This window comes from Mucilaginibacter straminoryzae (assembly GCF_022953055.1).
Classification (GTDB): domain Bacteria; phylum Bacteroidota; class Bacteroidia; order Sphingobacteriales; family Sphingobacteriaceae; genus Mucilaginibacter; species Mucilaginibacter straminoryzae.
Map to the genome: position 1 here is coordinate 1 of NZ_JALJEJ010000001.1, position 115,343 is coordinate 115,343.

Below are 115,343 nucleotides of genomic sequence, written 5' to 3' on the forward strand. Positions count from 1 at the left end.
GGTGGCCGAGCGAAACCGTTTGCAGAAGGTACTGGAAGATGCCAACCTCAAACTGGGAAACGTGGTTAGTGATGTTTTCGGAAAGACCGGCTGGGCGGTTATCTGTGCACTAATCGATGGGCACACAGATGCTGTTTGGCTATCATCCCTTGCAAAAGGAAGCTTACGGAAGAAAATACCTCAACTTATCTGTGCCTTAAACGGCAGAGTAACAGACCACCATCGCTTTATGCTGCAAACCAGCAGGCTGGCACTGGAAAATATCCAACAACAGATTGATCGCATAGATCGCAGGCTGAATGAATATCTCAGCCAACATACCACTGAGGTGGAATTGTTGGAAACCATTCCGGGCGTTAGTCATGAAACCGTTAAAGGCATTGTAGCAGAGATTGGTTTCGATATGAGCGTTTTTCCTACTGCTAATCACTTAGCCTCGTGGGCGGGTGTATGTCCGGGCAATAATGAAAGTGCAGGCAAGAAGATGAGCAGCCGGGTCACGCAAGGGAACAGATCACTTAAAACAGCGCTTGTCGAAGCAGCATGGTCTGCTGCAAAAATGAAAAAGGGGTGGCTCCGGAATAAATATTATGCACTGTCGCTCAGGCGGGGTAAGAAACGGGCTTTAATGGCCATCGCGCACAAAATACTGGTAGCTGTGTATCATGTCCTTTCAAATCATTCACCCTTCAAAGAACCCGTACTTAGAATAGTATCCTGAAATCGAGCTTTTATTGATCCCTTAGAGGTCGGAAATAAAACTGATTTAATCCATCAGGAACCAACGGTTGTTGCCTATGAGCACGTAGAAAAAATTCTTTTAACCACGATGGATTGTATACTTTGCTATTTACTTTCAGAAAAAAAAGCCTGCAAATATTTAGTTTACAGGCTTTTAGTTGTTTTTGATACCCTTTCTGCGGAATGGACGGGACCGACCAAAACGCTGAAATATGCTCATTTAAAGATATATTCTATTGCATATCATCAATGGTACCCGATTTGGCACCCTAGATAAATACATGTCTTTGTATGACTTTGAAAAGAACTTTATTTAGCATAAAGATACAAATTGCCTAGAACATATACAAAAGCAGCTGTAATTGTGTTTGGTTCGAAATCCATATTAATAAGAGATATATCAATAGTGATAGACCCATACAACTTCCTGAATAGTATTCCACAAGGTGTTGATATGGTTGGCTGGCCGCTATGGTGAAAAATGTTTATATTGGGCCGTTATTGCGTAAACTTTGTCAATCACTATCTTTTATCCCAGCGATAAAGCCTACTAATATTCAAATTTTATATGTCAACAGGTGAAATAAAAACAATACTTGTAACCAACCTGTCGGTTAGTACTGAAAACCCCCGGTTCGAAATGGTAGGTAACCAACGGGAAGCAATACGGGTGATGATACAAGATCAGGGTGATAAGCTGGTCAACTTAGCCAAAGACATTGTTGAATATGGATTAAACCCTTCTGAACTTACAATAGTTGTACCTGACAAATCAACACCAAAATTTAACGTGCTGGAAGGAAACCGTAGGGTTACTGCTCTGAAATTGCTTTCAAATTTAGACCTTATTGATACTGATTTCTCATCCTTTTTGAGGAAGATCAAACCAGTTAGTGAGCAATATCGCAAAAGACCTATTGATTCAGTTCAGTGTGTTGTTTTTGATAAATTTGAAGATGCATCAAAGTGGATAAACCTGAAACATACCGGCGAAAACGATGGAATCGGTATAGTTAAGTGGAATGCGCAACAGGTCGCTAGATTTGAAGCGCGAACAAGAGGAAAATCTGCTATTGCATTGCAAGCTATAGAATTTCTTAGGCGCGAATCCCTATTGGACGACCACCTAAAGGAGCAATTAAAAAATGTTCCGTCTACCAGTTTGGAAAGACTATTGAGAGACGCGAGTATACAGGATGTTCTAGGATTATCGATTGCGGACGGAAAACTATTGACAGGTTTCCATAAGGATGAAGTTGTTAAAGGTCTGCTTAAGGTGGTAAATGATTTGGTTAATAAAACTATTAGAGTAAAGGATATTTATACTAAACAAGACCGCGAGAAATACATTGAATCATTTAAGCCGTCAGAATTACCAGACAAAACACGCATGACGGTTACCTCTTGGGAACTAACATCTCCCACTCCCCCTCGAAGCATGCCCGCTGCATCTTCCCAAAAAAGAAGTGTTGCTTTATCTTTGGATAGGCAAACTGTTATTCCTAAAAATTGCGTATTAACAATTAAAGAGGAACGTGTAAATAAGATTTACAGAGAACTTCGGAATCTTGATCTGGACTTATATGAAAATGCGGCTGCTGTCTTATTACGAGTTTTTCTTGAATTGAGTTTAGATACGTTTATTCATACAAAGTCTATACAAGGAGTAAAAAAAATGGATTCCTTGGTTTTAAAAGCTGAGAAGGTCATTAAATACTTAGAAGATTCAAATAGTGCCGACAAACATGTATTAAAGGGAATAAAAACTGCAATAGCCAATCCCAATAGTATATTCTCAATCGACACGTTTAATGCTTACGTACATAACCGTCATTTTTCCCCTTCAGCAAGGGAATTAAAATTGACATGGGATAATATTAAAATATTTATGGAGAAAATATGGGAGAGCTAATATGGATTTTTATTCGCCCTTGAGGTACCCTGGAGGAAAAGGTAAAATTTCAAAGTTTATAAAGACAATTTTTGAAAAAAATTTATTGTCTGATGGAGTGTATGTCGAGCCTTATGCTGGCGGCGCTTCCGTGGCGCTCTCGCTTGTGTTGGACGAATATGCTTCAAAGGTCATTATAAATGACATGGATAAATCAATATACTCGTTTTGGGTTTCGGTTATTGAGGACTCCGAAGGATTATGTAAGTTAATTCGTGATACCAAAGTCGACATGGAGACGTGGCGTGAGGCTAAAGAGGTGCAAAAGAATAAAGACCAAGTTTCGCCCTTGGAATTGGGCTTTTCGACATTTTTCCTGAACAGAACAAATCGTTCCGGAATAATCAAGGCTGGCGTTATAGGTGGAAATGATCAAACTGGTAATTGGAAAATTGATGCTCGCTATAATGTGCAAGACTTAATATCCAGAATCCAAAGAATTGCGAAATATGCGGACAGGATTGAATTACATAATTCTGATGCTTGTGAGCTTATAAGAACTATTTCAAACGATCTGCCTCCAAAGTCTCTTTTGTATTTCGACCCACCATATTATGTAAAGGGGAAAGACCTGTATGTGAATCATTATCGACATGACGACCACGCTAAGGTTGCTGAAGTTATAACTTCAATCACAAAGCAAAAGTGGGTTGTCTCTTATGATAATGCGCCAGAGATAAAGGAACTGTATAAGGGATTTGATAAGATCGAGTATTCACTTAACTATAGTGCGGCGGCTGCTTCTAAAGGCACTGAAGTAATGTTTTTTAGTGACGGATTATATGTTCCCCCGTTAAATTCTGCTAATGAGAGATAATGAAGCGAACGGTTTGAATGAGCCTCAAAATAAGGATGGGCAATCATCCTTAAATAAGCTTATTCTCCATCCGTCGTTTTTGGAGACAATTGAAAATATTCGCAAGGTCAATATTAGGGTAACAGAACCCCCAAAAGAATCAAGTTTTGATTTTTCTGGAGCTACATTTCCTCCCAATGGTAAATTGCGTTTGGTAGAGCAGTTAGGAGCTTATAACTTGAGCGCGAAAAAAGGTCTCGAAGTTTCTAAAACGCATTATTTTGCTGGATATGACGAGTCTAAGCTAAAATACGTAGCACTTGAAGGCAGTGCCTTTTTTACCTCACATTCTCTTGTTGTTGCGACAAAACAAGAGTATCTGCCTGTAAGCTATCTTTCATTCTATTTTTACTCTCGCTCTAAAGATATTACAGACATTTCGTCGGTATTCCGGCACTCTCTGGACCATGTCGCTGATGCGAATTATGATTACGTTAAGGACCGGAGCGATTTCCTAAATAAATGGGCTGTTGAGAACACAATTTTGTTTATTGACGGTCCGCTAATTGGCGGCAATATGACTCAGTATACGCTTAATCTTGTTGAGGATCTTCATGAACGAAATATCATTCCAATTTTCTTTGTCAAAAATAGTGATAGCAATCTGGTGACGGAAGCAATTCCAGAATTGCAAAATCGCTTTAATTCTGATATGCATTGGACGTACAATCATTTGCAAAAAGGACAGCGAACTAATTTCTTTTTGTACGAGGACGAATACAATTTCAATAATGCAAAAGTATTTTGCTATTTGAAAGCATTCGATTTAAGCCCTCAACGAATCGAATTCCATACAAAAACGTACCTGCAACATCAAGAGAAAATTGGAGACTTAATGGATTTGATTTATTATTTGCTGCTTGTTCACGGTGACAAGAAAAACCCCCAATTAAGGCCAATCGCTATTGCAGAGAAATTTGCTAGGGAGGTGTTGAAGGTATCAGATTCTTTTAATTTAATCAAAAATTCTGGTTTAATGCCAACAATGAACCAGGAAAGATTTGGAAACTAATGTTATGGCATGGATAGTAATAGGAGAAGAAAAAGGTAAAATAAAATTGGTGTCAAAAAAACCAGCCGAAGGAGAGATTCCAGGCTTGTTACCCAAAGGGTCGTTTTTGACAGTAGAGTCTTCAGACACGAAATCAAAGTTCATATTACGTGTTGATGATAGCCTACAACAGGAGCCTTACTCTCCATCCCCAATGATTATTGATATGGACTTATCGGGACTTTATGAGGATACGAAATGCCAAAATATCATTTACGCATATCGAATAAAGGATATCACCGAGAGAACCGATGGTAAGATTGATTTTATTACTCCTCAATCAATAGCCAGGCGTTCAAATCAAGAAGAAATCGCCCTAGCCATGGGAAGCTTCGATTTTGGTCCAATTGTTTTTCCAGCTACTGTTCATGCCGGACAAAACCAGCTGCTTGTAGATGATAATCTGGATTTTCTTAAGGTCAAATTACCGCAGGAAATGTTTTTCTACCAAATGCAAATTTGTGGGAAAACGGGAAGCGGGAAAACGGTAGCTATGAAATATTTAGCTCAATATTTTGTTGAAGAACTTGAAGGTGCAGTATTAGCAATCAACGTTAAGGATGTCGATTTTCTTATGATGGACAAGCCATCCAACATAATCAATCCTCAAATCGAAAAAGAATGGGAAGTTCTCGGAGGTACTGCCCATGGAATCGATAATTACACAATATATTATCCTGCTAATACTAGCCTTAATTCATATCGTGGCATAAATAACGACTTATGCGAAGCCGTCACTTTGAGCGTGCATGAAATTGAACCCGAAGCATTGCTTGGACTTTTACAGAATATATCAGATATAGGTGCTCAAAACTTTCCTGATATATTTCGCTATTGGCAAGAGAATAGGATGGCTTCCGATGGATCTTTCGTAGATTTTGTGAATTATTTCGCTAATGGAGCGGCCAATCCCACGTTTGAAACTTTAAACTTAAGAGGGGACTTATCTAGCGTTACACTGCACTCAGGCACATTTAACAATATTCTCAGAAACTTGAATGCATCAATGGAATTTTTTGATAATTCAAATGCACAGGTGCTACAATTTGGAGATATATTATCACCAGGTAAACTGTCTGTAATAAATGTGGCTGGTTCAAAGGGGATCCAGTTCGGTTCAATTTTATTACGACACTTATTAAAACAAATAGTAAGAGCAAAAAGTGAACAACGATCCCAGGTTCCTATTCTGTTAATTATAGATGAAGTGCACCAATTTTACAATAGCGAAAGTTCACGTGAAGCCTTGGGAGAATTAGACACAATTTGTCGTACCGGTAGAAGTCAAAAGATAGGTGTAATTTTTTCTTCACAAAATCAGGAAGATTTACCTAAAGGATTATCAAGCGTCATCAATACCAAACTGTTCTTCAAGTCTGACGGAATTTCTCGAAATCTATTTAATATTTCAACAGAGGAAATTCAAACACTTAAGACGGGATATGCTGTTGCAAATATCCATGACCTCCCACAATTAAAAGTTTTGAAGTTTCCATTATCCTTTGCGGGTGCAATTAAAAGCTAATATTATGTCAGAAAACAAAGAGCCGGATATTTTATTCCAATTCCTAAAGGAGCTTATTGAAGACAAAAAGGAACAGTCCGTACTCGAGCTAGTATTTCAAAACTTAAGTGAAGATGAGATAATCGAAAAGCTAATAGATTACAAGCCTTCAAAAGAATAAATATGATCAAGTACGATTATAGAATTGAAAGAGATGAATTAGACGAAACCAAGATTTATACTCCGAATTTGCCTACTGAAATTGCAGATCTCGTCTATGTTCAAGGGCCAAATTCAAGTGGTAAAAGCACATTATTAAACCTGATAGCACTAGCTTTTTATGGTAACAAGCTGGGTCCGGAAGATTTGAATTTATCACTACGCGAAAAGCTTAGTAATTTATCGGAAGCGGATCACCAAAAGCTAGAATTTTCCATTGAATTAAAATCCGATAAGTCGGACATAACTCTTCAGGCAAAAAAAAGCGCTAATTCTAAAGACATTGAGGTTCGAAGAATTATTGGCGGAAAAAGCAAGCCGATTTCATATGATCAATTCAGAAGAGAATACCGATTGATTTATGATATTCCGCAAGATCCCCTATCTCGATTACCTCTGTTGTTATTAGAAATCAAAAGAGCTCAAACCGATAAAGGCGAGCAAATCACAAGGCTTAAAAAGCGATTAAATGAAATAATTACAGAAGTAAATGAGAGTAAAAAACCTGAAAAATTAGAGGAATATCAGAGAAACTTAGAGACATTAAGAAATAACCTGATAAGCATTAGTGATTCAAAAGATAGAAAGGAAAATGAATATAGAAATCTTCGCAATTTTTTTGCTCTAAAGGCTTTTAGAGAAATATCTAATGAGCACCTTGATGCGTTAGAGAAAATAAAAAGACTTGAAAGCCGATTAAAGAAATATCAAAAAGCTGAAAATAGACAATCGGAGGAGCTTCTTATTGCACAACGTAAAACGAACGAATGCATTAGTACTGCCGAGGAATTTCATAAGAAAATTTCTATTTTAATACATGAATTGCTTCCTAAGAGTGAAAAAAAACGCATTGCTTTATGGGATGAGTCGAGCTGTTCAAACGAGATCAAATCAGGAACAGATATAAGAACAATTCGCGACGATGCTCTTTATTTTAGGAGATTTTTAGAGAATCTTAGCACTAAAGACTCTGAGCAGAAACAGGAGGCCCAATTTCTGCATAGTCTGCTGTCTGTTGTTGAAAATTACCAAGGCCAAGACTTTTCAATACCTGGAACAAGTCTAAATATTAAACAGTTTATAGCTAGTTTAAAGGAGCGAAGTAACTCCTTCAGTAAACTTATTATCAAAAGCCAGCAGATCACCGACTGTCAATCATTTTTAAATGACATCCGCGAAGCAATAAATGATGGTGTGAAGCACTACAGTGATTGTCTAAAAATTGCAAGAGAACGTGGAGAAACCATAGAACAATTAACTGGTGAATTCGAAAACGAAGAGTTAGATGCTACGAAGCAAAAGCTTGTTCAAATAGCTAAAAGGTTACAAGAGGCCAAAACAAGGCTTGTTGAATATGGGCTAAATTATGAAAATGCGGCGTCTTCATATGATTCGCTTCTGAAAAAAGAAGGTTTTTATACGTATGTTTCCTATAGTGAAGATCAATTGAGGAACTTAGTTGACGAGACAGCCAATGCGCTAGAAAGTCTGCAATCTGAAGAGGAGAATTGCAAGCGCCAAATACAACTCGACGAAATTGAAAGGGACCGACTCGAGAAACTAGGAACGCACAAATTTCAAGATTATTTACCGCAACTCGAACGCTTATTTGCACACATTCAAAGCTTGGAAAAAACGATAACTGTAACGTTTAATAGAACTATCAACGATATGATTGATTCGAAATTGAAAGCCGTTACAGAACAGCAAGTAAAATATTCTGAGGGAGTACAAAGATTCTTAGCAGCTAAAATTGGCAAAATACGTCACATTGATAATTCTTATTCCTTAAAGAAAGTGGATGTCGTTTCGAAAGAAATAATCACTACCACAAACAAGAAAATAAAGTTTGCCGATTTGGGGACGGGACAAAGCCAAGGAGCCTACATTGAAGGGCTTTTGAACTCTAATGACAATAAAAAAATAATAGCACTTTTTGACGAAGTGGCAATGATGGACTCAGCTACCCTAACGCCGATTTTTAAAAAGCTTAAAAAGATGTATCATGATAATAAGTTATTAGTTGGGATAATTGTACAAAAGCGCGATGAAGGAATTTTAGTCAAACCACTTATCGAAATGTAATGGACAGAGAGCAATTGTTGAAAAACTTCTTTTTGAAGCTTCACGATATAGTTATTCGTGAGGAAAAGAAATTACATGGCAAGTCTGTACTACTAACACTAGCCAAAATTAACTCTAATAAAGCATCTAAATTTTTAAATGATTCTTCTATTAAATTGTCGCAGTTAGATAAGCAGTTATTCAAAGATTTAGAAGATAATCTTTTAATAAGGATAGGTGACAATTTGCACGACGAGTATGTTCTTACGGCCAAAGGTATATGGGAATTTGAAAAGAAAAATAGAGGCTTGACCGAGCACGATCTTGTTGATTACATTCAGCGGAAAAATTTCACTGCAACAACTGTTCACAAAGGTATAAGTGATAGAGAAAAAGTTGTATTGCTTGCGTTTATTGGAATTCGTAATTTTTCCCAGGATACTGCAATGGATTTGAATGATGAATCAAAACGCGATGCCTGGCTCGGAATACTTCAAGAAACATACAATTTTTTGTTGAGTAATTCCTTCATTAACCAAGACAAAACAATTTTTGCACAACAAGGTAATGAACACCCTGTTTCTTACCTGATGGTGAGGTTAAACGACCTGCCAAAAGCAACAAAACACGTCTTTAAATATGGGAAAAGTCGTAAATACTTTATTGACGTAACTAGTGACGGCCAGATTTCCAAAGGGAAAATAATAGTGTTGCTCAAACTTATATTCAACAAACTACCCGATATTAATAGTTTACAGAGTGTGATTGAATTTTTATCTCGACTGACAGATGAACAGAGTAAATATGTTAGAGACAATTTTAAATACATTGACTCGCCAACATCTTTATTAATTAAAGAAATATTACGGGACTTCTTTGTCAGTCAAGAATAATAGTCACACTTTTACACCAGGTGAAATTATTTTGTAATAAAAAACCTGAGAACCCTATCATGAACAAACCCTGTCTCTCATTTATCGCCTTTCTTTTATTTACTAAGTTCACAAATGGGCAGGTCTATGATCGGCATATTTTCATAGGTCAGCAAAGAGATTCCGTTCAGGCCCTTGTTGCTGCTGAAGTGCAGATACATTATGGTGCTGGCGGATACTTGACAAAAGTCACTGCATCGACTGAGGATTATAAAGGCAAGGCGGTCGCTGTCATTTTGTGTAAGGAAAATGTGCTAATTGAGGGTATCGAAAAAGGCCTCCAAATATGTACACGATATGTCATACAAAACGATACTGTCGCAATCATCCGAACACAGTTCTACAACCTCAGCCTACAGGAACTAATCGCGTTGCTTCGGCCTGGTCGAACCAATGTGAGCGGTTATTATTTTGACCCCGGCTATCACATTTATCACAAAATCTATATTGATGCAGCAGGGGTAACAACTGATGACCAATTTGCCACTGTATGGGAAAGATTGCCAATAGGAGTTGCTGAAAACCTCCGGCTCTTGCTTAAGAAATGGTAATGCAAGGAATTGCTAACCTATTTTTTTACTGCTGTAAATACTAGTATAATTAAAACCGTCGTCTATTAATGATTTGCGTTTTTATTTGAGACGCAAAGTAACAGGCTGGCTATTTATAGTTCCTGAGACTATTTTATTACTTTCTTGTTTTAATTGTCCTTGCAATTTAAAGCGGAAGAGATCTTTTGTACTAATTGTACTACTGAGTTCATAATCTTGCAAACGTGTAGCTGGTGTTACAGGCACTTTTTCAGAGATCAATGTGTCAATGGTAGGTGAGCCTCCCAATGCAGTATTTGGAGCCAAAAAGGCGCGGAGTTGAATTTGATGCAACGTTTCATTTATAGATATTGGAGCATTAAAAGATTGCCAGGAGGCACCGTTTACCGAGACCTCAATTTGTAGTCCTTTTCTTTCTGGTGCTTTCAAGCGGAGCATGGCCGTTGATCCTTCGGGAGGCTGAGCAGTCATCTCAAACTGGAGCAATTTTATGTTATTCTGAAATGCAAATAATGAAATTATTTTGCTTTGCGTATGGTAAATCCCTGCGGCGAATCCTGTGAGACCAGCCTCCGTCCTTTCAGTATAGATAAAAGAAGAATCACTGTTTAAAGTCAGCTCTTCACCGTAATTACCCAAAAATGGCTTACCAATAGGCAGCTGTACCTTACATCCAAAGACTGCAAGCGTAGCGATTAAAACGATACAGAGTTTTTTCATAGTTAGAATTAATGGCCCCCGTTGCCAAATAATGACATAACCACCGACTTAAATAGCGCCCACGGATATAATGGCTGACTGTTTTTGGGGTCTGCTATACCTCCAACAAAATTGGTATTTATATCACCTATTTTATTCGCTGTAATGGTTTGACCGGGTGTCGTCAATGTTGAGGTTGGAAAACCGGTGGAATCAAACGCAAATTGCGCCTGATAGGCTTCGATTTCTGAATTTGCCTCTGTATTATAAATCTGAGCAATAGTACCGTGAAATAGCGCTCCTGTTGTAGTAAAGCTAAAATCCTTTTCGATTGTTCCCTGGTAGCCATGGGTCAGCTCGTGCACTGCATTTGCATCACCGGTTACAGCCATAACAGTTACATCTTTCATAACACCATTTACTTTAACTTGCTTTTCGGTTGTGCCACCGACCTGTGATCCATAGGGAAGCCGATCAAACCCGTAGGTGAATTCTTTGGTAGCCGTCATTTCATCAATGCGACCCATCGTTGCTTTATTTGCATCAATCATTTTATTATTTTCAGCAATGCCGGAAGTTTGCTCTGCCAAATATTTTTCTTTCGCCTCCTGATTTTTAAAAGTCTTGCCGCCAGAATTAACCTTGTCAATCTTGGCCTGTAGTTTGGCATTTGCTTTTTCCAGTTTTTCGTTGGCTTTTGCAGCCTGCTTTTTCAGCTTTTGTGCATAGCGCTCATCCGATTTATTGTCCCAGTCCTGACCATCGGGGTCGATACGAGACACCGGATTATTGCCAACATAATTGTAGCCCCCCTCACTATAATATTTTTCAGTCATCGGGTCGATGGTTCCCCATCTGCCAATAACTGGATCATAGAACCTGGCGCCATAATCGTATTGCCCTAATTCCTCCTGATACTCTTTTCCATTAAACAATTTCTGGTTCTTTGTACCAAAAGTATATCGGTTATAATTGATGCCAAACGGGTAATAATCGTCCCTTTGTATCACCCTTGCTACATGACTACTATCGTCAAAACATACGCGGTTATTGCCGAGGTGATCTGTAAGCGTATATTCATAGCTAAACGCACCTGTAGTCGGATTTCTGCGGGCGATACCTTCACTGTTGGTGATAAAGTCAACACTTCCGTTCTGGTATTGAATACCCTCGATATAATCCTGGTTGCCTAACGTACTGTTTGCGCTTACCCGCCGCAGCTTTTTGCCGCTGGATTCATACGTATAGCTAAGAGTTTTGCTACCAGTAACATTTTGCGGAAGGTTTAATTGATTGTAAGAGATGTTGACATTATTGCGTGCGTCAAAAACTGTATTCCCGTTACCATCATAAAGGTAAGTATTGGTACCTGTCAACCCGGCAACTGACGTAAGCTGATTGCCATTGTAATTAAAAGTGTAATTACTGGTAGATGCATAACGGGGATCTATGCGTGTCAGGTGTTGAATATTGCCAGCCTTGTCATAGTCAATGCCCTGTTCGTTAAATGATTCGCTCGAATTGCCACTGGTCAACCTATTCAGTTTATCATAGCTGTACGTATAACTTCGGTTCAGATTACTTCCTGTTCCCCAGTACTGATTGGCGACATCGCCATTATACATCGGCGTTGTTCCATCATTATATTTTAGCTGGACTACAAACAATGAAGAACTATCTTTCGTAATCCACCCTCTTTCATTATATCGATAAGTAATATCCTGCAGGAACGGCCCTGTTTCACTTACGCTATGCAAATGCTTGCCCGTAAGCTGGCCTACTTCATTATAATCCAGTTTTGCCAGCAATACCTTGCTGCCGCCGTTGATCTGGTTCCAAGACTGTATTTTGCGTCCCCAATGATCATATACCGTACTGTCTGCAATAGTAAGCAAGGGACTACCTGTGGTATGGTGATTACGAATTTTTGAAATGAGTTTTTGGGTAAAGTCAAAGGTGCTGGTCAGTTCATCGTAATTAGCCACATTTAATGTTCCATTAAAGTAATTCTGTTGAAACACTTTTACGGGATTAGCCTTGTCGTCGTAATACTGCACTGTCCAGAGCATATCTGACGTGCCTAATACGTTGGAAAGAGTTGCTGTCAACAGGCTACGGGTCATACTGCTGTATGAAGTATGCACATCATAGGTGGAAGGAAGACTGGGAATATTGTAGTCGTCGTAATACGAAATAGTAAGGTAGTTTATAATGTTACTGGTAGGGAATGCAGCCACTGAATAATATTTACCAACGGTATTGCTATTATCTCTGTTCTCCCATAGTACAGTTTGTGCATTTACATCTGCCTGAAGTGAAATTCGACTTTTCGCACTGCCTCCATTATTCCAGGTGCCGGTTATAATCGGTCGCTCCAGCGCATCGTACTTGATAAAAGACCAAGCATTCTGTACCCGCTGCATAGAATCCTGAGAAGCCACAAGCTGATCCAATTTGTTATACACTTTGTACATTACCCCTTTTCCGGGCAATTTTGTTTCCACCTGCCGCAATCTTTCATCATGCCGATATTGGTAACACAAATTATCAAGCACCGACTGGGTTATGCTACCATTGTCAGGCTCTGATTTAGGTGTCAGTATATAGGTAAGTGCGCCAAAGTCATCATATACAAAATAAGACGACAAAATTTCCAAGCGCGCAGGAGTTTGGTTAAATCCCCGTTTCAGAACAACTCTTCCTTCTTTGTCGGTATAAACTTCCGTGGTGCCTGCTTTACCATCTGTTGCTTTATAATTTTCATTTTTATAAACAGTCACGTAAAGCTGGGTTTGTCCATAAGCTCCCTGATCAACAAGTGAGGGTTTACCATTTGCGTCAAGACTGACTGTATATAATTTCGCCCACCTACCACTGCCAGAAGTGAGGGCTGTAGCATCATTGGTGTAATATTCCAGTTTAGCAGTATGCCCAGGTGAAGCAGCCTGAGTATTGGTAGACAACTGCCAGTTATCTCCCGTAGCGCCTTGCTCAACTATACGATTAAGTGGTGACGGTTCAAAAGCCTTTTCGGCAAATGGAAATTGCGTAGCGGTTACACCTGGTGCGTTCCATGAAATTGGGTTAGCGAAAAATGCTTGTTGGTTCGTCAGTGCTGCTGATTTATAAGCACCGTTACTGTTGGCAATGGATTCTGTGTAAGGACTGTATTTTTTTATCTGCCTTCCAAATGAATCATAGGCTACCGGTGTTACAATGTCTCTAAATGTCGGACTTGCCTTGATCTCAACAGTTTGCAAAGGCCTGCCTAAGCCATCAAAATAGTTTACCGTTGCCTTCACATCACAGGTTGAATTATTCGGATCAGCCGGATTTGTAAGACCAGCTGTCTGCGGCTCATAAACGACAATATAATTCTGATTATTACTTAACGCTGTATTCATCACTACACACTGCGCCAATGACGGGTCAATACGAGCCTCAAAAGGCCCCGATGAACTAAAGCCAGGGCCAAGTTCTATAACGTGTGGAGCCACAAAAGTGCCGGTAGTATTTGGTTGGGTTAGTACAGTATCGCGTTGTGCAAATACTGTTGTTGATATTAGAAAGGAAAGCACGGATAAACCGACGCTGGTTGGATAAGGTCTCATAGGGTTAAGGATTAATTCACTGACAATGTCCAATCTACATCACAGTTGAGTTAAAAATCAAAATTTTAAAGTGAAAAAGCAAATCCTTTAGAAAATTTTGTTGCGCTTCTATTGGAACATAAACATGGCGACTAAGTGAATTCTTTGGGCGCACCTAACTTAACGAGTTAAGCAAATAAATTTAACCGTACTCGGTTCCCGGTGTGAAATGCCTTCTTTTTTTGCTGCCAGCTTTGCTCTCAATCAATGTGATTCGAGATGAAAAACACGGAAACAATAGCAAACAATCAGAAACTACAACAGCCTCCGGTTACTGCTGACGACCTGGATATTTTCCGGGTTGAGCTACTTGCAGAGATCAAAAAATTGATAGATAAACATGCAGGCTATCCGGGCAGGCGCTGGCTAAAAACCGAAGAAGTTAAAAAGCTGCTTGGCGCTTCCACCGGGACGCTTACTACGCTACGCATAAATGGTACCCTTCCATACTCCCGTATTGGCGGCATCCTGTATTATGATGCGCAGGATATCGAAAACATGTTACTCAGCCGCAAAATCCAACACCGATAGTTATGAGCAGGAACGCATCTATCTGCGGCCACGGCAATAGTATTCCGCCAATCCTGGCCCACGTACAAATCTATTTCGATCAGAAAGGCATGTCGGCTAAAGAGGCTGAGGCATTCTACCATTACCAGCATGCTCACGGCTGGAAAACGGATAGCGGTACGCCAATTAAAAATTGGAAAGTCGTAGCTGCAAACTGGATATGGGATATACAACGGTCCAGGTTCGTCACGCTGCAATTGAAAGTAAATCGAAATCTGCTCAGATGAAAAACAGGACGCAAAAACTGACGGATCAGGTCTACTACCAGGCGCAGACATCTTTCCGGACAATGGCGAAACTGGCGGAAGAAGCCGTGCAGTTGAAAGACCTTAAAATGTTATTCGGAAAGTATGTGCCGCAAAACAACCTGGTACATTTTCCATCGCAGCGAGGCGTAGGAAAGTCCTGGCTGTGCATGCAAATCTGTATGGCCGTGGCCGGTGAATGGAATAGCTGTTTAGGGGAGGCGATTAACTTGCATGGCAATACACTTTACGTAAATCATGAGCTCAGCCCGAATACCATGCGCAGGCGCAGCCGGAAGCTATACGCCTGCTTACCGCAGCCGCTTGGCGAACAGTTTCATTGCTTCGTTTACACCTCAAGGGCTGGGCTAAGTACGGAGCTGGCCAGCATCATTAACTACATCGAAAAGTACCAACCGGTGCTTATTGTAATCGACAACTTACGTATGGCATTTACTGATTTAGATGTAAATAACAACCGGGAAAGCACCCGGATCATGAACATGCTGCTGGCCCTTTGTGATACTTCCGGTGCTGCATTAATAATCACGGATCATTTCCGAAAACATACCGGTGGCCAGTTGTCGGGCAGCGATCTGCAGAGCGGGTCAGGAATCAAAACCGATTTGTCGGACGCTGATTTTTTCATGCGCCGAAGTTGCCAGGACAAAAGTATGCGCATCCTGAAACGGGATAAGTCCCGACATTTTGAAGAAGACCCAAAGACCAAACTGATCCGGCTCAACCCGGAAACTTTATGGTTTGAGTTGGTGGCAGAAGATGTGAACGAGGCGGAGCATGTTGGCTTAGGTGGACTGAAGGAAAAGGACGAACAAAAGGACATGGCACAAACTCTCCGCGATCAGGGTAAGAGCATCCAGGAGATTGCCACCATTTTAGGAAAGGGCAAGGCAACCATTCATCGCTGGCTCAAAACGGATGAAGCATGAAGGCAATATCCGGATCAAAATGTGGCTTAGCCGTTGCGTCGTTCCTTTTTTTGGAACGATGGAACGAATGGCGTTTTTAGAAAGCTGACTTAGAGAATGTTAACCGAATCAAAGCAGTGACATGGAACGAATGGAACGCGAAAATGGAACGAATTAATGAAATGGCCCAATTGTCCAGTAGCCATTGCCTGAATTATTGACAGCACACCCCTCACTTCGAGTGAAGAACTATCCTTTCAAGGGTTCGGTACGAGCCCTGGACTGGTTGCTGTTCCCCTTGCTTCGGCTGGGGAAAGCAAGATGTACACTTGTCGGACAAGTGGCAGTTTTTGACCCCTTATGCTCCGAAGTCGCAGGGGTTTTATGGTCCAATTATCAAACTGAATAATTGACAGATGAAACAAGAACAACGCACCCGAAAATTGACGGTAAGGTTTACGCCGGAAGAATATAATCAGATTAGCAGCCGGCAAAAAAAATCAACCACAAGGATCATTAGCGATTATGTCCGGGATGTCCTGTTGGAGGGAAAGATTACCCTTTACTATCGTAACCAGTCACTCGATCAATTGATCGACGAGTTTAAATTATTACGGCGTGAGTTGAGCGCCGTCGGTAATAATTTCAACCAGGTCGTTAAAAAAATAAATTCCGTAAAGGATACCACCGAGATGAATTTCTGGCTGGACATGGCAGCGCTGCTGCAAAAACAACTGCTCGAAAAGACCGGAAATATCAATGAAAAAATTGCTCAAATTTCAGATATATGGTTGCAAGGTTTGTGAGCGGAACAGAGATCGATAAGGTTGTCCGTTACAACGAACAGAAGGTAGCGACCGGTAAAGCAGAACTGATCGGCGCATTTGATTACACCAAAGATGCCGCGCAATTAACGATGTCGGACAAGATCGGACAGCTGCAATATTTAACTAAACAGAATCGTCAGACAAGGCGGAATGCGATACACATCTCCCTGAACTTCGACAAAGCGGATCAGTTAGACAAAGAGAAATTATTAGAGATCGCACAAACCTATCTGGAAAAGATCGGCTTTGGCGGGCAGCCTTGTTTAATCTACCAGCATCATGATGCTGCACACAAGCACATTCATTTAGTAACTACGAATATCCTTAACGGCAGCAATAGAATTAACATACACAACATTGGTAGGAATCAGTCGGAGATTGCAAGAAAGGAAATCGAGATACAGTTTGGCTTGGTACAAGCACAAGGAAAAAAGCAGGAACGCGAATTGCTTTTTTCTCCGGTTCAGGCAGAAAAAGTGATTTATGGAAAGTCAGAAACGAAAGCAGCCGTTTCCAATACGGTCAGGGAAGTTGTTAGTACTTATAAATATACTTCGCTGGCTGAATTAAACGCTGTACTACACCTATACAATATTGAAGCTGACCGGGGAACCCCCGGTTCAAAAATGCATGAAAAGAATGGACTGAGATATTTTGTGTTAAATAAAGATGGCAACCACGTTGGTGTGCCTATTAAGGCAAGCGCTATCTATGGCCGTCCAACGATGGCTAAACTTCAGGAGCGTTTCAGCAAGAACAAACAAAAGCGAGAAGGTTTCCGCCAACGAATACACGGACAACTGGATAAGGCAATACAGGCCGGGCCACAAACGCAACACAATTTTGCAGGCAAGTTAAAGCGCGCAGGAATTGATATAGTCTGGCGGAAAAATGAAAGCGGCAGGTTGTATGGTGTTACCTATGTAGATCATGCTACCCGCTGCGTATTTAATGGCAGTGATCTCGGACCTGCTTACAGCGCTAATGCGATAAGCGAACTGCTTAATTACACACAGGAAGCTAAAGAGAATTTGATACAGCAAACGGGATTGGAAGACCATTTGCCTTATGTGATCCGCGACCTTTCCGGCAATCTTTTAGGTATACTACTTGAGCAGCAAGAATCCTCCGAACAAATGGATTTTGAACTCCGCATAACTCGCAAAAAGAAGAAAAAGAAACGCCCTAATATTTAGATCATAAACGAATTTCAAATGAGCAATACAGGAGAGAACTTAGAAGGACTACGAAAAATTATTGACCTGACACGCAAAATCAGCATTGGTATTTTGCTGATTCACTTTTATATCAATTGCTATGGTGCTTTCCGGGTCTGGCACCTGACACACCCAATCGGTGATAAGCTGTTATTGAATTTAGTTCATACAGGTTTGTTTACAGGAATATGGAAAACGAAGCTGTCTGCATTAGGCTTATTGGTCGTATCCCTTATCGGCGCAAAAGGTAAGAAGGATGAACATTTAAAATGGCAAGCACCAGCCAGGGCAGCAGTTGGTGGAATGCTTTTGTATTTTTTAAGCGGCTATCTCCTGAATGTTCAGGCATCAGTCCAGGTAATTGCAGCATTTTACATAGGTGTAACTGGCTTGGGCTATTTGATGATGCTGAGCGGGGGCACCAAGCTTTCGAGAATATTACAATTAAAGTTCCAGCACGATGTGTTCAATAAGTTGAATGAGACCTTTCCACAGGAAGAACGTTTGTTGGAAAATGAATACTCTATTAATCTGCCTGCACGATATAATCTAAAAGGGAAGATTCGTAATTCTTGGATTTCGATTGTGAATCCCTTCAGGTCCCTGCTCGTGTTAGGCACCCCTGGGGCGGGTAAAAGTTATTTCGTCATTCGTCATGTCATCACCCAACATATCCGGAAAGGGTTTTCCATGTTTGTGTATGATTTCAAATATGACGATTTAAGCCTAATCGCGTATAATACACTTCAAAAGAACCATTCGGCATATAAAGTAGTTCCAGGTTTTTATGTCATCAATTTTGATAACCTGAGCCAGACCCATCGCTGTAACCCTTTGGAGCCTCAATACATGGAGGACATTACTGATGCCTCCGAATCGAGCCGGACAATTATGCTTGGGCTAAATAGAGACTGGATCAAGAAACAAGGCGAATTTTTTATTGAGAGTAGTATCAACTTTGTAACAGCAATTATCTGGTTCCTGAAAAAATACAAGAAAGGAAAGTATTGTACCCTTCCTCACGTCATAGAATTAATGCAGGCCGAATACAATGATTTGTTCCCGGTACTCCGGACGGAACCGGAAATTGAAGTACTGGTCAATCCATTCGTATCTGCCTATCTTAACGAGGCAATGGAGCAGTTGGAAGGTCAAATAGCCAGTGCCAAAATTAGTATGGCCCGCCTGGCTTCCCCACAGCTCTACTATGTTTTAAATGGCAATGACTTCAGCCTTGATCTGAATAACCCTAAAGAACCCAAGATTATTTGCATGGGCAATAATCCACAAAAACAGCAGGTTTATGGTGCCGTACTCAGCTTATACATTTCGAGAATGATCAAACAGGTAAATCGGAAAGGCATGCTGAAGAGCAGCTTAGTTTTTGATGAGTTCCCGACCATTTTTTTTAATGGCATTGATAGCCTTATCGCAACTGCGCGATCGAATAAAGTAGCTACCTGCCTCGGCATTCAGGATTACAGCCAGTTGAAGAAAGACTATGGACGGGAACAAGCCGAAGTGATTATGAATATTGTCGGAAATATAATCAGCGGGCAAGTGGTCGGAGATACGGCCAAACAATTGAGTGAAAGGTTTGGTAAGATTATGCAGAAAAGAGAAAGCATTTCTATCAATAGTAACGATACATCTGTCAGTAAGTCTATGCAACTGGAATCGGCAATCCCGCAGTCTACTATTGCAGCTTTGTCCAGTGGCGAATTCGTTGGGATGGTTTCTGATGAACCTGGGCAAAAAATAACGCTTAAAACATTTCATTGCGAGATATTAAATGACCATACGGCTCTTAAAGCAGAAGAAGATAGCTACAAATCCATACCCCAAGTACGGACTGTTACTGCTGCTCAGATAGAAGAAAATTATTTGCGGGTTAAAAGAGAAGTAGCGGCCATTATTAAAACCGAAATAGAGCGCATACATGATTCGCCATCGTTGGCCCACCTCCTCATTAAGAAAGGATGACAAAAATTAAAATTCAGTTTTTCACCTGTAGGTTAGTAATTTCACACGAACTAATATTGCAATCATTATAATAATTCTGACGTAAAATCAGGATCATAATAACGATAATCAGCGTTTAGCTAAGAACGAAGCTGCTTCGGAAATACTTGCAATATCAAATGACAGCAGCCAAGTCAACACAGCTAAACGTCCGCGGCCTCGCCGTGGGCGTTAGTGTTGCTTGCTGTCATGCCTTGCAAGGGCTTCCGAAGCGGTAACATGAAGCCTGCGGCGAGGCCGAATTGTTTCCCCGTTTTTTGCTGGCGTGCTTATAAAATGAGTGCGTATGAAAGCAACCATTGCAATATTAGAACCACATCCACAGATTCGGCCCTTGCTGAGCGAACTTTTGGTTAATCTGGAATACCGCGTGTTATTTCATGCAGACCGGTTTGAGCAATTCATCCTCATGATTGATCCTGAGAATCCACCGCAGGTATGTATTCTTGACACCAATCCGAAGGATATGAACGGTTTTGATTATTCCAGGTGGATCAAAGCGAATTTTCCGCGGTCTTCCACAGTCATTTATAGTAATGACCTTTGTGAAACAGTTTTTCACAAATTCAAGTCATCTAACGTTGCTGATTTTTATGTGGACAAAAGCCGAGGCCTTGACTATTTGCGACGTGCGATCGAACTGGCTACAAGAGTTGTGTTACCGATTTCAAGAAATTTTGATGGTGATACGTGAAAAATACCCTCCCGGACATACACTAAATACCCTTTCGTGGTTGGATTTATAACGTTTACTTTGCGCTGCCGTAAGAAAATTCTAACCGGGGCACGCCAATCTTCTTAATCTACGCCTTTCCTGACACCCTGTCAATTGCTTGCACATAGGCTGCAAGCATTGGATGTTATTTTGAATCAATTAAGAGTAAATTAAAAATCATTTCAATTATGAAATATTTCCCAATTGGCATTTTTTCCCTATTGATGTTTCTGTCTTGTAAAAAAAGTCACGATCACCAATATTCTAAATGGTATGTAAATAATGACAGTTTTTTTTCCAATAATATAAATGTCTTCGAGGGAAAAGCAACTCACGAAATAGTTGGAGATGATTATACCAACAGGTTTTGGTTGATTTTTAATCTTAATCATTATCCTGTATCAGACTCTTTCCTAATAAACTGTGACCAACAAAATCCCAAGTGGGTTTGTCTCACAATTACCTATAACGGCATTGGCTACGTGTCGCCTAAAAATGCGTTTCTTTTTGCAACCTCGGTGAGCGGCAACCCCCTATATAAACTACCAGCAACCTGGTTCTATAATGAGAAGAATGCTTCTGACAGCGTATTAGTAAAAGGATTTTTTAATAAACCATAATCAATCTCTAACTATCAAAATTCTATATAATGAAAAAAGTGTAAAGGTTGACTAAAATTAAAATTCAGTTTTTCACCTGTAGGATAGTAATTTCACACGAACTAATATTGCAGTCATTAATTGTCTCCTTGGCAAAGGTCGGGGGATAAGAATAACGATAATCTGCGTTTAGCTAAAAAACGAAGCTGCTCGACAAATATTTCCACTATTAACAGATAGCAGCCAAGTCAACAGCTAAACGCCTGCGGCCTCGCCGTGGGCGTTAGTGTTGCTTGCTATCTGGCCTGTGGAAAGGCTTGTCGGGCGGTAACATGAAGCCTGCGGCGAGGCCGAACTTTGTGTCGTTTGCACTGGACGTGAATATAAAAACGACTGTATGAGAGCTACGATAGCGATTATTGAGCCGCATCCCCAAATACGTCCTCTTTTTAGTGAATTGCTCAACGATTTAGGATACCGTGTATTATTCCATACCGGGCGGTTTTCAGAATTTGTATTGTTAGTTGATCCAGATGCGCCACCCCAAGTTTGTATAAATGATACCAATTACCGCGATATGTACGGCTTTTGTCATTCAAAATGTATAAAAGAAAATTTTATACAGTCAAAGACCATTATCCATAGCAATGACCCGAGTGATATGGTATATCAAGCATTTAAAAACATTGATGTTGTGGATTACTATGTAGATAAATGCAGCGGATTGGAGGCTCTTCAACGGGCCATTTAATTTTGTGCAAGAGAATCATTAATTATCAAAAAGTAAGGATGTGTTATGGAGCGTTAGTTTATCAGAAAACTTGGCATTAAAATTGATTTTCTATTGTGAAACATTTGTAAATCTGTTATTTGCATGCAAATAGACTGCACGCTTCTACAGTTAATTTGTTTGTAGTTCCGCGGATGAGACCCACTCTTCGTTGAATGAGAATTGCCATTCGTCAAATGGCGTACAGTTGTATTCCAAAATGGTATACAATTGCATTAACAATCGCGCAAACGAGATAGGTTACCGGCCGGTACAGCAATCTCTCTGCATATTTAGAACCAAATTATAAACTATGAAGAAAATTATGCTTATGCTTGCTTTTGCTTCATTCAGCAAATTGGCAGTCGCGGAAAAAAATGTGACCGTGTTGAAAGCATACCCAAGCGCAAACCGTACTTACAGAGATCGTAGCGAATCTCATGACCCGGAAAAAGACAGCCACACACTGACCTGCTGGAGTCCGGGTGAAAAAGAATGTAAATGGGATACCAACCCTTGGGACCCGCCCAAATTGGAGCAGGCAGACCAGCTTGTCCAGCAGGAATTAAGTTTCCAGGTGTTCCATGGCGAATTGGATATTCCAAACAGCGGTGGTGCCGTAGTAACCTGGAATGCTGATAGTCCAACGGAATACAGCTATACCATTACCATCCCGACGGAATAAACCATCTTTTAACTTTAATAGCTTAAAATAAAATCAATGAAAAAAATAATTATGCCTTTGGGCATTGCTTTGACTTTTTGTTCAACTGTTTCATTTGCAGATGACAAACCGCAACCTGATAAACAGGGAACTTTTCATACTGTAAATGAAAAAAACACGAAGCCTTGGGGTTGTTTGGATTCAAAAGAATATCACGAACCAGGTACTAATGTTTATCAGTTACAATGCTGGGACCCCGGAGAAAAAATCTGTCAGTTTGCAGACGGAACCTGTCCGAGTGATTTTCCTCCCTTCCCTGGCGGTAATGTGCGTCAGACGGTTGTTGAGCAAGTGATCAGCGGGAATTTTACCGGCTCCATTGACTTTCCCACTGGTACTGTCACCTGGAATGGCGTAAGCCCCGATGATTTTTCGTACTCAATTCGGCAAAATCCATAGCTCTTTTAAATTAGGGGTTGCTTCGGCAGCCCCCTTTTAGCTTCCTAAAAACGTAATATGAAATTTCCTACACTTATACTATTTGCATTGTTGAGTTCCACCTATATGTTCGGGCAATACAAATGGGACGGTAAAATGTATTTAGATAAAACGATCATCGGAGCAGACGAACGCCCACACCAAAAGATTGGCCTCAAAGGATTCGGTGACAAAATGAGGTTATATATTAAGCAAAAAACTGGCGACAAAAAGCAGATCATTATTGAAGAACTGAACTTGAATAATTTCACTGTTTGTAAAACAGATTCCATTGCTTTTGACTGGGATGAAATGCCGTATACGAATTATGTTGCCCTTGATCAGAAAGACTTTTTAATTTCATTCGGGCGGTTACAAGCTTATGATCGAAGAAATGGTAAATATGCTTCCATAGATTTAGATACCATAAATTACAATGATGGCTGTAAGATTAACGACAGCCTGATTCTGTTGGGTTCAACTTCGTCCTATCATCCGGCTGATGGCTTCGCCGGTCTTAACATGACATCATTCAATAGTAAAACCATGAAGGTTGTTAAAACTCGCCAGTATCAGTTTGAAGGAATTGGTCTTGCACACATGGGGGTAAACTGGTTCACCGGAGCCGGCGGACATATCTATGCTATTACGCCAATGTCCGGGATTGTGTATGAATTTGATGCCAATCTTGAACTGGTTGGAAAGAAAAATGCTCCGATCCCATGGACCAATGCGACCGAGAACATCAAATTTGAACATAAACTTGATGTGTTGATTTATAATGAATGGCATCGCCTCAGAAATTTGTATGCTAAGTATGGTAAAGATTCCATCCATAAAAACAGGGCCTTAGCAACCTCCGAGTATTATTCAAAAAACTATGATGCTTTCGTTTCGGATACCGTCAGAAAAGCATTTGAGTATGTTGAAAAAATGCTACCCTATAACGACTCAATGGTGGTGATTTCGTTCTGTCGCAAAGGATACGCATTTAAATACCGGGACGTTTTCCTTTACAATGTGCGTTCCAATCAAATAACCAAACAAATGCCAACCTGGTCGATCACTAAAAAGGATACATGTAATCAGTTTGAAGATTATTTCCCGATCTATATCAGTAACGACCTCAATATTGCTCCGTACTTCAAAGGCGATAAAATCTATTATTATACCGTTTATAATCCGCAGTTGTTTACTCCTGGTCTGAAAAAAGAATTAGATAAGATCAACGCAGAGGATATCAGTAAAAACAATTACCAATGGCATTTATTAGAATACCGCTTGCAATAATCGCGCTTATACTGATTTGTGGTTCATCTTCATTTGGGCAAAAGAAACCTCCAGTATCCATTGTTGATTCTTTGTACGACGTTTCAAACAAATTATTTACACCGGACAAGGGTAGTAAGCGCCTATATATCATCTACACTTACAAAAACTGTTCGCATTGCTTTGCTGACCTGTGTGACAAAATTGCCCAGTCAGAATTTAAGGATTATACACTTTATATCGTAGGCGTAACTCATTTTGATCTATTAAATCTGCGACCAATGGCGGCGAGCATAAGGGAGCAAATCCCTTGTACATCAAAGGTCCTATTCTTTTTTAATGATGCTGGCCAGCTACCGGAGATATGCGAAACACCGACACCCCAGTTTATTACCAGTGAGAACGGCAATCTCCGTTACTTCAACTATGGAAAAACTTTAAAATTTATTGAGACCGGGAAGTAGCCTTTATTTCCTTTCCATACTAATCGAACCTGATTTCACGAATCAAGAAATGCCGTTAGCAAATGCATCATTGTTACTGGGGGCTGCTCTTCAGTATTTTACTGGCTTATTCTAAAAACACCTGCAAGATCAGTGGCCAGGTCATTGATCATAACGGACACCCGGTAGCAACGGGCCGGGTGTATATACGCAATGAGCAGGATACCTTAAGTACATTAATTGTTGGGGGCGGCTTCTACCAGTTCGACCAACTCCGTCCTGGTTATTACCAAATAGCCGCCGAGAGTAACACTAACCTTGACTTTCCCAGCGTACTTATTAATTTAACCAGAGACACCGTTGTTGACATTGCACCCGTGCGAATGGCGGTGTTGGGTGAGGTTAAAATCTCTGCCAGGAAAACGGTGGCCTCACAAATGGGAGACACATTGGTCTATGATGCTGATGCCGTAAATGCAGATAAGGATGCCAGTACGGAAGAACTACTCAGACGTTTTCCTGGAATTTTGGTAAAAGACGGCAATATCATTGTAAATGGCCAGCCCATCTCAGATATTCTCATGGATGGCCGTCCCGTTTTAGGCGGCGACATTGATTTAATTCTTAAGAATCTGCCCGCAGAAGTGGTCAAAAAATTACAAGTGTTCGATAAAGGTAGCGATCAGTCCCTTTTTACAGGTTTAAATGATGGGAGAGACCGGCGCACCATCAATATTGTGACGAAAACAGCGTCATCGATCATCGGTAAGGTATATGCAGGGCATGGCGGTGATGATTTATATGCTGCAGGCGGCACCTTAAATTTCAAGGATAAATCGAGCTACTTATCAGCGCTGCTCCAGGCAGACGACCTGGGACAAGGCGCGAGTGCGATGGACAATTTGTCAACTTCCCCAACTGGCAACCGAAGCGAGCATCAAAATGGCAATATTAATTTCAGCCGGGATTATGGCCGGAAGATCAAACTGTCGGTCGGCCTTTCCTATACACAGCATGAAAATAATATCAGCAACGATCTGCAAAGGCAGTACTTTGGAGACAGTGAGCAGTATATGGAACAAAAGACTGCGATCACTCGCACGGAGAGTTACCTCGTTGTGACAAAGCTCGAGTATAAGCCTGATAGCTTTAATGCGGTTGTGCTTCAACCCTCATTGGGGCAACAGTGGAACTCATCAACAAATGCATTTGCCGGACAAAATTCTATTGCGGGACTTTTAGCAGCAACAACTAATACGGGGTCCGGAGCAAACGGTAAAAATTTGTCATTGGCTAATGACTTGCTGATAAATCACCGTTTTAGGAGAAGCGGGCGAATACTATCTGCGAGTATCAACATCCAAAGCACACCGGCGACTGGTGACGGGAATTCTCTTTCCCATAATATCTATGGTCAGGATACTGTGGATTATAGCTATTTGCTAAAGAATAAAAGCAGTAGCTTGTTGGCGGGCCTGAACCTGCTTTATATAGAACCAATTTTTCCATCGCTTCAGCTCGTGCTTAATTATAAACCGTCATATCAGCAATTTGAGACATTCAAAGAAAACTATGATAACGCGGGAGGTACAACCGAAGCTTTTGACAGTTTGTTATCTAACCGGTATCAGTCGGTCAGTGCTACACAAAATTTAGGGTTGGGATTGCGGTTCAATAATAAGCGGCTTTTTATTAATGCCATGCTGAACCACGAAACATCCTCCCTTCGTGGCACCCAATATTTCCCGAAGCAATTTAATGTGGACCGGAACTTTAAAACACTTCTTCCTTTTTTGTACCTCGCTGTTAAAGGCTGGAAGAACACGAGTCTAAAATTTACTTACAATGTGATTTCAAGCCGGCCCGGCCTCGTTCAATTACAACCTTACGTAGACATTTCCAATCCGCTGATTATTAGAACAGGAGCGCCCGATCTTAAGCAAGAAATCAATCATGATCTGCACGTTCAATTCATGACCACCTCCCGTAAGGGCAATAGCTTAAATATCAGTTTTGCCGGAAATTATAAACCCGTTTTTATCAATAACACGACTGAGTTGCTTAACAATGATACCTTAATCAATAGCGTATTATTTAAAAGAGGAGGCAGCATTAGTTTGCCACAGAATTTAAACGGTTATTTTCACGCCGATTTAACAGTAAATTATAACCGGCAGATAAACTTATTGGATGGTGGTGCGGGATTATTCGTGCGGGCGGGTATGAATGTCTATCCGGGTATCGCTAATGGAGTTGAGGATAATTTTCAAGCAAATACTTGCGCCATCGGCGGGCAGCTGACCTTAAATCTTTTTAAACATTTGGATTTCGTTTTAGAAGAAAGTTTGGATTATAGCAGGACAAAGAGCAAGAATGGTCAGACGTTTGACTATCGGGTTAATCGCCTGGTGGCATCATGTAACGCCAAATTAGGAAAGTTTAAGTTAAATCTCTGGCTTAATGATAATGTGAACAGCGGTAGCGGAGCGAGTGCCAATCGTCTATTTATTAATGCTTCGACGAGCTGCTATTTTACAAAAAACAGAACGCTGGAATGCCGGATATCAGGTATGAATCTGCTGGACCAGCGCATGAATATGCTGCAAACGGCCACGAGTACTTATATCGAATATACTAACAGTAATGTCGTTGGCCGGTACATGCTCATCAGTGCGATTTACACCTTTCGCAAGATTAAAAAAGACCCAATCTAATAAACAGATATTTCTAAGAGAAATTCAAAATTGAATTCAGCAAGCGCACTGCAGCAAACACAGTAGTCAAGATTAATTGGATTTCCAAAGTTGTCAACTCCTTAAACATGACATTGTGCAACGCTTACCCTATCCTGTTGAGCATTGTGCGGGAAGAATGGTTATATGATTCAATAATCCAAAGGCACCGATCATTCATAAATTATTCATATTTTTATAATGGTAATTTTATTCATTCGTTGGCAGCCCTGGTATCATTGGAAGAAAAAGAACTCCTTACACAATTAAAACAGGGAGATCAGGCCGCTTTTGAAATTATTTACGACCGCTACAGTGAGCGGATATTTCAAAACACGCTCCGACTGACCCGCTCCCGTGAAATTTCCGAGGAGTTATTGCAAGAAGCCTTTTACCGGATATGGGATAAGAGAGCGCAAATCGATCCTGATAAACCGTTTAAAGCCTACCTGTTCCGGATTGCAGAAAATCTTGCCTACGATCATTTCAGAAAGGTAGCTAAAGACCGAAGGTTATCAGAGAAACTGCTGCAAACTGCTGCAGATTGCTACGAACATATTGATGACCTGATTGAGGCTAAAGAATACAATGAATTGCTTACCGCGGCTATTAACGGCCTTCCAGAAAGGCGGCGCGAAGTGTTCATATTGTGCAAGCTCGACGGTAAATCGTACCATGAAGTGAGCAAAATGCTGGGCATATCTGAGGCAACAATTAACGACCACATTGTAAAAGCAACTCGGTTTTTAAAGGAATACTTTAACCGCAGTAGCCAGGCGGCATTTACCCTTTTGCTCGTATACTTACTCGGCCAATAATTCAAAATACTTTTCTCTGCAACAGATGGAATCCTTACAAGCACCGTATAGGAGGTGTTTTTTCATGCAACCTACTTCTACCTGTTTTCATGTCCTTAATAAACCAATGGTCTGATACTACAGATGAAGTACTGATAGCAGCTATTTTATTCATACTGCTGATCTGGATTATCATCCTTATCAAGGATTACCTGAAATCAAGATAAGGGGGCGTTTGAGCGTTAATAGTTAATGTGAACAGTGGCCGGCGAGCGGCCACTGTTTTTTTTCATTAACAGCAGATGAATTCAATGTTAACTGCGTATAGCGTAAAATTTCATCCATTGGAAAAGCAGCAACTTACCCAAATTTTCAGCCGTTACCTGGAAGGAGAGGCGACGAAAGACGAAATCCGAGTACTACTCGATGCGTTTGGACAGGATAAGGATTCGCCCGTCCTGCGTCGGTTAATCCGCGAATCCTATGAAAATGCGAAAAAAGAGCGTATCTCCCTGCAAACCCATGAATCACTTTCAAGAGTTAAAAAATTACTAAGGGAGAAAATCACCTTGCAACAGCAGAAAAAGGTGCGCTATATGCGTGTGCTGAGGTTTAGCGCAGCTGCCGTATTGATCATTGCAGCTGGAATTGCTTACCTACAAATGGATGCATTGCGCGACCGTTTTAACCCGGTAGTTTACCAGACGGTTAGTACCATTAAAGGCCAACGCAAACAAATAGCGCTTGAAGACGGCTCAACAATATGGCTGGCACCACAAAGCAGGGTTGTTTATCCGAATGAGTTCCGGGGAAAACTTCGAGAAGTAAAACTTAATGGGGAAGCCTTTTTTGAAGTGGCAAAGGATAAACGGCATCCTTTTATTGTTCACAGTGGAAATGTGGAAACGAAAGTACTGGGTACCACTTTTAATATACAAGCCTACCAAGATGAATTGGCAGTTTCCATTACCCTGTTGACAGGAAAGGTGCGGCTACAAACAGCTGGTGGCAAGCAAATGGATTTAGTCCCCAACCAACGGGCTATTTATAATAAATTAACCACAGGGTTTAAGAAGTTACCCTATCCGCAGGCATCGCAAATGCTGGATCGCAGAAATGGCCTGTACCATTATGACGGAACACCTGTACTGCAGATTATAGCTGATCTACAGCGTGACTACAATTTTACCATTGATATCGAAGGCGATTTTACCCATTGTACTTTCTATGGAGATTACCATGATGGTGATGATCCCTATCTGTTCCTGCGCAAAGTGTGCAGGGTCATAAACGCTCAATTTATAAGAAATGAAACAGGAATTAAGATTATAGGCAAAGGCTGTTGAAGTCCATAAAAAAGGCCCCCGGAAAGTCCGGCAGGCCCGTCAATGTGAATTAAGAATGGCAGTGTTCGGCGTGGAAACTTTACGCTGCCCATCCCCTAACATTTAACGAAATAAAAGTATGAAAATTAATCGTGACCGGCTTCACCGGCACATGATCTGTATTGCTATGCGATGGACTGCCCTGTTATTTGCGATCATCATCTGCAGTACTACACTTGCTTTATCTGCCAACAATGCCTATGGCCAGTCGGTATTAGAAAAGAATGTTTCCATTGTAATTAATAGCGAACCTTTAAAAAAGGCTTTGGATAACATTTCAAAGGCGTCCGGAGTGAACATTTTATATAGCGGCAACGCAGCCCAGGCTGAGTTTGTAATTTCAATTGCCGTAAAAAATCAGAAGTTAAAAAAGGTGCTCGACGATGCCCTGAAAGGTCTGCCGTTCTCTTATTCTGTTCTGGATAATGATATTTTGATCCGGTATGATGCAGCAAAACTGAAGCAATTGAAACTGCAACAGCAACGCGAACGAAGTTTGCCGCTCAAAGGAAAAGTGACGGATATTAAAGGCGAGCCGCTGACTGGTGCGACCGTTAAGATCATCAGTACGGGTAAAGTTGCTATAACAGATGGTGAGGGCAATTTTATATTGTCTGATGTACTGCCAACAGATACCCTGCAATTCTCATTTATTGGATTCAGGTCTAAAAAACTACCGGCAAAAGCAGTACTGATGCAGAATGTCATAACACTCGAAGAAGATTTTTCTACGCTGAAAGAAGTAGTAGTATCGACCGGTTACCAGGATGTGCCATTAGAACGGGCTACTGGTTCCTTTTCAAAAGTGGATAATGCGCAGTACAACCGCGAAGTTTCTACGGATGTAATTAGTCGCCTTAAGGGCATTGCTCCTTCTTTGTTGTTTGACCAAAGGAGCGGTTCAACGCGCTTAAGCATTAGGGGCCGTAGTACGATTTTTGCCAATGATCAGCCATTGATTGTTGTTGACAATTTTCCCTATGATGGTGACATTAATAACATCAATCCTAATGATGTGGAGAGCATCACATTGCTGAAAGATGCCGCTGCCGCATCTATATGGGGCGTAAGGGCCGGTAACGGTGTGATTGTAATCACCACTAAAAAAGGAAAACGCAACCAAGCTCCGCAGGTAGAGCTTAATTCCAATATTACTGTAGGTGCAAAACCCGATCTCTTTTATCAAAAGCAGATAAGCAGCAGCGATTTTATAGATGTGGAACAGTTCCTGTTTAAAAATGGCTTTTACGATGCCAATCTCGCCAATAACACCACCTATCCGTATGTCAGCCCGGTAGTTGACCTGTTAGATCAGCAAAGATCAGGAACGATTACAGCAGCCCAGGCGCAAAACCAGATCAACGCTTTGCGCGGCATTGATGCACGTAATGACCTGCTGAAATATTTTTACCGCAATAGCTTTAACCAGCAGTATGAAGCCAATGTAAAAGGCGGGGCGGAAAAATATACGTACTATTTTTCCGGCGGTTATGATAAAAATCTTGCTGCCGCACGGTCAAACGGTTACGACCGGTTAGGGCTGAATGCGCAACAGGGGTTTAACCCATTTAAGAACTTCAGTTTAAATACAAGTCTTGTATATACGCAAAGCAATCAGCAAACTAACCCTATTGCCTCCAACCTTTCACTGGGTGGACTGGGTTTAAAATATCCCTACGCACAGTTGGTCGATGCAAATGGCAATGCATTAAGCGTAAATAAAGACTATCGCGCTTCTTTTGTTAATGCAGCGGTTCAAAAAGGTTTACAGGACTGGACATACAAGCCATACAATGAATTAAGTGCCATGACCAATAATACAAGGTTAACTGATATGCGGTTCGGGACGAACCTGAGCTATATTATTTTCAACGGACTGTCCGCTACCATCTATTACCAGTACGAACGGCAATCAGGCAACATTGAAAACCTCAACAGTGTTAATTCTTATTATGCCCGGAACCTGATCAACAGTTATTCCGTAATTAATACGGACGGTTCTATAAAACGCAATGTGCCACTCGGCGGTATTTTATCAGATAATGATAACCTGCTTACTTCACAAAGCGGGCGTGGACAGCTGAATTTTCAACGTAGCTACGGAAAGAGTGAAATTGCAGCCATTGCCGGGTATGAAGTAAGGGAGGCGAAAGTAAATGGTCATAGCAGCCTACTTTACGGATATGACCCCACAAATGGACAAGGGCAACTCGTAGACTATGTAGATTTCTTCCAGCAATATCCTTCAGGAAATTTCGGTTCTATTCCGGGTGTAACTGCTGTCTCGGGTACTTTAGACCGTTTCAGGTCTTACTACGCTAACGGTTCTTATACCTATGATGGAAAATACACAGCGTCTGTCAGTGGCAGGATCGACCAGAGTAATTTGTTCGGCGTAAAAGCCAATCAGCGGTCAGTTCCTTTATGGTCCTCAGGTATAAAATGGAATATCGCAAAAGAGGCTTTTTATAATATTGATTGGCTGCCTTCTTTGTCGTTGCGGGCTTCCTATGGCTACAACGGCAATTACGACAATACGGTCAGTGCATTTACCACGGCAACGTATAGTATTAATGCCATTACCAAACAAACTTCCTTACAGGTAAACAATCCTCCTAATAGTTTATTACAATGGGAAAAGAACGGGATTTTTAATATTGGTTTGGATTTTGCCACTAAGGCAGACAGGATATCAGGGAGCCTGGAATATTATCATAAGCACAGTGATAACCTGATCGGGTACGGGCCGACTGACCCAACTACCGGTTTTACGCAATTCAAAGGCAATGTGGCAGGAATGTCTGGAAATGGTGTTGACATTGAATGGAACAGCAAAAACCTTACTGGGAAATTCAACTGGCAGACAGCATTTAATTTCAGCCTTGTAACCGATAAAATTACCAAATACCAACCCAACACATCTGGAAATTCTTCTCTTTTTATAGATGCCAGCATTAATTCCAATACCTATTACTATTCCCCTGTTGTGGGCAAGCCCCTGTTTGGTATTTATGCGCTGAAATGGGCCGGGCTGGATCATGATACAGGTGATCCTTTAGGTTATCTGAACGGGAAAGTGAGCAAGGATTACAATAGCCTGATCAACGTACCTGTAGATAGTCTTGTATACAAAGGACGGGCAACACCCTCTACTTATGGAGCTATCCGTAACACGTTCGCTTACGGGCCGGTTTCCATGTCCTTCAACATTACTTATCGTTTTGGTTATTATTTCCGCAGAAGCTCCATTAGTTATTCCGATCTGCTGACCAGTGCAACCGGCCACAGCGATTACGCTAAACGATGGCAGCAGCCTGGCGATGAGGCCCACACAAGCGTACCCTCTTTTATTTACCCGGACGATATAAACCGGGATACATTTTACAGATGGTCTGAAACGCTCATTGATAAAGGCGATAATATCCGGCTACAGGATATCCGCCTGGGATATGACTTCGGCAGCAGCTTCAAAAACAAATTGGGCATCCGGCAACTGGCCGTATTTGCCTATGCCAATAATATAGGTTTGCTCTGGGCCGCAAATAAAGATCACATTGACCCGGATTTTCCTGTCCTGCCGTTGCCGAGGACAATAGCTATCGGGCTGAAAGCAGGTTTGTAACATTAAATACTCCAACATGAACAGAAAATTATTTATACCCATAATTATCATGATTATGCTCTGTGCCGGATCATGCAAAAAAGATTGGCTGGATCAGAAACGGGATATATCACTTGTGGTGCCCACCAGCCTTTCTGATATGCGTCAATTGCTTAGAAATTCCATCCCCCAGGAATACGAATGTCGCGGGATTACGGAACTGGGAGCAGGTGATTACTATATCACAACAACAAATTATAATAGCCTGACCGCACAGTTGGAAAAAAGCGGTTATATCTGGAAAAGCGATCTTTTTGCCGGAATCACTTACCTGGCAGAATGGGATTACAGCTACCAGCAGGTTCTAACGGCCAACGTGGTTTTGGAAGCGTTAGATAAACTCTCTCAGACAACCAGTAATCAGGCAGATTATAATGATGTGAAAGGCGAAGCTCTGTTTATGCGGGCAAGAGCATTTTATAACGTGGCGCAGGTATTTACCAAACCTTATGAGAAGACAAGTGCAGGAAGCGACCTGGGTGTTCCGTTAAGGCAAACATCAGATATCAATGCTGTGTCCACAAGGGCAACGCTTCAGCAGACTTACGACCAGATCACTGCAGATTTACAGACAGCGGCAAGCCTTATAAAGGTAATACCGGATAGCCGTGTTGATCCGGGACTTGCTGCGGTAAGCGGGTTGCTGGCCAGGTGTTACCTAAGTATGGGCAATTACGATAAAGCCCTCCAGTATTCTGATCAGAGCCTTAAAACATACAGCAAACTGATCAATTACAATACACTCAGCAAAACATCCACAAGACCTTTTACGGTATTGAATGACGAGGTAATTTTACCGGGTTACGTCAATACATCTCTTGCCAGTCTGAAAGCAGGTGTTGGCAGAATTGATTCGGTCCTGTATGCAAGTTATGCAGCCGATGATCTGCGCAAAACACTTTACTTTCTTAAAAACACGGATGGCACATTTAGTTTTAAAGGCCAATATTCAGGCACCTCTTTACTATTCGGCGGATTAGCAACTGATGAAATGTATCTAATCCGTGCAGAATGCGAAGCCAGGACCAATAACCTTACTGCGGCGCTCGCTGATTTAAATACCTTAATGGCCACGAGGTTTAAAACAGGAACCTATACTCCGTATACAACAACAGATGTAAATGCCGCACTAAAAACAATTTTGCTGGAGCGTCGAAAAGAATTGCTGCTGCGGGGTTTAAGATGGTCCGATCTAAGACGGCTAAATAAAGACCCACAGTTTGCAGCTACCCTTACCAAAGTAATAAGTGGAACTACCTACACGCTACTACCTAATGACCCACGTTACACTTTCCCGATACCTGAATACGTGATTAAACTATCAGGAATAACTCAAAATACATACTAAGATGAACACTAAGCTATATACCCTATATATTTTAGCACTCGTCATTTTCCTGACCAGCCTTGTTTTTACACGCAGTTATGCGCAAACACGTAAAAAACTGGTAACTACTATCACGGTTCATTTCCAGTCGCCGCCGCCCGTTGATTCGTTGGAGGCTATTTACGTTGACCGGCAAAGCCTGGTTTATGACGTAATCAAAAAATGCAAACCTATAAAGGATAATGTCTGCACGTTGATCCTGACCCTTTCGCATCCTGAATTGGTGAGTTTAGGATATGATACATTTAGTCTTTTTGAAACGAACGAAAGCTATTATGGATCTTTTGCCACAATGATCGAGCCTGGTGATCACTTAACACTTGAAGTTGGTAAGAATTTTAATTTGGGCATCCGGAATGTTCAGTTTTTCGGAAAAGGTTCTGAGAAGCTTAGTATGCTTCACGATTTTATTAAGTCTATAGGCATGAAACCGGGCAAATTTCCAATTTCAATGAATCTTCATGAATTGTTTCAAAGGGCAGATTCCAACCAGGTTGAATTCACAGCCATTTTGAATAAATACAAGGACAGCATCAGCAACACTTCATTTACATTTTATAAGTCTTTTTGGACAGCCAATAATTATATACCGGCATTTACCCGACTTGCGCGACAAAAAGAACGTCCGGATTCGCTTTACAAAAATTTCAGTTTAGTTGTAAATGCGGCAAAAATCAGTGAACGACTTGTTGTTCAGAGTACCTGGGAAGAAATAGCTGATATAGCCGATATTAACTATGGCCGAAAAGAAAACATTGCTATAGAGAAATTTTACGGCAGCAAAGCAACTAACACCTGGCAGCACTATCTTAATTTAAAAGCATTGTATCCCGGAGAGCCTTTGAACCAAAGTCTGTGTACTGCTTTTATTATCCACCGGATGAAAGCTAAAGGCGTTGATCAGCAGCTACAACAGTGCGTAAGCGATTTTTTAATTACAAAATGGCCCGATCAGCAAAAGTTCAGTGCTGCTCAACGTTTTTTTTCAGCGTATAATAAAAAGACGAAAGCAGGATTACCGGTACTTTCGCTTGCATTAAAAGATACAACCGGGAAGTTCCGGTACCTGACTGATTATAAAGGAAAAGTTGTAGTGGTTGATTTTTTCTTCAACGGATGTGCTGGCTGTGTGTCTGAAAGACCATTTCTGGACAGCTTAAGAAAAGTCTATAATACTAAAGATGTCGCATTTGTAGCCATATCCACGGATAGAAGTGAAACACTCTGGAAAAAGGGAATCGGAAAGTTCACGTTAAAAGATGCGGATCAGCTTTATACCAATGGAGAAGGTTATAATCATCCGTTCATTAGATACTACGAGATATACTCTTATCCGACACTTATGTTAATTGATAAGAATAGCAATGTTGTCACTGCCAGAGGAGCGGAAATCCGTTCAGCCGATGGCTGGAATACATTCACAAAAATGATTAACACCGAACTAAGCAAATAAGAACAGGCGCACCACCTGGTGCGCCTGTTCTTATAATCATTGTGATGATAAAACGGATAAAGAAGACGAATCAAGAAAGGGGGTAATTAATCCTGACGAGTTCCCATAATCACAGAACCCGCAGGAGTGGTTGGATTACCGTTTGCATCCACGTTCCAGACCTGAGCGCACTTGTTCTGCGATTGCAGGCAGTTGGGGATATCCACCTGGTCTGTTGGCTGTCCGGAAGCATCCAGGTAAAATGTTTCCTGGGAGTCTCCAACAATTTTTGAGGCGAAGGCACCACCAATGCCAGCAGTTACTGCGAGTGCAGTGAGCACGATTTTTACAGTTTTCATTTGGTTAAATTGAAATAAGTGATGAAAGGTGCCTACTCTTTTATACAGGTTTTCGGCTACCCCTGCTTTTCTGTTGCAACGAGAAAATTTAGTGAGAGCTGGAAAGAGGTAGGTTATGTATGGTTCCAGGCTCGGTTGAGTTTCTTTGAAGAAATAGGGTTAACAGGATAAGAATAGTGGTAAATACATTAAACGTCAGATGTTGTTGCCAGCTCATGCTTTGCAGTAATCCCCCACAGGTACATGGAACTTTTTTAGCAGCACCGAGTACCAGGCTTACGTAAAGGGTAAAGGAGAACATGAGGATGAGTGAGCTGATTAGGCCGGCTGTGCGTGTCTTGTTGGAGATTAATAATCCTGCTGTGATGATCTCTGTAAGCGGAATTGCCCATGCAATCAAACCAGCGAACTGATATATAAATGGAGAGCGTCCCAGTCTGATATAAAAATTGTGGTAATCGAGCAACTTTGAGAATGCTGCATAGAGGAAAAGGACAACCAATAGCACACAAATAATTTCCGTAAAAAATTTTCTTGCGTTCATAATGATTTCAGTTTTTAAACGGATAAAAGAATTTAATAGACAATGGTTTATGAATTCGGATTATATGTTAATCCGGTTTAAAAGCTTTTTTAAGAATGATTTTAGGGTTAAATTAAAGTTGCAAACAAAATGCCTTAAATCCATCTGGCAAAACCTGACTGTCTGCCGTTTTCCTGAATTAAATCTTTGATTGAAGCTGTGGCTCTAATCCGATGCAAAGGTTTTGGTTCCTTACTGATGTAAAGCTAAATGCCATTATTGACATGGAGAAAGCCGAATTGCTGAAAAGCCGGATTCCCTATGCGAATATTTTTTGACATAGAGAAAACCGGCTTTCACATAGAGAATCCGCATGTAATCGGATCTAAATAACGGCGTATCTCCCCAGGCAAATAGCTACAGGGAGTTATAGCCTACTTAAGGCTGCCCGGGCAAAAGCAGGTAGCAAAAAAGGTCACAGTGGTAACGGTGGTGTTTGTGGTGGTGGTTTCGTCTTTGCGGATGCCAGTCCCCAAACCGTTGGAGAAGCGGAATGCAGTTCTTTTTTTAGTTTTCATTGTGTTCATAATGATTTTTTGTTTTTGTATAACACTTTAAATATCGTCAAGATGGGACGATTGCAATAGTTCCGAAGGCTGAAGATGCCTTTTCCCTATGTAAAAAAATAATGACCAGATAACTGCCCATACCCATATGAAAACACAATACTATTCAGTCCGTGCTAAACGGCTATTATATTTTTGCTCCGGCATACTTGCAGTGGCGCTTTATGAACAGGCCATGCTTTATTCGGTGCTCCACAAAATCCATTTGTTACCGGTACTTACCTTCTACGCCATTGACATCGCTTATTTTTTAACTGCTGCTTACATACTGTATCCGTTTGCCATCCTGAGACCTTACCGTCTTTTTAGAATACTCCTTGCTGTTATTGTTGGATTTGTTTGCTTCCTGTTACTGCAAAACGTGGCAGACACCTTGTTGGATTATTACAAGACAGGCGATTTTCATTTTACAATTGTTTTCCTTAGACCATTCTGGAGATGCGTTTATCTTTCGATGATTGCCTTAGCTTATTATTTCGCCGTCAATGGAATTGAAAAAGCAAAACAGGCGCGTGCGCTTGAAATAGAAAAACTCGAATTGAAGGCTGCGGTCCTGCGAGCGAGGATTAAACCCCACTTTACCTTTCATACACTACAATTTCTGCAGTCAGAAGTTTCGCCCGTTTCTATTTCCGCAGGGCAGACACTGGAGCTTTTTGCAGAAGTGATGCATTATACATTGGAAAGCGATTCAGGTGCAACTACACTGGAAGAGGAATTGGAACAAGTCACTAATTACATCCACCTGAATATTGCAATGCGCCGCCTAAAAGCAAACCTGATCTGGCATATAGATAAGGATGAACATACCATTACCCGTTTTTTTCCGTCAATGGTGCTGTTGAATCTGGTAGAAAATATATTCGATCATGGTGTTCTATCAGATGAAAAAATGCCGGCCATTGTCAATATTAGTTGTCGTGATAACCAATTAGTGTTTTACAGTCGAAATCTGCAGGGTAAAGCCAGGCGAATTCAAGGGACTGGATTGGGTACAGCCTACCTGAAAACGCAATTGGAAACGATGTTTCCAGGACGCTACACCTACCGGGTTAAAAGTAATGAATCTTATTACGAGGTAAACTTAAAAGTTGAGCTATGAAGCTGAGATGCTATGTAGTAGACGATGATCCTGTCATTGTAGAATGGATTGCTGCCTACATTAAGGCCACACCGGAGTTAGAATTCATTGGCAGTGACACCAAAGAGGAACGGGCGCTTCAACGCATTCTGAGCGGGGCCATCGATGCAGACATAGTATTCCTGGATATTATGATGCCTAATATTAACGGACTTGAATTCGCGTCACAGATAAAGGACCTGGCTCATGTGGTACTGGTCACGGCTGATAAAAGTAAAGCCGTCAGGGCTTACGAGGACAATATGTTTGATTATCTCGTAAAACCCGTTACCCGGAAGCGGTTTGACCTGCTGGTAACGAAACTATTGGATTGGTTCAATAATCAATCCCTTATTTCAAAAGGCCATACTACGCTTTACTTACAGTCCGCCAAAAAGGGGAACTATATCCATGTACATACAAATAATATCCTGTTTGTCGAGGGTGCCTCTAATTATGTGACGCTGTATATGCGAAGAGGAGAGCCGATCAGGACCAACCACTCCTTGTACCAAATGGAAGAATTGCTTCCTGCAAATTGCTTCCGCAGGGTGCACAAAAGATTTATTATTAATACCGATTATGTGGTAGGCATTAAAAACGGGACCATTGTGATGCGTGGCGGATTCCTGGTACTGATCGGCCCTACCTATATGGACGGATTCATGAAAGAAGTCATTGCACGCAAGGGTTTAAAATAGCCTTCGCCCGAAATGTCTTTAAGGATCGTTCAAAAAAATAATAAATGATGGTTTCCTGCAGCCGCTGGTCGCAAGCAAACAACCTGTTCACCAGCATATGAAATAGCGCTGAAAATTGTACCGGGCGCTGTCGGGGTTCGTATATTGATACGGTTGCAGTTAAGGAATTCAGCATATTTAAGTAATGCACGGTTAAAGCCGGACTGCCAGTGAGGCCCATGTTGTTATTCAGTTCTTTTGCTGCTTTGTTCAATGCCTTAAAATCCATCGGGCCAAGCGAATGTTCCGAGCAGTAGGCGGCGCTGTTTGCCGCAATTAACCGGTCAAAATCTCCTGTCGGCAGTAATAACAGCTCCCTGCAATCAGTAAGCAACTTTAACGCCCACAGATATTTCTGATCGGTGCACATATCCTCCGTTAAAACAGCAGTTACAAAACAAGTGTCAATAAAGAAATGCTGTTCTACATGTTCAATGAACAGTTCGCCATAACGTTCAGTCTCCCGCCGGTATGGTCTGAGGCGTATATCAGAGATGATGCCTGTTTCCATCCAGGGTTTTAATACCTGAAATAGTTGCTGTGTTACCTGCTGCATGCGTTCCTGATCCTGTAATTGTATACGAAGACGCATATGAGGCCCATCCTGGTTGTATCGCACAAAAAACCAGCTTTTTACAGCCGTCTTATGTGCAGCGATAAATGGCAGTATATGCGAACAAACGAGGTCGTCTGTACGTGACGGATGAACAAAAATCTCGAAATATAGCCAATCGTCACCCGGAATAATCAGGTTATTTGAAGTGCCAAAGAATGGCTCGGGCAAGCCTGTGTATATATTTTCCTGGTGAGTGAGGGTGAGTATAAGTTGCGGCATAAAAGGATTACCTTGCTCATCTTTAATCAGGCTGTTTACCGGAAGCCAACTTTCTTCAAAATAGGCTTCTTTCTCTTTTCTCAAATGATCATATAAGGCCGTTAGATGCTCCGTATCCTTTGTATCAAAAAATAAAGTTTGATCCCCACAGCCACATTTCAGGTAGCGCGACATGTGTCGCTCTGCCAGGTAAGCCTTTAACCGTTCATAAACAGTTTCACCAGGCAGGCTATTTATAGCGTTGATCGTAATCAGCCATGTTTCAGGTGAGAGTACGACATTTTTGTGTTGCAGGCGCGGGTAATAGGACAGGCCGCTAATGCGGTCGCGCAGTTTCAGGGATAGATTTTTATGAACCTGCTGGTGCTGCAGGTCGCACAGAAAGCGAAATAAGGGGAGGTCACTAAACATATAATTATAGCCGCTGGCAAATCGCGGCACCATGCGCTTGCCCCATTTTTTTGATCGAAGGAAAACCTGGTCACCGTGAACCGAAACCATTAAATCACCTGTATGTAGCGGCTTTTCAGAGGTATCGAAGTTATGGATACTAAGCTGCAGCGGGTAAATATGTTTTCTCCGGTTTACATTATCCGTAACCGATCCAATGGCATAGGATACATCGAAGAAAAGAACATCCGGATTGGCCGCCTGTTCCGATGCTGCCAATTGGCGGCAGTGTTGTTCTATTTCCGTTAAAGGAAGTGAGAAACGACCTAAAATAGCATTGGCGGTGGCACCGCCGGCATATTCCATGTACACAAGGTCGTCGCTTACCGTACAGATTACCGGCACCGAATTTGCCAGCGGCAGGTTGTTCTTGCGAACCGGCAATGACAGTTCTTCCAGCTGAATGATACGTTGCTTAGTTCCAGCTATGGCTTTAATTAAAAATTCCTGGGTGGACGGTTCCTGTTCCTTATTTCCCGCCGACTGCCGGAGCGTTTCTATCAGCGGGCTTTCAACCTGCTGATCCATTTGGCCATAACCTACACCAAGTTCGGGATCAAGAGCTACCATCAGTGGTATTTCCTTTTCTCCAAACCTGGCCGCAAACGCGGTGGCAAATGCGTTTAACGCGGTAGCGTGATATGAAGGTAGCACCTCGGCAAGCAGTGCTACCACTTCCGGCACATGGCGCAACAGGCTCCTGGGTATGTCTCCTGATGCTAAAGGGCGTTCTGCAATGATATAAGGTTTGGTATCTTCCCGCATGGTAAAACCAAACCGCTCAAAATATTCCTGGCCGGACAAGTTAGGCTGTAGCGAACAAAAAAGTAACTGGTCTGCCAACATCTGCCAGATGGCATCTTTCACCTCTTTTTCACCATAGGTTGCAGCAAACTCATGGCAAACCGATGCCGCAGCTTTGGGTGCTTCACAGGAATATAAAAGGGTACGAATAAGCCCGCTTGACGATATATCGACCAGTTCATAGCCCGTCTCCTCTTTAGAAATATACCGGATGTCCTTTCCTGCAACATACCAGCTACTGTTTGCCAGTAATAAACAATTTTTGTCGAAAACCTGCTCCTGTTTTATTTCAAGCTGCCGGTGAGCCAGCCAATCGGGATAGGTATGCAAATACTGGTCTTTTATTCTTAATCCTTGTGCTTGGGCAGCGTCTGCAATAGTTGCTACGCCGACTGCAGCAAACGCTCCGTATGGGGTGGAGCGAAAAGTAGCGCGGTTAAAATACTTCCAGATCGTCTGTCGCAGGTTTTGCGGTAAACGACGTAGGTCTGTTTCATCCTGTACCACTGCCAGCAGTTCGTTCAATTCAGCAGATGCCGACACGGCTATTGACTGCTTTAATGGTGGCCAGCAGGTATGCCAGCTGCCATTGTAGGAAAATTGGGGCGTTCTGTATATGATGGTAGGATGCAGGTGCAGGGATTGTATTGTTGTCATGTGTGTCAATAAAAATCCGAATCTATGCGCCCATATGCTCTTTCCTTTATTGCCTTATGTCAATGAGGCTTTTGTCTATGTGAAAAAACAAAAGGCTGCATTTATTTGCAGCCTTTGTCGGAGATGGGATTGGAAAGAAAGTTAAATGCAATTTAAATGGACGCGGTTCTATTCCCAACAGGTAAAAAACGGTCATCTTGGATTCATATCACTCTCGTCCATTCGCCTGATCAGGCATTCACGGGAGCGGTCCAGGAAGGTTGTCCGGTTTTTGCGGATGCGGATTTCCTGGAAGGTGCGGTAATAATTGCCGAGGTCTATATCAAAAATCTGTTCAAAGAATGAGGCCAGATCCCGTACATCAGCAGGCGAGTTCTTCTTGCGGTTATAAATAGCCCCGCTGCTTTGCAGGGCATAGATCCATTCAATTAAGGCCGCTTTAGTCTCTGCCCATCCAAGGCCGAGGTCTTCCAGCCAACCGGCAGCCTTGCGGGTATCATCAAGTGCTTTTAGCGAACTGTCAAAGTACTGTGACAGTTGTTCATTGGCCAGCAGTAACGCCATCTTATAATCATGAGACGTGGAGAACCTGGGATCACAATCAAAATAGGGAATATCAAAACCAATGGCAATATCATATTGGTTGCGTATATAATACTGGTGATCGAGATAGGTAGCACCGGAGCGCACGTATTTATAAAACTCCCGGTTATCATAGGAAAACTGCGTTATGGTACGCATCCGGTTTTTCAAATACTTGCGCAACTCCTTTTTGGCTCCGGCAGGTTTGTGTGTCTCGGTGTGATACACCTGCACATAGTAGATCATCAGCGCATAAAATTGCGGCTTCAGCTCTTTAAAAAACCTGATTTCTTCGGCATTGTCTTTAAAGGTGTAACCTATAATAAATGATTTCAGGGTAAGTAAGGCTGCTTCTGTTGCATTAAAACCTTCCTGGGCAATAGCCAGTATATCATCCGATGTTTCGATTTGTTGTAATTGTTGTTGTAAGGCTGAGAGCAATTCTATTACAAATTCCATAGTTTTTCTTTTCGTTGAGTAAGTTAATAGCATCCCCTGCGGCCCTTTCGGGGTCGAAAAAAGGAAGTTATGATTTGAAAAAAGAAGGGTTAAGCGGAGAGAATATCCGCGATCGTTTTTACGCCTTGTTCCAGCTCTCTAAGGTCAAGGGCGCCAAATCCGATGCGCAGATGCCGCGGCGGCGTATCATCAAAAGATGCACTGCCGGGATTGCGAATATAAATGCCCTTTTGTTTTAGTCTGGTTAAAAGGTTTGTTAAATCAATATCATCTCTGAACTGCAGGAAATAAGCCAGCCCTGCCTGTGGCACCTGGAATTGCACATGTTTGTATAAGTAATTATATAAAATTGCCGATACATATTCCCGCTTTTCCTTGTAATGATGAACCGATTTACGGACTGCTTTAGCGATCACCCCGTCGCGGATCAGGTCTTCCGTAGCATGTTCCAGCAGGATGTCTCCCTGCTGGCCGATCATTTCCCGCAGCGCGGTAAGCGAGCGGATAAAATCTGCCGGTCCGCAAACTACGCCCATCAGGTAGAAGGGCGGCAGCAGCTTACTGAGTGCGCTGATATAGATCACCTGTCCCCCGTGCGGTTCCGCAGCCAGCGGGACATAAGGCTGTGCGCCATACCAGTACTCATGATCATAGTCCGCCTCAATAATGGCAAAGCCATAAGTTTCGGAGAGCTGCAGCAGGTGCCTGCGCCTCTCATGGCTCATGGTAGCCGTAGTCGGGTACTGGCATTGCGGTGAAGTATATACCAGTTTAATTTTCTGCGTCTTTAATAACTCTTCGAGGTGCGCCGTATCCATGCCCTTCTCGTCACTTCGCACGGCAGCCAGCTTTGCGCCCACACTCTGAAAAATATGCCATGCAAATGGATCACCCGGATTACAACTTGCCACGACTTCTTCTTTTTTGAGCAGTACCTGTGCCACCATATACAGGCCCATTTGCTGACCTACCACAAAACAGGCGCGGTCGGGACTGACATTCAGGCCGCGTTGCTGGTTGAGCATATTGATGTATACATCCCGCAACGGATCGTAGAATTTCGGGTTCTGAAATTCCATTTGCCTTTGCCGCAGCGTGCGCTTAAAAATTGTCCGGTAAGTGCCGGTAAGTTCCAGTAAGGGGCCGAGCCTCGGATCGGGGAAGCCATCATCGAACTTGATCAGGCCCGACTGCATCGGTGGCAGGTCTTCGGTAAAATCCACTTTAAAAGTGCGGAAGGCAAAAGGCGCTTTGCTGAGCAATGTCGCATACCTGGTACTATCCTTTTCCGCAGCGACAAAGGTTCCCTGTTTTTGTCGGGTATACAGTAGTCCCCGGCTGAGCAGCCGGTCGTAAGCCTGCACAACCGTTTTACGGTGTACTTTTAACTCTTTCGCCAGCTCGCGGGTGCCGGGCATAGCCGTATCTGCTGCCAGCCTTCCCTTTTTAATTTCTTCCTCTATAGCTGCTTCAATCTGCTGGTACAACGGCCTGGTGCCATCAAAGCTCAGCTGCAGCGGTATCTTCCATTTTCGTAGCATAGGGTTTATAAATGTTTTTCGGTTGACACCAATTTTTACGATGTCCATGACTTTATGTTACCGGCTGGAATTTTTTGCATTAACCCGCGCGAAAGTTTTTACACAACTTCCTTCCGGTTGTATACAAATCTAATAGCCCTGTGCACTAAAAAACGAAGATTACACGAGTGGCCTACGCTAAAAAGTATAAACTGGCTCCCTTGGTTTTAACCAATAATTAATCACCGCAACGGCCGGATTTTTAACGGTATACAGCCGTTGAACACAACAGGGAAAATAATTTTTTAATACCGTAGACGGTTCCCGGTGGGAAAGGAGCGCTTTTAATACGACCAGTTTTGCCTCAGCAATAATGCAGAACAATAAAACCAAATGATTATGCTGAGTAAAATCTCATGGGGCCAGTTCGGCCTTTCGGCAGCCATCCTGCTGCTGTTGTATTACCTGTTTATCGGCCTGACCGTTTACCGAAAAAAAATCCGCGACTTCATGCGCAAGCGACCCGCGCAGCCGCAGGTCGCCTTTACTAACCCAGCGCCTGGACCTGTTCCACCGCCAACAGCGGACATGCCTACTGACATTGTGTTAATGGAGCAGATCCAGCAGGAACTGCGCTATGACCTGCTGCCCAGGGCCGGTAGCCACGCCACGAAAGATAAGCTGCTGGTATTGTTCCGCCAGTACCTGAGTGGACTGAACACACAGAACTTAGCCTTGCCTTTCAAAACCGCAGTTAATCAACTGATGGCTAAAGAAGCCCTGCAGCAATGCAACATTTTTATTGATCCGGCAGAGATAGCTGCGCTTTGGTAATCCCTTTCCTCCCATTAAAAAGATTTACAGAAAATGAACAAACTACAAACGAACAGCCATAAAGAACGGTTGCGCTCTAAATATATCCTGCTGGCTGCAACACTGGTATTCAGCTGCCTGCTCTTCAATGCCTTCTCCGCTTTCTGCCAAAGCGGCAATGCCGGTATTACCCAGGCGACCAGCGAGGTGAAAGGCTACTTCAAAGATGGTACTGACCTGATGTATGCTATTGGAGCGATCGTCGGGCTTGTAGGTGCTATTAAAGTATTTAACAAATGGAATTCAGGAGACCCGGACACCGGCAAAGTGGCCGCTGCATGGTTTGGCAGCTGCGTGTTCCTGGTCGTGGTAGCCACCGTTCTCAAAGGATTCTTTGGTGTATAAACGCTTTAATGATGAAAAAGGCACCAACACAGGCACGGGAGCTGCCGCGCTTTACCATCGAAGGAACTGAATTTATTGTCGATATACAGCTCAATGAACTCCGGCAGGCAGATGCGCCCGGCAATCGCATTTCAATGGACGAATTGCTATGGGAAACAGATGGCAAACTCGCCATAGTCTATGACACGGCAACACGCAACATAGCCAACATGATCGTAGACCCTGAAGATCTGCCGCCGGACATTAGGATTATCAGCATGCCGCCGCTGCTGAGCTTAGACCCGGTAGGCTGGGCGCGTAAATTCGGTCTGGCAGACGACACGTTTATCAAAAGCCAGCCGCCCGCTGCCGATGAAGCCCATGAGGTAAAGCCCGAAGAACAAAAGAAGGAGCCGCCGCACAAGAAAAGGAAAGGAAAAGGAATATGAAGCCGGAACAGCTGAAAGGTGCGGCCATCGCCTTGCTGCGCATCGTTTTCTGCGGCTGGTTACTGCTGCTGGTGGTCATAGCTGTTGCTGTTACCTACCTGCTGGCCGCCCCGTTTTTTGTGCTTCGTTATTTATTCATTCCCTCAAAGACAAGCTATGAACGATAGAATATTAGAAAGGCTGAACAGCTATATCATAGAAGATCACCCTGACCTGGTGATTCGTCTTAACCATACCGGCCAGTTGCAGCACTGGTTGATTGGCCGGGTAGACGCTGCACAGGGCATGATTGCCGAATTAAAAGAAGCCGGCAAGCCATCCATGCTGATTGAAGAACAGGTATTGGATGCGATCACCAAAGACCTGCGCCCGTCCCGCTTTCATTACATCGCCCAGCTACTGGAAGAAGATTTCGCTTTCGACTATTACCGGATGCGGGAAGCGGGAACACTGACCACCGTAATCACCAGGATGATCGATTGCTGCAAATCTAAATTTGACCTGTACGGTTTTTGTGAAGCTAATGAAACCGATAAGCAACTCCGCAGAATGGTTACCCTGCAGCTTTCAGCCATTTTAAAAGACCAGCAAGGAGGTAGAAGATGAGCAGCGTTTACCCGATTAATAAAGGGATAGGAAAACCCCTGGAGTTTCGTGGCCTGAAAGCACAATACATTGCTTATCTCGCCGCAGGATTGGTGATCCTGCTGCTGGCCTTCGCTACCCTGTACATGTTCGGATGCGGCCTGCTGCTGCTCATGCCAATGGTCGTAATCATTGGTTCCGGGCTGTTCTATTTCGTGTTTCGCTATTCCCATAAATACGGCCAGTACGGGCTGATGAAAAAAGCCGCACGCGCACAGTTGCCGAACGCCATTCGTATCCATTCCCGAAGTATTTACCAAAACATCAGATCATGAAACCAGCCATCGATATAGAAAAAGTGCTTCCGGTGTGGAAAGTGGAAAATGATTGCCTGTTATCGGTAGCGGGCGACATTACGCTTGCCTGGGAAGCGCAGTTGCCTGAAATATTTTCCCTGTCTGCCCCGCAGTATGAAGACTTTCACCAGGCGTGGATAAAAGCGATCCGGTTACTGCCGCCACATACGGTCTTTCATAAACAGGACTGGTTTATGGCGGAAAAAATGCAGGCTCGCTTTGCAGATGATTTACCTTTCCTGGCAAGGGCCAGCGAACGTTTTTTTAATGAACGTCCTTTTTTAAATCATCGGTGCTACGTGTTGCTTACCTTCCGCAATACTGACCGTAAGCCTGCCAGTTCCCTGTTCAGCAACCTGCTTCGTCGTAATTTGGCTCCTTTAACCACCGTAAACGCCTTACGGCTGCAATCCCTGCTGGACACTGCCGGGCAGTTTCAGCGCCTGTTGCAAGACAGTGGTTTTGTAACGCTGCAACGTCTGGATAATAATGCCTTGGCGGGGCTGCAAGATAAAACAGGTCTGGTAGAGCAATATCTTCAGTTGCTTGGCCCGCAAGCTATTCCCGTGATAAAGGACATATCCTTTGAGCAAGGGCTACAGATAGGTGCCGATCATTGTCGGCTTTTTACGTTGGCGGACGTGGCAGACCTGCCCCCTCTCTGCGGTTCCCGCATCAATTACGACAAGTACAGCACTGATAAAACAAAATTCAGTACCGGCTTTGCCGCACCGCTCGGGCAACTGCTTTCCTGCAACCATATCTACAACCAATACATTTTCGTCCCGGACGGGCCAAAGACGCTAAAGCTGATGGAAGCCAAACGGCGCAGGCTGCAATCATTGTCGGCTTATTCCAGGGAGAATGCCATTGCACGTGATGCCACGCAGGATTTTTTAAATGAGGCGATCAGCCAGCAGCGCATGCCGGTTAAAGCGCATTTCAATGTCCTGGTATGGACGGATCAGGAAGCTGGGTTAAAAGAGATGCACAATGCCGTCGGCTCCGCGATGGCACAACTCGATGCACGCGCCAAAGAAGAGACCGTTGCCGCGCCGCAGATCTGGTGGGCAGGACTGCCGGGCAATGAAGGTGATTTCCCGATGAATGATACTTTCGATACGTTCACCGAGCAGGCATGCTGTTTTCTGAACCTGGAAACCGCTTACCGCTCTTCGGATAGCCCTTTTGGCATTCGCCTCGGCGACCGCCTGACTGGCGTTCCCGTCCATGTGGACATATCCGATGAACCGATGCGAAAGGGTATTACCACCAATCGTAATAAAATCGTGATCGGTGGTTCCGGCAGCGGCAAGTCCATGTTCATGAACCATCTATTGCACAGTTATGTGCAGCAGGGAACCCATTGTATCGTTGTGGATGTGGGGCACAGTTACGAAGGTTTGTGCCAATTGGTGAACGGATATTATTTCACCTATTCCGAAGAAAGCCCGATCCGTTTTAACCCTTTCTATATTCCGGCAGGCGATATGCTGGATACGGAAAAAAAGGAAAGTATCAAAACCCTGCTGGTAGCACTGTGGAAGCAAAGCGATGAAGCGTTCCGCCGCGCTGAGTATGTCGCTATATCCAATGCCCTCCAATCCTACTACCGGCACCTGGACCGCAATGGCCATATCTTTCCCTGTTTCGATAGCTTTTATGAATTTCTACAGGAACATTTTATAAGTGAGCTGGCGACTGACGGGGTTAAAGACCGTGACTTCGATTTGAATAATTTCCTGTATGTGCTCCGGCCCTACTACAAAGGCGGTGAGTTCGATTACCTGCTCAATGCAACTGAAAACCTCGATGTGATGCACCAGCCTTTTATTGTTTTTGAGCTGGATAATGTGAAAGATCACCCGATCCTTTTCCCGGTGATCACGCTCATCATTATGGAAATGTTCGTGTCCAAAATGCGCAAGCTCAAAGGCGTCCGTAAAGTGATCTGCATTGAGGAAGCCTGGAAGGCTATTGCACGGAGCGGCATGGCGGAATTTATGAAGTATCTCTACAAAACGGTTCGTAAATACTTTGGTGAAGCGATTACCGTAACACAGGAGATAGACGACCTGATTACATCTCCGATCATTAAAGAAGCCATCATTAACAATGCCGACTGCAAGATCCTGCTGGACATGCGCAAGTTCACGAACAAGTTTGCCGATATACAGGCAGTGCTGGGCATGAGTGACAAAGGCAAAGAGCAGGTGCTTTCGATCAACAAGGCGAATGACCCAACTAAAAAATACCGTGAAGTCTACATCGACCTGGGCAACCAGCTCATGAAGGTCTACCGTTATGAACCATCAACGGAGGAATACTACGCTTATTCTACCGAACAGACCGAGAAACTGAAAGTCCAGGAATATGCCCGCAGGTATGGTGATATACGGCGCGGCCTTGCCGCCCTGGCTGCAGACTTGCGATCTCAAACCATTTAACCAGTATGTCTATGAAAAGAACACTTATTACGACCGGCCTGCTGCTAACGTTGCTGGGCATAGGTATGCCGAAGGCCGATGCGCAAATTCCCATTGTCAGCCTGGTCAGCTCTGCTATCAAAAAAGTAATTGTTGCCCTCGATATAAAAGTACAGCAGTTACAGAACCAGACGATACAGTTGCAGCAAGCTGAACAGCAACTGGAAAACAGCAAGACCCTCGCCAGCTTTAAAGACATTAATGGCTGGCTCGGCAAAGAAAAAGACCTGTTCAGCAAATACTATAGTGAGATGCAGCAGGTACGGCAGGTCATTGCGGGATATAGCGAAGTAAAACAGGTGATCAGCCGTCAGGCCCAGCTGGTAGCGGAATATAGAAAAGCATGGAACCTTTTCCAGCAGGATAAAAATTTCTCCGCTGATGAGCTCCGCTATATGTCTTCTGTGTACAACGGCATTCTCGCTGAAAGCCTGCAAAACCTACAAGAACTAACTGCTACTGTCACATCCTTTTCCGCACAAATGGAAGACGGGGAACGCATGGAGCGCATTAAAAAGATTGCTGCCGCAATGCAGCACAACCTGGACGATTTGCGGCAGTTTAACACGGCAGGGGTTGACTTATCCCTGCAACGGTCCATTGCTGCCCGAAATACCGCGCAGGTAAGACAACTCTATGGTATCAATTAAATTTTAAACGACATGAAAAAGCAATGCACTTTTATTATAACATTCCTTTCGCTCTATGCGTCCGCTCACGCGCAGGGCATATTTAACCAGCAGTCTTCACGCCGAAAGATCATGGCCGAACAGATCGCTGGTATTGAGCTGTACGCCACGGCGCTAAAAAAAGGTTACGACCTGTCCCGCCAGGGGTTGACTACAGCTCATGATTTGAAAAATGGCACGTTCGGTTTACATACGGACTATGTCGATTCGCTGAAAATGGTCAGTGCTACCGTGCGTAATAACCCCAAAGCAAACGCTATTGCTGAGATCGCGGCGAAGATCACCGCACTGTTTACGGCGGAGATCCGCTGGCAGCAGGCGCAAAAGCAATTAACCCCTGATGAACTCAACAGCCTGAAAAGGGTCGCGGACAATATGCAAGTTGAAGGCCGGACGGACGTGAATGAATTATCGCAGCTCCTTACTTCCGGGCTATTGCAGCTGACCGATGCCCAGCGCCTGGACCGCATCGATAAGCTCTACGCGGACATGAACGATAAATACAATTTCACCTGTTCTTACACCACCAAAGCCCGCAGGCTGGCAAAAGCCAGGGCAGCAGACAAGCAGGACAGGGGCGATCTGCAAAAATTATATGGCATTCAATCAGGAGGATTATGAAAAAAATGATCAAACCACTGCTGGGTAGCATGATGATCTTACTGGTAAGTGTAACGGTACAGGCGCAATCCATAGCAGATAACATTCAGATGCTGGTGCTGGATTACCAGAAGCTCGCGGGATTGAAAAAAGTGCTGTCCAATATGTACAGCGGCTACCAGCTGGTCAGTAAAGGCTATAACAGCGTTAAAGACGTCTCGCAGGGCAACTTCAGCTTGCAACAGGGCTTTATTGATGGGCTGATGCTGGTTAGCCCGACTGTGCGCAAATACCCGAAGGTGGCCCGGATCATCAGTGACCAGGCCACGATTGCAAGCGAATACAAATCGGCACTGTCTTCTTTCCGCTCCGATGGACATTTTACCGCATCTGAACTGAATTATGTCGCCACTGTCTTCAGTAATCTTTCCGATCAAAGTGTGCAGAACCTGCAGGCGCTGACCATGGTAATTACCGATGGCAGCGTGCGTATGAGCGACGACCAGCGCCTGCGGCTGATAGATGGTATTTACGCCGATACGCAGCATCAGCTGTCCTTTTTACGCAGCTTCAATAACCAGGCCCGCACGCTGGCGCTGCGGCGTGCCGACAGCGAAGTGCAGCGGCAACAGTTAAAACAGCTTTACGATCTGAACTAACTAAAGTCCCGAACATATGAAAAAATCACTATTGAAGATTGCCCTAACGGCAATCCCGGCCATCCTTTTGCCCGCGCTTTGCAGCGCCCAGGGTATGCAGGCCGATGTGCACAGCCTGCAAGGTGTACTGGACCAAATGTATGACCAGATGTTGCCGCTATGCAGCAACATGATCGACATAGGCCGGGGCATTGCAGGGTTTGCAGCCCTGTGGTATATCGCCGTGCGCGTCTGGCGGCATATTGCCGCTGCCGAACCGGTAGATTTTTACCCACTGCTGCGCCCCTTTGTCATCGGCTTTTGTATTATGGTATTCCCCGCCGTACTGGCGATGATCAACGGGGTATTGCAACCTACCGTAACAGCCACTGCCGCAATGGTAGGTCAGTCAAACGCTGCCATGGAAGCCATGCTGAACAGCGGCCAGCCTGTGGATGATGACCTGCAGGGATTATCCGCTACCGGTACCGATCCTGATAAATGGTATAAATATGCGCACCCGGACGGTGCGGCAGGCAGTAATAATACGACTGCAAATCCGATTGCCGATCAGTCCTGGGGATGGAGCTTTAAGAGCTGGGTTAAAAAAGGGATTGCCGAACTGCTAAATCTGGGCTTTGAAGCAGCGGCACTGGTGATCGACACCATCCGCACCTTTAAGCTGATCGTGCTGGCTATACTTGGCCCGCTCTGTTTCGGACTTGGCGTGTTCGATGGGTTCCAACATACCATTAAGCAATGGCTGGCCCGCTACATCAATGTGTACATGTGGCTACCGGTTGCTAATATTTTCGGTGCCATCATCGCCAAAATACAGGAGAATATGGTACACCTTGAAGTAACAGGAGGTGCCGCCAATCCCCATTTCAGCGGCACGAACACCGCCTACCTGATCTTTTTGCTCATTGCTATCATCGGCTATTTTACGGTTCCCTCAATTGCCGGCTATATCGTCAATGTCGGCGGGCATGCCCTGCTTGCCAAAGCAACGTCAGCGGCCGGACTGGCCACTACCGCTGCTATATCGGTAGGCTCGGCGAACGCTGCCCAAACACTCAACAGCCTGTCCAATTTTAAAAATCACATGCAGGAAGGTGCCAGCGGCGAAAATGAAGGCAGCGGGGCGGCAGCCGCCGCAGGCAGGGTTGCCGGTTATGGCGGCGCTTATGCTGCTGATAAATTATCCGGTAAATCTTAATCCCCTTATTACTATGTTCCAGCAACTCAAAAACATTGATACCGCCTTTAAGCACATTAAATGGTTCAGCATCGTGTTGATCATCGCGTGTGCTTTTATTTCCTGTTATGCGATCTATAAGAGCTACCAGTCTGAAAATGACTACCGGCAGCATATCTACATCCTGGCAAACGGCAAAGCGCTCGAAGCGTTTTCGGCAGACCGCAATGAAAATATACCCGTGGAGGCCCGCGATCACATTGCCACCTTTCACCGTGATTTCTTTTCCCTTGATCCCGACGATAAGGTCATAGAGGCGAACCTCACCAAAGCCCTATACCTGGCCGACAACAGCGCAGCTAAGGTATACAGCGACCTCAAAGAGCAGGGCTATTATACCAACCTGATCTCCGGAAATATCAGCCAGCAACTGACGGTCGATAGTATCGCGGTTGACGTAAGCGCCTACCCTTACCGCTTTCGCTTCTATGGGAAAGAAAAAATGATCCGCTCCACTTCAATTGTAACGCGCAGCCTGGTAACCGAAGGGCAGCTACGTAACGTCAGCCGCAGCGACAATAACCCGCATGGGTTCCTGATCGAAAAATGGGCCACAATCGAAAATAAAGACCTCGCTATTCAAAACCGCTAAGTATGAAAAACACCAAAAGACAACACCGTTTGCAGTGGCAGCAACTGCTGGAAACGCAGCGGGCACGTGTAGCCAACCGGCTGAACCGCTATACGGCCCGCTGGCCGCCCACCGCCTGGAAGATCGCATTGCTGCTTTTTATCACGCTTTGCAGCACCGCCTGCCTGTGGCTGATGCTACACCGCTGGCTGTAATCAATTTTTTATTCAATTAAATCAAATGCTATGGACAATTTAAAAATGCAATCTCTTTCCCAAAAGCAGCGACGCGCTCTACTTGTTTTGCCCGTTGTTATGCTTCCATTCCTGGCTTTCCTGTTCTACGCACTCGGCGGTGGTAAAGCGAATGCGAATGCAACACCAGTCAAGGCCGGGTTAAATCTGCAACTGCCGTCCGCTAACCTCAAAACGGACAGCAGCGAAAACAAGCTCTCTTTTTATGCGCAGGCTGCAAAGGATTCCGCACGTTTCCGGGAAGCGCGCAAACAAGACCCGTATTATCAGACGCAACCGTCGGGTGATAACCAAGCAGGGCCAACATTGCAGCAACTGACCGCTGGCATGGGCAGTACCTCCGGTAGTAACGTTTCTACCTACCAGACCGGCAACAGTAGACTTACCAATACGGAAGGGCAGATCACCCGTCAACTGGAAGAATTGAACCGGCGTATCAACCAGCCAGCAACGCGGCCTGTTGTAGGAACCGGTGACACGCAGCAACGTAGCACAGCAGCACCGTTGCCGCAGCAGCCTGCTGCGGAAAATTTGGGCGAAGATCCACAGCTCAAACAACTTGACGGCATGCTGGACAAGATCATGGAGCTGCAGAACCCGCAATTGGCGGCACAAAAGGCAAAGACCGCTTCAGAAAAGAATCGGGGTCAAGTCTATACGGTCGCTACCGGTAGCGATGACAGCACCGGGTCACTGATGGGACAGAACGGTATTCAGCGTACTGCTGCCGTTAACGGGTTTTATGAACTTTCCTCTTCTGTCAATGATGCCGGTCAGTCATCTGCTGCCCCGGCCATCGTCTACCAGTCGCAGACGCTGACCTCTGGCACTACGGTGCGGCTACGCCTGTCGCAGGATGTTTTCATTAACGGCACACAGGTGCCCCAGGGCACCTTCGTCAGTGGCATTTGCAATGTTAACGGCGACCGCTTGCAGATTGCCATTAAAACGATCCGCTACCATAACACACTTCTGCCGGTGGCGATGAGCGTGTACGATATGGACGGCATAGAAGGGATTAATGTACCGGGAGCTATTACCCGTGACGCAGCCAAACAGGGCGCTGACCAGGCGATACAGGGCCTTGACTTTTATAATGTCGATCCGTCCATCGGGGCTCAGGCGGCCAGTGCAGGCATTCAGGCTGCTAAAGGCTTATTCAGTAAAAAAGTAAGGCTGGTCAAAGTGACCATCCGTGCAGGTTATCCCGTCCTGCTGATGGACCAGAACCAGCGCAATCAGTAATCACCTTTTAAAAATTCAAACATTATGAAACAGATTTTTTTCTTCATGGCAGCATTGCTGCTTTCGGCAGTATCCTTTGCCCAACAAACACAGGAACTCGGTACAGCCGCGTTGATCACACCCTATCACCTGGAAGTGACCGACCAGAAAACGACGGTAATTCTTTTGCCCTCACCGATACAGAGTGTTGACCGGGGTACAGCCTTTCTTTTGGCCGAAAAAGTAAAAGGTTCCGAAAATGTGCTGAAGGTAAAGGCGCAGAATAAATTCCTACCGGCTTCTAATCTGAGTGTGGTAACTGCCGATGGGCAACTGTTCAGTTTTACCGTGGATTACAGTGCCAGCCCGGCCTATCAGGCCATTGATCTGAAGCGTCAGCAATTAGGAAAAAAACCAGATGTGGTGCTCAGCGCTACAACTGTCAATGAATCCTATCTGCAGCAGCAGGCCATTAGTGTATTTGCCGCAAAGCCGTTTATGGATAAATCCGCGCGCAGTCACCGCATGCGCCTGCAACTGCTGGGTATTTACGGCACCGGCGACCTGCTGTATTTCCGCTTTACGCTTGCCAATGGCTCGCACGTTGGCTACCAGACCGGGACAACCCGGTTCTTTGTCACAGATAGGAAACGCGCCAAAAGAACCGCACAGCAGGAAAGCGACCAGTCTCCGGTATATATCAGCCCGGATGCTACCGGTGAATTGGGTGGCAGGCGTCAGCGCCAGTTCGTCGTGGCATTTAATCGCTTCACTATTGCCGATAATAAACGTTTGGTGGTGGAATGGATGGAGCGCGGTGGCGACCGAAATATTTCCCTGTCCCTGCGTGGCGAAGACCTGTTACAAGCGGCGCAAATTTCAAAGTAATAAGGGATGGATATTGCAGAGAAAGACCGTGATAACGTATTAGCGAAATTGCAGGCTGCCAATGAACAAGGTGAAAATTGGGTAGCGTATATTTTTTCAGGTAAAGATGCTGGCAACCCGGAATGGCTGCGGTTTTTTGAATCAGCCGAAGATGCGGAAGGTTTTTGTGCGCATCAATCGGACTTTCATTACATACAGGGTGAATTTTTTGAGGCGGATCGGTACTGGCGGTATGCTGCAATAGAAACCCTACAAAAACAACTCGCTGTCATCGATAACGAAACCTTTCTCAACCCGGTTGATATAGATCTTGCGCGGCAGCAAGTAGCCGCCGCTGGTATAGGACGGGTCTCTGGTGATGAACCTGATTTTATCCGCACCCTGGTTGGCGGCAGTGTGGTACAGGTTCGCTGGGAGGAGCAAATTATTCCTTCAGATCGTATCGACCGCTATCATGTGATCGGCCATCAGTGGCCCAGCGGACAGATTTACGAGGTTGGTCATAGCGTGAAAGTTTTTGGCTCCTATGAGCGTTTAGAAGATGCTGAAAAAAATATGTTAGACACCAGCGAGCGTGACGCTGTTTCCAGTAGAACAGAGTACAAAGTCGTCGGCCAATACCATGACAAGCCTTTTAAGCTGGATATGGAAGGCGATTTGCATAGTTTCTGTGGTATTACTGTTCTGCGTACCGGCATAAGCGTCACCGACGAGCTTTATCGCCGCGACCTCTCCCGACCTGCCGTCATCGATGCAACGCTCTTCGCACGTTACGATGCCGATGCAGCGCACCTGCAACTACTGGATTACCGGCTGCAGCCGGCTAATCCGCACACTGAAATGTATGATATAGCACCCTTTCATTTTGACGATGGCGCTTCATTTAAAAAACAACAATCAATTACTATTATGGAACAGCAAATGGAAAATGCCCAGGCGGCAACAACAACCGAAAACAATAATCTTGAAAAATTAAAGGAAAACCTGAAGTATCGCGGTTTTGATACGATTTTCGATAAGATACTACAGGAAAAACTGGAAGATAAAGTACCGGAGTTTACGCTTCAGCATAGTACCGACCAGGTGATCTACGATCTATATTTTAACAAGTCGAAGGATGAGGATAAGTGGTATTTCAATAAAATGGATGCTACTTTACTCCCTACGGAACATCGCCCGGAAGGCTACATGCATACGTTTTACGAGAACCAGGGCATCACTGCCAAGGAAGCTGTGAACCTGCTGGAAGGCCGGGCAGTCTTTAAAAAGCTTAACATTTATGAAAAAGAAAACGACGCACCCGATGCCAAATACAAGTGGACCGACCAGACCTACAACGCCTGGCTACAAATAGACTTCAGTTCAGGACGGAAGGAAAATAACCAGTATGAACTGAAGCGCTACAGTGAGTTCAAAAAGAAGCAAAACAGCAATGATCCTGATGAATTGCGTTTCGATCTGAAACAGGTGCTGTTAGCCAATGGCATCAGGGATGCAGACAACCCGTTACGTTCACAGCAGTTGCTGCAGTCCTTAGGTAAAGGCAATCTTGCCAAAACGACCCGTACCCTGAATGGCAAGGAAGAAACGGTCTATGTACTGGCGGATGCTATGTATAAAAACATTATGCTTTTCGATCAAAATAAAAAACGCCTGTTTGTCTCCAAAAAAGAAAGTGCCCAACAAAGCGAAACAGGGGAACAGGCTGGCAGCACGCTCATGCAGCAGTCTGTAGAAAGCGCCAAGCCGGAAACCGGGAAATCGGCAAAAAAAACCGATGATGAAAACCCGGCTAAGGAAAAGAACCGGCGCAAAGGACACAGTAAAGGCATGTAGTTTTAAGGAGGGCGTTAGCCCTCCTTCTTTTCCTTTTATTAATCACCATTAATGTTATCAAACTATGAAACCCTGTTTTATATTACTCCTTGCAGCTTGTATAGCCGTATCCTGTACGAAAGAAAAAAAAGAGAATGCCAATGTTCCAAAGGTTAGTGCAGTAAAGCTAAATGGCGCAGTAGCTGATTATGCTATTGCTAATCCTGCTAATCCTTATGATGACGCCGGGCTGCTGCATAACCGGGCGCTAACCTTCGCTTTGAACCGGCAGACCGCAATCCGAGACAGCAGTCTGACTACCATTGAGAACATTATGAAACCTTATGCAGCCGATTCTTTAGGCAAACCACTGCCCGGTAACATCATACAGGTTGCCACGCGCTTATTGAATGATGGACCGGATAGTTTCCGGCATGTGATCGCTGGTTCGGGCCTTAGTCCCGTCGGGCAGTATTATCTGCGTCGTTTACTGAAGATCGGTACAGATACCACAGCCATTATTTATGGAAGTAATGGCAGCCGCATGGATACTTTGCTCATCGCATTGGAAAAGCGTATCATAGCTGATATTTCGGTGCCGGAAACAGATCGTGTTGCACTACTGCAGGCTGCCAGCGTAGCCCGTTATTCGGTAGCTTATTGGCTTCATGACAATCACAGTGATCAACCGTCCTCACTTTCCATTTTCAAAAAGCTGTGGGTATCCGCGCATGATGTGTTGGGTACTGCGCTGCTGGGACTAAGTGGCGGCGCTTATTTAAGTGATGCAGCCAGGGCCTTTATTACCAAAGATTACAAATTCTTCGTGCCGGATTTTGAGGATTGAATACCCATTGAGCACCATTCTTATATTCACCATTCCATAAGTCATAAGAACGCTTATGTTGTCGTAAGTGGGCCGGTTGTTGCTACAACCGTTTTTTTTATTTTCTGGACTCTTGATACATTCATACCTTCTATGAGAGCTTCACTTCTTGTTCAAATTAGGTTGTCCGCTTTAAAGGAGAGATGCCTACGCAACCGGATCATTAGTTAATCATTCCTTAAATCGTAATGCCAGTCCTTGAATACTTCATAAATGCGCTTTAATATTTTTTAATGTCGAATAAAATATTATTATATTTATAGGGCTGAGTTAACAGGCAACACATAAAACCTAATACCAATCCATGAAAAAGCATATTGAAAACGCAATTATTCAATTGCAAGGATCACCTGATCCGACCTCAATAGTCAGGTTCACACATACTGGTAATATTCCGTCGAAATCAGTATCGGCTCGGGTATTTTATGGGAATGGTGGCAAGCCCGCCATTGCTTACGAAGCCAGTTCTGACTATAATGTGAAATATATTAAAGCCAAACTTAATTCTGATTTTAATAACGTATTAAATAGTATCCTTCCCTCTGCCGGATCTGGCGATACTATCTTAACCCGGCAATTTTTAAACGCACTTCCTCCGGTCGGAACCGTAGTTGACCTGGCGGATGGAACATATTACTACCGTGTCAATGGAGGGTTGATTTCGTGTAATGGCAACCAGTTAAATGGTGCATTTCGAGGCCGCTTTCAGGGCAAGTATTCATCTGTCTGTGCCACAGGCGGAGCAATTATGGATTATTCAACTTTTGACCTTCTCTAAACCATGAAAAAGTCTTACTTTATCCCTGTGTTAGCGGGATGCGTTTTGCTATACGCCTCCTGTGCGAAGCCGGTCATCACCAATCTCGAAAAAGGTACTTATACCTATAAAAATGCTGGAGTTGGTGATTCGTATCTCGACGTCTCTGTCGGGATTATACCAATGGAAAACAAAGCCGCTGATCCGGAAAAACCTAAAACTTTTTTCGATCTAAGGGATTCCCTGCCACACCTGTATCTGAAGCTCATGGCAGCGAAGACAACTACTGCTGACGAGTTAATTGCCACATTAAACAAGCCGCTATCAACAGTTGAAAAGCCTTCGGATGCAAAGAAACCTTCGGATTATACTTTTTACAAAGTCACGTTTTCTTTTGCTAATCTGAAGAAGTATTACAATAGCGAAAATTACATGCATCCCAATACAAGACTGGAATTTTTAACAACGAAATTAAAAATTCCAGATAACAGCCCGGTTACCATTTACACCATTGACAAATTGCAAAATGAGTTTGATGATATTGATTTTGGTTCTTTGTCCCGTGATCAAACCGTATCATTAAATGCAAAGTTGGCTGTTGACGGCTCCCTTGGCTCATCATACGAAAATACCAATGGCAACTCCTCTACGAACAGCAGCGACAATGAAGCCACAAAAGGGAAATCGGTCTATGACGCTGATGGAAAAGTAATAGGGACAGTAAGCAAAACTGGAAAGTTCATCTCAACCACTGGCAATAATAACAGCAGTACAACAAACGCATCGGCTAAAGCCGATGCAAGTTTGGAAGCTAATTATGCCAATACAACCGCAATTAAAGAGGCCGTTGCCGTCAAACTAAAGCGATTAAAAACTGGTTTTAACTTTTCAGACCGGTCATTGGTCGTTGCGCAAAGAGGCCGTCCGTCTGGAGATATATCAGATAATATCTACGTTACAACAACCTTAAAAATTTCCAATTCTTCCAATGTCGCCAGTTGGAATGTGTATAGTATCGATAAACTTTTTGATGATAGCAATAAGCCGAATAATGCATCAAAATTGTTAGTTACTTCAAGGAACGTAAATTTCTGTCCCTGTAATATCGCTACAGATATAGACCTGACGACAAGCTACGAGGGGGCAATCAGGGCTGTAAACAATAGCGTGGCACACCCAGGCACCAATGCCTTGGAATATGATGATAAAGTAACCTATTATAAAATACAGTCCGATACTGCAGCTCCAAAGACGTTAAAAATCCCCAAAGAACTTTATTGTAAAAAGGCCTACAAGTTTACGGCCAAGGATGCCAGTAATAATAGCTATGTTTTGTTTATTGCTTCCCCCGTACCCGAGGAACTTGATGTTTTTGTTGATGATAATCCTAAACTGTTATTGCAATGGCTGCTTGAAAATGTAAGTAACCCACAAGCTGCCAAGCTGATCTCACCTAAATTCAGGATCTACTTCCAGGATTTACATAACCCGGAAAACAAAATTTTTCTGGTGAAAGATGCGTTGAGTCCTGCAGAGATTAATGCTATAAAGACATTAGCGGGGGTTAAAGCTGAAGAAAGACCTATTTAACTCATAAAATTTATTCCATTAAACACATTTATTGCCATGAGTAGATTTGTAAAACCGGTTCCTTTTGGTTTGCCTGCAAGGGCCGCAGCTGCAGCATCAGGAAGTTCCCCAGCTAAAGAATATTTTGAAAGAATCGGTAAATATGTGCCAGGGGAGATTATTGCATCCTATACCGCATTGAATGCGTTATTGGTTGCTTTTCCTGAGCAGATAAAATACGGCGCTTTTATATTTTGCTTCATTTTATGCTGGGTATTGACACCGGTATATTTTAAGCTGATCTCAACACCGGCTGATCGTCCGTCTTTAAAAATGCAGCAAATCATCTCTCTTATTGCATTTCCCATTTGGGCTTATGCCATTGACGGAGGGAAAGGAATATTTGGCAAAGAGGTGTTTGATATTTATTACCAGGCAGTCGGTGGCGCATTACTTATTGTTTTTACACTTATTAGCGGAGCATTCTATCCAACCGTATAGAACATATGAAATACCTGATTGATGCGGCCAGGCAATATGGCTTAGATGAGATTGCAGATCGTGCATTAGAAAACCCGAATGTACATGGTATCATTGTAGATGTTCATCCCTTGTGGCTGATGTGTTATGGGCATTATCTGCGAGGTTTTTCAAGTGGTCTTTGGGAGAATGAACTTTTTGAGTATGCTTTAAGACGTTTTAGTTATTATCCTGACTATAACTTCTTAAGTACGTCAGATATTTTCCAGACAACTGTTCCTTTTGACCTGGGCTGGTTGCCACGAGGTTGGGATAACTTCTTTAACAAAAGTAGTGGTCTGTTAGTCAGGATACAACTTCGGCCAGGAAGTAAGCCCGTTGAATTAGGTTCAGCTAATTATCGCCTCTCTGTTGTTCAGGAACATAGCCCGGTCGTTCAATTTAGCGCATCTGCAAAACAACTACTAAGGCCCTTAGAAGGCGGGGTAAGTATCGGTTACGCTTCTGATCCGCCGGGAACGCTGGGGGGAATTTTGAAAGACACAAACGGGCAATGTTATGGATTGACCTGCGGACATGTTATCAGAAATACAGGTGTTATTGTAGATCAGCCATCATCAATTGATTACAGTACACCTGGATCGATAGGCTCATGTGTATATAACTGTTTGCCCTTTCCGAATAATGGCAACTTATGTAATCCGCGTAATACAACATACTTAAACGACATGGATATTGCGCTTGTTGAACTTGATCCGCAAATCCAATCCGCTTGCTCGATCTTAAATATTGGTTCTATAAAAGACTACATGCCTGCCAACAACCTGCATCCTAATCTGAAAGTTGAGTTTAATGGGCGCAGTAGCGGTCATCAGACTTTGGTTACCGGCGGAATTGGTTTGGTCATGGAAGTGGAAGACACACAGACCGGGCAAAAAAGTTGCGTGAAGGATTTAATCGAAATTAAGCAGCCCTCGTTATCTAACCTGGTACTTCAGCGGCCGGTAAAAGGAGGAGATTCAGGAGCCTGGATTACGATTAATGGCACAAATGGATTAGAGTGGGCAGGTATGATTATTGGCGAAAATCGCCAGGCCGGGTTTGCTATTCACAGCGAAGATATATTAACTCACTTAAACAGTAATGGTTATTCCCTTACCTGCATATAGCCGCATTATATATTTTTATCTTTTAGTTTTTTTATCAACCTGTATGGCACTAACAACAAAGATAAATTCCTGAATTGTTGCAACAGGCTGAACCGCTTCTATAATATAGCTGTGGCATTTCCAACCCGGCATAATTTTCAAATGAGTATGAGCTCGAGTTGAACAATCATAGCAACAATTCCTTTCGCACAGAGATCATGGTCACCGTTTTGAATACAACTTAAATCCAAAGCGTGATGCTAACCTCCTGGCCTGTTTGAAGAGCTTCTTTTTTCCTTATTTCCGATTTCAGTGGGAGTGAATAGGTGCCGGTTTTTGTATCGAACCAGATAGCCGTTTTCCATTCACTGCCGCCCACCTTGGCTATGGCTTTCAGACGGCCCCACCCTTCTTCTTCAGACCGGAGTGTCGTTCTGATTTCTTTTGACAATATTTTTGGAAGTGACACAAAATACCAGCTATTAGGCCCTGGATATTGCCAGAGACTCGCCACAAACTCGTACCTGATCATTGGACTATTCATTATTAAACATCATTTCAGGCAATTGCCAGGAGCGTTATGCTTGGTTATGTGTTCATTTTCGGGTTGGATAAATTCCTTATCCTTTCAAAAAACAGCTCATATAGCACGGTAGCATCCGATTACTCACCCAATAGTTAAATGTAAATATTATTTGTAAAATAAGTGTGCCATCCCCTTCGGGCCGGGCTATGCGCTTCAAGTCCTCGTCCCGATGCCATCGGGCCTGCGGGCTTTCCGCTGCTATCCCTGATGGTTTATCCGGATAGTGGCCGGTTCATCCCTTTCTATTACCATATCATTGGTTTAGCCCAAGACACTTGCTGCGCAACAGTCTTAGGCAACTGGTCAGCCTCCTTGTTGTCATGGCCTTTATTCACCAGACCTTTTGCTGCGCCAAAGGACTGACATTTCTTTTCCTGATTGCTTACACGAAACAATTGATCGCTGTAGGCATCTTCGCCTGCTCCTGCTTTTTCAACGAAAACGGTAAAAAAGGGCAGCTAAGGTTTTGCCCCGGTTCGGATTGCTACAGGGGGCCAAAAGACTACGGCATAACTCGTCCGCTCCTTCGTCGCTCCCTCGGCCTGCGGCACTTATTCCGTTTCCTTTTGGATGTATTCGGGGCAACCTTTTTTGCTTTCTTTTTTTCCGTTTTTTCTTTTGAAAAAAGCTTTTCGGGGCAGGCGGCTAAAAAGGGAATGAGTAAAAAACAAAAGTTCACTTTTAAAACCAATGCAAAATGGCACACAACATCAATTTTAACGAGCAGACAGGCAAACACAGTTTTTTCAGCGTACAGCAAAAAGCATGGCACGGGCTGGGGCAGATCGTACAGGATTACCCCACAAGCGCCGAGGCGATGAAATACGCGGGACTGGATTACATCGTAGAAAAACGCCCGCTGTTTACCTATGACACCGCCAATTTTAAGGCAGACCCGGACGCGGATATTATCATCCCGGAAATAACTGTACCGGGGCATTTTGCCAACGTGCGCACCGATAACGACGAGGTATTAGGCGTAGTGGGCAGGGATTACCACATTGTGCAGAACAGCGAGGCATTTAGCTTTTTCGATGCCATTGTAGGTGGCGGGGATGGTATTCTATACGAGACCGCAGGGGCTTTAGGCCGGGGCGAAAAAGTATTTATTACCGCCAAACTGCCCGATTATATCCGGGTGGGTAACGATGATGTGATTGAAAAATACGTCTTCCTGACCACTACCCACGATGGCAGCGGTTCTATACTGGCTGCATTCACGCCCGTTAGAATCGTATGCAGCAACACTTTAAACGCCGCTTTAAAAGATTGCAGCAACGTAGTTAAAATTCGTCATACCAATACCGCCGCTGAAAAACTGAAAGAAGCGCACAAGATCATGGGCATGGTCAACAAAATGGCTCCCATGATGGAAGAAATTTTTAACCGCTGGTCTAAAGTGCGCATTACCGATAAACAACTGCAGCAGCTCATACGGCAAGCCATGTCGCCCAACAGGGAAACAATGGATAAGCTGCAAAAAGGCGCATTTAACGATACCTCAACCGCGTTTCAGAACATCTGCAATGATGCCTTTGAGTACGCCATGTTGAGCAGTACCCAACAGATGGAAACCACTAAAGGCACCGTGTTTGGTGCTTACAACAGCATCACCGGCTATTTTCAGAATGTACGCAGCTACAAGGACACGGACGCCAAACTCAATAGCATCCTGTATGGCGGTACCGCGCAAAGCAGGGGGCAGGCGGCCTTTAACCTGTGCAGCTCTTTTGCTGCGCAAGGTGACGAAATCCTTTACCCCAACTAAACGAAGCACGGGGGCGCCGCCGTTATCCGTGGCGCTTTTCACTCACTTTTAATATAACTGCAATGAAAGAACTGAATCAAAACAGTACGCGCATATTCTGCACCCTGATCGATAGCCTGAACGGCAGGGATTACCGGAAAATTAACAATGAACCATTTATGCCGCTTAGTATCGAATTGATAGATACAGGAGTGGTAACAGATTATGGCGAAGGCAGCCAGTATAGTTTATGCCATTACTATGAGCAAAACGGCGACCTGATGCAAGACCCGGAAATGTGCTTTCTCATGGTGGACAACCGTGGCGAAACTGCTACGGATTATTCGCAAGTCCATGTTTTCCCTTACATGTTTCAGCAGGCCAATCTTGCGATATATCAGCAAAGCATCCGCTTTTCAGCAAATGCTATTGAAAGAGTAGACGAGCCATTGCAGAAACAGCATAGAGACTTTGCGCAAACTTGGTTAGCCAATATCGAAGCGCAGGGATTTTTAGAACAACTAAATAAATAATTCACCCGGCAGCTGCAAACCAATGCAGCTGCCACAAAATCCAATCTTATGAAACCATTACATGAATTAGTCAATATAGAAAAAGCGCGGCTGCTGCATGAATTATTCCCGCAGGAAATGCCGCAGTTCTTAGAATACACATTAAGCGTCAGCGAATACGTACAGCAGGACGAGGAAAAGCTACGACAGCAGTGGCAAGTTCAGTTTTTTACGTTGGAAGCATGGATAAGCCTTGCGAGGAACATAGAAAGCAAGATTAAAAAATTCAGTACCCAGTATCAGAAAAGCAGCAAGGTATTTTCCGAACAATTGTTCGATTTTCCGCAGGCCGCTTTTATGACCCATTGCCTCGGCTTGTATACCTCCACGCAGCAGTTAGGCAACCGCAAATTTACCTTGGCCGCCGACCTGCTTTTTGATACCGCCGACTATCTCCAACAACAAAAAGGGTAAGCTATGGGAACTTATATGACGGTAGTGCTGAAAAAGCAGTACCAAAACGAAGCATTTATTGCAGCGCTGAACGATGATTTAATAGCTATTTATGGTGCTGAAACAGGTGTTGCATTCAACACATGGGCTTATTTACAGGAGGAAGCTGACTTTATGAATACCGACCCGGAAGGGCTGCGACAGTTGCCGGATTGGAAACGCCCCATCAGCAAAGAACAGCTTTCCAAAAATTTCTTTTGGCTGCGCTTTGGTGAGTTTGCCTTTAAACTTTCCGGCGGCGGTTCAACTGCTGCCGAAGCACAGCAAGCGGTAGCCGTTAGTAAATGGATAGCGCACACCAACGCCCGGTATATCGATAAGAATAAGTCTGAAAAATTCACAACCGCCATCGTTGCCTCCTATTTCAATGCAGTTTTTAAAGAAGCAGGCTATGACCTGAAAATCCTTTGGCAGCTGCCACAATAATCATTGTATCACTTTTAAATTTTAAGATCATGTCAACTACCATAAAAAGCAATAAAAAAGCAATTACCGCTAAAACCAGCGAAGCAAAAACAGCAACCAAAGTAGCTGCAACCCATACAGCGATACCGGAAGGAACGCCGGATAAAATCGAGCGCAGCCTGATTGATTTCAGCCCCCTGAATTACCGTAAATATTACTCGGAGCAGGCGTTACAGGAATTTGCATCCGAATTATTGATACACGGCATTATTCACCCGCTAACAGTGCGCGTGGTTACACCCGGACGCTTTGAACTGGTAAGCGGGGAACGCAGGTTACGCGCTGCTGCCATAGCCGGGCTTGAAACCGTACCGGTGATTATTAAAGAGCTGACCGACGAGCAGGTCAATGAGATACAGCTTGCCGAAAATTTGCAGCGTGAAAACCCGCATCCGATGAATGATGCGCAAGGAATCGGGCAGATGCTGGCGTCAGGCAAGAAAGTGAAGGAAATAAGCCTGCGTTTAGGCAAGTCGGAACAGTTCGTACACAACCGTATCAAACTCCTTTCCCTGATCGAACCTGTCCGGGACATGTTCGTTGCCGGGGTGTTCACTATACAGGATGCATTGGAAATTGCCGCTATCTCGGAAGCCTCCCAACAGGATTTCTTTGAAAATAATTGTGCAGGATGGCAAAGCAATCCCCACTTTAAAATAAATAACTTCCGTTGGGCGCTGAACAAATACAAATGCGACCTGACCGGAGCTTCTTTTGACACAACCGATGAAACCTTGATAGCGGGTATGGGTGCCTGTTCCGGGTGTCGCTTTAATTCGGCCACGTTGACCGAGTTGTTTCCCGAACTCGCTAAAACACAAACCTGCACGAACCGCCAGTGCTTTGAACAAAAATGCCTGGCCGGTTTACAGCGCAGCTTGCAGGCTGGATGGGAACAGCAGCCCGAAGCGTTGATCTTTAATTACGACCCTTCCGATGATGTAATGGCCTTGTTAGAGGCTGCGGAGGGCGCATTGCAGCTGCCACAGTTTTTCAAAAATCAGGTCGATGTATGGAACAGGCCGCAGGAACCCAAGCGGGAGGAATTTTTAGATTTCAGTACAGCCGACGATGAAGATATTGAAGAGAGGAATGACTACGAAGCAGGAACAGAGACAGAGGACAACGATTCCCCGGCCTATGATGAAGAAGCTTATCAGGATGCCCTTCTGGAATACCGCGCCGACACTGATGAATTTGATACAATGTTACTGAATGGCAACCTGCGTAAAGGACTTTACCTGAACCGGGAACAGATCAGCATCATTTATTTCACCGAACGCACGTCACAAAGTGGTAATGGCTATTCGCAAGGAACGGAAAAAGTTACCGCCAAAGCCGTAAAAGAAGCGGAAAAAGAGGGTTCCGTTAGTGTTGAGCTGTACGATGGTGAGATCGAGCGTTTACGCGCAAGGGAACAAAGAGCCAAAGAGATCGATGCAGAAAAATTCCAATTGGATTTGCATAGTTTATTTGTAGAACAGAACAGTCAGGAGATCAATTGCGCACCAACAACAGCCGACCTGACAGCGGTAAAACTGATGCTGTACCAATCTTTAGGCTACAGTCAAAAAAAGGGGATGGATGAATTTTTAGGTATCACTTGCCCAACTTATCATGCAGAATATCACCAAGAACTGTATGAAGCGTTGTTGAACTTGCCCGAACATGCCTACACGTACCTGATACGATTGGCCTTGCAGGGCAGGGCGGATGCCAAACTCCCCAAGACCCCTGAAGGCTTTTTCCTGCTGCCTGTGTCCGCAGGTGCCGGTGTCGATGTAGACAGCCTGAAAAACCGGTATGCCGAAAAAGCACGGGAGCGCGAAAGTAAAAGGGACACCAAAATCTTTGAGGTTGAAAAGAAAAAAGAACTGTTAAGAGTAAAAAAAGAACTGGTGTTAGAAGAAACTGCAAAGCAGGGTTAAAAGTGAGACCGCGCCCCGCCGGTATATGCGGGGCATTTTTATGATGGAAACAACATTTGAAAGTATAAAGAATACGTACATCACACTTGGCCGGGAGTACAATACCAAAAGGGATGATCTCAACGCCAAAATCGAACGGGCGCAACGGCGAATCGTAAAGCTGGAGCAGCAACGCAAAAAATTGAAATTTCCGTTTTGGACAGAATTGTTATTACGTCCCGTTTTGAACTTAATTAAAATACAGTTGCCGGGATGGTCTTGTGATGACGAACATTTAAACCCTATGGGCTTAGGCTGCCGGGTTTCGGTCTTTTTTACTAAAACGGAACTGCCTGACAATGCCGACCCCTGGAAAGAAGGTAACAGCATTTATATTGTTTTTGTTCCTGTTGACCTGAGTATTGGTTTATTACACTATGAAACCGGGGAAAGTGAGCAGCGTTACCCAACCGGGACAATTGGAGCGATAAACGGATTCAACCGGAAAACAAAACCATTGGAATCTGTACAGGAAGCCGTTGATTTTTTAAAGCGGCAGGCTGATCATGTGCAATCAGTGGATTGACCTATAGTCCCCGGCCATCCGGGGACTTCTTTCTTTTCCCGGTCTAAAAGAAAGAAGCAAAGAAAACGCGGGTTGGATTGTCGTAATAATCGCTTTCCTACCTTCGTTGTACCTAAGACCGTTATCGTTAATGCTTAACACGTTTACTTTGCTATGAAAATACTGTCGATCACCATCGGGATTATCCTGATTGCATTGTCCATATATGGCCGTTACTGGCGCGGCAAGCGGAAATTTAATCGGGCCAATTTTTTCGGTGAAGGATTTAAAAGTTATAATGATTTTCTAAAAAAGACTACCTACGAAAACTTCATTCATTTCCTGGGAGTGTTCGCCTTTATTGTCGGTGCGCTGCTTATTCTGATCGCTTTGTTATTAGGATAACGCTACGAACAATTGATGCTGATATAAGTCATAAAAAATCCCGTGAGCACTCGCTGCCACGGGATTTAACCTAAGTTTAATGAATGAAAATACACCCAGGCTAATAAAAATGGGATGTCGATTCAGCTGTAACTTTGTTGCTCAGCAAATTTTTCAAGATGGAAAAGGTAAATCAGCAGGTCAGCTTTTTACCACAATTGGAAAGAGCATGTGGGCTTGATATGCACAAAGAAAAGATTGTTGCTTTTATTTCGAATAAGGACGGCAGCAATCAGGCTTTGCAGGAATTCGGGACTTTTACTTTTCAACTTTACCAGTTAAAGGATTGGCTTCTTCAGAACCAGGTGAATCACTGCTTAATGGAAAGTACCGGGATCTATTGGATCAGTCTGTACACCGTTTTATCTCAAGCAGGTATTAATGTAACGGTGGCAAATCCAACCCATATTAAACAGATTCCTAAACGAAAAACAGACAGGAAAGATGCACGCTGGCTTTGTACTCTTTTATTACATGGATTGGTAAGGCCGAGTTTTATTCCCTCACAACATCAGGCTGCGCTGAGGGACCATTGCAGAAACAGGTTATTTTATGGGCGGCATCAAACTAAGATAACAAACAGGATTTTAAAGATTCTTGAAAGCAATAACATTAAGTTGATGTCAGTTATCAGCACGTTGCATTCTAAAACCGGGTTAAGCATTGTGAGATTGCTTGCGGTAGGTATAACTGATAAAGAACAGCTTTTAGCATGCGCCAAAGGACGAGTACGATCAAAAAAAGAACAGCTGCTTATGGCTTTGGAAGGAACGCTAACGGAGCACCATCGTCTCCAGTTACAGATGCTTTTAGAAGATTATGACCACGTTCAAAAGCAAGTTGAAATTTTAGATGGTACTATATCTTGCATAATTAATGAACATTATGCGCAGGCCGTCCAATGCCTTGACAGTATTAGCGGCATAGGTGCGAAATCGGCAGAGATAATCATTAGTGAAGCTGGGGACGATATGTCCCGCTTTCCAACTGCTGATCACTTTACTGCCTGGTGCGGTGTAGCACCGGGGAACAACGAAAGTGCCGGTAAGCGTAAAAGCAGTACCGTAAAAAAAGGGAACGTATATCTTCGGGTAGCCATTATTACAGCGGCTTGGGCTGCTGTCAAGATGAAGGACTCGTATTGGCATGCGCTTTTCGATAAGTTGCGTAAACGCATGAAGGCGCAAAAAGCCATCGTTGCAATTGCAAGAAGATTACTTAAAGTAGTTTACAAGACCATCGTTTCTTTAACGCCATACGAGGAAAAAGGCATTGTTCATTTTTTGGAATTGCAGAACCAAAATATACAATATGCCCGCTTTAAGCAGGCGATGAAGTGATTGGTAAATCAAGGCCGGATAAGGTTTTAGAATTAAAAGTCTGTAATCCTAAGCTGCCGATTCTATATTAGAACTCAGGCTTGTTCATCAAGAACGCAGAGGAAATTTATATTTTTAAAATAAAACGACCACAAGCGTCATTACTTGCGGTCGTATATCTATAGTGTATTTTTAGAGGAAACCTTATCACAAATCAGGACTTCTCAGTTCCTGATAAACAAACATAAAAATTTGATAATGACATGTCAATATGGAATACAGTTGTTGAAGGATTTTGATACCGAAACTGTATGTTTCCTATTCTCCTCCGTTACCTGGCTTTCTTAACATGATAGTTGGCATTTTAACGATCAGGCGCTCCTGTAACTGCTTCATATCAGCACTGACTTTTGCCCCAACAATCTTTGCATAGATTTGGGTGGTCTTAATGGATTTATGGCCAAGCATCGCACTGACCGTTTCCAACGGAACGCCGTTTGCCAAAGTGACGGTAGTTGCGAAGGTATGCCTGGCTGTATGGGTAGTCAGGTCTTTATTGATACCACATATCGCAGCGATCTCTTTCAAATACGCATTATACTTTTGATTGCTGCTGATCGGCAATAATCTGTTATGAGCTTTGCAATAGGCATCATCTTTATATTTTTCGATAATCTCTAAAGCCAATGGAAGCAGGGGGACATTTTCTTTGCAAACGGTAGAAGTTACCTTTTCCCTGTTTTTGACCAGCCATCTGTTCCCGTCAAAATGGGTTATAATATTGTCCGGGGTAAGCAGGCTGGCATCCTTATAGGCAAACCCCGTAAAACACATAAACAAGTAAGCATTTTTTACATCTTCCAATCGCTCTACCGGCATTTTCTTATGATAGAGGGTCAGAATCTCCGAATCATCTAATATATCTTTTTCCGGCTCTATATAGCTGCAGGTATAGGTATTCAGCGGATTGTTTTTTACCCAGCCGTTATCCACCGCCTTTGTCACTGCGCCACGGATCATTTTCAAGTACTTGTTTGCCGTATTTGTCTGGATGTTCTGTTCCAGCATCAGGTAATCGACAAACTCTTCAGCAAAAGCAGGGGTTAGCTTATCCAATGCCAGGTCGCCTTGTTTATAAGCATATTGGATGAAGCTTGCGGCCTTTTCCCTGGCTGTGTTCCATTTTACCAGTGTTGGCCGTTTCCGCTGTTCCTTTTCAACCTTCGCTTTGATTTTCGTGATAGCAATATCCAATACCTCTACCAGCCCTTTACATTTTTCTCTCCCGGCTGCTACGCCCTTGTAGGCATCTTTTACCATTTGGGCAGATACAAATACGTGATTTATTTTTAATGCATCATAGTGCCGGCGAATGGCAATTTTAGCTGTGTCGATAATATTATTAGTTAACCGGGCTTCCTGGGAGTTGCCTTCCACCCGGCCAGCTAACTGATTCCATGTCTTCTCAATGGTTTTAATCCCCAATGAAATTTCCCTTCTTTGTCCTTCGATGGTTAAGCGGATAAAAATTGGTGCTTTACCGTCTTTAGTTATCTTGGATTTTTCGAGCATTACCAGTAACGAAAGCTCTTCATTTACTTTCATAATTCAAAAATTTTAAGTGAACGATTGATTTTTTTCGTTCCGTCCAAAACCCTTTCTGGCAGCAGTATCTACCTTCGAGGGTACCTAAAATTGATGAAAAAAAATAGGTACCCGAATAGGTACCCAATTAGTTGCCATTGATTGATATTAATTGTGCAATGATTTTTCAGATAATGCCGCCGGAAGCGGCTTTAAACGAAAAAAGCCTCAATAAATGAGGCTTTTCGCGGACCGGACGGGTCTCTTAGCGGAATGGACGGGACTCGAACCCGCGACCCCATGCGTGACAGGCATGTATTCTAACCAGCTGAACTACCACTCCTCCCGTTTGGGACTGCAAATATAGAAACCCTATTTACATATCCCAAATATTTTTGAAAAAATCAGGCTACCGTGCCTTCTTTTAGTTTTTCGGCGTTTTCGGCAAACTGCAGTGATTCCATAATTTCCTGTAAATCACCATTCATTACGCCTGGCAGGTTATAGATGGTCAGCCCGATACGGTGCTCCGTAACACGGCCTTGCGGATAGTTATAGGTACGCACTTTGGCAGAGCGGTCGCCGGTTGAAACCATCGTTTTGCGTTTTTTAGAAGTTTCTTCCAGGTGTTTTTGAAGTTCCATCTCATAAACGCGTGAACGCAGCACCTGTAAAGCCTTGTCATAATTCTTAAGTTGCGACTTCTGATCCTGACATTGAGCCACAATACCTGTTGGAATGTGGGTTAAACGTACAGCGGAGTATGTAGTGTTTACAGACTGTCCGCCCGGGCCTGATGCACAGAATAAATCTTTACGGATGTCACTCGCATGAAGCTCGATATCAAACTCGTCTACCTCGGGCAATACTACTACAGAGGCTGCAGAAGTATGCACGCGCCCCTGGGTTTCAGTATCCGGCACACGTTGTACGCGGTGTACGCCAGATTCGTATTTTAATGTTCCATACGCGTCATCAGCCAAAACATTGAACACAATCTCTTTATAACCACCCGAAGTACCCTCGGTATAGTCTACAAGCTCGGTACGCCATCCACGGCGTTCGCAATACCGCATATACATCCGGTAAAGGTCGCCAGCGAAAAGTGCAGCTTCGTCGCCACCGGTACCACCGCGAATTTCAACGATAGCATGCTTCGCATCTTCCGGATCTTTTGGAATCAGCATCAAGCGTATTTCCTCTTCCTTGGCGTCGCGCTGTTCGATCAACTCATCAAGTTCCATTTTAGCCATCTCGCGAAATTCCTCGTCTTTTTCGGTGGCTAAAATCTCCCGGTTGGCATCAATATTACTCATGATGTTCCGGTAGATCTTGTATTCGTCAACAATAGCCGTAAGATCTTTATATTCTTTGCTCAACTGGGCAAAACGCTTCATGTCGCTCATCGCGTCCGGACTGCTTAATTCAGCCTCGACATTTTGCCAGCGTTCGTGTATCGCTTCTAATTTATCTAGCATAACTGTTTAACAACAAATGGCAGGCTTGCCAAATGGATTGCAAAAGTACGGATTTACAGCAACATTGTAAACATTGCCTGGGTAAGCCCATCGTAAAAATCAGTCCAATCTCAGCTGATTTTCAAAGGCATGCAATGAAATGTCCTCCCCGTCGAAAACAGCATAAGTGAAGGCGCTTATCCATTCGCCCAGGTTAATGTACCTGCTCCGATCATTTAATTTGATGTCGAATGCCTGATGCCGATGGCCGAAAATCAGATAATCGAAGTGTTGCGTTTTCAATACTTCCTTGCTGAACGTCACCAACCATTCCTGCTCATACACCTTCCGTTGCTCGTTAGTGGCGTTGACATCTTTGCTATGCTGCGACCATCTGTTGGCTATACCGATACCCAGGTTTGGGTGAACCCGCTCGAACAACCACTGGCACAGCGGGCTGCGAAATATCTTCTTTAAAAACTTATACTTTGCATCGCCGGGGCCCAGGCCATCGCCATGATGGATGTAGAAACGCTTACCATCCCGCTCCATAATTAATTCATTACTTACAATGGTAGCACCCAATTCCTTTTCGAAATATCCGAACATCCACATGTCGTGGTTACCTTTAAAGAAGGTTAATTTTACCCCGGCATCACTTAGCTCGGCCAATTTTCCTAAAAAACGGATATAACCTTTTGGCACCACGGTAGTATATTCGAACCAGAAATCAAATATATCGCCTACAAGATAAAGTTCCGCAGCATCATCCTTGATGCTGTCCAGCCAGCGTACAACGCGTGCTTCCCGCTCGCGGTGCAATTGATACCCACCGATACCCAAATGAAAATCAGAAGCAAAATAAATTTTTGTACGTTGTACCATTGCTGACTAAAATACAAGTTACTTTTTAAAGCGCAAGATGGTTAAAAACCTTCCGTTTACCGTTATGCAAAAAAAAAGCGCACCGTTTTAAGGTGCGCCGAAAAATATATTATTAATCACAATTAAGCTTATGGACGCGGTGGCGGTGGTGGCGGTTTAGGCAACCTGATGTGTAACCGCGGACGACGGATTCTTGGCCTGCGGGGTCTGCGCGGCGGAGCGGGTCTTCTTAACGCAGGTAACCTGCCGGGCCTTGGTGGAGGCGGCGGCAATTGCAAACTAAGGCCTGTAATAACAGCACTTTCTACAGGGGTAGCCTCTGCGAAATCTGATAAAAGGCAGATAAACGCAAGTGCCAAAAAAAGTTTTGTGATCTTCATACAGTTAAAGTAGCTGAAAGTATCGTTTGTATAAAAACACCCCAGGGATATTTTGGTTTTAATGCTTTTTGTTTTTTTTAACAGAAGAAGCATTTGCCTTTTTCCCGGTAGTCGCTTTGTAAGCAGGCGAAGCCTGGAAATCGGCATACCAATCCGGCACGCTGTCTGCAAGCGCTACGGCGGTTTTTGCTTTGGGTTTAGGTACCGGCCTTGAAACCCTTATTTTAGCTTTACGCATGGTTGCTTCTTCTGACGCTTGAGTGGCGTCAAGGGTTTTATACCAATCGGGGATACTATCGCTTGCAGGTCTGATCTTTCTCGCTACGGGCTTAGCTGCTGTCTCAGCACTATGGCCTTCAATTTCTTCTTCCGTTACAGTATTGGCAGGGACAGTTACGTAGCTGGTTTGTGTTACTTTTCTGCCTTTTCTGTCGCGAACTACTTTGGTTACCTTGACGGTTTTGAAGCCCTTGACTACATGTTCAGCCAAAAAATTAGCCGTGAATTGACCAGCTTCCATCCATCGCTGTTCGGTTTCAGTCCCGCCGCTAAAGATGGGGTTAAAGTGTTTTTGCAACTCGTGCGAATAGCCTTCGAATATCTTCAGCGCGTTGGGGATATGCAACTCGTCAGCCTTGCGGTGTATGGCTAAAGCGCCGAATACCGCATCCTTTTTACTTTCCGGAGAGATAACGCCATCATTGCTGCCCGCAACATTTACTATCGGTATTTTAGCGTTTTTAAGCCACTCTAAGTTGTAAATGCCACCCCAGAAGTTTATTACTGCGGCGACATTAGTTCGCGCAGCGGTACGGTCGCCCGGGTCATTAATCTCCAGCTCCACTTTTTTTGCCAACTCTGCATTGTTGACAAAGGCAGTGTGTAAGGCAATAATCCCCCCCGCTGAATTTCCCGCAAGGATAATCTGCTCCGGATCGATATGCAATACGGCTGCATTCTTTCTGAAGTAAGCAACGGCCATGCGTGCATCAGAAACCGCGAAGAAAGTACCCCGCTGCATTTCTTTAAAGCTAAACAAGCTGGTTTTGCTATTCAGCGAGTAATTAATGGCAGCGCAAACATACCCTCTGCGGGCAAAAGTGCGGCACCACATTTTAATGCCTTTCGCATCTTTCGAGCCGAACACAAACCCGCCGCCATGCATCCATATAATCAGCGGTCGCTTTTCCATGTCATCACCAGTAGGTGTGTACAGGTCGTAAAGATACTTTTTGGGTGTGTTTTCGAACGCGTTGATACCGTAATTCTGGTTCTTCTCAACCGTTACATCGTTGAACACAAAATCTTTATAACGCACGCCTGTTTGTGCTTTAACACTTGCAACGGTTAAACACAACAAACCCAATAAAAGCGTTCTTATGTAAATTACAGATTTCAATAGCGTAAATATACGGTACAAAAGGTAAGTAATTGCACCTCATTTAACCTGGAATGACAATAAATGATTAAGATGCCTTTTTACTACTTTTGAATTTTACAGTTGATGATAGCAGGATTAGGAACTGATTTAACCGAAACAACACGTATTGCCGACGCTATGGCCCGGCAGAGCGGTTTTCGTGAAATGGTTTTTTCGGCAAACGAAATTGCTTACTGCGAGGCGAAAGCAAATAAATATGAACATTATGCCGCCAGGTTTGCGGCAAAAGAGGCTTTCTTTAAAGCGTTGGGAACCGGTTGGGCAGAGGGCTCCTCATTCAACGAGGTGGAGGTGGTGAATAACCCTTTGGGTAAGCCGGAGCTGGTGCTGAAGGGCAACACGGCAGTTGTAGTCGGGGAAGTGAAAACATGGCTATCCATCAGTCATATTAAAACAATTGCTTCGGCGGTGGTTATAATAGAAAAGTAAATGATCCGGACGGAAAACAATACCATACAGGAAGAGAAATTACAGGCGCTGTTAACCTATGTGGCCGAAAAATCGCCCTACTATCGGACGCTTTTTGCAGCACACGGAATTGACATAAAGCAGATCAGCTCACTGGCAGATCTGCAACTGCTGCCTGTTACCACCAAAGATGACCTTCAACAGAACAACCTCGACTTTCTATGTGTACCAGCTGAGCAGGTGATCGAATATACGTCCACTTCGGGTACTTTAGGAGACCCTGTAATTATCGGCCTGACGAATAATGACCTCGATCGCCTGGCACTGAACGAGTATAATTCTTTTATCAGCGCAGGCATCACACCGGATGACACTGTACAGTTGATGCTGACGCTTGATCGCCAATTTATGGCCGGGATGGCTTACTATTTAGGGTTGCGAAAATTAGGTGCAGGCATTGTACGGCTTGGTCCGGGCGTACCCTCGCTGCAACTGGAAACCATTAAAAGATTGAAGCCTACGGCTATAGTCGCAGTGCCGTCTTTCATTTTAAAGCTAATTAAGTATGCGAAGGATAACGGAATTGACATCAACAACACATCTGTTAAGAAGGCGATCTGCATTGGCGAAAATATTCGTAATACCGATTTTTCGCTGAACATCCTGGGTCGTAAAATAAAAGACCAGTGGGATATCGAATTATACTCTACCTATGCCTCAACAGAGATGCAAACGGCCTTTACCGAATGTGGTGAAGGGCATGGAGGGCATTACCAGCCCGATCTTTTAATTGCCGAAATACTAAACGACGATAACCAGCCATTAGGCGCTTACCAACCCGGCGAGCTGACCATTACCACCCTCGGGGTGGAAGGGATGCCATTGGTGCGTTACAAAACGGGCGATATCGCCATGTATGTAGAGGAACCCTGTACCTGCGGAAAAAGCAGCTGGAGACTATCGCCGATCATGGGCCGCAAAAAGCAAATGATCAAGTTTAAAGGCACTACGCTTTACCCGCCGGGTTTGTTCGACCTGCTGAACGAGCGGGAAGAGATACTGGATTATGTGGTAGAGGTGTATTCGAACGAAGTGGGTTTGGACGAAGTGCTGATCTACATTCTACCTGCCGAGGTCAGCGAAGAGTGCGATCACCGCATCCGGGCGTACCTACAGGCACGGTTGCGGGTAAGCCCGCATATTAAATACGTTACTGTGGAAGAAATACAGAAAATGCAATTCCCGGAAACCGTACGAAAGGCGGTGAAGTTTATCGACAGAAGGGATAAATAGGGTAGTATCAATGTTGCATTGAAGGTGTTATGATCAACGCCAGATTGATATCGTGCGAGGAGACCCCTGCTCACTAACCTTTCAGGCGATGTTGTTCAGGTGCCGCTCGAAACCAAATTTGTTGGTGCGGAAGATACTTTTGCTTACGATCTGACGACGACGGAAGAAATGTTCCGTCAGTTGGATAAGATTGCCTCTAACGTTGCTTCCCGTTTGGAACGTTACCAACTGAAAGGCCGTACCATCACCTTAAAAGTAAAGTACGGCGATTTCCGGCAGATCACCCGGAGCCAGTCTTTACCTTGCCCATCGGCGATGAAATAACCATTGCAGAAACGGCCAAACAACTGTTAACCGCAACAAACCTTACGGATGTACGTATCCGACTGCTGGGCATCACGCTATCCAATTTTAACATAGCGGATAAAGACGAGGGGACAGACCAGTTGAGGTTGTTTTAAAATTCACTTACAATACTATCTTAAATCATAAAGCTAAAAGGCGAGAGAACTCAGTTTTTAACAATCTTAACTTTTCTTGTGTTAAAGAACTCATTTTTGTATTATATTCTAAAGAATAAACGCTTCCACCTTTTGCATAATAAGCTGCGCATTCTGCTGCAAGCTGTCGATATTTTTTCCAGTAAACAATGCTTTTATCAAATAGCTTAATATTTATAAAACCAGCGTTATTTGTTGTTTTTATTTCATTTATAAGATTATCTAACTCATTGTCCAATGCCATAAAATTTTCCAAAGAATAAATATTCATCTCGCCTTGTGTTTGCGGCAAATTGGGGTAAAGAATGTTTGTAAAATAATCACTCGCATAATTTATAAAGACCTTGCAGTCAATAATATTTGTTAAAAGTACTTCAGAATCAAAATTTATGTTGTTATTAAATTCATGACAAAATATATGTCTTAATTCAAATACTTTTTCAATGCTGCTAATTATTGTATTGATATTCTTTGTGAAATAGTTCTTTTCAGTATCGTCAATGAATAGTGACTTGCTTCTGTACGATTTAAGAGATTTTAAAAAACTCTTTCCTGTAATGATCGACATATTCCTGTCAATATCTTTTAGGTTATTAAATGGCAATAAATGGCTTATCAAATCTCCTAATGTTATAAACTGAGACTGTATAGCATGAAGAGTATCGAAATCTATTTTGATATTTAACTGGTCAAGTTTGATTATATTATCAGAATAAGGGCTTCCGAAGTCGATAAAGTCTTTTACAATCGTTCTAAAAAAGGTTTCGTAACAGGATACAGTAGCGATTGCTAAATATTTAATAAGATGTCTATCCGCGGTAGTTTGTTCAGACTTTAGACTTCTATAAGAGTCTATTAAATCTTCTAGTCGCATTGTAAATTGAATACCTAATCCAAAATCTTCTCTAGACTTTATTCACTGTATTTCTGATATTAAATTTCTTTTCTTCTTCTCCATATATATCTAATATACGGTAACACTACGCTAACATTAAACTTATATTTTTCCGCAATTAATATTAGTTAAAGTAAGAAAAGACAGCCCCCCTCGCCAAAATCTAATGTTCTTCTAAATCCCTATTTAAATAAACTCTCAAACGATGTTGTTCAGCTGCCCCTCGTCCAGCAATCGCTGAAAAGCTTCGGCGTATAAACCCACATGTAAGCCATCGCACAAGGCATGGTTAACATGAATCGCCATTGGCATACTGCGTTTGCCATAGTTTTCGGTCATCTTTCCAAAGGTGATCCTCGGGCAGCTGTCTTCAGGACGGAAACTGGTTGCATGTGTTAGCGAGGTGAAGTTTAACCAGGGAAGGGTTGAAATCAGGATCAGATCATTACGGGGGCGAAGTTCCAATCCGCTGCCTTCCTGCACGCGCTTCGCCTCGGCAGTGGCCCGCTGCATAAATTCTTCCAAACCCGGGTAATATTCTATAAAGCTAAAGCCGAAGGTCCCGTCAGCACGTCCAATGGTGGCGCTTGCGGCCACCTGGTCATAAACAGAAACGCCGCCATCTTCTATCCTGTAGCGGAAAGATTCCACTTCCTGAGCGGCCTTTAGTGCAACGTAAATGGTATACAGGTAGAAAGAGAAGCCGTTGGCTTTTACAAAGCGGTAAGCATTAGTGCAATCTACATTAATTACCACGCTATGAAAGGGCTCTGTAAACTGCTTAAAAAAATGAAAATGTTCTTTACGTGCCCAGTTATCGATATCCAGTTGCTTCTTGCTCATGCTGCAAAGATGGTAATTCCGCATGAACAGTAAAGGGTAGTTTTGCTGCCCCCTTGTGTTAAATTTTTTCGAACTTATTTACCGTGTTGCTGATGGGTTTCAGGGATTTCAGGTAAGTATAAATTGCTTCCAGATCACCTTGTTTCATTCCCGAATACATCATCCACGGCATGGGCGTGTTCAGATCTTTAGTGGTAAGTTTAGCAGGTTGATAGTTCTTATCTGCATAGGCCTTAAACCTGTTTACAAACATTGCTTTGCTCCAGGTACCAATACCGGTAGCCCTATCAGACGTAATATTTGGCGAGCGGACCGTACCGCCAGGTTCTTTAAATTCCATACCGCCGCCAAATTGGCTGCCCGCAACCACGCTGCCGTGTTCCATTTTGCTATGGCAGTCTACACAAGCGGCTGCGTTCACCAGGTATTCGCCATACTTTAGCGTATCTGTTTCCGCGGGGCGGTTGGTAAACTTAGCGGGGTGCGGCATGGTATTCAGGATAAAATTAACCGGAAAATCTGCTTTTGAAGCAGGCACATCGTGCTTTACTTCGGGCAATGTGCGCAGGTAGGCAATAATGCTGTATACATCCTCTTTATCCATCTGGCCGGCATGTTCCCAGGTCATGACAGGGAAAAGCGCTTTACCATCTTTATTAACGCCGGTAGTAATGGCACGAAGAATTTCGCCGTCTGTCCAGGTTTTTAAACGATAAGGGGTAATATTGGGTGCGAAGAATTTCCCGGGGAAGCCCTGCTGCTGGTCAAAACGTTCGCCGCCGCCGCCGAAGTTGGTTGCAGACATCGGCCCTGCATACTGCGACCAATCGCGGGTGCTGTGGCAGTCCATACAAACATTTACGTGGTTCGCCAGGTATTCTCCGCGCTGGATGCGTGCTGCTGTGCGTTCTATTTTAATATTCGGTGCGCGGCCTGTGTTGGGTAAGGCTACCTTAATATAAGTGCCTGCCCCAAGAACAATAACCACTAACACTAATAGGATGATCCCGGTGATTTTGAGTGCTTTCATGAAATTGTGATATAAAAAGTTTAGAATAAAATCTTTAGTACCATGAGACGAAAAAAAACATCTCATCGTTACAAAAAATTTCAAAAACGTTGAACCTGTTAAAGCACCGTTTCAGAAGAGATCCAATAAATTAAAAAAGCCCTCCCTGATAAAGATTTATGGCGGCTACATTCACGCCATACTCCTCCGAAGGAGTCCTTTGGACAGGCCTGCACGTTTTGACAATTAGCCCCGGCGCTCTTTTATTGTAGTGATACAGCTAAAGCAACAAACAGAACGTTAGCGTCCTAATTTGTCGCATCCAGCGCAGGCGGCAACCACAGGCTTTGCAATGGCAGAAAAAGCTAATAGACTGCGGTGCCGCGACGAGTTTTTTCTTGGTTCTTCTTTTTTGACGGCCAAAAAAGAAGAACATCAACAAATCTTAATATTTCCGATATCGTAAATCCGGATCGCGAAATGAAAATCAATACTTATATCTATCGCCCCAAAGTTTCTTAAGACGTTCGCGCGCTTCATTCTCGCGGGCATTCTGGCCCGGGTCGTAGAGTTTAGTGCCCTTTACGGCATCTGGTAAAAAATCCTGCTCAACGAAATTGTTCTGATAGCTGTGCGCATACTTGTATTCTTTACCATAACCAATGTTCTTCATCAGTTTGGTAGGCGCATTGCGCAGGTGCAGCGGCACGGGCAGATCGCCGGTGCGCCGCACCAGGTCCATCGCCTCGCCGATAGCCATGTAACTGGCATTACTTTTTGCAGACGTAGCCAGGTAGACTGCCGTTTGCGAAAGGATAATGCGCGCCTCTGGCATGCCGATTACATTCACGGCTTCGAAGCAGCTTTGCGCCAGCAACAAGGCGTTGGGGTTGGAATTGCCGATATCTTCCGAAGCGAGGATGAGCATTCGCCGGGCGATGAATGAAGGATCTTCGCCACCTACGAGCATCCGCGCCAGCCAATATACGGCACCGTTAGGATCGCTGCCGCGCATGGACTTGATAAAGGCCGAAATAATATCGTAATGCTGTTCGCCGGCCTTATCATACAGGGCCATGTTCTGCTGTACATTTTCCAGCACCTTGGCGTTACTGATCACGATTTCTGGTGCGTCCAGTGCATTGATGATCAGTTCGAAAATATTCAGCAGTTTACGGGCGTCGCCGCCGGAAAGCCGCAGCAGAGCTTCATATTCATCTATCCGGATATGCTTGGTTTTTAATACCTCGTCTTCAGCGATGGCTTTACGCAGCAGGTTGGTCAGGTCTTCCTCGTTCAGCGGCTGTAGAATGTATACCTGGCAGCGTGAAAGCAAAGCCGAAATGACTTCGAACGAGGGGTTTTCTGTAGTAGCGCCGATCAGCGTAACAATACCGCGTTCAACAGCGCCGAGCAGTGAATCCTGCTGTGATTTTGAAAAGCGGTGAATCTCGTCAATAAACAGTACAGGTAAGGTTTCGCCTTGTTCTTTCAACAGGGATGCCTTCTCGATCACCTCCCGCACATCTTTAACACCCGAATTAATGGCGCTTAATGAAAAAAAAGGCCGGTAGAGGGTTTGCGAAATAATATAGGCCAGCGTGGTTTTACCTACTCCCGGCGGCCCCCAGAAAATCATTGAAGGAAGATTGCCCGATTCAATTGCTTTACGTAATACCGCACCCTCACCAATCAGGTGTTTCTGACCAGAATAGTCGTTAAGCGATCGCGGCCGCATACGTTCTGCCAACGGAGGTAGATTATTCATAACCGTAAATTTCGCGAAAGATAATGAAACACCACAGCCTGTTAGCTATAAATTTTAGCAAGAGCAGAATTATAGAGGTAGGGTGTTAGAAGCGAGACTTCTCTACACTAAGTGCAAAGAGCATCTTATTCGCTTTTAATTAGAAGAAGTGGCTTCCCTAAAGCGGTCGGGATAGGTCTTTGGGCTTAGCATGACAAGGTCTTTATCCTACTTTTTGTTTCTGCTTCTCTCCACCCTGTCATTCCGATCCGTCGACCGACGTAGAGGAATCTTCTTCGCTTTCATTCGGAAGAAGAACATTATTTTTATATGAGATGCCGAACCATTGTTCGGCATGACCCAACAATAAAATGTCTTAGCGTTTGTTACAACCTACAAAGCCGCGTTACTTCGCAGATTGTTGCTGCTCGATATAGTCAGCCATAGAGTTTACATCGGTCAGTACTTTACGGCCATCTTTAGGGTCTTTAATGGTAATCCCGTATTCCTTTTTTAGCAGTACGATCAGTTCCAGCGAATCAATCGAATCTAATCCCAGCCCGTCGCCGAATAAAGGCTCATCATCGGCAATATCTGCCGGGGTCAGATCAGTCAGGTTTAAAAACTTAATAATCTGTTCTTTCAGCTGTTGTTTCAGCGCTTCCTTTTCCATTATATCAGTTTCTTTCTTTTAAGTCCAACAAACGCTATGCTCAGCAGCACCACGGTTACTACCAGCAAAGGTAAAAGATTAGGCAGAACATCGGCTAAGGTTCCGTCTTCCAAAAACAACTTGTAATACGCTTCGAGGCACCAATGCAGGGGGGATATCCCGGCAATGGCCTGAAAAAATTCGGGCATGGCAAAACTGGGTACCATTAAACCGCCAATGGCGGAAAGGATAACGATTGATACCGCCCCTATCCCGTTGGCCTGTTCCTGCGTATTAGCAAATATACCGATGCAGATGGCGTAGCTTACGGCGCATAGGCCGCAAAACAGGGTGACGATCACCAGGGCAAGCAAATCTGCCGGAAGGTGTAATTTAGGCAGGTGCAGCGCCGGGAAGAGCAGCAAGCCGATGGCAAATATCACGATAGTTTGCACCATGGTTACCCCTAGGTAGGTGATCATTTTTGAAGCCAGGCCGACGGTAAAATCGGTAGGCAGGGTTTTTAAACGGATAAAACTACCGCTCACTTTCTCGCGCACCAGGCTGCCACCTAAAGAGATCACGACGAAAAACATGGCGAAGATAGTCCAACCGGGAACGTTGTGTTCGGATGCGTTAGGTACTTTGCGGCTACCACTTACAGATACAGGCTGCTGACTGATATTAGTCTGCCCGTTCAATAGTTCTTTCTCCAGGTTTTCGGGCAGCGGCTTTTCGTTGATCTCGAAATACAGGCGACGCAACGTTTCGCGGCTTTGTACAATTTGCAAAGCACTTTTTAAGGCGCTGTTTACCGATACGCGGTATTGTTCCTGCAATACCGGTTGATAGTACAGCGTTAACGGCAGGCCATCTAATTTTGTCTTGGTGGTATCGCCCTGAAGCCCGAAGCTATTCAATGCCTTCCCGCTGATGTTCTTAGCCCGTGCGCTTACCTTTGCGGTAAAATCAGCCGGGACAATAACGGTTAACAATTCGTTCCGGGTCTTCATCAGGTTTTTTAGCTGCGCATCGCTTTGCTTATTGCTCACCTGCTGTAATTTGAACATCCCTATCCGGTTGAGCGATTCCACAAACTGCCCGCTCAGTTTACCCGTGTCGCGGTTGCAGATCAGCATGGCCAGGCGGCTTTTGTCCATCAATTCGAAGGTGCTGTTCTGGATACCGGTAACAATAATTACCAGCAGGATAGGCATCACAAACATCAGCAGCAAACCAACTTTATCGCGGAGCAGGATGCGGGTATCTTTCTTTATGGTCGCCCAGAGTTTATACATCAGTCGCGGAAATTTTTACCGGTTAAGTTCAAGAAAAGCCCTTCTAAAGATTCTTGCTGGTGATCGTTCATCAGGCTTTGCAGATCGCCGCGGGCAATAATGGTCCCCTGGTCAAACAAGGCAATGTCATTACACAGATCTTCCGCCTCGCTGAGCTGGTGCGACGTGTACACCAGTGTAGTGCCTTCAGCATTTAATTGCAGCAGGTAGTTGATGATCGCGTGGCGAGTTTGCACGTCTACCCCAACAGTAGGTTCATCCAGAAACAAAACCTTAGGTTGATGAATGACACCGATAGCCAGGTTCACGCGGCGTTTCATCCCGCCGGAAAACTGCTGCACCTGCTTGTTACGTACATCCGCCAGGCCGAGGATCTGTAATAATTCATCTGTACGTTGTCGGGTTTGTATTTTACTAAGGCCAGACCATGCGCCAAAAAACTCGAGGTTTTCCGCAGGGGTAAGTTCCTGGTAGAAAGAGAAATCCTGCGGAACAAAGCCAAACAGCTTATTTACCTGCTTACCTTTTCCGGGAATAGACTGCCCCAATAAGCTTACGTCGCCGCTTTGCGCAGTAAGCAAGCCGGTCATTAAACTCATCAATGTCGTTTTACCGGCCCCGTTCGGCCCGAAAAGCCCGAATCTTTCCCCCTTAGGTATTTTCAAATTCAACCCATTGAAATTCACGCCCGAATTTTCCTGGTACCGGAAATTCAGGTTGTTGACTTCAACCGCGTATTGATCTGCTACGCCCATTTTATTTTTTCGAGTTGTTGAAACGCTTTTTTCTCTATCTCTGAAACTTCTATCAGATAGTCGCCCATCTGGTCAAAGTCCGCCTGGCTACCCAGCCGTCCTTTGTAAATACCTGCGGCCTGTACAGCTGCGGTGCGCCAAAGGTCGCCCGCTTTGGTAAACTCTTCAGATACCTCCTGCAGTTCATCAACCGGCCACCATTGCTGCGCTTCTTCTAAAAAAGCAGCGTACATGTACCGGAAACCGCCTCCGCCTGTACCAATCTCTTCCTGCATGCGTACCAATTGCGCCAGGTAAGAACCTGCTTTCTGTACGCCGAGGTTGTCCCGCCATTTTTTGATGCGTCCGCCTGTGTATTTGATACCTCTTACACCTGCAAACCACCCTGGGATGCGCAGCATTTGCGAGGTATTAAATCTAATGCCTTTTTTTATCGCCGTCTTTATCGTCTCGTTATCTACAGATACGTTATCCACAGGATAATAGATCTGTCCCTTTGGCGCTAATGCGCCTTTCGCAAAACGGACGCGCTCCAATTCGTAGCTGGTCAGAAAAGTTGGCGTTTCCATAATCGGGTCGCTGATCAGATAATTGTCTTCTTCCTTGCCAAATACAATCAGGTTGTGAGCATTGAAATGAAAACGGTATTCGCGCGGGAAGTAAGATAGGTAATAAACGCCCACCTGGCAACCCACGGGTTTACCCTCGTTCAGGGCCTGCTGAAGATAGGCTTCCGCCTCCTGCCTTGAGCTGAACTTTTTACGGATTAGGGGAATATGCAGGGCTTTGCAGGTACGTTTAAAGATCAACCCCGGCATGGTACGAAACGCAATTGCCGGCCCGTTATTTATTTTGATTAACGGGATATATGCGTAGAACAGCCCCGAGCCAATACCGAAAGCCAAAGGCTCGGTAATCTGGTCAAGGCCCGCATGTTGCAATAGGCTTGATGTAACTCCCGATTCGCAATGTGCCGACTGGCGGTGTTGGAAATCAACTTTCATTCACGTTCAGGGTTTTGAGGTCGTTAACGCTTACGTTGAACGCCTCGGCATATTTCTGTAATTTTTTGTCTGATAATTGGGCAAAAACGTCGGGCTTCAGATGCCTTTTGATCTGCCATTGCCAAAAGCCGGTATAATCTGCCAGGATGGAAAGATCCATCAGCCGGTATTCCATAAAAAACAGCAAGGGGCTGGCCTCATTGTTCAGGACTTTCTGCCTTGCTGCATTCACACGTTCCTCAATATCTTTCCAGGCTACGTCTAAGGCTTTGGTCTTTACCTCCCAGCCAGTGCTCAGCTCGGTTACATATTTACCAGAGTTGTCCTTAGCGTACACTACTTCGCGGGTAACTTTACCCAGCGAGCCCATATCCTGCGGAACATCCTCTTTCTTCATATCAGCCAGATGAATTATACAACGGTTAACATGGCATACATGTACGAAAAGCGCGAGCTTTCGGGTACCAGCAACAACAGCTTCTCGCCTTTTTTCAACCGACCACTGTTAAACAATTCGTTAATCATTAAATAGATGGAAGCAGCACCAACGTTACCAACCGTATAAAGGTTGATAAACCATTTTTCGTAAGGGATACCCCCGCCATAGATCTGGATCAGATCATAGATCTTTCCCTTGAAGAAATCGCTGGAAATGTGCGGCAGGAAGTAGTCGATATCGTCAGCGGTTAAACCTTTACGCTCGAATATCTCTTTAATTTTGGCACCGCCTAAAGGCACAATGTTATCGCTCAGTAAGCCGATGTCCTGCTTTACACTGAAGATAGATTTGTTCATCACCTCTTCTGGCGTGAAATCCATAAAGCCTTTCAACGTTCCGTCTGCTTGCTTTTCGGCTCCCATATACATACAGGTTTCCATCTCGCTGGCATAAGAAACACCTTCGATCCACTCTACCCGCAAACTTAAACCATCCGGATTTGGCTGGTTGCTCATCAGGAAAGCCGAGGCGCCGTCTGACAGCATCCACCGCAGGAATTCTTTCTGAAAAGCGATATAAGGATTTTCGTTCAGGTCTTTCAGCTTCTGAACTTCGTCTTCAAAAACATCTGATACCAGCAAACCCGAGAACCTTTCTGAACCGGTAGCCACCGCCCGTTCTGCATCACCCGCTTTGATAGACAGGTAAGCATATTTTAAGGCATGCATCCCGGCGCAGCAAACACCGGCAGGCGAAACTACTTCTACAGCGCCCATTTCCGGCAGCCAGCCGTGCGTCATGACACCGTGGCTCGGCATCATCTGGTCTGGTGATGATGTTCCGCACGAAAGCAGGTTTACTTTTTTTATATCTTCAGGATGGTCTTTGAATAGTTCTTTTACGGCAAGGGCGGTCATCTGCGCATTGGTATGGGTAGACTTGCCCTCTTTATTCAGCGCATAATAACGGTTGGTGATGCCGTTGTTACGCAGTACGATCTTCTTTGATTTTGACGGCTTTCCGTCGATATAGCCCAGGTAAGATTCCATCTCGTCATTAGCGACGGGCTCATTCGGAAAATACGCGGACGTAGCATTTATATATACTTGATTAGCTATCATAGGATCTGTTTAATAATAAAAAATGCAATGTTTTGTTTTTGATCCTTTTTGAAGAAAAAGGACGGACAAAAATTGTGTCTAAGGTAAGCAGAATTGGCGCACCGATAAACAGTGCAATGAAAAGATAGTACTTGAAGGCCTCGGTCCACGGTAGCTGATTTTTGCGTTTAGAAATCACTTTTGCCCATGCCATGAAGATATATTTTGCCTTACCTTCAATCACCATCAGAGGGTATTTAATCCGCACAGCGCCCTGACCCACCAGCTGGTTCTGCAACCCATCCCAATTACCGCTTGCCAAATATCTGGCTACACTTTTACCATATTCAGCCGTGATGGCGATATCCTGGTCTGAAACGCCCGGTTTTGGGAAAATGTTTAAGTAGCGTTCTTTCTTTCCGCTCAGCATCCAGTAAAAAATGGTAACAAAGCTTATCGGGTTCGAATGCCTGTCGACCAGCGCTACGTTACCGACATGATTAGCGCCTGCATCTGCCAGTAGCTTTTTTATTTTATCAAAGGCGTTAAGCCACATATTACGGCCCGCGCTGATGGTAACTACAGGCGTATCTTTAATAACTGCTTTAAATTTATCATCCTGAAGCAGGGAACTGATGGGGATGCTTGGCGAAAGGAACCAGGGTTGATAGGCAAGAATAACCAGATCATATTGCTGCTCGTTAAGAATATATGGTTGCAAAGGCCTTGGTCTTCCCAACACGCAATCCGGCATTACACTAAAAAAGCGTTTACCCGTCCAGGGGAAATCAAAACTGGTTTCCGGGTATATACGAACCTTTTCAACCACCACATCACTACCGGCAATGGTCGAAGTGAACGACTCTATGATATCGCCCATCTGCCCCGACTGGGTAAAGTATATGGCCAGAACTTTCTTACTCATTAACCCGCAAAGTTAAAAATCTTCCGGACGTAGTATTTTCGAAGATTTGCTGTAATCTATTACAGCCTGCTGGGTGGCAAGGGGAAGGCTTTTAAAATGTGCTTTAAGATAGTCGCGGTCTGCATTCAGGTTATCGCGGTATTTTATAATCTTGGGGGCATGTTCCTGTATGGCTAACCGCAGAAAGTGAAACTCTGCGTTAGAACTGTCTGCATTAAAGGCGGTCTGAAATTTAATTCTTCCTGATTTAAAGTATTGTAGTTTTTCTTTAGGCTTTTTAACCAAACCAGCTTTCACCATTAATAAAAAACCTTCAAAAGCATCACGGTCTTTAGCCGGGGCTGCCTGCACATCGGTTAACAGTTCATTCACCTTGTTCAGGTCATGGGCGTTCATGGCCTGGTAAAATTCTGCACGGCTAAACTTCTGGGCAAATACTTCAAAGCCCGTAGCTATAAGGATGAAGAAAAGTATGGTTTTGATATTTTTCATGGTTATGCTAAAGGTAGTCATCAGGTTTGATAATCCCGGTTTGTTTTTTTAGGGTAGTTTGTTAGAGGATGAAATACGTTGATGGTTTAAAAAGGCTTAAAAAATAAAAAGCCGCCCAGACTTGCTCCGGGCGACTTTCAACCTAAACCTTATCACAATTAAACCGGCAAGTTTGCCAGTTCGCATAGATTATTACAAACACTGTACCAAAATCAAATGTTCCTTAAGTATGTCTTAATTTTGCCAAAACAAGGTTTTAAGGCCTTCAGGAGCATATTTATGAATTTTCACCAAGTTTTATATGTGGATGATTGTACACAATTCATAACAAAAATGTATAATTTAATACACACTTCACGCCTGTTTAACCAGCTTGCGTTTGTGTAAATAAGCGTCAAAAAGGAACAAACCCAGCACCACATCGAAAAACAGAAAGCCTTTCCAAACAGGAGATGACGTAATGGCCTGAATGTTTGGCAGTTTCACTGACGGAAGTTCATAAGCACCATGGTCGCCAGCAGACCAGTTGATACTCAGCATGGCATAGGCAATAACCGCGATGATGACCAGTGAAAGAAAACCAACAATGCCACGTATTATATTTTTATTAATGCTGGCTTTTAATGGCATGGCGGCTTCTTCTGCACGTATAGCTTCCATCACGTTATAGGTAAAGGCCATCGGTGGCTCGTCCAGTTGTATATCGCCCAGTTCTGCGTTTAAGGCCAGCAGTTCTTCGTACTTACGCCTGTAAATCCCGTCCGTTTCGATGAGCCTGGCGATGGCTTGCTGCTCTTCCGCGCTGCAGAGGCCATCAATATAATTCCAGAGTTTTTCTTCTGTGGTGCTCATATCAGTTCTTTTGCTTCATGTTTTAACAAACGCTCAAGCTTTTCTTTCAAGCGTTGCCTCGCCCGAAAAAGTTTTACCTTTACGGTATTGGCTTCCATACCTAAAGTTACGGCTATTTCCTCTAACGATTGTTCGCCTTTGTAAAATAAGGTAATAATCGCTGCATCATCCGGTAAAAGCTGCTCTATGGCTTTATTCAAATAATAAGACCTCGACCGGTTTTCTGCATAGTTCTGGTCGAAACCGCCCTGCTGATTTTCCAGTTGAATGTATACATTTTCATCATCTATAGAATCTGTATCCATCCGCCGTTTTCTAAGGAAAGTCATGGCCGTGGTGTAAACAATGCTGTACAGCCAGGTACTGAACTTTGATTGCTGCTGAAAGTTTGCCAGGTTACGGTACGCTTTAATAAAAGTATCCTGCGCAATTTCTTCGGCATCCTCGCGGTTCTTTGCAAAACGCATGGCCAGCGTAAATACAAAACGCTGATGACGCTTAATCAGCTCTGCGTAGGCAGATTGATTTCCGGCAACACTTTGCGCTATAAGTTCGGTATCGGTTAGCTTGCTTTGCATTGTTAACAGTTACTCTGACGCCGTGTTGGCCCGGCAGGTTACAGCGGTGCAACGGTTTTTTTAAAGATAATATTTAAAAAGCTGTCTGTTAGCAAATAAAAAACAAGGTACTACCGGATTTATCAAAGACTGCGACCTACCGTATCGCACAAAATAATCTTACATTTGCGCAAGAATTGATTACATGAAAAATACCGCTTTAACGCACGTACACGAAAGTTTAGGCGCCAAAATGGTGCCCTTTGCAGGTTATAACATGCCGGTTCAGTATGCCGGTATTAATGTAGAACATGATACCGTACGCAAAGGCGTAGGCGTATTTGACGTAAGCCACATGGGTGAATTCATCCTGAAGGGCGACCACGCGCTGGAATTGATCCAGAAGGTAACCAGTAATGATGCTTCAAAGCTGTATGATGGTAAAGTGCAATACTCTTGCCTGCCTAACGATAACGGTGGTATTGTAGACGACCTACTGGTATACCGTATAGACGAAAAAACCTATATGCTGGTGGTTAACGCTTCTAACATAGAGAAAGACTGGAACTGGATCTCTGCCCGGAATACCTTCGGCGTGGATATGAAGAATATTTCAGACCGCACTTCTCTATTAGCCGTGCAGGGGCCAAAAGCTGCAGAAGCGTTACAAACACTAACAGACATTAACCTGGGGCAGATGGAATATTATAGCTTCCAGAAAGGAAAGTTTGCAGGTATCGATAATGTACTGGTATCGGCGACAGGTTATACCGGTGCAGGCGGTTTCGAGATTTATTTTGATAATGAACATGCCGACCAAATCTGGAATGCCATATTTAAAGCGGGCGAGCCATTCGGTATTAAGCCCATCGGCCTGGGTGCACGCGATACCTTACGTTTAGAGATGGGCTTCTGCTTATACGGTAATGATATTGATGATAACACTTCGCCACTGGAAGCTGGCTTAGGCTGGATCACCAAGTTTACCAAGGAGTTTACCAATTCAGCAGCGTTGCAAGCGCAGAAACAAACTGGTGTGAAACAAAAATTGGTAGGTTTTGAGATGGTAGAACGTGGCATTCCACGCCATGATTATGAAATTGTAAATGCCGAAGGGCAGGTGATCGGCAGGGTAACGTCTGGTACGCAATCACCGTCTTTGCAAAAGGCAATTGGTATGGGCTACGTAGATAATGCTTTTGCTAAAGAAGGATCAGAGATCTTCATCAAGATCCGCGACAATAAGATTAAAGCCCAGGTAGTAAAAATGCCTTTCTATAAGTCGTAAAAAAACTTAGGGAAAGGCATTCCTGATATTTTAGTTAAAGCTGCTCTTAAGCCTCGTTTTCAAAATCGCGGTGAAGGGCAGCTTTAATTTTTGCTGCTGTTGCTTCCATTTGCTCTGGCGTGAACTGTAGCTTCGGCCGGGCGAAGTTCATATCATCCACACGGTTAACCGGTATCAAGTGGATATGCGCATGCGGTACTTCTAACCCGATCACCGCCACACCAACTTTTATACACGGTACAGCTTGTTTAATGGCATGTGCTACAATCTTGGCAAATAGCTGCAGGCCGGTGTACAATTCGTCGTCAAGGTCGAAAAGGTTATCTACCTCTTGCTTAGGGATCACCAGCACATGGCCTTCTGCCAGCGGGCTAATGTCCAGAAACGCCAGAAAGTCTATACTTTCTGCAACCTTATAAGCCGGTATTTCGCCCGAGATAATTTTAGAAAAAATAGTAGGCATGATGTGTATTTGGTTATTGAGTTATTGAGACTATTGAGTTAGTAAGGGAGCTTGAAGCTAATAACCTAATAACTCAATACACGATTAACTAACGCGATATTTCAAGGATTTCGAATTCCATTTTGCCGGCCGGTACTGCAATTTCAGCGGTTTCACCCACTTTTTTACCAAGCAAGCCTTTAGCAATCGGCGACGATACCGATATCTTGCCAGATTTAAGGTCTGCTTCACTTTCAGAAACCAACTGATAGCTCATGGTAGCCCCGTTTTTCACATTGCGGATCTTCACTTTTGAAAGCGCCAATACTTTAGAACTATCTATTTTAGATTCGTCTAGCAGACGTGCATTAGCAAGCAGCTCTTCCATCTTGGCAATTTTGGTCTCATGGTGGCCTTGTGCCTCTTTAGCGGCATCATATTCTGCGTTTTCAGAAAGGTCGCCTTTATCGCGTGCTTCGGCAATAGCCCGTGCAATTTGCGCCCGGCCTTCTGTTTTCAACTGCTGTAATTCTTCTTTCAGTTTTTCTAAACCTTCTTTAGTGTAATAAGCAACCTCTGCCATAACTCACTTTATTAAAATAATGTTTTTGTAAATGTCTGTTAATAAAACTGCCCTTGCCATAATCAATTGGAAAGGGCTTTAAAAACAAACAAGACTATAACGGCGAACCGGCATAGTCTTGTTTGGTGTAGAACGAAGATAAGAGAATTAAATAGACACTTCCAAATTTTAAGCCGCTTATTTGCGCAACTTCATCTTATGATAACTTTAGATTTTGGAGTTTCGCTGCCAGAACCTCGCTGATTTTCCGGTACGATTCAAAGGTCCATCCGGCCACGTGCGGGGTAAGGATCACCCTGTCTGATGCAGCCAGTTCCGGGTACCAATCCTGCTCACCCAGCGCCGGAAACTTTTCTACCTCAAGCACATCCAGTCCGGCGCCTAATATTTTACCGCTCTTTAGTCCGTTTAATACGGCACGGGTTTGCACGATAGGTCCGCGGGCGGTATTTAACAGAAAGATCGGTTTACGGAAATGGAACAGATATTCGTCATTCACCAGGGCACGGGTTTCTTTAGTAAGCGGGATATGCAGGCTAAGAATGTCGCTTTGCTTTACAATTTCTTCCATGCTTACTTCGCGGGCGTACTGGTCGCTAAAGCCGGTTTTATACTTATCGTAAGCAATAACATTTACCCCGAAGCCGGATAGTTTTTTTGCGAAGCTGCTACCCATAAACCCATAGCCGATAATCCCTACTGTTTTCCCTTTCAGTTCGTAACCGCGGTTTGCCTCGCGGCGCCATTGTCCGTTACGTACTTCCCGATCTGCGCGGATAAAATTATTAATCAGCGCCAGTAGCAGCCCGATAGCATGTTCACCCACGGCATCCATATTCCCTTCCGGGGCGTTGATCAACCGGATGCCCTTTTGCAGCGCGTAAGCTTCGTCAATGTTATCCATACCGGCGCCGGCGCGGGCAATAAATTTCAGGTTAGTAGCCTGATCGAGAATTTCTTTTGTAACGTTGAATTTAGAACGGATAGCTAATCCCGCATATTCAGGTAAAATGCTCAGCGCTTCAGCAGTGGTAATGGTAGGTTGATAATTACAGGTAAAACCTAATGCTTCTGCCCCTTCCATAAAAGCCGGGTGAAGATCATCAACAATAAGGATGTTTTTGTTATTCAATGTTAAAATTTGCTTTTTTTATGATCCATTCTGTTATCCCAGAAATAGAGTAAGATTATTTCTAAATCCCTTATCTGATAAAATAAAGAGTTTTGTTTGCCGATAACGGCTTTACGAATATTTGAATGAGATGAAGACGTAAATGCTTCGGGATGATCCGCGATTACCTTTAAAAACGTTTCGGCTTTATCATTAAAGACATCTATCTCTTTGTCAGACCAATTATCTTTTAAATAAATCAGAATCGCTTCATACGTCTTTTTTGCTTTAAGAGATCATTTAATGCTGAGAGCCATACTTTGATTTGAACTCTTTCATTACCTCCTCGTGAGAAAAATAACGCCCGTTTGCTACATCCCTAAGCCCCTCTTCTATACCGTCTTTTACATGCTGGGGTAGATAATGCCAAAAGTCACCCTCTTCCTGCTCCAGTACGTGCTTTACCTCATTTAAAATATCCGGATCTTCTACATCCAATATTTTCTTCACTAATGCGATCTTTTCAGCTTGCAAGTCCATAATCAAATATACGAAATATTCATCCAGCTGTTTCTCATCGAAACCTCATCAACAACAATGATGTTTTTGTTATTCAATGTAAACAGGTAACTTTGATATAAAGGCAAAAATATGGAAACGCTGGTAATAAAGGTAGATAATGAGCAAGATGCCGATGCGCTGATTGTTCAGTTAAGTAAACTGGGTTATTCTGACAACGTTATCCGGACGAAAGAAGCCTTAATTAGCGATCATATCAAACCAGGTGAACCTTTAGCAGACGAAACCCTAAATCAATTATTGGATGAGAGCGAAGAGGATACTGCGGAGTTTGATCTAAAAACTGTTGAGCAATTCCATACCTCAAGATTGAAAGCTTAAAGCCCTATCTGCTCTCACTAATCTTATTCGTTAGCTGCACAAAATCTGCTACGCTCAAGCGTTCTGCGCGTAGTTCCAGCAAAGGTTCATCACCCATTTTTTCTTTGTTCATTAATGCAGAAAGGGCATTCCGTAAGGTCTTGCGGCGCTGGTTGAAACCTGCCTTTACTACCTGCCAGAAAAGTTTTTCGTCGCAATCAAGGGTTGCTATACCGTTCCGGGTCAGGCGGATTACCCCGGACAATACCTTTGGCGGCGGGTTAAATGCACCTGCCTTTACTGTAAACAAATACTCTACCTGGTAATAGGCCTGCAAAAAAACACTCAGGATGCCGTATTCCTTGCTGCCTGGCTTGGCAGTACAACGTTCAGCCACTTCTTTCTGGAACATCCCCACTACCTCGGTTACCTTTTGCCGGTTATCCAGCACCTTGAATAAGATCTGCGAGGAAATATTGTAAGGAAAATTGCCGATGATAGCCATTTTATCCGGAAAAACTGTCGAGAAATCCATCTCCAGGAAGTCGGCGTTTAAAATACGAGGAGCCGCATCGGGATATTTTTTCAGCAGGAATTCGTAAGATTCGGTGTCGATGTCGATCAGCCAGGTTTCGTATTCGGTCTTCTGTAACAGAAAGTCAGAAAGAATACCCATGCCCGGCCCAACCTCCAGCACTTGTGTGTACCCAGAGGCTGCCCGGAGGCTGTTTACAATACGAGAGGCTATATTTTTATCAGTCAGAAAGTGCTGACCCAAGTGCTTTTTCGCTCTGACTAAAGACATATTCCGAACAGATTTGCTACAAAATAACTCATATTTGTGCTTTAGTCGGGAATTTTAAGCTTAAAATCTTTTATTTGCACCGCCTGAACATTAAATAATAGACAGTATTTAACGGTGTTGACCTGAAAGTATAATCACCGCAATTTTTTCAAATATGAGCGAGAAACTAAAAATAGGGATTAGTATTGGTGACGTTAATGGCATTGGCCTTGAGGTAATCATCAAGACATTGGCCGAAACCCGCATATTCGACTACTGTACACCTATTGTTTACGGGCATACTAAAGTAGCCTCGTTCCATCGCAGGCTGGCTAACGTTCACGATCTGAATTTTAATGTGATCAATGCCCCTGCACAAGCCCAGCACAAAAAAGCTAACATGATTAATTGCTGGGAAGAAGATGTGAAGATAGAGGTAGGCGCCATTACTGAAACCGGTGGTAAGTATGCCTTTCTTTCGCTCGAACGCGCAACAAATGATCTGCTAAGTGGCGAGATTGATGCATTAGTGACCGCTCCGATCAATAAAGAAAATATTCAGAACGAAAACTTTCATTTCCCCGGCCATACCGAATACCTGCAACAGCGTGATAATGCCGCCGAATCATTAATGTTCCTGGTGAGCGATACCCTTAAAGTAGGTGTCGTAACGGGGCATATCCCGGTTAGCCAGGTGGCGCAAAGTATTTCTACAGAGAAAATCCTGAACAAGCTGCGTTTGATGAATAAATCCCTGCAGCAGGACTTTTGGGTACGTAAACCAAAAATTGCGGTATTGGGGCTTAACCCTCACGCGGGTGACAACGGCCTGATCGGTAACGAAGAGCAAACCATTATTACACCTGCTATAGAAGAAGCCCGCGCTAACGATATATTGGCATTTGGGCCGTATTCGGCTGATGGTTTTTTTGCCAACGGATTGTATACCCAGTTTGATGCTGTACTGGCCATGTACCACGACCAGGGTTTGATTCCGTTTAAGCAGATTGCTTTTGAATGGGGCGTAAATTACACCGCAGGTTTAAGCTTTGTGCGCACTTCGCCAGATCATGGTACGGCGTATGATATTGCCGGTAAAAACCTGGCCTCGGCAACATCTTTCCGCGAGGCGCTTTTTAGTGCCATACATATTGTAAAGCACCGCCGCGAAAACGAAGAACTAACAGAAAACCCGTTGAAGTTTACCAAACTTAGCCGCGACCGCGACTAAACATCTCGGTCACATTTGGGTTACTATGGCAATGATTTAAAATAACCGTCGTTATTTAAATCGTTACACATCTATAAATATCTATCCTGCCTAATGAAAAATATACTTGACCGGATACGGTCAATTGATGCTTTTCGTGCGGTCACCATGTTCCTCATGATCTTTGTAAATGATCTTGACGGAGTACCCCACACCCCCCGTTGGCTTAAGCATGCTGGTGAAAACGCCGACGCGCTTGGTTTAGCCGACACTATTTTTCCGGCTTTTTTATTTATTGTGGGGCTGGCCATACCATTTGCTTTTGAGAACCGCCTGCGCCGCGGCGACCATAAAATACCCTTCCGCATTTTTACACGCTCATTTGCCCTCATTGTTATTGGCTTTTACCATGCCAACATGGAAACCTATAACGAGGCGATAGCGGTACTGCCAAAACCGGTGTGGGAAAGCCTGCTCACTATCAGCTTCTTTTTTATTTTTCTGGATTACAGCAAAGTGCCCAAATGGCGCTGCTACCTTTACCGCGGCATTGGGCTGGTGCTGCTGGCCTGGATGTCTGCCATTTATAAAACGACAGACCCGGGGCAAACCTGGCTGCATTTAACCTGGTGGGGTATTCTGGGGCTGATTGGCTGGGCTTACCTGGTCTGTAGCTTAATTTACTACTATTCAAATGGGGTGCTTTGGGTGCAGGCAGCAGCATGGGTATTTTTCCTGCTGTTTAACCTCGACTTTCACTTTGGTATGCTCGATTTCCTGAGCGGTGTACAGAAATACATGTGGATTGCCGGTAACGGCGCCATGCAGGCATTTACCATGGCGGGCATTGTGGTATCGGTAATGTATATGCGCCTGAAACAGAACAATGATGTAAAGCTGTTATGGATCGGCATGATCCTGTTAGCGGCTATTCTGTTCAACCTTGGTTTTATTGTACGCTTCTTTAGCGGCGGTATTTCCAAAGCGCATGACACGCCATCCTGGGTATTTATCTGTACCGGCATCAGTCTGGTTGTTTATGCCTTTTTTGCCTTCCTGGTAGATTTTAAAGGTAAGTATAACTGGGTGAAAAGTATAGAGCCTGCCGGCACGCATACGTTTACCTGCTACCTGGTGCCCTACATCTTTTACCCGATGTACGAGATGACCAACATCGGTTACCCCGAGTACCTTAGCGAAGGCACAGGCGGTTTGATCAAATGCTTTATCTTTTCCTTCGCCATGATCTGGCTGACAGGATTGCTAGGAAGAATAGGTGTGAAGCTGAAGATATAGTTTGTGCAAGGTTGTAACGTTTTTATGTTGTAATGTTGAACTGCGCGGTGCATACGTAAAACAAGTTAAAACATTCAAACCTTGCAACGTTCCAACCCTCTCAGCAATAATTAAAAAAACACTTTCCGCTTATATAAATTTTCCCTACATTTGCGGGCTAATTATCGCTCATTGAAATCGTTAAGAACATATTCGATTCCCTTTACAGGCCTTAAGCTTGGCAAGCATGTTTTTGAATATGCTATTACGGATGCTTTTTTCGACGAATTTGAATATTCGCTGGTAAAGAAAGCTGATCTGCAATGCCGCGTAGAATTGGACAAGCAGGAGACTATGATCATCCTGGATTTCCACATTACCGGCACAATTAGCCTTACCTGCGATAAATGCCTGGCCCAATACCCGCAAGTGGTAGATTTGCAGGAGCAGCAGATAGCCAAGTTTGCCGAGGAAGAAGTAGATGAGGATGAAGAGATTATTACCCTGAAAAAGAACGATTATGAGATCGACGTTGCAGGGTTGATTTATGAATATGTAAACGTTGCGGTTCCGTTTATTACGCGCTGCAGCGACGAGGGTAACACCCCATATTGTGATAAAGAAATGCTCGATAAGTTGAAAGACCTGTCGGGTTCGGGAGAAACAAACGAGCAGCAGGACCCGCGTTGGGACGCACTCAAAAAATTAAAGTAATTCTAAAATTAGAAAGTTATGCCAAATCCAAAACGGAAGTTTTCCAAATCAAGAAGAGATAAGCGCAGAACCCATTACAAAGCAGAAGCTCCGGGTTTAACAACTTGCAAAACTACCGGTGCTGTACATTTACCTCACAGAGCTTATACTGTTGATGGTAACCTTTACTACAACGGTAAATTACTGGTTGAAAAAACTGCTGTAGCTTAAGTTAATTTTCCGGGATGAAGATTGGCTTGGATATTATGGGCGGTGATTACGCTCCTAAAGCAACCGTTTTAGGGGCCATTGCAGCACATAAAGTATTATCTGCCGCGCACCGTCTGGTGCTGATCGGCGATAAGCCTACAGCGTTAAGCTTGCTGGAAGAGAACAATTACAGCCCGGACAATTTCGATTTCGTGCATACCACCCAGGTGATCGGTATGGGCGAACATCCTACTAAAGCTATTTCCCAAAAGCCAGATTCCAGCATTGCCGTAGGGTTTAAGATGCTGAAAGACGGTGAATTGGACGCTTTTTCTTCTGCCGGCAACACTGGCGCTATGCTCGTAGGGGCGGTGTTTAGTGTAAAAAGTATTCCGGGCGTAATTCGCCCTGCCATGGCAACCACTGTACCCAAACTGAAAGGCGGTTTGGGTATTTTGTTGGATGTAGGCGCCAATGCAGATTGCAAACCAGATACCCTGCTTCAATTCGGCGTTTTAGGCAGTCTTTATGCCGAGCTGATCTACAATATCCAGAGCCCTAAAGTGGCGCTGATGAATATTGGCGAGGAGGAAGAGAAAGGCAATTTGCTGACGCAGGCTACTTACCCCCTGATGAAAGACACCAAGCTGTTCAACTTTGTCGGGAATATCGAGGGACGCGATGTTTTTGGCAGCGGGGCAGACGTAATTGTCACTGATGGTTTTACCGGTAACGTGATCCTTAAACTGGCAGAGTCTTTTTATATGATCACCTTGAAAAAGGGGCTGAAAGACGAGTTTTTTGATCGCTTTAACTATGAGCAATACGGCGGCAGCCCTATTTTGGGTGTAAATGCGCCGGTTGTGGTAGGGCACGGGATTTCCAATCCCGAAGCCATTAAGAACATGGTGCTTTTGTCGAAAGATATGGCAGAAAGCGGCCTGATTGAAAAAATGAAGCAGGCATTTCAATAATTAGTTATTATACAATGCAAAAAATTCACGCTGCTATTACAGCTGTTAATGGTTACGTTCCCGAATACGTACTAACCAATAAAGAGCTGGAAACAATGGTAGACACGAACGACGAATGGATTACCTCCCGTACCGGTATCAAAGAGCGTCGTATCCTTAAAGGGGAAGGCCTGGCTACTTCAGATATGGCTGTTCCCGCAGTAGAAGGACTACTGAAAAAGCGCGGTATCAGCGCAGAAGAAATCGAGTTAATTATTTTCTGTACCACCACACCCGATATGCCTTTTCCGGCAACTGCCAATATCTTGGCAGACAAGATCGGTGCAAAAAATGCCTGGGGTTATGACCTGCAGGCTGCTTGCTCTGGCTTCGTGTTCGGATTAGCTACCGGTGCTTCTTTCATAGAAAGCGGCAGGTATACCAAAGTACTGGTAGTTGGCGGCGATAAGATGTCGTCTATCATCAACTATCAGGACCGCGCAACCTGTATTATTTTTGGCGACGGTTGCGGATGCGCTTTATTAGAGCCTAATACCGAAGGCTATGGCATCATCGACTCCATTTGTAAAACAGATGGCTCTGGCCGGAACTTTTTAAATATGAAAGCTGGTGGTTCTTTAAGACCCGCATCGCATGAGACTGTTGACGCTAATGAGCACTACGCTTACCAGGAAGGCCAAACCGTATTTAAATTTGCCGTAACAAATATGGCAGAGGTAGCCGCCGACATCATGGAGCGCAACCAGTTGCAATCTGAGGATGTGGCCTGGCTGGTACCACACCAGGCTAATAAACGTATTATCGATGCTACTGCAAACCGCATGGGGCTTAGCAGCGATAAAGTAATTATTAATATAGAACGCTATGGTAACACTACCAACGGAACAATACCTTTGTGCCTTTGGGAGTGGGAAGATAAATTTAAAAAGGGCGACAACATTGTACTTGCTGCCTTTGGCGGCGGGTTCACATGGGGGTCGGTTTACCTGAAATGGGCTTATTAATTTTGGCAACTTTTTTCATTTAATTTGTTATAACTTAGCTTTTTACAACTATCCAAAACCAATTTTTCGACTAAAGTATGGATATTAAACAAATACAAGACCTGATCCGCTTCGTATCTAAATCAGGCGTGAGCGAAGTTTCTATTGAGCAGAACGAGTTTAAGATCACGATAAAAACCACGCTGACACAAACTGTAGTTAATGCTACTTTACCTGCACCGGTTGCCGCTATCCCGGCTGCTGCCGCTGCTGCCCCTGCGCCGGTTTCACCAACTACACATGCAAGTGCCCCTGCAGAAGCGCCTGCCGCTGCTGACGAGTCTAAATACATTACCGTTAAATCTCCGATGATTGGTACTTTCTACCGTTCATCAACCCCAGAAAAACCTGCTTTTGTAAACGTAGGCGACGAGATTAAACCAGGTAAAGTAACCTGCATTATTGAAGCGATGAAACTTTTTAACGAGATCGAGTCTGAAGTATCAGGCCGTATCGTTAAAATCCTGGTTGAGAATGCTACCCCGGTAGAGTACGACCAGCCTTTGTTTTTAGTTGAACCTATGTAATTGATGATTACACCGATTTTTATTTGATTTCACTGATCAATCGGTGAAATCTTTTTTTCAATCTGTGAAATCTTAAATCAAAAAACATGTTTAAAAAAATACTGATAGCTAACCGTGGTGAAATTGCCCTGCGTATTATTCGCACCTGTAAAGAAATGGGCATTAAAACCGTAGCTGTATATTCAACAGCCGATCGCGACAGCCTTCACGTGCGTTTTGCCGATGAAGCTGTTTGTATAGGCCCCCCACCAAGCCGCGACTCTTATTTAAATATCCCGAACATTATTTCTGCTGCAGAAGTAACCAATGCCGATGCGATACATCCGGGCTATGGTTTCCTTTCTGAGAATGCTAAATTTTCGGCTATTTGTGCAGAATACGGGATCAAATTTATTGGTGCCACTGCAGACCAGATCAATGCCATGGGTGATAAGGCTTCGGCCAAAGCAACCATGAAAAAAGCGGGGGTACCTACCATCCCTGGTTCTGAAGGCTTGCTACACGATGTAAAAGAAGGTATTACCGTTGCTAATAAAATCGGTTACCCGATCATCCTTAAAGCTACTGCCGGTGGTGGTGGCCGTGGTATGCGTATCGTTTGGAACGATCTTGAGTTTGAACCGGCATGGGATTCTGCCCGCGCAGAAGCAGGTGCTGCTTTCGGTAACGATGGTATTTACCTCGAAAAATTCGTAGAAGATCCGCGTCACATCGAAATACAGGTAGTAGGCGACCAGTACGGTAAAGTTTGCCACCTTTCTGAACGTGATTGCTCTATCCAGCGCCGTCACCAGAAACTGGTAGAAGAATCTCCGTCTCCGTTCATGACAGAAAAACTTCGCCGTAAAATGGGTGATGCTGCCGTTAAAGGTGCAAAAGCCGTAAGATACGAAGGTGCAGGAACCATCGAGTTCCTGGTAGATAAACACCATAACTTCTACTTTATGGAGATGAATACCCGTATCCAGGTAGAACACCCGGTTACAGAAGAGGTAATCAACTTCGACCTGATCAAAGAACAGATCAAAGTAGCAGCCGGTATCCCGATCTCTGGTAAAAACTACGAACCAACAATGCACGCCATTGAATGCCGTATCAATGCAGAGGATCCAAACAACGGTTTCCGTCCGTCGCCGGGCCGTATCACCAACTTCCACTCTCCGGGTGGCCATGGTGTACGTGTAGATACACACGTGTACAGCGGTTACGTGATCCCTCCGAATTACGATTCTATGATCGCGAAGCTGATCTGCGTGGCGCAAACCCGCGAAGAAGCGTTGAGCACAATGGAGCGTGCGTTATCAGAATTTGTGATCGAAGGTGTAAAAACTACGATACCTTTTCATTTAAAGTTGTTGAAAGATCCTAACTTCAGGGCCGGTAATTTTACCACCAAGTTTTTAGAGACTTTTGATTATACCGAGTAACAACTTATTACGTATATAAGTAATACAAACCTATACCATTCTAAATTTATTCAGAATGGTTTTTTTGTTTCCGATTAATGAGCAACAACAAAATAGTAAAGGCGCTTAAAGAAAAAACCCAGAACCTCGAGGCAGAGATGTCTTTCTTTGACCATATCGAGATTCTCCGCTGGCACCTCATCCGGTCTTCCATTGCCATCGTAGTGATCACCATTTTCGTGTTCGTTTACTACGACTGGATTTTTGATACCATTATCATGGGGCCTAAAAAGCCTACCTTCTGGACATACCGCATGCTTTGCAAACTGGGTGAAGTACTGCATCGCCCGGGTTTTTGTATCGATAAAATTCCGGGTAAGATCATTAATACCGAGATGGCCGGCCAATTTACGCTGGAGATTAACTCGGCGCTGATTATAGGCATCACCTTGGGTTTCCCTTACCTGCTTTGGGAGCTTTGGCGATTCATCAAGCCTGCCCTGCACGAGAAAGAGCGTAAAGCGGCAAGCGGCTTCGTGTTTTATGCCTCATTGCTGTTTATACTCGGGGTACTTTTCGGATATTTCATCATCGCGCCGGAGTCAATCAGCTTCTTAGCAAACCTGAGCGTTAGTAAAGAAATTGAGAATACCTTCACGGTCGATTCGTACCTATCGTCCGTAGCAACACTGACACTGGCAACCGGGGTGGTATTTGAGTTGCCGATCCTCATTTACATACTCTCTAACCTGGGCATACTTACAGCTGCATTTATGCGTGCAGGAAGAAGATACGCTATCGTGATCATCCTGATCATTGCGGCAGTGATTACCCCTACACCCGACATGCTCACCATGACCATTGTAAGTATACCCCTGTTTGTTTTGTATGAAATAGGCATTGTGGTAGCCGGTGTGGTTGAAAAAAGGAAACAGAAAAGAGCAGAAGAAGAGCTCGCTTAATATAAAGCTATGAATAATGAACTGAAGATCGCCATCGGGTCAGACCATGCAGGCTTTGACTACAAAGAAGCCCTGGTTGAATTCCTGAAAGGCGTAAAAGAAGTGAAAGACTTTGGTACCCATAGTGCGGCATCTGTAGATTACCCGGATTTTGCGCACCCGGTGGCTAACGCCGTTGAAACCCATGAGGCTGATTTCGGCATCCTGGTTTGCGGCAGCGGGAACGGGGTAGCCATTACGGCAAATAAACATCAGGACATCCGTGCCGCCATCTGCTGGACACAGGAACTGGCTTCACTGGCACGTCTGCACAACAATGCTAACGTTCTTTGTATCCCAGCCCGTTTCATTACGTTAGAAGAAGCGAAAAAAATCACTGAAATATTTCTGCTTACCCAATTCGAGGGCGGCCGTCATGCCAACCGGGTAAGTAAAATTTCCTGCTAAACTTAACCTTGTAACTAATTTAACCTGTTGATGAAGAGAATTCTTTTAGGCGCCGTTTCTATGGCGCTTTTCAATTGCAGCTATGCGCAAAAAGATAAAACCGCAGAGAAGTTTGCGCAGTATATCAGCGTTGAAGATGCTAAAAAACATTTAACCATCCTTGCTTCGGACGAGTTTGAAGGCCGCGAGACAGCCAAACCGGGAGGCGATAAAGCCGCGAACTACCTTGCAGGCGAATTTAAAAAAATGGGCTTGCAGGCACCTGTAAACGGCTCTTATTTCCTGGATATTCCGTTGGTGAATATCAGTTCGGTGGTTACCGCTATTGATTTAAACGGCTTCAAGCCAAGCTGGGGAAAAGATTATGCAGCCACCGGAATTACCAGTTCTGCAAACGTCAATACAAACGAGGTGGTATTTGTAGGGTATGGCAGTGATGAAGACCTAAATAAAACAGACCTTGCCGGTAAAGTAGTTTTGTTTGTAAATGAAGATAAGGCTGCAGCTGGCGAAAGCGTGCGCGAAACGGTAAACCGTCGTTTGCAGGCACTAAAAAATATTGTGGCTAAAAAGCCTGCTTTGATTATTGCTGTGAGCGCTGCTCCGCGTTTCAGGGGGCAGAACGGTTCCGAGCGTTTAAGTATCAAGAGCAGCAAAACGGCGGCTACCACCGGTACACCCGTAGTTAGCATTACCGCTGCCGCTGCAGATCAAATGCTGAAGAATACGGGAAAAACCTGGGCGCAATTGAAAGAATCTGCCGCGCAGGTGATCAACGCAAAAGTGGCTGTCAACTACGAGTACAATGCTAAGGATGCTAAAGCGGTTGATGTGTTAGGCTTCTTACCCGGTTCGGATGCGAAATTAAAAGACGAAGTTTTGGTATTCTCTGCCCATTATGATCATATTGGCATGTTACCGGAAGGTACCCGGGGCGACCGCATCAACAATGGCGCCGACGATGATGGCTCTGGCACAACAGGTATCCTGGAGATTGCCCGCGCTTTCACTCAGGCTAAAAAACAAGGACATGGCCCGCGCAGAAGCATTTTGTTCTTGGGCAACGTAGGCGAAGAAAAAGGTTTGCTTGGCTCTGAATATTACACCGATCATCCTGTTTTCCCTATTGCCAATACCATTACCGACTTAAATATCGACATGATCGGCCGTCGTGACCCCTCTCATGAAGGCAAACCAGATTATTGCTATCTCATCGGCTCAAACAAGTTAAGCACCACGCTGCATAAGATCAGCGAGAATGCAAACAATACTTATACGCATCTGGATATCGACTATAAGTATAACGACCCGAAAGATCCGGAACGCATTTACTACCGTTCAGACCATTATAACTTTGCCCGCTTTGGTGTACCCATCGTATTCTACTTTGACGGTGTGCATGCAGACTATCACCGCCCGAGCGACGAGGTGGATAAGATTGACTTCCCGTTGCTGGTGAAACGCGCACAACTGGTGTTCTACACCGGGTGGGACCTTGCCAACCGCGATATCAGGCCGGTTGTTGACGTAAGCAACGATATGCCAGAGAGCAGATAAGATACAATATTTTGAAAGCGGCCGATTGGTCGCTTTTTTTGTTTTTAGCCCGGATTATGTGGCAAATATTTTAATTTAGCCGATATGTCTGCTACTGCACGCGAATTTCAGGAAGCGGCCGAACAAAAGGCCTTTGACCCGGACCACCGCCGTATTATTAATTTTAATATTGGCAGGTATGATGCGTCTGTGGCCAAAGGTTTGGGAAAGCTGGCCAATCTTGATCATGCCAAGAAAAAGGGCCACGTGATCAAGTGGAAAGTGATGGAGAACCTGGACAAGTTGTTGCCGGAGTTCGAGGCGAATTTCCAGCGCAGGGGTGGTAAAGTAATCTGGGCAAATGATGCCGAAGAAGCCCGTACAGAGATCTTAAACATCATGCAGCGTGTAGGTGCTAAAACGGTAGTGAAGTCGAAATCGATGACTACCGAAGAAGTTGGCATTAATGAATTTCTGGAACATCACCAGATCGAATCATTAGAGACCGACTTAGGCGAATACATTGTGCAATTGTTGGGGCAGAAGCCTTACCATATTGTTACGCCGGCTATGCACCTCTCTAAAGAGAATATTGCAGAACTGTTTGCGCGTAAGTTCGGCACCCCTATCGACGCCACGCCTGAACAGTTAACCCTGAAAGCACGCGAGCTGCTTCGTGAAAAATATGTACAGGCTGATGTTGGTATCACCGGGGCGAATTTCCTGATTGCGGATACCGGTAGCATTGCCATCAGCGAGAACGAGGGTAATGCCCGTTTAAGTACTACCTTCCCTAAAATACATATCGCTATCGTCGGTATAGAGAAGATCATCCCTTCCATTACCGACCTGAACTTATATTGGCCCATGCTGGCCACGCATGGCACGGGCCAGAACCTGACGGTTTATAACAGCATACTCAACGGTCCGCGGCAACCCGGTGAAACCGATGGCCCCGAAGAAATGTACGTTATCCTGCTGGACAATGGGCGTACAGACCTGCTGGCACAGAAAGAACAACGGCAGGGTTTATACTGTATCCGGTGCGGCGCTTGCCTTAACGCATGCCCGGTTTACAAGAACATTGGCGGTCACACCTACAATACTACTTATAGTGGCCCTATCGGCTCTGTAATTACCCCGCACGAACGGGGAATGGAAGAGTTTAAACATCTCAGTTACGCTTCGTCGCTTTGCGGGCGCTGTACCGAGGTTTGCCCGGTGAAGATAGACATCCATAAGATGCTGTTGCTGAATCGCCGTGATGCGGTAAAAGAGGGGCTGACTGCCAAAAGCGAGCAGTGGGGTTGGGGGATGTTTAAAAAACTGATGCTTAACCGCAAGTGGACCGATTTTTTTGGCGGCGGTTTTAAAAACTTCGTCATGAAAACGTTCTTCAAGAAAAGCTTCGGCCCGCACCGAGATCTGCCTAAAATAGCGCCGCAATCTTTTACCGAACAGTGGAAGAAACAGCAAACCGAAACGGAATAAACGCATGCGTAAAGTAATTTTAAACCTGGCCGTTACCCTCGATAGCATTATCGAAGGGCCTAACGGAGAGTACGATTGGTGCCTGAACGATCAGGATTATGGGCTTACCGATTTTTGGGAGAGCACAGATGCCATCTTTATCGGTCGGAAAAGCTACGAACTGATTGCTGCAAACGGCGATATCAATATGTTTCTGGCGCATAAGATGTATGTATTTTCTGATACGCTTGCAGAAGTGGCGCATGAGCAGATTGAAATAGTACCAAGTACCTCTTTTGCAGAAGACGTTCGTGCGATAAAAGAGCAGGAAGGTAAAGCCATATGGCTTTTTGGCGGCGCTTCGCTCATCAGCAATTTTTTACAGAATCGCCTGATCGACGAGCTTTTGCTATCAGTTCACCCGATTCTGTTAGGCGAAGGCAAGCCGCTTTTTCAAGGCATTAAAAGCCGTATCGGTCTGCAGTTACTGGATTCTACACCTTACCCATCCGGACTGGTGCAGTTACACTATGCGATATCTCCCGAATTTGATCTGAATAACGTTGCCGGGGCGGATTAATGCTTATCGCCCAAGCCAAATTCTTTATACGTGTTTGGCATGGTATTGCTGCTGCTGAACGCGAAAGTGAAAGTAGTTTCCCAGTTATCAAAATCTGCAGCCTCCTGGTCTTTTGATAGTACCATGTTGATAGATTTTAGCAGGTAAGTACCTTCGCGGGTTAGTTTAAAGAAAATCTCGCCGGCATCATTAGTGTTCAGGTTTTGTGGAAATTCTACACCCCGAGGTGTCCGGATCACCAGTGTTACCTTAGCTGCCTTTATCGGTTTCCCCTGTAGATACACTACAGCGGTAATATCATCACCATAATTTAGTTTATAGGGGTTCTGTTTCAGTATGATCTCGAAATCGTCTTTCAGTTGTTTCTCATTCACATTTCCGCCGTTCTTGTCTACCGCTACCAGCGTTTTCATAAAACTGTTAGAACGGATGCGGTAAATGCGCTGGAAAGATTTTAGTTCGTCGGCAACTTTATCCAGTCCGTTATCAGCCAGATAGTCGCCAAATTCTCTTTTGCTCACTTCATCGATGGTTTTCTGGTTCGCGCTGATGAGCGCCAGGCCCTGGTTCTGCAACTGGTAAGTCAGCACCGGGATAGTAGCGGGTTTACCCGAAGCGGTAATGTCTATCGTTTTAGAGCCTTCAGAGATAAAGAATTTTGTGTTATTTTTAACATCGTACTTTTGTTCCTGGGCCTTACTGATGCTGCTGCCGTTAAGCAAATGCAAATTCAACGCCTCCCCTTTATGCGGGTAGAAATCTTCGGGCAGTAAAAAATAATCAGCCTGAGCAAAAGCCTGATTGAAAAACCCCAGTAATATAGCCGCGAATAAAATACGTTTCATGTTTGTTGAAATGAGTTTCCAAACATACAAAGTTTTAATTTTTCATTAGCTTAGCTAACTATGAATTTCGACCGTAAAGATCTTAGCAATGATAGCCTGCTTAACTTCTATAAAGCACTGGTGTGGCCAAGACTGATCGAAGAAAAAATGCTTGTATTGCTGCGCCAGGGCCGAATTGGCAAATGGTTTTCAGGCATTGGCCAGGAAGCTATTGCCGTGGGTAGTGCGCTGGCGATGGATCCAGAAGAATTTATTTTACCTACACATCGCAATTTGGGTGTGTTTACAACGCGTAATATTCCGCTTTTTAACCTGATGGCACAGTGGCAGGGAAAGGCTGCAGGCTTTACCAAAGGCCGCGACCGCTCTTTCCATTTCGGTAGTCATCATCATAAAATCGTCGGCATGATCTCGCATTTGGGTCCGCAACTTGCCGTGGCTGCAGGTATTGCCCTGGCAGATGTATTGGCCGGGAATAAAAAAGCAACGCTTGTTTTTACGGGCGAAGGCGCTACCAGCGAAGGCGATTTTCATGAAGCGCTCAATGTAGCTTCAGTATGGAACCTGCCCGTGATCTTCCTGATCGAGAATAACGGCTATGCGCTTTCTACCCCCGTGCAGGAACAATATAAATGTGCCAACCTGGTAGACCGTGCCGCTGGTTATGGGATAGAAGGCCGCCAGATTGATGGGAATAACCTGCTGGAGGTTTATCATACCGTAAACGAGTTAGCTAAAAGCATCAGGCAAAATCCACGGCCGGTATTGATTGAAGCCATGACTTTCCGCCGTCGGGGCCATGAGGAAGCCTCTGGAGTGAAATATGTCCCTTCTCACTTGTTCGATACCTGGAAAGCCAAAGACCCGGTGACCAGCTACGAAAAATACCTGATTGCTGAACGTGTACTGCAACCCAAATGGGTAAGCTATACGCTGAATGATTTCATCCCGAAAATAGAAGCCGAAGTTGAACGCGCGTTGAAGGAACCTGATGTGGTTGCTAACCCGCAAACCGAGCTGGGCGATATGTACCGCTCATACACCCCACAGCTAACTAAGGCAACAGGCGCGTCCTCCCCAATGCGCTATATGGATGCCATTAGCGATGGGCTGAAACAGTCGATGGAAAAATATCCGAACCTGGTCTTGATGGGGCAGGATATTGCCGAATATGGTGGTGTATTTAAGATTACCGAGTGTTTTGTGAATAGCTTTGGTAAAGAGCGCGTGCGCAACACGCCCTTATGCGAATCTGCAATTGTAGGCGCCGGATTAGGACTTTCTATTAACGGCTACAAATCTGTGATAGAAATGCAGTTCGCTGATTTTGTGACTGAAGGCTTTAACCAAATTGTCAACAACCTGGCCAAGAGCCATTACCGCTGGGGGCAGAATGCCGATGTGGTGATCCGTATGCCTGCCGGTGCAGGTACAGGCGCAGGCCCGTTCCATTCGCAAAGCAACGAAGCCTGGTTTACCAAAACACCGGGATTAAAGGTAGTTTACCCAGCCACCCCTGCCGATGCCAAAGGCTTGCTGATGGCCGCTATTAACGACCCGAACCCGGTCATCTATTTCGAACATAAATACCTGTACAGAACACTTACGGATGAAGTTCCGGAAGGCGATTACACGGTTGAAATTGGCAAAGCGCGTATAGTAGAAGAAGGTACCGATGTCAGCATTATTACTTACGGTATGGGTGTACACTGGGCGTTAGAGTACGCAGCAAAATACCGGGAGATCTCAGTAGAAATTATCGATCTGCGCAGCTTGTTGCCATGGGATAAAGAAACAGCCATCGCCAGTGTAAAGAAAACCGGACGCGCAATGGTACTGCATGAAGACACGCTCACCAGTGGTTTCGGTGCCGAAATTGTCGCTACGCTTACCGAACATTGTTTCCGCTATATTGACGCGCCGATTATGCGTTGTGCAAGCCTGGACACCGCCGTCCCTATGGATGCAGGGCTGGAAAAGCAATTCCTGGCCAATTCGCGTCTTGAAGCTGCTATGACGAAGCTGCTGCGGTATTAATAACCGCAGCTAAAGCCGCCGAGCCTCTTTAGCTGTTCATTATCGCACCGCCGTTGATATCCAGCGCTTGCCCGGTGATCGAGCGTTGGTTAACCAGGTAATATACCAGGTCGGCAATTTCTTCGGGCTGGCTCATTTTACGCAGTGGTACTCTCTGCATGGCCATGTCATAAAACTCGCCTTTAGTGATGCCGATACTATCGGCAATGGTTTGCAGCCCGCTTTGTGCCATATCGGTATCTACCCACCCCGGGCAAATCGCATTCACCAGGATATTCTCCTTCGCAAATTGAACCGCCCATGACCGCATCAAACCCAACAGCCCGGCTTTTGACGCGCAATATGCAGGGTAATCGGCTACGCCCAGCCTCGCCAATACAGAAGAAGTAACTATCACATGGCGCTCCCCCGTCGCTAAACGCAGGTTCGGTAAAAACGTATTTACAAAATGGTAGGTGCCGGTAAGATTGGTATTGATGATATCATACCAGCGGTCATTCTCGCCCCAGTAGTTTTCACCGCCGATACCGGAATTGGCAATAAGTGCATGTATGGGTGTGTCAGCTAAAGCTGACGCCGCCTTCGCAAGGCTTTCTTTATCACGAATGTCGGCAGCTATGGTCAGATGATCACTCTCTGGCAGTGTGTGCAACGCTTGCTGTAACTTGGTTTCTTTTCTACCCATCAGGATGCAGCGGTTACCTGCTGCAGCAAGTTTTTGTGCAATAGACCGCCCTATACCGCTTCCGGCTCCGCTGATTAAATACGTTTTAGACATGCTGCTAATCTCGGTTTTTAACTATAAAAACCAAACGCCTTATTTGAAAATCAAGTATGCACAAAAAAACGCCGCCTGATTAACTCAAGCGGCGCCACCTTTCGGTCTGATTATAATAGTTAATAGTAGTCTACATTATCCTGGATATGTGCGCTCAAGCCCGTTTGAGTTGTTCCCCCTGAAACTCCCTGCAGCCATACAGTATACATGGAACCTGCCCGAAGAGAGACATTGGATACAATAGAGAGCACATTGCCACCCTGGCGCACTTCGAAAGTATAGGTTTTGTTACCCTGTACCGGTACAAAAGCAGAATATGTTCTGTAAGTTTTACCGGTGGCAATAGTTGCGCCTCCCTGTATAACCAGGTCGGCTGCGCCGGCATTAGGACTCACGTTTACAAAACGGACGGTAGCCATGCCGGAAGCCGGACGCGCTACGGAATCTGCAATTAAAAGGTAATCCGGCGTGGATACCACATTACAAAGGAACAGGGAGTAGAACCTGTCTTTCCTTAACGTCATGGTATCGGTCTTAATTTTCTGCGTACTGCCATAAAGGTTAAAGCTGGCGTTTCGCTTGCCGGTAAAAGCCCTGATGTAATCCATACTTTCGCCGCTTTTGATAGGAAAATAGTTGCCGCGATTATTATCCAGGTAAAAATCCAGTGGTTGAGCATCTGGCGAAGCATTGATGGCGGAGATTAGTGCCGCGGGTACTTCCACGTAATCGTTCTTGTCCTTTAAGCATGAAGAAAGGGAAATGATAAGCAAACAGATCGTCCCGATAATGCCTGCCCTTCTTAAAAGTAATTGCTGTTTCATTTTAACAATAATGGTAATGTAAACAGTGTTACGCAAAGAGAATCGCTTTCGCTACAAATGGTTTACCTTATCGTTAAATTTTTTCGAGCGCCAAAAGGTAACATTTAAAACAACCTCAACTGATCCGTCCCTTCTTCTTTATCCGCTATGTTAAAATTGGATAGTGTGATGCCCAGCAACCTAATGCGCACGTCCGTAAGGTCTGTCCCGGTTAAGAGTTGTTTAGCCGTTTCCGCAATGGTTATTTCATCGCCAGTGGGCAAGGTGAATGACTGGCTTCGGGTGATCTGCCGGAAATCGCTGTACTTTACTTTTATGGTTACCGTCCGACCTTTTAATTGATAACGTTCCAAACGGGAAGCAACGGTAGCTGCAATTTTATCCAGATGGGAGAACATTTCTTCCGTAGTTGTCAGATCGTAAGCAAAAGTATCTTCTGCACCAACAGATTTGGTTTCGCGATGCGGTTGTACCGGGCGGTTATCAATCCCGCGGACAATCTGGTAGTAAAACAGTCCTGTCTTGCCGAAATGCCTTATCATCTCCTGTTCAGAAAGCTGCTTCAGATCCAAACCGGTGTGCAGGTTCATACGTTTCATTTTATCCGCCGTCACTTTTCCCACACCGTAAAACTTCTCCACCGGGAGCTTTTCCATAAAGGTCTGTATAGCAGAAGGGCCGATGAATTTCAGGCCATCGGGCTTATTTATGTCTGAAGCAATTTTGGCCACAAACTTATTTACGGAAACCCCTGCCGAGGCTGTTAGTTGTAGTTCTTCCTTTATGGCCGCTTTAATCTCCTGCGCAATATCAATTGCAGAGCCGATGTTCAGTTTATCTTCGGTAACATCCAGGTAAGCTTCGTCTAAAGATAACGGCTCGATCAGATCGGTATACCTACTGAAGATCGCCCTGATCTGCTGCGAAACTTCTTTATATACTGCAAACCGTGGGCGGACAAATATGGCATGCGGACAAAGCTGCTGCGCCTTTTTGGAAGGCATGGCAGAGCGTACGCCAAACTTGCGGGCTTCGTAACTGGCCGTAGCCACTACACCGCCGCGGCCTTCGGGTAACCCGCCCACTACAATGGGTTTACCCAGATATTCGGGATGATCGCGCTGCTCCACAGAAGCATAGAATGCATCCATATCGATATGGATGATCTTACGGAGAGGAGCAGTTTCTGGCATAAAACAAATATACGCACGGCTCCTGTATACTACTTAAAGAATAGCTTTTCTAAATCTCTCCCTTGGGGGAGACTTTAATATCACTAAGTCCTATCCAATTGGAAGATGTTGATGCAATTGAATTAAAAAAGTACCCCCGTTGGGAGCTTTAGAGGGGTTTTTTATTTGAGATGGTGGCGAGGACCCCTTATATTTGCCGCGATGGAAACAATTACCTGGGAAGACTTTGAGCGCGTAGCGATACATGTAGGCACCATACTGGAAGTGCAGGATTTTCCGAAAGCACGGAAACCGGCCTACCAGGTTAGGGTAGATTTTGGCCCGCACGGGATTCGCTGGTCGAGCGCGCAGATCACCAAACATTATACAAAGGAAGAATTAGTGGGCAGGCAAATCCTGGGGGTGATCAATTTCCCTAAAAAACAGATCGCCAACTTTATGTCGGAATTTCTGGTTACGGGTCTGGCTGATGAGAACGGCGATATTGTACTGGCAGCAGTAGAGCGGCCCGTACCCAATGGAAGCAGGCTGATATGAGGTATATCTCTTTTGATGGCGAAGCGAGCATCTCGCCAGACGAATTTTTTATGAACGAAGCGCTGCGAGAAGCACGCGAAGCGCTGAAAGAGGACGAAATACCCATTGGTGCTATTGTTACCTGTAAGGGTCAGATCATCGGGCGGGGGCATAACCTTACCGAGCGGTTGAATGATGTTTCTGCCCACGCAGAAATGCAGGCGCTTACCGCGGCCGCAAATTATATGGGTGGCAAGTACCTCAAAGACTGTA

Annotated in this window: 117 protein-coding genes and 1 tRNA gene (1 of these 118 running past the window's edge); 81 read left to right on the plus strand and 37 right to left on the minus strand. The window is 44.2% G+C overall.

Annotated elements, in window-relative coordinates; translation table 11 throughout:
* The 9 genes from MUY27_RS00005 to MUY27_RS00045 all read left to right on the plus strand — a co-directional run.
* The coding region (locus tag MUY27_RS00005) for an IS110 family RNA-guided transposase (RefSeq protein WP_245127904.1) at positions 1 to 721 on the plus strand (721 nt) is incomplete at its 5' end.
* 588 nt (positions 722 to 1,309) lie between these two features.
* On the plus strand, positions 1,310 to 2,653 hold the full coding sequence (locus MUY27_RS00010; protein ID WP_245127905.1) for a hypothetical protein: 1,344 nt from the start codon (positions 1,310 to 1,312) through the stop codon (positions 2,651 to 2,653).
* 1 nt (position 2,654) lies between these two features.
* Positions 2,655 to 3,509 carry a DNA adenine methylase gene (locus MUY27_RS00015; RefSeq protein WP_245127906.1) on the plus strand — a complete coding sequence of 285 codons (855 nt, stop codon included), beginning with the start codon at positions 2,655 to 2,657 and terminating at the stop codon, positions 3,507 to 3,509.
* Positions 3,499 to 4,560: a DNA double-strand break repair nuclease NurA gene (locus MUY27_RS00020; protein WP_245127907.1), complete on the plus strand. Its 1,062-nt coding sequence runs from the start codon at positions 3,499 to 3,501 to the stop codon at positions 4,558 to 4,560. Before MUY27_RS00015 ends, MUY27_RS00020 begins: the two co-directional genes overlap by 11 nt.
* 4 nt (positions 4,561 to 4,564) lie before the next feature.
* The gene (locus MUY27_RS00025; RefSeq protein WP_245127908.1) at positions 4,565 to 6,124 is read left to right on the plus strand and encodes an ATP-binding protein; all 1,560 of its coding nucleotides are present in this window, start codon (positions 4,565 to 4,567) and stop codon (positions 6,122 to 6,124) included.
* A 4-nt stretch (positions 6,125 to 6,128) separates the two neighbouring features.
* Positions 6,129 to 6,284 (plus strand): hypothetical protein, encoded by a 156-nt coding sequence (locus MUY27_RS00030; RefSeq protein ID WP_245127909.1) that lies wholly within the window; start codon positions 6,129 to 6,131, stop codon positions 6,282 to 6,284.
* Between the two features lie 2 nt (positions 6,285 to 6,286).
* Positions 6,287 to 8,407: a hypothetical protein gene (locus MUY27_RS00035; protein WP_245127910.1), complete on the plus strand. Its 2,121-nt coding sequence runs from the start codon at positions 6,287 to 6,289 to the stop codon at positions 8,405 to 8,407.
* Entirely contained in the window at positions 8,407 to 9,279 is an 873-nt protein-coding gene (locus tag MUY27_RS00040) for a hypothetical protein (RefSeq protein ID WP_245127911.1), read from the plus strand. Before MUY27_RS00035 ends, MUY27_RS00040 begins: the two co-directional genes overlap by 1 nt.
* 59 nt (positions 9,280 to 9,338) lie before the next feature.
* Entirely contained in the window at positions 9,339 to 9,869 is a 531-nt protein-coding gene (locus MUY27_RS00045) for a hypothetical protein (protein WP_245127912.1), read from the plus strand.
* Positions 9,870 to 9,950: 81 nt separating this feature from the next.
* Here MUY27_RS00045 and MUY27_RS00050 read toward each other — a convergent pair whose 3' ends face one another.
* Complete coding sequence (locus MUY27_RS00050; RefSeq protein ID WP_245127913.1) at positions 9,951 to 10,589, minus strand: hypothetical protein; 639 nt, start codon at positions 10,587 to 10,589, stop codon at positions 9,951 to 9,953.
* Positions 10,590 to 10,597: 8 nt separating this feature from the next.
* Positions 10,598 to 14,179 (minus strand): DUF6443 domain-containing protein, encoded by a 3,582-nt coding sequence (locus MUY27_RS00055; RefSeq protein ID WP_245127914.1) that lies wholly within the window; start codon positions 14,177 to 14,179, stop codon positions 10,598 to 10,600.
* A 258-nt stretch (positions 14,180 to 14,437) separates the two neighbouring features.
* Here MUY27_RS00055 and MUY27_RS00060 point away from each other — a divergent pair, with 258 nt between their 5' ends.
* The 18 genes from MUY27_RS00060 (at position 14,438) to MUY27_RS00145 (ending at position 36,379) form a co-directional block, all read left to right on the plus strand.
* Positions 14,438 to 14,749: a helix-turn-helix domain-containing protein gene (locus tag MUY27_RS00060; RefSeq protein WP_245127915.1), complete on the plus strand. Its 312-nt coding sequence runs from the start codon at positions 14,438 to 14,440 to the stop codon at positions 14,747 to 14,749.
* A gap of 2 nt (positions 14,750 to 14,751) precedes the next feature.
* Positions 14,752 to 15,015, plus strand: coding sequence for a hypothetical protein (locus tag MUY27_RS00065; protein WP_245127916.1), 264 nt, complete (start codon positions 14,752 to 14,754; stop codon positions 15,013 to 15,015).
* Complete coding sequence (locus MUY27_RS00070) at positions 15,012 to 15,983, plus strand: AAA family ATPase (RefSeq protein WP_245127917.1); 972 nt, start codon at positions 15,012 to 15,014, stop codon at positions 15,981 to 15,983. The genes MUY27_RS00065 and MUY27_RS00070 overlap by 4 nt, the downstream gene beginning before the upstream one ends.
* A gap of 395 nt (positions 15,984 to 16,378) precedes the next feature.
* A complete protein-coding gene (locus MUY27_RS00075; RefSeq protein WP_245127918.1) occupies positions 16,379 to 16,768 on the plus strand; it encodes a plasmid mobilization protein in 390 nt (129 codons plus the stop codon).
* The gene (locus tag MUY27_RS00080; RefSeq protein WP_245127919.1) at positions 16,750 to 17,985 is read left to right on the plus strand and encodes a relaxase/mobilization nuclease domain-containing protein; all 1,236 of its coding nucleotides are present in this window, start codon (positions 16,750 to 16,752) and stop codon (positions 17,983 to 17,985) included. The genes MUY27_RS00075 and MUY27_RS00080 overlap by 19 nt, the downstream gene beginning before the upstream one ends.
* Before the next feature lie 18 nt (positions 17,986 to 18,003).
* The gene (gene mobC, locus MUY27_RS00085) at positions 18,004 to 19,989 is read left to right on the plus strand and encodes a conjugal transfer protein MobC (RefSeq protein WP_245127920.1); all 1,986 of its coding nucleotides are present in this window, start codon (positions 18,004 to 18,006) and stop codon (positions 19,987 to 19,989) included.
* Between the two features lie 325 nt (positions 19,990 to 20,314).
* Positions 20,315 to 20,722, plus strand: coding sequence for a response regulator (locus tag MUY27_RS00090; RefSeq protein ID WP_245127921.1), 408 nt, complete (start codon positions 20,315 to 20,317; stop codon positions 20,720 to 20,722).
* Positions 20,723 to 21,739: 1,017 nt separating this feature from the next.
* Complete coding sequence (locus MUY27_RS00095; protein WP_245127922.1) at positions 21,740 to 22,093, plus strand: DNA-binding transcriptional response regulator; 354 nt, start codon at positions 21,740 to 21,742, stop codon at positions 22,091 to 22,093.
* Positions 22,094 to 22,424: 331 nt separating this feature from the next.
* Positions 22,425 to 22,796, plus strand: a complete 372-nt coding sequence (locus MUY27_RS00100) for a hypothetical protein (RefSeq protein ID WP_245127923.1) — start codon at positions 22,425 to 22,427, stop codon at positions 22,794 to 22,796.
* A 36-nt stretch (positions 22,797 to 22,832) separates the two neighbouring features.
* Positions 22,833 to 23,234: a hypothetical protein gene (locus tag MUY27_RS00105; RefSeq protein WP_245127924.1), complete on the plus strand. Its 402-nt coding sequence runs from the start codon at positions 22,833 to 22,835 to the stop codon at positions 23,232 to 23,234.
* 57 nt (positions 23,235 to 23,291) lie between these two features.
* Entirely contained in the window at positions 23,292 to 24,542 is a 1,251-nt protein-coding gene (locus MUY27_RS00110) for a hypothetical protein (RefSeq protein WP_245127925.1), read from the plus strand.
* A complete protein-coding gene (locus MUY27_RS00115) occupies positions 24,512 to 24,985 on the plus strand; it encodes a hypothetical protein (protein ID WP_245127926.1) in 474 nt (157 codons plus the stop codon). Before MUY27_RS00110 ends, MUY27_RS00115 begins: the two co-directional genes overlap by 31 nt.
* 62 nt (positions 24,986 to 25,047) lie before the next feature.
* Positions 25,048 to 27,678: a TonB-dependent receptor gene (locus MUY27_RS00120; RefSeq protein WP_245127927.1), complete on the plus strand. Its 2,631-nt coding sequence runs from the start codon at positions 25,048 to 25,050 to the stop codon at positions 27,676 to 27,678.
* 239 nt (positions 27,679 to 27,917) lie between these two features.
* The gene (locus MUY27_RS00125) at positions 27,918 to 28,514 is read left to right on the plus strand and encodes an RNA polymerase sigma factor (protein WP_245127928.1); all 597 of its coding nucleotides are present in this window, start codon (positions 27,918 to 27,920) and stop codon (positions 28,512 to 28,514) included.
* Positions 28,515 to 28,837: 323 nt separating this feature from the next.
* Entirely contained in the window at positions 28,838 to 29,839 is a 1,002-nt protein-coding gene (locus MUY27_RS00130) for a FecR family protein (RefSeq protein WP_245127929.1), read from the plus strand.
* 118 nt (positions 29,840 to 29,957) lie between these two features.
* Positions 29,958 to 33,500 (plus strand): SusC/RagA family TonB-linked outer membrane protein, encoded by a 3,543-nt coding sequence (locus tag MUY27_RS00135; RefSeq protein WP_245127930.1) that lies wholly within the window; start codon positions 29,958 to 29,960, stop codon positions 33,498 to 33,500.
* A 16-nt stretch (positions 33,501 to 33,516) separates the two neighbouring features.
* Positions 33,517 to 34,887 (plus strand): RagB/SusD family nutrient uptake outer membrane protein, encoded by a 1,371-nt coding sequence (locus MUY27_RS00140; RefSeq protein WP_245127931.1) that lies wholly within the window; start codon positions 33,517 to 33,519, stop codon positions 34,885 to 34,887.
* A gap of 1 nt (position 34,888) precedes the next feature.
* On the plus strand, positions 34,889 to 36,379 hold the full coding sequence (locus MUY27_RS00145; protein ID WP_245127932.1) for a TlpA family protein disulfide reductase: 1,491 nt from the start codon (positions 34,889 to 34,891) through the stop codon (positions 36,377 to 36,379).
* Positions 36,380 to 36,465: 86 nt separating this feature from the next.
* Here MUY27_RS00145 and MUY27_RS00150 read toward each other — a convergent pair whose 3' ends face one another.
* The 3 genes from MUY27_RS00150 to MUY27_RS00160 form a co-directional block, all read right to left on the minus strand.
* Positions 36,466 to 36,717 (minus strand): DUF6520 family protein, encoded by a 252-nt coding sequence (locus tag MUY27_RS00150; RefSeq protein WP_262918255.1) that lies wholly within the window; start codon positions 36,715 to 36,717, stop codon positions 36,466 to 36,468.
* An 88-nt stretch (positions 36,718 to 36,805) separates the two neighbouring features.
* Positions 36,806 to 37,261, minus strand: a complete 456-nt coding sequence (locus MUY27_RS00155) for a MauE/DoxX family redox-associated membrane protein (protein WP_245127934.1) — start codon at positions 37,259 to 37,261, stop codon at positions 36,806 to 36,808.
* A gap of 413 nt (positions 37,262 to 37,674) precedes the next feature.
* Complete coding sequence (locus MUY27_RS00160) at positions 37,675 to 37,818, minus strand: hypothetical protein (protein ID WP_245127935.1); 144 nt, start codon at positions 37,816 to 37,818, stop codon at positions 37,675 to 37,677.
* A gap of 136 nt (positions 37,819 to 37,954) precedes the next feature.
* Here MUY27_RS00160 and MUY27_RS00165 point away from each other — a divergent pair, with 136 nt between their 5' ends.
* A complete protein-coding gene (locus tag MUY27_RS00165; RefSeq protein ID WP_245127936.1) occupies positions 37,955 to 38,968 on the plus strand; it encodes a sensor histidine kinase in 1,014 nt (337 codons plus the stop codon).
* Positions 38,965 to 39,687: a LytR/AlgR family response regulator transcription factor gene (locus tag MUY27_RS00170; RefSeq protein WP_245127937.1), complete on the plus strand. Its 723-nt coding sequence runs from the start codon at positions 38,965 to 38,967 to the stop codon at positions 39,685 to 39,687. The genes MUY27_RS00165 and MUY27_RS00170 overlap by 4 nt, the downstream gene beginning before the upstream one ends.
* Here MUY27_RS00170 and MUY27_RS00175 read toward each other — a convergent pair.
* The 3 genes from MUY27_RS00175 to MUY27_RS00185 all read right to left on the minus strand — a co-directional run bounded on the left by MUY27_RS00175 (position 39,662) and on the right by MUY27_RS00185 (position 45,102).
* Complete coding sequence (locus MUY27_RS00175) at positions 39,662 to 42,472, minus strand: lantibiotic dehydratase (RefSeq protein WP_245127938.1); 2,811 nt, start codon at positions 42,470 to 42,472, stop codon at positions 39,662 to 39,664. The genes MUY27_RS00170 and MUY27_RS00175 overlap by 26 nt on opposite strands.
* Before the next feature lie 192 nt (positions 42,473 to 42,664).
* On the minus strand, positions 42,665 to 43,513 hold the full coding sequence (locus MUY27_RS00180) for an RteC domain-containing protein (RefSeq protein ID WP_245127939.1): 849 nt from the start codon (positions 43,511 to 43,513) through the stop codon (positions 42,665 to 42,667).
* Between the two features lie 89 nt (positions 43,514 to 43,602).
* Entirely contained in the window at positions 43,603 to 45,102 is a 1,500-nt protein-coding gene (locus MUY27_RS00185) for an aminotransferase-like domain-containing protein (protein ID WP_245127940.1), read from the minus strand.
* A 330-nt stretch (positions 45,103 to 45,432) separates the two neighbouring features.
* Here MUY27_RS00185 and MUY27_RS00190 point away from each other — a divergent pair, with 330 nt between their 5' ends.
* From MUY27_RS00190 to MUY27_RS00290, 21 genes are all read left to right on the plus strand, one after another.
* Positions 45,433 to 45,867, plus strand: a complete 435-nt coding sequence (locus MUY27_RS00190) for a hypothetical protein (protein ID WP_245127941.1) — start codon at positions 45,433 to 45,435, stop codon at positions 45,865 to 45,867.
* Positions 45,868 to 45,900: 33 nt separating this feature from the next.
* On the plus strand, positions 45,901 to 46,251 hold the full coding sequence (locus MUY27_RS00195; RefSeq protein WP_245127942.1) for a DUF4134 domain-containing protein: 351 nt from the start codon (positions 45,901 to 45,903) through the stop codon (positions 46,249 to 46,251).
* 8 nt (positions 46,252 to 46,259) lie between these two features.
* Positions 46,260 to 46,679, plus strand: a complete 420-nt coding sequence (locus MUY27_RS00200; RefSeq protein ID WP_245127943.1) for a hypothetical protein — start codon at positions 46,260 to 46,262, stop codon at positions 46,677 to 46,679.
* Positions 46,676 to 46,846: a hypothetical protein gene (locus tag MUY27_RS00205; RefSeq protein ID WP_245127944.1), complete on the plus strand. Its 171-nt coding sequence runs from the start codon at positions 46,676 to 46,678 to the stop codon at positions 46,844 to 46,846. Before MUY27_RS00200 ends, MUY27_RS00205 begins: the two co-directional genes overlap by 4 nt.
* The gene (locus MUY27_RS00210) at positions 46,836 to 47,285 is read left to right on the plus strand and encodes a hypothetical protein (protein ID WP_245127945.1); all 450 of its coding nucleotides are present in this window, start codon (positions 46,836 to 46,838) and stop codon (positions 47,283 to 47,285) included. The genes MUY27_RS00205 and MUY27_RS00210 overlap by 11 nt, the downstream gene beginning before the upstream one ends.
* Entirely contained in the window at positions 47,282 to 47,599 is a 318-nt protein-coding gene (locus MUY27_RS00215; protein WP_245127946.1) for a DUF4133 domain-containing protein, read from the plus strand. Before MUY27_RS00210 ends, MUY27_RS00215 begins: the two co-directional genes overlap by 4 nt.
* On the plus strand, positions 47,596 to 50,067 hold the full coding sequence (locus tag MUY27_RS00220; protein ID WP_245127947.1) for a TraG family conjugative transposon ATPase: 2,472 nt from the start codon (positions 47,596 to 47,598) through the stop codon (positions 50,065 to 50,067). The genes MUY27_RS00215 and MUY27_RS00220 overlap by 4 nt, the downstream gene beginning before the upstream one ends.
* Before the next feature lie 11 nt (positions 50,068 to 50,078).
* Positions 50,079 to 50,756: a conjugal transfer protein TraI gene (locus tag MUY27_RS00225; RefSeq protein WP_245127948.1), complete on the plus strand. Its 678-nt coding sequence runs from the start codon at positions 50,079 to 50,081 to the stop codon at positions 50,754 to 50,756.
* A 12-nt stretch (positions 50,757 to 50,768) separates the two neighbouring features.
* Entirely contained in the window at positions 50,769 to 51,416 is a 648-nt protein-coding gene (locus MUY27_RS00230; RefSeq protein ID WP_245127949.1) for a hypothetical protein, read from the plus strand.
* Positions 51,413 to 52,054: a TerB family tellurite resistance protein gene (locus tag MUY27_RS00235; RefSeq protein ID WP_245127950.1), complete on the plus strand. Its 642-nt coding sequence runs from the start codon at positions 51,413 to 51,415 to the stop codon at positions 52,052 to 52,054. The genes MUY27_RS00230 and MUY27_RS00235 overlap by 4 nt, the downstream gene beginning before the upstream one ends.
* A 16-nt stretch (positions 52,055 to 52,070) precedes the next feature.
* On the plus strand, positions 52,071 to 53,252 hold the full coding sequence (traJ, locus tag MUY27_RS00240) for a conjugative transposon protein TraJ (protein WP_245127951.1): 1,182 nt from the start codon (positions 52,071 to 52,073) through the stop codon (positions 53,250 to 53,252).
* A gap of 13 nt (positions 53,253 to 53,265) precedes the next feature.
* Positions 53,266 to 53,883 (plus strand): conjugative transposon protein TraK, encoded by a 618-nt coding sequence (traK, locus tag MUY27_RS00245; protein WP_245127952.1) that lies wholly within the window; start codon positions 53,266 to 53,268, stop codon positions 53,881 to 53,883.
* A 2-nt stretch (positions 53,884 to 53,885) separates the two neighbouring features.
* Complete coding sequence (locus MUY27_RS00250; protein WP_245127953.1) at positions 53,886 to 54,077, plus strand: hypothetical protein; 192 nt, start codon at positions 53,886 to 53,888, stop codon at positions 54,075 to 54,077.
* Between the two features lie 30 nt (positions 54,078 to 54,107).
* Positions 54,108 to 55,361 (plus strand): conjugative transposon protein TraM, encoded by a 1,254-nt coding sequence (gene traM / locus MUY27_RS00255; RefSeq protein WP_245127954.1) that lies wholly within the window; start codon positions 54,108 to 54,110, stop codon positions 55,359 to 55,361.
* Between the two features lie 24 nt (positions 55,362 to 55,385).
* The gene (traN, locus tag MUY27_RS00260; RefSeq protein WP_245127955.1) at positions 55,386 to 56,228 is read left to right on the plus strand and encodes a conjugative transposon protein TraN; all 843 of its coding nucleotides are present in this window, start codon (positions 55,386 to 55,388) and stop codon (positions 56,226 to 56,228) included.
* Between the two features lie 6 nt (positions 56,229 to 56,234).
* Positions 56,235 to 58,064, plus strand: a complete 1,830-nt coding sequence (locus tag MUY27_RS00265) for a hypothetical protein (protein WP_245127956.1) — start codon at positions 56,235 to 56,237, stop codon at positions 58,062 to 58,064.
* Positions 58,065 to 58,128: 64 nt separating this feature from the next.
* The gene (locus MUY27_RS00270; RefSeq protein ID WP_245127957.1) at positions 58,129 to 58,890 is read left to right on the plus strand and encodes a hypothetical protein; all 762 of its coding nucleotides are present in this window, start codon (positions 58,129 to 58,131) and stop codon (positions 58,888 to 58,890) included.
* Positions 58,891 to 59,233: 343 nt separating this feature from the next.
* A complete protein-coding gene (locus MUY27_RS00275; protein WP_245127958.1) occupies positions 59,234 to 59,707 on the plus strand; it encodes a hypothetical protein in 474 nt (157 codons plus the stop codon).
* A 3-nt stretch (positions 59,708 to 59,710) separates the two neighbouring features.
* Positions 59,711 to 61,276 (plus strand): hypothetical protein, encoded by a 1,566-nt coding sequence (locus MUY27_RS00280; protein ID WP_245127959.1) that lies wholly within the window; start codon positions 59,711 to 59,713, stop codon positions 61,274 to 61,276.
* A gap of 36 nt (positions 61,277 to 61,312) precedes the next feature.
* On the plus strand, positions 61,313 to 61,756 hold the full coding sequence (locus MUY27_RS00285; RefSeq protein WP_245127960.1) for a hypothetical protein: 444 nt from the start codon (positions 61,313 to 61,315) through the stop codon (positions 61,754 to 61,756).
* 5 nt (positions 61,757 to 61,761) lie between these two features.
* Positions 61,762 to 62,904, plus strand: a complete 1,143-nt coding sequence (locus MUY27_RS00290) for a hypothetical protein (RefSeq protein WP_245127961.1) — start codon at positions 61,762 to 61,764, stop codon at positions 62,902 to 62,904.
* 220 nt (positions 62,905 to 63,124) lie between these two features.
* Here MUY27_RS00290 and MUY27_RS00295 read toward each other — a convergent pair whose 3' ends face one another.
* Positions 63,125 to 63,415 (minus strand): DUF1905 domain-containing protein, encoded by a 291-nt coding sequence (locus tag MUY27_RS00295; protein WP_245127962.1) that lies wholly within the window; start codon positions 63,413 to 63,415, stop codon positions 63,125 to 63,127.
* A 374-nt stretch (positions 63,416 to 63,789) separates the two neighbouring features.
* On the opposite strand from MUY27_RS00295, the gene MUY27_RS20640 reads away from it, so the two are divergent.
* The 9 genes from MUY27_RS20640 to MUY27_RS00340 all read left to right on the plus strand — a co-directional run bounded on the left by MUY27_RS20640 (position 63,790) and on the right by MUY27_RS00340 (position 70,962).
* A complete protein-coding gene (locus MUY27_RS20640; RefSeq protein WP_245127963.1) occupies positions 63,790 to 64,290 on the plus strand; it encodes a hypothetical protein in 501 nt (166 codons plus the stop codon).
* Positions 64,179 to 65,237, plus strand: a complete 1,059-nt coding sequence (locus tag MUY27_RS00305) for a DUF932 domain-containing protein (protein WP_245128638.1) — start codon at positions 64,179 to 64,181, stop codon at positions 65,235 to 65,237. The genes MUY27_RS20640 and MUY27_RS00305 overlap by 112 nt, the downstream gene beginning before the upstream one ends.
* 62 nt (positions 65,238 to 65,299) lie before the next feature.
* Positions 65,300 to 65,749, plus strand: coding sequence for a DUF6908 domain-containing protein (locus MUY27_RS00310; protein WP_245127964.1), 450 nt, complete (start codon positions 65,300 to 65,302; stop codon positions 65,747 to 65,749).
* A gap of 48 nt (positions 65,750 to 65,797) precedes the next feature.
* Complete coding sequence (locus MUY27_RS00315) at positions 65,798 to 66,202, plus strand: hypothetical protein (RefSeq protein WP_245127965.1); 405 nt, start codon at positions 65,798 to 65,800, stop codon at positions 66,200 to 66,202.
* 3 nt (positions 66,203 to 66,205) lie between these two features.
* Positions 66,206 to 66,667, plus strand: coding sequence for a hypothetical protein (locus MUY27_RS00320; RefSeq protein ID WP_245127966.1), 462 nt, complete (start codon positions 66,206 to 66,208; stop codon positions 66,665 to 66,667).
* Between the two features lie 29 nt (positions 66,668 to 66,696).
* On the plus strand, positions 66,697 to 68,634 hold the full coding sequence (locus MUY27_RS00325; RefSeq protein WP_245127967.1) for a ParB/RepB/Spo0J family partition protein: 1,938 nt from the start codon (positions 66,697 to 66,699) through the stop codon (positions 68,632 to 68,634).
* A 40-nt stretch (positions 68,635 to 68,674) separates the two neighbouring features.
* The gene (locus MUY27_RS00330; protein ID WP_245127968.1) at positions 68,675 to 69,199 is read left to right on the plus strand and encodes a hypothetical protein; all 525 of its coding nucleotides are present in this window, start codon (positions 68,675 to 68,677) and stop codon (positions 69,197 to 69,199) included.
* A 153-nt stretch (positions 69,200 to 69,352) separates the two neighbouring features.
* Positions 69,353 to 69,583, plus strand: coding sequence for a hypothetical protein (locus MUY27_RS00335; RefSeq protein ID WP_245127969.1), 231 nt, complete (start codon positions 69,353 to 69,355; stop codon positions 69,581 to 69,583).
* Between the two features lie 158 nt (positions 69,584 to 69,741).
* Complete coding sequence (locus MUY27_RS00340; RefSeq protein WP_245127970.1) at positions 69,742 to 70,962, plus strand: IS110 family RNA-guided transposase; 1,221 nt, start codon at positions 69,742 to 69,744, stop codon at positions 70,960 to 70,962.
* A gap of 297 nt (positions 70,963 to 71,259) precedes the next feature.
* Here the strand turns inward: MUY27_RS00340 and MUY27_RS00345 are convergent, their stop codons facing one another.
* The 5 genes from MUY27_RS00345 to MUY27_RS00365 all read right to left on the minus strand — a co-directional run bounded on the left by MUY27_RS00345 (position 71,260) and on the right by MUY27_RS00365 (position 76,646).
* The gene (locus MUY27_RS00345) at positions 71,260 to 72,546 is read right to left on the minus strand and encodes a site-specific integrase (protein ID WP_245127971.1); all 1,287 of its coding nucleotides are present in this window, start codon (positions 72,544 to 72,546) and stop codon (positions 71,260 to 71,262) included.
* Positions 72,547 to 72,794: 248 nt separating this feature from the next.
* A tRNA-Asp gene (locus tag MUY27_RS00350) sits at positions 72,795 to 72,868 on the minus strand.
* Between the two features lie 61 nt (positions 72,869 to 72,929).
* Positions 72,930 to 74,003: a peptide chain release factor 1 gene (prfA, locus tag MUY27_RS00355; RefSeq protein WP_245127972.1), complete on the minus strand. Its 1,074-nt coding sequence runs from the start codon at positions 74,001 to 74,003 to the stop codon at positions 72,930 to 72,932.
* 99 nt (positions 74,004 to 74,102) lie between these two features.
* Entirely contained in the window at positions 74,103 to 74,867 is a 765-nt protein-coding gene (locus MUY27_RS00360; RefSeq protein WP_245127973.1) for a UDP-2,3-diacylglucosamine diphosphatase, read from the minus strand.
* 438 nt (positions 74,868 to 75,305) lie between these two features.
* Positions 75,306 to 76,646, minus strand: coding sequence for an alpha/beta hydrolase (locus MUY27_RS00365; RefSeq protein ID WP_245127974.1), 1,341 nt, complete (start codon positions 76,644 to 76,646; stop codon positions 75,306 to 75,308).
* Positions 76,647 to 76,751: 105 nt separating this feature from the next.
* Here MUY27_RS00365 and acpS point away from each other — a divergent pair, with 105 nt between their 5' ends.
* The 4 genes from acpS (at position 76,752) to MUY27_RS20730 (ending at position 78,850) form a co-directional block, all read left to right on the plus strand.
* On the plus strand, positions 76,752 to 77,117 hold the full coding sequence (gene acpS / locus MUY27_RS00370) for a holo-ACP synthase (RefSeq protein ID WP_245127975.1): 366 nt from the start codon (positions 76,752 to 76,754) through the stop codon (positions 77,115 to 77,117).
* Positions 77,118 to 78,389, plus strand: a complete 1,272-nt coding sequence (flxY, locus tag MUY27_RS00375; RefSeq protein WP_245127976.1) for a flexirubin biosynthesis putative acyl-CoA ligase FlxY — start codon at positions 77,118 to 77,120, stop codon at positions 78,387 to 78,389. It begins immediately after the preceding gene.
* Between the two features lie 99 nt (positions 78,390 to 78,488).
* The gene (locus tag MUY27_RS20725) at positions 78,489 to 78,713 is read left to right on the plus strand and encodes a DinB/UmuC family translesion DNA polymerase (RefSeq protein ID WP_245127977.1); all 225 of its coding nucleotides are present in this window, start codon (positions 78,489 to 78,491) and stop codon (positions 78,711 to 78,713) included.
* Positions 78,692 to 78,850 carry a DinB/UmuC family translesion DNA polymerase gene (locus MUY27_RS20730; RefSeq protein WP_245127978.1) on the plus strand — a complete coding sequence of 53 codons (159 nt, stop codon included), beginning with the start codon at positions 78,692 to 78,694 and terminating at the stop codon, positions 78,848 to 78,850. The genes MUY27_RS20725 and MUY27_RS20730 overlap by 22 nt, the downstream gene beginning before the upstream one ends.
* A gap of 25 nt (positions 78,851 to 78,875) precedes the next feature.
* Here the strand turns inward: MUY27_RS20730 and MUY27_RS00390 are convergent, their stop codons facing one another.
* The 14 genes from MUY27_RS00390 to MUY27_RS00455 form a co-directional block, all read right to left on the minus strand.
* The gene (locus tag MUY27_RS00390; RefSeq protein WP_245127979.1) at positions 78,876 to 79,763 is read right to left on the minus strand and encodes a lysozyme inhibitor LprI family protein; all 888 of its coding nucleotides are present in this window, start codon (positions 79,761 to 79,763) and stop codon (positions 78,876 to 78,878) included.
* Positions 79,764 to 79,982: 219 nt separating this feature from the next.
* Complete coding sequence (locus MUY27_RS00395; protein ID WP_245127980.1) at positions 79,983 to 80,627, minus strand: chloramphenicol acetyltransferase; 645 nt, start codon at positions 80,625 to 80,627, stop codon at positions 79,983 to 79,985.
* A gap of 58 nt (positions 80,628 to 80,685) precedes the next feature.
* On the minus strand, positions 80,686 to 81,657 hold the full coding sequence (locus tag MUY27_RS00400) for a c-type cytochrome (RefSeq protein WP_245127981.1): 972 nt from the start codon (positions 81,655 to 81,657) through the stop codon (positions 80,686 to 80,688).
* A gap of 466 nt (positions 81,658 to 82,123) precedes the next feature.
* Positions 82,124 to 83,404, minus strand: a complete 1,281-nt coding sequence (locus tag MUY27_RS00405; protein ID WP_245127982.1) for a replication-associated recombination protein A — start codon at positions 83,402 to 83,404, stop codon at positions 82,124 to 82,126.
* A 385-nt stretch (positions 83,405 to 83,789) separates the two neighbouring features.
* Entirely contained in the window at positions 83,790 to 84,056 is a 267-nt protein-coding gene (locus MUY27_RS00410) for a phosphopantetheine-binding protein (RefSeq protein ID WP_245127983.1), read from the minus strand.
* On the minus strand, positions 84,056 to 85,333 hold the full coding sequence (locus tag MUY27_RS00415; protein WP_245127984.1) for an ABC transporter permease: 1,278 nt from the start codon (positions 85,331 to 85,333) through the stop codon (positions 84,056 to 84,058). Before MUY27_RS00415 ends, MUY27_RS00410 begins: the two co-directional genes overlap by 1 nt.
* Positions 85,333 to 86,088, minus strand: a complete 756-nt coding sequence (locus tag MUY27_RS00420; protein ID WP_245127985.1) for an ABC transporter ATP-binding protein — start codon at positions 86,086 to 86,088, stop codon at positions 85,333 to 85,335. Before MUY27_RS00420 ends, MUY27_RS00415 begins: the two co-directional genes overlap by 1 nt.
* On the minus strand, positions 86,079 to 87,092 hold the full coding sequence (gene darH / locus MUY27_RS00425; protein WP_245127986.1) for a BtrH-related acyltransferase DarH: 1,014 nt from the start codon (positions 87,090 to 87,092) through the stop codon (positions 86,079 to 86,081). The genes MUY27_RS00420 and darH overlap by 10 nt, the downstream gene beginning before the upstream one ends.
* The gene (gene DarG / locus MUY27_RS00430) at positions 87,082 to 87,489 is read right to left on the minus strand and encodes a flexirubin biosynthesis protein DarG (RefSeq protein ID WP_245127987.1); all 408 of its coding nucleotides are present in this window, start codon (positions 87,487 to 87,489) and stop codon (positions 87,082 to 87,084) included. The genes darH and DarG overlap by 11 nt, the downstream gene beginning before the upstream one ends.
* Before the next feature lie 14 nt (positions 87,490 to 87,503).
* The gene (darB, locus tag MUY27_RS00435; protein ID WP_245127988.1) at positions 87,504 to 88,652 is read right to left on the minus strand and encodes a dialkylresorcinol biosynthesis protein DarB; all 1,149 of its coding nucleotides are present in this window, start codon (positions 88,650 to 88,652) and stop codon (positions 87,504 to 87,506) included.
* A complete protein-coding gene (locus MUY27_RS00440; RefSeq protein WP_245127989.1) occupies positions 88,642 to 89,556 on the minus strand; it encodes an aminopeptidase in 915 nt (304 codons plus the stop codon). The genes darB and MUY27_RS00440 overlap by 11 nt, the downstream gene beginning before the upstream one ends.
* Positions 89,557 to 89,568: 12 nt before the next feature.
* Positions 89,569 to 90,048 (minus strand): hypothetical protein, encoded by a 480-nt coding sequence (locus tag MUY27_RS00445; RefSeq protein ID WP_245127990.1) that lies wholly within the window; start codon positions 90,046 to 90,048, stop codon positions 89,569 to 89,571.
* Between the two features lie 354 nt (positions 90,049 to 90,402).
* Entirely contained in the window at positions 90,403 to 90,900 is a 498-nt protein-coding gene (locus MUY27_RS00450; protein WP_245127991.1) for an anti-sigma factor family protein, read from the minus strand.
* Positions 90,897 to 91,478, minus strand: coding sequence for an RNA polymerase sigma factor (locus MUY27_RS00455; protein ID WP_245127992.1), 582 nt, complete (start codon positions 91,476 to 91,478; stop codon positions 90,897 to 90,899). The genes MUY27_RS00450 and MUY27_RS00455 overlap by 4 nt, the downstream gene beginning before the upstream one ends.
* A 184-nt stretch (positions 91,479 to 91,662) precedes the next feature.
* Between MUY27_RS00455 and gcvT the strand changes: the two genes are divergently transcribed.
* A complete protein-coding gene (gene gcvT / locus MUY27_RS00460; RefSeq protein ID WP_245127993.1) occupies positions 91,663 to 92,745 on the plus strand; it encodes a glycine cleavage system aminomethyltransferase GcvT in 1,083 nt (360 codons plus the stop codon).
* A gap of 46 nt (positions 92,746 to 92,791) precedes the next feature.
* Here the strand turns inward: gcvT and MUY27_RS00465 are convergent, their stop codons facing one another.
* The 4 genes from MUY27_RS00465 to MUY27_RS00480 all read right to left on the minus strand — a co-directional run bounded on the left by MUY27_RS00465 (position 92,792) and on the right by MUY27_RS00480 (position 95,421).
* The gene (locus MUY27_RS00465; RefSeq protein ID WP_245127994.1) at positions 92,792 to 93,208 is read right to left on the minus strand and encodes an HIT family protein; all 417 of its coding nucleotides are present in this window, start codon (positions 93,206 to 93,208) and stop codon (positions 92,792 to 92,794) included.
* 88 nt (positions 93,209 to 93,296) lie between these two features.
* A complete protein-coding gene (greA, locus tag MUY27_RS00470; protein WP_245127995.1) occupies positions 93,297 to 93,770 on the minus strand; it encodes a transcription elongation factor GreA in 474 nt (157 codons plus the stop codon).
* Positions 93,771 to 93,966: 196 nt separating this feature from the next.
* The gene (locus MUY27_RS00475) at positions 93,967 to 94,902 is read right to left on the minus strand and encodes a 2-hydroxyacid dehydrogenase (protein WP_262918257.1); all 936 of its coding nucleotides are present in this window, start codon (positions 94,900 to 94,902) and stop codon (positions 93,967 to 93,969) included.
* Positions 94,903 to 95,181: 279 nt separating this feature from the next.
* On the minus strand, positions 95,182 to 95,421 hold the full coding sequence (locus MUY27_RS00480; protein WP_245127996.1) for a hypothetical protein: 240 nt from the start codon (positions 95,419 to 95,421) through the stop codon (positions 95,182 to 95,184).
* Positions 95,422 to 95,532: 111 nt separating this feature from the next.
* On the opposite strand from MUY27_RS00480, the gene MUY27_RS00485 reads away from it, so the two are divergent.
* Complete coding sequence (locus tag MUY27_RS00485) at positions 95,533 to 95,781, plus strand: hypothetical protein (RefSeq protein WP_245127997.1); 249 nt, start codon at positions 95,533 to 95,535, stop codon at positions 95,779 to 95,781.
* A 4-nt stretch (positions 95,782 to 95,785) separates the two neighbouring features.
* On the opposite strand, the gene rsmA is transcribed toward MUY27_RS00485, so the two are convergent.
* Positions 95,786 to 96,565 (minus strand): 16S rRNA (adenine(1518)-N(6)/adenine(1519)-N(6))-dimethyltransferase RsmA, encoded by a 780-nt coding sequence (gene rsmA, locus MUY27_RS00490; RefSeq protein WP_245127998.1) that lies wholly within the window; start codon positions 96,563 to 96,565, stop codon positions 95,786 to 95,788.
* A gap of 154 nt (positions 96,566 to 96,719) precedes the next feature.
* On the opposite strand from rsmA, the gene pdxA reads away from it, so the two are divergent.
* The 13 genes from pdxA (at position 96,720) to MUY27_RS00555 (ending at position 108,877) form a co-directional block, all read left to right on the plus strand.
* Complete coding sequence (gene pdxA, locus MUY27_RS00495; protein ID WP_245127999.1) at positions 96,720 to 97,775, plus strand: 4-hydroxythreonine-4-phosphate dehydrogenase PdxA; 1,056 nt, start codon at positions 96,720 to 96,722, stop codon at positions 97,773 to 97,775.
* Between the two features lie 93 nt (positions 97,776 to 97,868).
* On the plus strand, positions 97,869 to 99,050 hold the full coding sequence (locus MUY27_RS00500) for a heparan-alpha-glucosaminide N-acetyltransferase domain-containing protein (RefSeq protein WP_245128000.1): 1,182 nt from the start codon (positions 97,869 to 97,871) through the stop codon (positions 99,048 to 99,050).
* A 171-nt stretch (positions 99,051 to 99,221) separates the two neighbouring features.
* A complete protein-coding gene (locus MUY27_RS00505; RefSeq protein WP_245128001.1) occupies positions 99,222 to 99,743 on the plus strand; it encodes a YceD family protein in 522 nt (173 codons plus the stop codon).
* Positions 99,744 to 99,761: 18 nt separating this feature from the next.
* Positions 99,762 to 99,953 carry a 50S ribosomal protein L32 gene (rpmF, locus tag MUY27_RS00510; RefSeq protein WP_245128002.1) on the plus strand — a complete coding sequence of 64 codons (192 nt, stop codon included), beginning with the start codon at positions 99,762 to 99,764 and terminating at the stop codon, positions 99,951 to 99,953.
* Between the two features lie 14 nt (positions 99,954 to 99,967).
* On the plus strand, positions 99,968 to 100,906 hold the full coding sequence (gene plsX / locus MUY27_RS00515; RefSeq protein WP_245128003.1) for a phosphate acyltransferase PlsX: 939 nt from the start codon (positions 99,968 to 99,970) through the stop codon (positions 100,904 to 100,906).
* Between the two features lie 14 nt (positions 100,907 to 100,920).
* On the plus strand, positions 100,921 to 101,910 hold the full coding sequence (locus MUY27_RS00520) for a beta-ketoacyl-ACP synthase III (protein WP_245128004.1): 990 nt from the start codon (positions 100,921 to 100,923) through the stop codon (positions 101,908 to 101,910).
* A gap of 77 nt (positions 101,911 to 101,987) precedes the next feature.
* Positions 101,988 to 102,476: an acetyl-CoA carboxylase biotin carboxyl carrier protein gene (gene accB / locus MUY27_RS00525; protein ID WP_245128005.1), complete on the plus strand. Its 489-nt coding sequence runs from the start codon at positions 101,988 to 101,990 to the stop codon at positions 102,474 to 102,476.
* A gap of 86 nt (positions 102,477 to 102,562) precedes the next feature.
* The gene (gene accC / locus MUY27_RS00530) at positions 102,563 to 103,903 is read left to right on the plus strand and encodes an acetyl-CoA carboxylase biotin carboxylase subunit (RefSeq protein WP_245128006.1); all 1,341 of its coding nucleotides are present in this window, start codon (positions 102,563 to 102,565) and stop codon (positions 103,901 to 103,903) included.
* 77 nt (positions 103,904 to 103,980) lie between these two features.
* Positions 103,981 to 104,844: a twin-arginine translocase subunit TatC gene (tatC, locus tag MUY27_RS00535; protein ID WP_245128007.1), complete on the plus strand. Its 864-nt coding sequence runs from the start codon at positions 103,981 to 103,983 to the stop codon at positions 104,842 to 104,844.
* Positions 104,845 to 104,853: 9 nt separating this feature from the next.
* A complete protein-coding gene (gene rpiB / locus MUY27_RS00540) occupies positions 104,854 to 105,291 on the plus strand; it encodes a ribose 5-phosphate isomerase B (protein WP_274709918.1) in 438 nt (145 codons plus the stop codon).
* 30 nt (positions 105,292 to 105,321) lie between these two features.
* Positions 105,322 to 106,848, plus strand: coding sequence for a M28 family peptidase (locus MUY27_RS00545; RefSeq protein ID WP_245128008.1), 1,527 nt, complete (start codon positions 105,322 to 105,324; stop codon positions 106,846 to 106,848).
* Between the two features lie 84 nt (positions 106,849 to 106,932).
* The gene (locus MUY27_RS00550) at positions 106,933 to 108,318 is read left to right on the plus strand and encodes a LutB/LldF family L-lactate oxidation iron-sulfur protein (RefSeq protein WP_245128009.1); all 1,386 of its coding nucleotides are present in this window, start codon (positions 106,933 to 106,935) and stop codon (positions 108,316 to 108,318) included.
* A gap of 4 nt (positions 108,319 to 108,322) precedes the next feature.
* A complete protein-coding gene (locus MUY27_RS00555; RefSeq protein ID WP_245128010.1) occupies positions 108,323 to 108,877 on the plus strand; it encodes a dihydrofolate reductase family protein in 555 nt (184 codons plus the stop codon).
* Here MUY27_RS00555 and MUY27_RS00560 read toward each other — a convergent pair.
* The gene (locus tag MUY27_RS00560) at positions 108,874 to 109,722 is read right to left on the minus strand and encodes a DUF4198 domain-containing protein (RefSeq protein WP_245128011.1); all 849 of its coding nucleotides are present in this window, start codon (positions 109,720 to 109,722) and stop codon (positions 108,874 to 108,876) included. The two genes, MUY27_RS00555 and MUY27_RS00560, sit on opposite strands and share 4 nt — an antisense overlap.
* Positions 109,723 to 109,782: 60 nt before the next feature.
* Between MUY27_RS00560 and MUY27_RS00565 the strand changes: the two genes are divergently transcribed.
* Positions 109,783 to 111,759, plus strand: a complete 1,977-nt coding sequence (locus MUY27_RS00565; RefSeq protein WP_245128012.1) for an alpha-ketoacid dehydrogenase subunit alpha/beta — start codon at positions 109,783 to 109,785, stop codon at positions 111,757 to 111,759.
* Between the two features lie 28 nt (positions 111,760 to 111,787).
* Here MUY27_RS00565 and MUY27_RS00570 read toward each other — a convergent pair whose 3' ends face one another.
* The 3 genes from MUY27_RS00570 to dinB form a co-directional block, all read right to left on the minus strand.
* A complete protein-coding gene (locus MUY27_RS00570) occupies positions 111,788 to 112,537 on the minus strand; it encodes an SDR family NAD(P)-dependent oxidoreductase (protein WP_245128013.1) in 750 nt (249 codons plus the stop codon).
* Positions 112,538 to 112,656: 119 nt separating this feature from the next.
* Positions 112,657 to 113,361: a DUF4397 domain-containing protein gene (locus MUY27_RS00575; protein ID WP_245128014.1), complete on the minus strand. Its 705-nt coding sequence runs from the start codon at positions 113,359 to 113,361 to the stop codon at positions 112,657 to 112,659.
* A gap of 104 nt (positions 113,362 to 113,465) precedes the next feature.
* Positions 113,466 to 114,554: a DNA polymerase IV gene (gene dinB, locus MUY27_RS00580; RefSeq protein ID WP_245128015.1), complete on the minus strand. Its 1,089-nt coding sequence runs from the start codon at positions 114,552 to 114,554 to the stop codon at positions 113,466 to 113,468.
* Between the two features lie 201 nt (positions 114,555 to 114,755).
* On the opposite strand from dinB, the gene MUY27_RS00585 reads away from it, so the two are divergent.
* Both MUY27_RS00585 and MUY27_RS00590 read left to right on the plus strand, forming a co-directional pair.
* Entirely contained in the window at positions 114,756 to 115,091 is a 336-nt protein-coding gene (locus tag MUY27_RS00585; protein WP_245128016.1) for a tRNA-binding protein, read from the plus strand.
* A protein-coding gene (locus tag MUY27_RS00590) for a nucleoside deaminase (RefSeq protein ID WP_245128017.1) crosses the window boundary here: on the plus strand, positions 115,088 to 115,343 show its 5' portion. Its footprint extends 221 nt past the window's final position; only the first 256 of its 477 coding nucleotides appear in the window; it begins with the start codon at positions 115,088 to 115,090; the stop codon falls past the right edge of the window. The genes MUY27_RS00585 and MUY27_RS00590 overlap by 4 nt, the downstream gene beginning before the upstream one ends.

What these genes read in the sequence shown, in the direction of transcription:
- MUY27_RS00325 (WP_245127967.1), top strand. Translation starts at nt 66,697, where the DNA reads ATGTCAACTACCATAAAAAGCAATAAAAAAGCAATTACCGCTAAAACC.
- MUY27_RS00010 (WP_245127905.1), top strand. Translation starts at nt 1,310, where the DNA reads ATGTCAACAGGTGAAATAAAAACAATACTTGTAACCAACCTGTCGGTT.
- MUY27_RS00050 (WP_245127913.1), bottom strand. Translation starts at nt 10,589, where the DNA reads ATGAAAAAACTCTGTATCGTTTTAATCGCTACGCTTGCAGTCTTTGGA.
- MUY27_RS20640 (WP_245127963.1), top strand. Translation starts at nt 63,790, where the DNA reads ATGGCCTTTATTCACCAGACCTTTTGCTGCGCCAAAGGACTGACATTT.
- MUY27_RS00390 (WP_245127979.1), bottom strand. Translation starts at nt 79,763, where the DNA reads ATGCGACTAGAAGATTTAATAGACTCTTATAGAAGTCTAAAGTCTGAA.
- darH (WP_245127986.1), bottom strand. Translation starts at nt 87,092, where the DNA reads ATGAAAGTTGATTTCCAACACCGCCAGTCGGCACATTGCGAATCGGGA.
- MUY27_RS00030 (WP_245127909.1), top strand. Translation starts at nt 6,129, where the DNA reads ATGTCAGAAAACAAAGAGCCGGATATTTTATTCCAATTCCTAAAGGAG.
- MUY27_RS00550 (WP_245128009.1), top strand. Translation starts at nt 106,933, where the DNA reads ATGTCTGCTACTGCACGCGAATTTCAGGAAGCGGCCGAACAAAAGGCC.
- MUY27_RS00410 (WP_245127983.1), bottom strand. Translation starts at nt 84,056, where the DNA reads ATGGAAAAGGAAGCGCTGAAACAACAGCTGAAAGAACAGATTATTAAG.
- MUY27_RS00155 (WP_245127934.1), bottom strand. Translation starts at nt 37,261, where the DNA reads ATGAACGCAAGAAAATTTTTTACGGAAATTATTTGTGTGCTATTGGTT.
- MUY27_RS00545 (WP_245128008.1), top strand. Translation starts at nt 105,322, where the DNA reads ATGAAGAGAATTCTTTTAGGCGCCGTTTCTATGGCGCTTTTCAATTGC.
- MUY27_RS00205 (WP_245127944.1), top strand. Translation starts at nt 46,676, where the DNA reads ATGAAGCCGGAACAGCTGAAAGGTGCGGCCATCGCCTTGCTGCGCATC.
- plsX (WP_245128003.1), top strand. Translation starts at nt 99,968, where the DNA reads ATGAAGATTGGCTTGGATATTATGGGCGGTGATTACGCTCCTAAAGCA.
- MUY27_RS00210 (WP_245127945.1), top strand. Translation starts at nt 46,836, where the DNA reads ATGAACGATAGAATATTAGAAAGGCTGAACAGCTATATCATAGAAGAT.
- MUY27_RS00165 (WP_245127936.1), top strand. Translation starts at nt 37,955, where the DNA reads ATGAAAACACAATACTATTCAGTCCGTGCTAAACGGCTATTATATTTT.
- MUY27_RS00570 (WP_245128013.1), bottom strand. Translation starts at nt 112,537, where the DNA reads ATGTCTAAAACGTATTTAATCAGCGGAGCCGGAAGCGGTATAGGGCGG.
- MUY27_RS00110 (WP_245127925.1), top strand. Translation starts at nt 23,292, where the DNA reads ATGAAATTTCCTACACTTATACTATTTGCATTGTTGAGTTCCACCTAT.
- MUY27_RS00345 (WP_245127971.1), bottom strand. Translation starts at nt 72,546, where the DNA reads ATGAAAGTAAATGAAGAGCTTTCGTTACTGGTAATGCTCGAAAAATCC.
- traJ (WP_245127951.1), top strand. Translation starts at nt 52,071, where the DNA reads ATGAAAAAATCACTATTGAAGATTGCCCTAACGGCAATCCCGGCCATC.
- traM (WP_245127954.1), top strand. Translation starts at nt 54,108, where the DNA reads ATGGACAATTTAAAAATGCAATCTCTTTCCCAAAAGCAGCGACGCGCT.
- rpmF (WP_245128002.1), top strand. Translation starts at nt 99,762, where the DNA reads ATGCCAAATCCAAAACGGAAGTTTTCCAAATCAAGAAGAGATAAGCGC.
- MUY27_RS00055 (WP_245127914.1), bottom strand. Translation starts at nt 14,179, where the DNA reads ATGAGACCTTATCCAACCAGCGTCGGTTTATCCGTGCTTTCCTTTCTA.
- accB (WP_245128005.1), top strand. Translation starts at nt 101,988, where the DNA reads ATGGATATTAAACAAATACAAGACCTGATCCGCTTCGTATCTAAATCA.
- MUY27_RS00440 (WP_245127989.1), bottom strand. Translation starts at nt 89,556, where the DNA reads ATGAGTAAGAAAGTTCTGGCCATATACTTTACCCAGTCGGGGCAGATG.
- MUY27_RS00025 (WP_245127908.1), top strand. Translation starts at nt 4,565, where the DNA reads ATGGCATGGATAGTAATAGGAGAAGAAAAAGGTAAAATAAAATTGGTG.
- MUY27_RS00335 (WP_245127969.1), top strand. Translation starts at nt 69,353, where the DNA reads ATGAAAATACTGTCGATCACCATCGGGATTATCCTGATTGCATTGTCC.
- MUY27_RS00250 (WP_245127953.1), top strand. Translation starts at nt 53,886, where the DNA reads ATGAAAAACACCAAAAGACAACACCGTTTGCAGTGGCAGCAACTGCTG.
- greA (WP_245127995.1), bottom strand. Translation starts at nt 93,770, where the DNA reads ATGGCAGAGGTTGCTTATTACACTAAAGAAGGTTTAGAAAAACTGAAA.
- MUY27_RS00395 (WP_245127980.1), bottom strand. Translation starts at nt 80,627, where the DNA reads ATGAGCAAGAAGCAACTGGATATCGATAACTGGGCACGTAAAGAACAT.
- MUY27_RS00320 (WP_245127966.1), top strand. Translation starts at nt 66,206, where the DNA reads ATGGGAACTTATATGACGGTAGTGCTGAAAAAGCAGTACCAAAACGAA.
- MUY27_RS00150 (WP_262918255.1), bottom strand. Translation starts at nt 36,717, where the DNA reads ATGAAAACTGTAAAAATCGTGCTCACTGCACTCGCAGTAACTGCTGGC.
- mobC (WP_245127920.1), top strand. Translation starts at nt 18,004, where the DNA reads ATGAGCAATACAGGAGAGAACTTAGAAGGACTACGAAAAATTATTGAC.
- traK (WP_245127952.1), top strand. Translation starts at nt 53,266, where the DNA reads ATGTTCCAGCAACTCAAAAACATTGATACCGCCTTTAAGCACATTAAA.
- MUY27_RS00330 (WP_245127968.1), top strand. Translation starts at nt 68,675, where the DNA reads ATGATGGAAACAACATTTGAAAGTATAAAGAATACGTACATCACACTT.
- MUY27_RS00180 (WP_245127939.1), bottom strand. Translation starts at nt 43,513, where the DNA reads ATGGAATTTGTAATAGAATTGCTCTCAGCCTTACAACAACAATTACAA.
- MUY27_RS00415 (WP_245127984.1), bottom strand. Translation starts at nt 85,333, where the DNA reads ATGTATAAACTCTGGGCGACCATAAAGAAAGATACCCGCATCCTGCTC.
- MUY27_RS00465 (WP_245127994.1), bottom strand. Translation starts at nt 93,208, where the DNA reads ATGCCTACTATTTTTTCTAAAATTATCTCGGGCGAAATACCGGCTTAT.
- MUY27_RS00035 (WP_245127910.1), top strand. Translation starts at nt 6,287, where the DNA reads ATGATCAAGTACGATTATAGAATTGAAAGAGATGAATTAGACGAAACC.
- gcvT (WP_245127993.1), top strand. Translation starts at nt 91,663, where the DNA reads ATGAAAAATACCGCTTTAACGCACGTACACGAAAGTTTAGGCGCCAAA.
- MUY27_RS00045 (WP_245127912.1), top strand. Translation starts at nt 9,339, where the DNA reads ATGAACAAACCCTGTCTCTCATTTATCGCCTTTCTTTTATTTACTAAG.
- MUY27_RS00565 (WP_245128012.1), top strand. Translation starts at nt 109,783, where the DNA reads ATGAATTTCGACCGTAAAGATCTTAGCAATGATAGCCTGCTTAACTTC.
- MUY27_RS00520 (WP_245128004.1), top strand. Translation starts at nt 100,921, where the DNA reads ATGCAAAAAATTCACGCTGCTATTACAGCTGTTAATGGTTACGTTCCC.
- MUY27_RS00500 (WP_245128000.1), top strand. Translation starts at nt 97,869, where the DNA reads ATGAAAAATATACTTGACCGGATACGGTCAATTGATGCTTTTCGTGCG.
- MUY27_RS00100 (WP_245127923.1), top strand. Translation starts at nt 22,425, where the DNA reads ATGAAGAAAATTATGCTTATGCTTGCTTTTGCTTCATTCAGCAAATTG.
- MUY27_RS00020 (WP_245127907.1), top strand. Translation starts at nt 3,499, where the DNA reads ATGAGAGATAATGAAGCGAACGGTTTGAATGAGCCTCAAAATAAGGAT.
- MUY27_RS00575 (WP_245128014.1), bottom strand. Translation starts at nt 113,361, where the DNA reads ATGAAACAGCAATTACTTTTAAGAAGGGCAGGCATTATCGGGACGATC.
- MUY27_RS00560 (WP_245128011.1), bottom strand. Translation starts at nt 109,722, where the DNA reads ATGAAACGTATTTTATTCGCGGCTATATTACTGGGGTTTTTCAATCAG.
- MUY27_RS00270 (WP_245127957.1), top strand. Translation starts at nt 58,129, where the DNA reads ATGAAACCCTGTTTTATATTACTCCTTGCAGCTTGTATAGCCGTATCC.
- flxY (WP_245127976.1), top strand. Translation starts at nt 77,118, where the DNA reads ATGATCCGGACGGAAAACAATACCATACAGGAAGAGAAATTACAGGCG.
- MUY27_RS00105 (WP_245127924.1), top strand. Translation starts at nt 22,833, where the DNA reads ATGAAAAAAATAATTATGCCTTTGGGCATTGCTTTGACTTTTTGTTCA.
- MUY27_RS00295 (WP_245127962.1), bottom strand. Translation starts at nt 63,415, where the DNA reads ATGATCAGGTACGAGTTTGTGGCGAGTCTCTGGCAATATCCAGGGCCT.
- MUY27_RS00280 (WP_245127959.1), top strand. Translation starts at nt 59,711, where the DNA reads ATGAAAAAGTCTTACTTTATCCCTGTGTTAGCGGGATGCGTTTTGCTA.
- MUY27_RS00115 (WP_245127926.1), top strand. Translation starts at nt 24,512, where the DNA reads ATGGCATTTATTAGAATACCGCTTGCAATAATCGCGCTTATACTGATT.
- rpiB (WP_274709918.1), top strand. Translation starts at nt 104,854, where the DNA reads ATGAATAATGAACTGAAGATCGCCATCGGGTCAGACCATGCAGGCTTT.
- dinB (WP_245128015.1), bottom strand. Translation starts at nt 114,554, where the DNA reads ATGCCAGAAACTGCTCCTCTCCGTAAGATCATCCATATCGATATGGAT.
- MUY27_RS00420 (WP_245127985.1), bottom strand. Translation starts at nt 86,088, where the DNA reads ATGGGCGTAGCAGATCAATACGCGGTTGAAGTCAACAACCTGAATTTC.
- MUY27_RS00145 (WP_245127932.1), top strand. Translation starts at nt 34,889, where the DNA reads ATGAACACTAAGCTATATACCCTATATATTTTAGCACTCGTCATTTTC.
- pdxA (WP_245127999.1), top strand. Translation starts at nt 96,720, where the DNA reads ATGAGCGAGAAACTAAAAATAGGGATTAGTATTGGTGACGTTAATGGC.
- MUY27_RS00230 (WP_245127949.1), top strand. Translation starts at nt 50,769, where the DNA reads ATGAAAAAGCAATGCACTTTTATTATAACATTCCTTTCGCTCTATGCG.
- MUY27_RS00160 (WP_245127935.1), bottom strand. Translation starts at nt 37,818, where the DNA reads ATGAAAACTAAAAAAAGAACTGCATTCCGCTTCTCCAACGGTTTGGGG.
- MUY27_RS00555 (WP_245128010.1), top strand. Translation starts at nt 108,323, where the DNA reads ATGCGTAAAGTAATTTTAAACCTGGCCGTTACCCTCGATAGCATTATC.
- DarG (WP_245127987.1), bottom strand. Translation starts at nt 87,489, where the DNA reads ATGAAGAAAGAGGATGTTCCGCAGGATATGGGCTCGCTGGGTAAAGTT.
- MUY27_RS00480 (WP_245127996.1), bottom strand. Translation starts at nt 95,421, where the DNA reads ATGGACTTGCAAGCTGAAAAGATCGCATTAGTGAAGAAAATATTGGAT.
- MUY27_RS00285 (WP_245127960.1), top strand. Translation starts at nt 61,313, where the DNA reads ATGAGTAGATTTGTAAAACCGGTTCCTTTTGGTTTGCCTGCAAGGGCC.
- MUY27_RS00290 (WP_245127961.1), top strand. Translation starts at nt 61,762, where the DNA reads ATGAAATACCTGATTGATGCGGCCAGGCAATATGGCTTAGATGAGATT.
- MUY27_RS00175 (WP_245127938.1), bottom strand. Translation starts at nt 42,472, where the DNA reads ATGACAACAATACAATCCCTGCACCTGCATCCTACCATCATATACAGA.
- MUY27_RS00340 (WP_245127970.1), top strand. Translation starts at nt 69,742, where the DNA reads ATGGAAAAGGTAAATCAGCAGGTCAGCTTTTTACCACAATTGGAAAGA.
- traN (WP_245127955.1), top strand. Translation starts at nt 55,386, where the DNA reads ATGAAACAGATTTTTTTCTTCATGGCAGCATTGCTGCTTTCGGCAGTA.
- MUY27_RS00095 (WP_245127922.1), top strand. Translation starts at nt 21,740, where the DNA reads ATGAGAGCTACGATAGCGATTATTGAGCCGCATCCCCAAATACGTCCT.
- MUY27_RS00135 (WP_245127930.1), top strand. Translation starts at nt 29,958, where the DNA reads ATGAAAATTAATCGTGACCGGCTTCACCGGCACATGATCTGTATTGCT.
- MUY27_RS00585 (WP_245128016.1), top strand. Translation starts at nt 114,756, where the DNA reads ATGGAAACAATTACCTGGGAAGACTTTGAGCGCGTAGCGATACATGTA.
- prfA (WP_245127972.1), bottom strand. Translation starts at nt 74,003, where the DNA reads ATGCTAGATAAATTAGAAGCGATACACGAACGCTGGCAAAATGTCGAG.
- MUY27_RS00445 (WP_245127990.1), bottom strand. Translation starts at nt 90,048, where the DNA reads ATGAAAAATATCAAAACCATACTTTTCTTCATCCTTATAGCTACGGGC.
- MUY27_RS00310 (WP_245127964.1), top strand. Translation starts at nt 65,300, where the DNA reads ATGAAAGAACTGAATCAAAACAGTACGCGCATATTCTGCACCCTGATC.
- MUY27_RS00190 (WP_245127941.1), top strand. Translation starts at nt 45,433, where the DNA reads ATGCTGAGTAAAATCTCATGGGGCCAGTTCGGCCTTTCGGCAGCCATC.
- MUY27_RS00140 (WP_245127931.1), top strand. Translation starts at nt 33,517, where the DNA reads ATGAACAGAAAATTATTTATACCCATAATTATCATGATTATGCTCTGT.
- acpS (WP_245127975.1), top strand. Translation starts at nt 76,752, where the DNA reads ATGATAGCAGGATTAGGAACTGATTTAACCGAAACAACACGTATTGCC.
- MUY27_RS00455 (WP_245127992.1), bottom strand. Translation starts at nt 91,478, where the DNA reads ATGCAAAGCAAGCTAACCGATACCGAACTTATAGCGCAAAGTGTTGCC.
- MUY27_RS00080 (WP_245127919.1), top strand. Translation starts at nt 16,750, where the DNA reads ATGGTTGCAAGGTTTGTGAGCGGAACAGAGATCGATAAGGTTGTCCGT.
- MUY27_RS00225 (WP_245127948.1), top strand. Translation starts at nt 50,079, where the DNA reads ATGAAAAGAACACTTATTACGACCGGCCTGCTGCTAACGTTGCTGGGC.
- MUY27_RS00195 (WP_245127942.1), top strand. Translation starts at nt 45,901, where the DNA reads ATGAACAAACTACAAACGAACAGCCATAAAGAACGGTTGCGCTCTAAA.
- MUY27_RS00405 (WP_245127982.1), bottom strand. Translation starts at nt 83,404, where the DNA reads ATGAATAATCTACCTCCGTTGGCAGAACGTATGCGGCCGCGATCGCTT.
- MUY27_RS00200 (WP_245127943.1), top strand. Translation starts at nt 46,260, where the DNA reads ATGATGAAAAAGGCACCAACACAGGCACGGGAGCTGCCGCGCTTTACC.
- accC (WP_245128006.1), top strand. Translation starts at nt 102,563, where the DNA reads ATGTTTAAAAAAATACTGATAGCTAACCGTGGTGAAATTGCCCTGCGT.
- MUY27_RS00275 (WP_245127958.1), top strand. Translation starts at nt 59,234, where the DNA reads ATGAAAAAGCATATTGAAAACGCAATTATTCAATTGCAAGGATCACCT.
- MUY27_RS00060 (WP_245127915.1), top strand. Translation starts at nt 14,438, where the DNA reads ATGAAAAACACGGAAACAATAGCAAACAATCAGAAACTACAACAGCCT.
- MUY27_RS00090 (WP_245127921.1), top strand. Translation starts at nt 20,315, where the DNA reads ATGAAAGCAACCATTGCAATATTAGAACCACATCCACAGATTCGGCCC.
- darB (WP_245127988.1), bottom strand. Translation starts at nt 88,652, where the DNA reads ATGATAGCTAATCAAGTATATATAAATGCTACGTCCGCGTATTTTCCG.
- MUY27_RS00400 (WP_245127981.1), bottom strand. Translation starts at nt 81,657, where the DNA reads ATGAAAGCACTCAAAATCACCGGGATCATCCTATTAGTGTTAGTGGTT.
- MUY27_RS00215 (WP_245127946.1), top strand. Translation starts at nt 47,282, where the DNA reads ATGAGCAGCGTTTACCCGATTAATAAAGGGATAGGAAAACCCCTGGAG.
- tatC (WP_245128007.1), top strand. Translation starts at nt 103,981, where the DNA reads ATGAGCAACAACAAAATAGTAAAGGCGCTTAAAGAAAAAACCCAGAAC.
- MUY27_RS00360 (WP_245127973.1), bottom strand. Translation starts at nt 74,867, where the DNA reads ATGGTACAACGTACAAAAATTTATTTTGCTTCTGATTTTCATTTGGGT.
- MUY27_RS00170 (WP_245127937.1), top strand. Translation starts at nt 38,965, where the DNA reads ATGAAGCTGAGATGCTATGTAGTAGACGATGATCCTGTCATTGTAGAA.
- MUY27_RS00450 (WP_245127991.1), bottom strand. Translation starts at nt 90,900, where the DNA reads ATGAGCACCACAGAAGAAAAACTCTGGAATTATATTGATGGCCTCTGC.
- MUY27_RS00070 (WP_245127917.1), top strand. Translation starts at nt 15,012, where the DNA reads ATGAAAAACAGGACGCAAAAACTGACGGATCAGGTCTACTACCAGGCG.
- MUY27_RS00040 (WP_245127911.1), top strand. Translation starts at nt 8,407, where the DNA reads ATGGACAGAGAGCAATTGTTGAAAAACTTCTTTTTGAAGCTTCACGAT.
- rsmA (WP_245127998.1), bottom strand. Translation starts at nt 96,565, where the DNA reads ATGTCTTTAGTCAGAGCGAAAAAGCACTTGGGTCAGCACTTTCTGACT.
- MUY27_RS00015 (WP_245127906.1), top strand. Translation starts at nt 2,655, where the DNA reads ATGGATTTTTATTCGCCCTTGAGGTACCCTGGAGGAAAAGGTAAAATT.
- MUY27_RS00120 (WP_245127927.1), top strand. Translation starts at nt 25,048, where the DNA reads ATGCATCATTGTTACTGGGGGCTGCTCTTCAGTATTTTACTGGCTTAT.
- MUY27_RS00265 (WP_245127956.1), top strand. Translation starts at nt 56,235, where the DNA reads ATGGATATTGCAGAGAAAGACCGTGATAACGTATTAGCGAAATTGCAG.
- MUY27_RS00235 (WP_245127950.1), top strand. Translation starts at nt 51,413, where the DNA reads ATGAAAAAAATGATCAAACCACTGCTGGGTAGCATGATGATCTTACTG.
- MUY27_RS00220 (WP_245127947.1), top strand. Translation starts at nt 47,596, where the DNA reads ATGAAACCAGCCATCGATATAGAAAAAGTGCTTCCGGTGTGGAAAGTG.
- MUY27_RS00185 (WP_245127940.1), bottom strand. Translation starts at nt 45,102, where the DNA reads ATGGACATCGTAAAAATTGGTGTCAACCGAAAAACATTTATAAACCCT.
- MUY27_RS00485 (WP_245127997.1), top strand. Translation starts at nt 95,533, where the DNA reads ATGGAAACGCTGGTAATAAAGGTAGATAATGAGCAAGATGCCGATGCG.
- MUY27_RS00065 (WP_245127916.1), top strand. Translation starts at nt 14,752, where the DNA reads ATGAGCAGGAACGCATCTATCTGCGGCCACGGCAATAGTATTCCGCCA.
- MUY27_RS00075 (WP_245127918.1), top strand. Translation starts at nt 16,379, where the DNA reads ATGAAACAAGAACAACGCACCCGAAAATTGACGGTAAGGTTTACGCCG.
- MUY27_RS00315 (WP_245127965.1), top strand. Translation starts at nt 65,798, where the DNA reads ATGAAACCATTACATGAATTAGTCAATATAGAAAAAGCGCGGCTGCTG.